The 115343-nt window shown below is 38.3% G+C and carries 90 protein-coding genes, 6 tRNA genes and 1 rRNA gene (1 of these 97 running past the window's edge); 60 read left to right on the forward strand and 37 right to left on the reverse strand.

The features are described 5' to 3' along the window. Window positions 1-7: 7 nt before the first annotated feature. The 6 genes from rrf to ND2E_RS16445 all read left to right on the forward strand — a co-directional run bounded on the left by rrf (window position 8) and on the right by ND2E_RS16445 (window position 7565). Window positions 8-122 (forward strand): 5S ribosomal RNA (rrf, locus tag ND2E_RS16470). Between the two features lie 418 nt (window positions 123-540). Continuing rightward, the gene (locus ND2E_RS16465) at window positions 541-1728 is read left to right on the forward strand and encodes a hypothetical protein (protein ID WP_033092766.1); all 1188 of its coding nucleotides are present in this window, start codon (window positions 541-543) and stop codon (window positions 1726-1728) included. A 463-nt stretch (window positions 1729-2191) separates the two neighbouring features. Continuing rightward, entirely contained in the window at window positions 2192-2959 is a 768-nt protein-coding gene (locus tag ND2E_RS16460) for a TetR/AcrR family transcriptional regulator (RefSeq protein WP_033092767.1), read from the forward strand. A gap of 107 nt (window positions 2960-3066) precedes the next feature. Next, complete coding sequence (locus ND2E_RS16455; RefSeq protein ID WP_033092768.1) at window positions 3067-5406, forward strand: efflux RND transporter permease subunit; 2340 nt, start codon at window positions 3067-3069, stop codon at window positions 5404-5406. Window positions 5407-5455: 49 nt separating this feature from the next. Beyond that, window positions 5456-6256, forward strand: coding sequence for an outer membrane lipoprotein-sorting protein (locus tag ND2E_RS16450; protein ID WP_033092769.1), 801 nt, complete (start codon window positions 5456-5458; stop codon window positions 6254-6256). A 28-nt stretch (window positions 6257-6284) separates the two neighbouring features. Then, the gene (locus ND2E_RS16445) at window positions 6285-7565 is read left to right on the forward strand and encodes a hypothetical protein (RefSeq protein WP_223303543.1); all 1281 of its coding nucleotides are present in this window, start codon (window positions 6285-6287) and stop codon (window positions 7563-7565) included. A 115-nt stretch (window positions 7566-7680) separates the two neighbouring features. Here ND2E_RS16445 and ND2E_RS16440 read toward each other — a convergent pair whose 3' ends face one another. Both ND2E_RS16440 and ND2E_RS16435 read right to left on the reverse strand, forming a co-directional pair. Beyond that, a complete protein-coding gene (locus ND2E_RS16440; protein ID WP_033092771.1) occupies window positions 7681-8634 on the reverse strand; it encodes a histone deacetylase family protein in 954 nt (317 codons plus the stop codon). 17 nt (window positions 8635-8651) lie between these two features. Further along, a complete protein-coding gene (locus ND2E_RS16435; protein ID WP_033092772.1) occupies window positions 8652-10520 on the reverse strand; it encodes a bifunctional acetyl-CoA hydrolase/transferase family protein/GNAT family N-acetyltransferase in 1869 nt (622 codons plus the stop codon). Between the two features lie 490 nt (window positions 10521-11010). On the opposite strand from ND2E_RS16435, the gene ND2E_RS16430 reads away from it, so the two are divergent. From ND2E_RS16430 to ND2E_RS16420, 3 genes are all read left to right on the forward strand, one after another. Next, window positions 11011-11646, forward strand: a complete 636-nt coding sequence (locus ND2E_RS16430) for a sulfotransferase (RefSeq protein ID WP_033092773.1) — start codon at window positions 11011-11013, stop codon at window positions 11644-11646. Window positions 11647-11830: 184 nt separating this feature from the next. Then, the gene (locus ND2E_RS16425) at window positions 11831-12403 is read left to right on the forward strand and encodes a tRNA-(ms[2]io[6]A)-hydroxylase (protein ID WP_033092774.1); all 573 of its coding nucleotides are present in this window, start codon (window positions 11831-11833) and stop codon (window positions 12401-12403) included. A gap of 365 nt (window positions 12404-12768) precedes the next feature. Further along, entirely contained in the window at window positions 12769-13434 is a 666-nt protein-coding gene (locus ND2E_RS16420; protein ID WP_033092775.1) for a LiaF domain-containing protein, read from the forward strand. Window positions 13435-13509: 75 nt separating this feature from the next. Here the strand turns inward: ND2E_RS16420 and ND2E_RS16415 are convergent, their stop codons facing one another. After that, entirely contained in the window at window positions 13510-14028 is a 519-nt protein-coding gene (locus ND2E_RS16415; protein ID WP_033092776.1) for a DUF1697 domain-containing protein, read from the reverse strand. 474 nt (window positions 14029-14502) lie between these two features. Here ND2E_RS16415 and ND2E_RS0121270 point away from each other — a divergent pair, with 474 nt between their 5' ends. The 4 genes from ND2E_RS0121270 (at window position 14503) to ND2E_RS16400 (ending at window position 20264) form a co-directional block, all read left to right on the forward strand. After that, complete coding sequence (locus ND2E_RS0121270) at window positions 14503-14703, forward strand: hypothetical protein (protein ID WP_052056265.1); 201 nt, start codon at window positions 14503-14505, stop codon at window positions 14701-14703. Beyond that, window positions 14703-17417, forward strand: coding sequence for a sensor histidine kinase (locus tag ND2E_RS16410; RefSeq protein WP_033092777.1), 2715 nt, complete (start codon window positions 14703-14705; stop codon window positions 17415-17417). The genes ND2E_RS0121270 and ND2E_RS16410 overlap by 1 nt, the downstream gene beginning before the upstream one ends. Before the next feature lie 307 nt (window positions 17418-17724). Next, window positions 17725-18096 (forward strand): response regulator transcription factor, encoded by a 372-nt coding sequence (locus ND2E_RS16405; RefSeq protein ID WP_033092778.1) that lies wholly within the window; start codon window positions 17725-17727, stop codon window positions 18094-18096. Beyond that, window positions 18093-20264, forward strand: coding sequence for a 3'-5' exonuclease (locus tag ND2E_RS16400; protein ID WP_033092779.1), 2172 nt, complete (start codon window positions 18093-18095; stop codon window positions 20262-20264). The genes ND2E_RS16405 and ND2E_RS16400 overlap by 4 nt, the downstream gene beginning before the upstream one ends. A 39-nt stretch (window positions 20265-20303) precedes the next feature. Here the strand turns inward: ND2E_RS16400 and ND2E_RS16395 are convergent, their stop codons facing one another. Continuing rightward, the gene (locus ND2E_RS16395) at window positions 20304-21065 is read right to left on the reverse strand and encodes a nuclear transport factor 2 family protein (RefSeq protein WP_033092780.1); all 762 of its coding nucleotides are present in this window, start codon (window positions 21063-21065) and stop codon (window positions 20304-20306) included. A gap of 423 nt (window positions 21066-21488) precedes the next feature. Here ND2E_RS16395 and ND2E_RS16390 point away from each other — a divergent pair, with 423 nt between their 5' ends. The 4 genes from ND2E_RS16390 to ND2E_RS16375 all read left to right on the forward strand — a co-directional run bounded on the left by ND2E_RS16390 (window position 21489) and on the right by ND2E_RS16375 (window position 30089). Next, complete coding sequence (locus ND2E_RS16390; RefSeq protein ID WP_033092781.1) at window positions 21489-24512, forward strand: TonB-dependent receptor; 3024 nt, start codon at window positions 21489-21491, stop codon at window positions 24510-24512. Window positions 24513-24699: 187 nt separating this feature from the next. After that, a complete protein-coding gene (locus ND2E_RS16385) occupies window positions 24700-28989 on the forward strand; it encodes an alpha-1,6-glucosidase domain-containing protein (protein WP_033092782.1) in 4290 nt (1429 codons plus the stop codon). A gap of 264 nt (window positions 28990-29253) precedes the next feature. After that, complete coding sequence (locus ND2E_RS16380) at window positions 29254-29631, forward strand: acyl-CoA thioesterase (RefSeq protein ID WP_033092783.1); 378 nt, start codon at window positions 29254-29256, stop codon at window positions 29629-29631. A gap of 113 nt (window positions 29632-29744) precedes the next feature. Next, entirely contained in the window at window positions 29745-30089 is a 345-nt protein-coding gene (locus ND2E_RS16375) for a YajD family HNH nuclease (RefSeq protein WP_033092784.1), read from the forward strand. Between the two features lie 40 nt (window positions 30090-30129). Here ND2E_RS16375 and ND2E_RS16370 read toward each other — a convergent pair whose 3' ends face one another. The 5 genes from ND2E_RS16370 to ND2E_RS16350 all read right to left on the reverse strand — a co-directional run bounded on the left by ND2E_RS16370 (window position 30130) and on the right by ND2E_RS16350 (window position 34499). After that, a complete protein-coding gene (locus tag ND2E_RS16370; protein WP_033092785.1) occupies window positions 30130-30339 on the reverse strand; it encodes a hypothetical protein in 210 nt (69 codons plus the stop codon). Between the two features lie 55 nt (window positions 30340-30394). Beyond that, the gene (locus tag ND2E_RS16365; protein WP_033092786.1) at window positions 30395-30631 is read right to left on the reverse strand and encodes a hypothetical protein; all 237 of its coding nucleotides are present in this window, start codon (window positions 30629-30631) and stop codon (window positions 30395-30397) included. Window positions 30632-30708: 77 nt separating this feature from the next. Next, window positions 30709-31977 carry an MFS transporter gene (locus tag ND2E_RS16360; RefSeq protein ID WP_052056266.1) on the reverse strand — a complete coding sequence of 423 codons (1269 nt, stop codon included), beginning with the start codon at window positions 31975-31977 and terminating at the stop codon, window positions 30709-30711. Between the two features lie 68 nt (window positions 31978-32045). Next, entirely contained in the window at window positions 32046-32864 is an 819-nt protein-coding gene (locus tag ND2E_RS16355; RefSeq protein ID WP_033092787.1) for a ribonuclease H family protein, read from the reverse strand. A 288-nt stretch (window positions 32865-33152) separates the two neighbouring features. Then, complete coding sequence (locus ND2E_RS16350; protein ID WP_052056267.1) at window positions 33153-34499, reverse strand: DUF3422 family protein; 1347 nt, start codon at window positions 34497-34499, stop codon at window positions 33153-33155. Window positions 34500-35070: 571 nt separating this feature from the next. Here ND2E_RS16350 and ylqF point away from each other — a divergent pair. Both ylqF and ND2E_RS16340 read left to right on the forward strand, forming a co-directional pair. Continuing rightward, window positions 35071-36003, forward strand: coding sequence for a ribosome biogenesis GTPase YlqF (gene ylqF, locus ND2E_RS16345; RefSeq protein WP_033092788.1), 933 nt, complete (start codon window positions 35071-35073; stop codon window positions 36001-36003). Window positions 36004-36096: 93 nt separating this feature from the next. Beyond that, complete coding sequence (locus tag ND2E_RS16340) at window positions 36097-36531, forward strand: HIT domain-containing protein (RefSeq protein ID WP_033092789.1); 435 nt, start codon at window positions 36097-36099, stop codon at window positions 36529-36531. Between the two features lie 159 nt (window positions 36532-36690). Here ND2E_RS16340 and megL read toward each other — a convergent pair whose 3' ends face one another. Then, on the reverse strand, window positions 36691-37932 hold the full coding sequence (megL, locus tag ND2E_RS16335; protein WP_033092790.1) for a methionine gamma-lyase: 1242 nt from the start codon (window positions 37930-37932) through the stop codon (window positions 36691-36693). Between the two features lie 363 nt (window positions 37933-38295). Between megL and ND2E_RS16330 the strand changes: the two genes are divergently transcribed. Both ND2E_RS16330 and ND2E_RS16325 read left to right on the forward strand, forming a co-directional pair. After that, window positions 38296-39894 (forward strand): sigma 54-interacting transcriptional regulator, encoded by a 1599-nt coding sequence (locus tag ND2E_RS16330; RefSeq protein ID WP_033092791.1) that lies wholly within the window; start codon window positions 38296-38298, stop codon window positions 39892-39894. A gap of 155 nt (window positions 39895-40049) precedes the next feature. Continuing rightward, on the forward strand, window positions 40050-41885 hold the full coding sequence (locus ND2E_RS16325; protein WP_033092792.1) for a protein kinase domain-containing protein: 1836 nt from the start codon (window positions 40050-40052) through the stop codon (window positions 41883-41885). A gap of 99 nt (window positions 41886-41984) precedes the next feature. Here the strand turns inward: ND2E_RS16325 and ND2E_RS16320 are convergent, their stop codons facing one another. The 14 genes from ND2E_RS16320 to leuS form a co-directional block, all read right to left on the reverse strand. Next, window positions 41985-44438 carry a TonB-dependent receptor plug domain-containing protein gene (locus ND2E_RS16320; protein WP_033092793.1) on the reverse strand — a complete coding sequence of 818 codons (2454 nt, stop codon included), beginning with the start codon at window positions 44436-44438 and terminating at the stop codon, window positions 41985-41987. A 740-nt stretch (window positions 44439-45178) separates the two neighbouring features. Continuing rightward, window positions 45179-46165: a lipoyl synthase gene (gene lipA / locus ND2E_RS16315; protein ID WP_033092794.1), complete on the reverse strand. Its 987-nt coding sequence runs from the start codon at window positions 46163-46165 to the stop codon at window positions 45179-45181. Then, window positions 46158-46865, reverse strand: coding sequence for a lipoyl(octanoyl) transferase LipB (gene lipB / locus ND2E_RS16310; protein WP_052056268.1), 708 nt, complete (start codon window positions 46863-46865; stop codon window positions 46158-46160). The genes lipA and lipB overlap by 8 nt, the downstream gene beginning before the upstream one ends. Before the next feature lie 51 nt (window positions 46866-46916). Continuing rightward, window positions 46917-47180, reverse strand: coding sequence for a DUF493 family protein YbeD (ybeD, locus tag ND2E_RS16305; RefSeq protein ID WP_033092900.1), 264 nt, complete (start codon window positions 47178-47180; stop codon window positions 46917-46919). A 153-nt stretch (window positions 47181-47333) separates the two neighbouring features. Then, window positions 47334-48533 carry a serine hydrolase gene (locus tag ND2E_RS16300; RefSeq protein ID WP_052056282.1) on the reverse strand — a complete coding sequence of 400 codons (1200 nt, stop codon included), beginning with the start codon at window positions 48531-48533 and terminating at the stop codon, window positions 47334-47336. 250 nt (window positions 48534-48783) lie between these two features. After that, complete coding sequence (locus tag ND2E_RS16295; RefSeq protein ID WP_033092795.1) at window positions 48784-49665, reverse strand: septal ring lytic transglycosylase RlpA family protein; 882 nt, start codon at window positions 49663-49665, stop codon at window positions 48784-48786. A gap of 60 nt (window positions 49666-49725) precedes the next feature. Further along, window positions 49726-50841 carry a rod shape-determining protein RodA gene (gene rodA, locus ND2E_RS16290; RefSeq protein WP_033092796.1) on the reverse strand — a complete coding sequence of 372 codons (1116 nt, stop codon included), beginning with the start codon at window positions 50839-50841 and terminating at the stop codon, window positions 49726-49728. Next, window positions 50841-52799 carry a penicillin-binding protein 2 gene (gene mrdA, locus ND2E_RS16285; protein WP_033092797.1) on the reverse strand — a complete coding sequence of 653 codons (1959 nt, stop codon included), beginning with the start codon at window positions 52797-52799 and terminating at the stop codon, window positions 50841-50843. The genes rodA and mrdA overlap by 1 nt, the downstream gene beginning before the upstream one ends. Before the next feature lie 59 nt (window positions 52800-52858). Further along, complete coding sequence (gene rlmH, locus ND2E_RS16280) at window positions 52859-53329, reverse strand: 23S rRNA (pseudouridine(1915)-N(3))-methyltransferase RlmH (RefSeq protein ID WP_033092798.1); 471 nt, start codon at window positions 53327-53329, stop codon at window positions 52859-52861. Window positions 53330-53523: 194 nt separating this feature from the next. Further along, on the reverse strand, window positions 53524-53844 hold the full coding sequence (gene rsfS / locus ND2E_RS16275; protein WP_033092799.1) for a ribosome silencing factor: 321 nt from the start codon (window positions 53842-53844) through the stop codon (window positions 53524-53526). Between the two features lie 94 nt (window positions 53845-53938). Next, a complete protein-coding gene (gene nadD, locus ND2E_RS16270) occupies window positions 53939-54640 on the reverse strand; it encodes a nicotinate-nucleotide adenylyltransferase (protein WP_052056269.1) in 702 nt (233 codons plus the stop codon). Further along, a complete protein-coding gene (gene holA, locus ND2E_RS16265) occupies window positions 54633-55697 on the reverse strand; it encodes a DNA polymerase III subunit delta (protein WP_033092800.1) in 1065 nt (354 codons plus the stop codon). The genes nadD and holA overlap by 8 nt, the downstream gene beginning before the upstream one ends. Before the next feature lie 80 nt (window positions 55698-55777). Further along, entirely contained in the window at window positions 55778-56281 is a 504-nt protein-coding gene (locus ND2E_RS16260; RefSeq protein WP_033092801.1) for an LPS-assembly lipoprotein LptE, read from the reverse strand. 14 nt (window positions 56282-56295) lie between these two features. Next, the gene (leuS, locus tag ND2E_RS16255; RefSeq protein ID WP_033092802.1) at window positions 56296-58887 is read right to left on the reverse strand and encodes a leucine--tRNA ligase; all 2592 of its coding nucleotides are present in this window, start codon (window positions 58885-58887) and stop codon (window positions 56296-56298) included. A 218-nt stretch (window positions 58888-59105) separates the two neighbouring features. On the opposite strand from leuS, the gene ND2E_RS16250 reads away from it, so the two are divergent. The 20 genes from ND2E_RS16250 (at window position 59106) to ND2E_RS16155 (ending at window position 76592) form a co-directional block, all read left to right on the forward strand. Continuing rightward, window positions 59106-59591 carry a zinc ribbon-containing protein gene (locus ND2E_RS16250; RefSeq protein WP_033092803.1) on the forward strand — a complete coding sequence of 162 codons (486 nt, stop codon included), beginning with the start codon at window positions 59106-59108 and terminating at the stop codon, window positions 59589-59591. A gap of 170 nt (window positions 59592-59761) precedes the next feature. Then, window positions 59762-62170: a Lon protease family protein gene (locus tag ND2E_RS16245; RefSeq protein WP_033092903.1), complete on the forward strand. Its 2409-nt coding sequence runs from the start codon at window positions 59762-59764 to the stop codon at window positions 62168-62170. 112 nt (window positions 62171-62282) lie between these two features. Beyond that, a complete protein-coding gene (locus tag ND2E_RS16240) occupies window positions 62283-62885 on the forward strand; it encodes a hypothetical protein (RefSeq protein WP_033092804.1) in 603 nt (200 codons plus the stop codon). A gap of 421 nt (window positions 62886-63306) precedes the next feature. Beyond that, window positions 63307-65103, forward strand: coding sequence for a DEAD/DEAH box helicase (locus tag ND2E_RS16235; RefSeq protein ID WP_052056270.1), 1797 nt, complete (start codon window positions 63307-63309; stop codon window positions 65101-65103). Window positions 65104-65337: 234 nt separating this feature from the next. Further along, window positions 65338-65772 (forward strand): tol-pal system-associated acyl-CoA thioesterase, encoded by a 435-nt coding sequence (ybgC, locus tag ND2E_RS16230; RefSeq protein ID WP_033092805.1) that lies wholly within the window; start codon window positions 65338-65340, stop codon window positions 65770-65772. Next, window positions 65762-66448, forward strand: coding sequence for a protein TolQ (gene tolQ / locus ND2E_RS16225; RefSeq protein ID WP_033092806.1), 687 nt, complete (start codon window positions 65762-65764; stop codon window positions 66446-66448). Before ybgC ends, tolQ begins: the two co-directional genes overlap by 11 nt. 9 nt (window positions 66449-66457) lie before the next feature. After that, entirely contained in the window at window positions 66458-66883 is a 426-nt protein-coding gene (tolR, locus tag ND2E_RS16220) for a protein TolR (protein WP_033092807.1), read from the forward strand. Window position 66884: 1 nt separating this feature from the next. Then, a complete protein-coding gene (gene tolA / locus ND2E_RS16215) occupies window positions 66885-67829 on the forward strand; it encodes a cell envelope integrity protein TolA (protein ID WP_223303545.1) in 945 nt (314 codons plus the stop codon). A gap of 122 nt (window positions 67830-67951) precedes the next feature. Beyond that, on the forward strand, window positions 67952-69310 hold the full coding sequence (gene tolB, locus ND2E_RS16210; RefSeq protein WP_223303550.1) for a Tol-Pal system beta propeller repeat protein TolB: 1359 nt from the start codon (window positions 67952-67954) through the stop codon (window positions 69308-69310). 64 nt (window positions 69311-69374) lie between these two features. Next, window positions 69375-69929 carry a peptidoglycan-associated lipoprotein Pal gene (gene pal, locus ND2E_RS16205; protein ID WP_033092809.1) on the forward strand — a complete coding sequence of 185 codons (555 nt, stop codon included), beginning with the start codon at window positions 69375-69377 and terminating at the stop codon, window positions 69927-69929. A 33-nt stretch (window positions 69930-69962) separates the two neighbouring features. Next, window positions 69963-70754 (forward strand): tol-pal system protein YbgF, encoded by a 792-nt coding sequence (ybgF, locus tag ND2E_RS16200; RefSeq protein ID WP_052056271.1) that lies wholly within the window; start codon window positions 69963-69965, stop codon window positions 70752-70754. A 172-nt stretch (window positions 70755-70926) separates the two neighbouring features. Beyond that, window positions 70927-71002: transfer RNA gene (locus tag ND2E_RS16195), tRNA-Lys, on the forward strand. Between the two features lie 107 nt (window positions 71003-71109). Beyond that, window positions 71110-71185: transfer RNA gene (locus tag ND2E_RS16190), tRNA-Lys, on the forward strand. A 35-nt stretch (window positions 71186-71220) separates the two neighbouring features. Continuing rightward, a tRNA-Lys gene (locus ND2E_RS16185) sits at window positions 71221-71296 on the forward strand. 43 nt (window positions 71297-71339) lie between these two features. Next, window positions 71340-71415: transfer RNA gene (locus ND2E_RS16180), tRNA-Lys, on the forward strand. 36 nt (window positions 71416-71451) lie between these two features. Further along, window positions 71452-71527: transfer RNA gene (locus tag ND2E_RS16175), tRNA-Lys, on the forward strand. A gap of 299 nt (window positions 71528-71826) precedes the next feature. Next, complete coding sequence (gene nadA, locus ND2E_RS16170) at window positions 71827-72885, forward strand: quinolinate synthase NadA (RefSeq protein ID WP_033092810.1); 1059 nt, start codon at window positions 71827-71829, stop codon at window positions 72883-72885. Window positions 72886-73129: 244 nt separating this feature from the next. Further along, window positions 73130-73219, forward strand: a tRNA-Ser gene (locus ND2E_RS16165). 508 nt (window positions 73220-73727) lie between these two features. Continuing rightward, window positions 73728-75881 (forward strand): GGDEF domain-containing phosphodiesterase, encoded by a 2154-nt coding sequence (locus ND2E_RS16160; RefSeq protein ID WP_033092811.1) that lies wholly within the window; start codon window positions 73728-73730, stop codon window positions 75879-75881. Between the two features lie 327 nt (window positions 75882-76208). Continuing rightward, window positions 76209-76592 (forward strand): bacteriohemerythrin, encoded by a 384-nt coding sequence (locus ND2E_RS16155; protein ID WP_033092907.1) that lies wholly within the window; start codon window positions 76209-76211, stop codon window positions 76590-76592. Window positions 76593-76651: 59 nt separating this feature from the next. Here the strand turns inward: ND2E_RS16155 and ND2E_RS16150 are convergent, their stop codons facing one another. Further along, a complete protein-coding gene (locus tag ND2E_RS16150; protein WP_081961974.1) occupies window positions 76652-78247 on the reverse strand; it encodes a mechanosensitive ion channel family protein in 1596 nt (531 codons plus the stop codon). Between the two features lie 411 nt (window positions 78248-78658). On the opposite strand from ND2E_RS16150, the gene ND2E_RS16145 reads away from it, so the two are divergent. Next, window positions 78659-79390 (forward strand): tetratricopeptide repeat protein, encoded by a 732-nt coding sequence (locus ND2E_RS16145; protein ID WP_190277804.1) that lies wholly within the window; start codon window positions 78659-78661, stop codon window positions 79388-79390. A 93-nt stretch (window positions 79391-79483) separates the two neighbouring features. Here ND2E_RS16145 and ND2E_RS16140 read toward each other — a convergent pair whose 3' ends face one another. From ND2E_RS16140 to ND2E_RS16130, 3 genes are all read right to left on the reverse strand, one after another. Further along, entirely contained in the window at window positions 79484-80239 is a 756-nt protein-coding gene (locus ND2E_RS16140; protein ID WP_033092814.1) for a serine aminopeptidase domain-containing protein, read from the reverse strand. A gap of 304 nt (window positions 80240-80543) precedes the next feature. Beyond that, window positions 80544-81962, reverse strand: a complete 1419-nt coding sequence (locus tag ND2E_RS16135; protein WP_033092815.1) for an ATP-binding protein — start codon at window positions 81960-81962, stop codon at window positions 80544-80546. Between the two features lie 2 nt (window positions 81963-81964). Beyond that, a complete protein-coding gene (locus ND2E_RS16130) occupies window positions 81965-82693 on the reverse strand; it encodes a response regulator transcription factor (protein ID WP_190277805.1) in 729 nt (242 codons plus the stop codon). A 200-nt stretch (window positions 82694-82893) separates the two neighbouring features. Here ND2E_RS16130 and ND2E_RS16125 point away from each other — a divergent pair, with 200 nt between their 5' ends. Continuing rightward, the gene (locus ND2E_RS16125; RefSeq protein WP_033092816.1) at window positions 82894-83352 is read left to right on the forward strand and encodes a Spy/CpxP family protein refolding chaperone; all 459 of its coding nucleotides are present in this window, start codon (window positions 82894-82896) and stop codon (window positions 83350-83352) included. A 92-nt stretch (window positions 83353-83444) separates the two neighbouring features. Here ND2E_RS16125 and hpt read toward each other — a convergent pair whose 3' ends face one another. Both hpt and ND2E_RS16115 read right to left on the reverse strand, forming a co-directional pair. Then, window positions 83445-83975, reverse strand: a complete 531-nt coding sequence (gene hpt, locus ND2E_RS16120) for a hypoxanthine phosphoribosyltransferase (protein WP_033092817.1) — start codon at window positions 83973-83975, stop codon at window positions 83445-83447. A 124-nt stretch (window positions 83976-84099) separates the two neighbouring features. After that, complete coding sequence (locus ND2E_RS16115) at window positions 84100-85548, reverse strand: NCS2 family permease (RefSeq protein WP_033092818.1); 1449 nt, start codon at window positions 85546-85548, stop codon at window positions 84100-84102. Window positions 85549-86246: 698 nt separating this feature from the next. Here ND2E_RS16115 and ND2E_RS16110 point away from each other — a divergent pair. The 10 genes from ND2E_RS16110 (at window position 86247) to ND2E_RS16065 (ending at window position 100232) form a co-directional block, all read left to right on the forward strand. Continuing rightward, window positions 86247-87857: a SulP family inorganic anion transporter gene (locus ND2E_RS16110; protein ID WP_033092819.1), complete on the forward strand. Its 1611-nt coding sequence runs from the start codon at window positions 86247-86249 to the stop codon at window positions 87855-87857. A gap of 255 nt (window positions 87858-88112) precedes the next feature. After that, on the forward strand, window positions 88113-90299 hold the full coding sequence (locus ND2E_RS16105; protein WP_033092820.1) for an OsmC domain/YcaO domain-containing protein: 2187 nt from the start codon (window positions 88113-88115) through the stop codon (window positions 90297-90299). 306 nt (window positions 90300-90605) lie between these two features. Then, window positions 90606-91883 (forward strand): diguanylate cyclase domain-containing protein, encoded by a 1278-nt coding sequence (locus tag ND2E_RS16100; RefSeq protein WP_033092821.1) that lies wholly within the window; start codon window positions 90606-90608, stop codon window positions 91881-91883. Between the two features lie 104 nt (window positions 91884-91987). Further along, window positions 91988-93853, forward strand: a complete 1866-nt coding sequence (locus tag ND2E_RS16095; protein WP_033092822.1) for a choice-of-anchor I family protein — start codon at window positions 91988-91990, stop codon at window positions 93851-93853. A 397-nt stretch (window positions 93854-94250) separates the two neighbouring features. Beyond that, window positions 94251-95849, forward strand: coding sequence for a cation:proton antiporter domain-containing protein (locus ND2E_RS16090; RefSeq protein WP_033092823.1), 1599 nt, complete (start codon window positions 94251-94253; stop codon window positions 95847-95849). 248 nt (window positions 95850-96097) lie between these two features. Next, window positions 96098-97072 (forward strand): CsgG/HfaB family protein, encoded by a 975-nt coding sequence (locus tag ND2E_RS16085; RefSeq protein WP_033092824.1) that lies wholly within the window; start codon window positions 96098-96100, stop codon window positions 97070-97072. Between the two features lie 18 nt (window positions 97073-97090). Further along, window positions 97091-97408, forward strand: a complete 318-nt coding sequence (locus ND2E_RS16080) for a hypothetical protein (protein WP_033092825.1) — start codon at window positions 97091-97093, stop codon at window positions 97406-97408. A gap of 40 nt (window positions 97409-97448) precedes the next feature. Further along, the gene (locus ND2E_RS16075; RefSeq protein ID WP_033092826.1) at window positions 97449-97799 is read left to right on the forward strand and encodes a DUF4810 domain-containing protein; all 351 of its coding nucleotides are present in this window, start codon (window positions 97449-97451) and stop codon (window positions 97797-97799) included. A 4-nt stretch (window positions 97800-97803) separates the two neighbouring features. Continuing rightward, window positions 97804-98520, forward strand: coding sequence for a DUF799 domain-containing protein (locus tag ND2E_RS16070; RefSeq protein ID WP_033092827.1), 717 nt, complete (start codon window positions 97804-97806; stop codon window positions 98518-98520). Window positions 98521-98852: 332 nt separating this feature from the next. Further along, entirely contained in the window at window positions 98853-100232 is a 1380-nt protein-coding gene (locus ND2E_RS16065) for an ATP-binding cassette domain-containing protein (protein WP_033092828.1), read from the forward strand. Between the two features lie 122 nt (window positions 100233-100354). Here the strand turns inward: ND2E_RS16065 and ND2E_RS16060 are convergent, their stop codons facing one another. Together ND2E_RS16060 and ND2E_RS16055 are read right to left on the reverse strand one after the other, a co-directional pair. Further along, window positions 100355-101512 carry an alkene reductase gene (locus ND2E_RS16060; RefSeq protein WP_033092829.1) on the reverse strand — a complete coding sequence of 386 codons (1158 nt, stop codon included), beginning with the start codon at window positions 101510-101512 and terminating at the stop codon, window positions 100355-100357. Continuing rightward, the gene (locus ND2E_RS16055) at window positions 101509-101949 is read right to left on the reverse strand and encodes a VOC family protein (RefSeq protein ID WP_033092830.1); all 441 of its coding nucleotides are present in this window, start codon (window positions 101947-101949) and stop codon (window positions 101509-101511) included. The genes ND2E_RS16060 and ND2E_RS16055 overlap by 4 nt, the downstream gene beginning before the upstream one ends. Before the next feature lie 117 nt (window positions 101950-102066). On the opposite strand from ND2E_RS16055, the gene ND2E_RS16050 reads away from it, so the two are divergent. Further along, complete coding sequence (locus ND2E_RS16050) at window positions 102067-103002, forward strand: LysR family transcriptional regulator (RefSeq protein ID WP_223303546.1); 936 nt, start codon at window positions 102067-102069, stop codon at window positions 103000-103002. 159 nt (window positions 103003-103161) lie between these two features. On the opposite strand, the gene ND2E_RS16045 is transcribed toward ND2E_RS16050, so the two are convergent. Next, window positions 103162-103809 carry a PEP-CTERM sorting domain-containing protein gene (locus tag ND2E_RS16045; protein WP_033092832.1) on the reverse strand — a complete coding sequence of 216 codons (648 nt, stop codon included), beginning with the start codon at window positions 103807-103809 and terminating at the stop codon, window positions 103162-103164. A gap of 614 nt (window positions 103810-104423) precedes the next feature. On the opposite strand from ND2E_RS16045, the gene ND2E_RS16040 reads away from it, so the two are divergent. Then, the gene (locus ND2E_RS16040) at window positions 104424-105254 is read left to right on the forward strand and encodes a lipase family protein (RefSeq protein ID WP_033092833.1); all 831 of its coding nucleotides are present in this window, start codon (window positions 104424-104426) and stop codon (window positions 105252-105254) included. A gap of 77 nt (window positions 105255-105331) precedes the next feature. Here ND2E_RS16040 and ND2E_RS16035 read toward each other — a convergent pair whose 3' ends face one another. From ND2E_RS16035 to ND2E_RS16025, 3 genes are all read right to left on the reverse strand, one after another. Continuing rightward, entirely contained in the window at window positions 105332-105670 is a 339-nt protein-coding gene (locus tag ND2E_RS16035) for a NirD/YgiW/YdeI family stress tolerance protein (protein ID WP_033092834.1), read from the reverse strand. A gap of 197 nt (window positions 105671-105867) precedes the next feature. Then, window positions 105868-106296 (reverse strand): PACE efflux transporter, encoded by a 429-nt coding sequence (locus tag ND2E_RS16030; RefSeq protein ID WP_033092835.1) that lies wholly within the window; start codon window positions 106294-106296, stop codon window positions 105868-105870. A gap of 558 nt (window positions 106297-106854) precedes the next feature. Next, window positions 106855-107481 carry a DVUA0089 family protein gene (locus tag ND2E_RS16025; protein WP_190277806.1) on the reverse strand — a complete coding sequence of 209 codons (627 nt, stop codon included), beginning with the start codon at window positions 107479-107481 and terminating at the stop codon, window positions 106855-106857. 579 nt (window positions 107482-108060) lie between these two features. Here ND2E_RS16025 and ND2E_RS16020 point away from each other — a divergent pair. Continuing rightward, window positions 108061-109593 (forward strand): Re/Si-specific NAD(P)(+) transhydrogenase subunit alpha, encoded by a 1533-nt coding sequence (locus ND2E_RS16020; RefSeq protein WP_033092837.1) that lies wholly within the window; start codon window positions 108061-108063, stop codon window positions 109591-109593. 8 nt (window positions 109594-109601) lie between these two features. Further along, window positions 109602-111011 carry a Re/Si-specific NAD(P)(+) transhydrogenase subunit beta gene (pntB, locus tag ND2E_RS16015; RefSeq protein ID WP_033092838.1) on the forward strand — a complete coding sequence of 470 codons (1410 nt, stop codon included), beginning with the start codon at window positions 109602-109604 and terminating at the stop codon, window positions 111009-111011. 238 nt (window positions 111012-111249) lie between these two features. Here pntB and ND2E_RS16010 read toward each other — a convergent pair whose 3' ends face one another. Then, window positions 111250-112194, reverse strand: a complete 945-nt coding sequence (locus tag ND2E_RS16010; RefSeq protein WP_033092839.1) for a LysR family transcriptional regulator — start codon at window positions 112192-112194, stop codon at window positions 111250-111252. Between the two features lie 147 nt (window positions 112195-112341). Between ND2E_RS16010 and ND2E_RS23055 the strand changes: the two genes are divergently transcribed. The 3 genes from ND2E_RS23055 to ND2E_RS16000 form a co-directional block, all read left to right on the forward strand. After that, complete coding sequence (locus tag ND2E_RS23055; RefSeq protein ID WP_081961977.1) at window positions 112342-114402, forward strand: DUF1254 domain-containing protein; 2061 nt, start codon at window positions 112342-112344, stop codon at window positions 114400-114402. A 428-nt stretch (window positions 114403-114830) separates the two neighbouring features. Then, the gene (locus tag ND2E_RS16005) at window positions 114831-115115 is read left to right on the forward strand and encodes a DUF3302 domain-containing protein (RefSeq protein WP_033092840.1); all 285 of its coding nucleotides are present in this window, start codon (window positions 114831-114833) and stop codon (window positions 115113-115115) included. After that, window positions 115112-115343, forward strand: the beginning of a protein-coding gene (locus ND2E_RS16000) for an efflux RND transporter periplasmic adaptor subunit (protein ID WP_033092841.1). The gene runs 761 nt beyond the window's last position; the window shows 232 of its 993 coding nt (coding positions 1-232); it begins with the start codon at window positions 115112-115114; its stop codon lies off the right edge, out of view. The genes ND2E_RS16005 and ND2E_RS16000 overlap by 4 nt, the downstream gene beginning before the upstream one ends.

The raw sequence follows: 115343 nt of genomic DNA on the forward strand, positions 1-115343 counted from the left end.
CTTTTTGTTTAGCGACAATAGCGCTGTGGTCCCACCTGACTCCATTCCGAACTCAGAAGTGAAACGCAGTTGCGCCGATGGTAGTGTGGGAGTTCCCATGTGAGAGTAGGACATTGCTAAACTTCTATTTTAGTTTGGAAAATGAAACGCAATAGCGCCGATGGTAGTGTGACTTATGTCGCAGAAAAGCCCATGTGAGAGCGTAGCGGGACATTGCTAAACTTCTAATTTTAGTTTGGAAAATGAAACGCAATAGCGCCGATGGTAGTGTGACTTATGTCGCAGAAAAGCCCATGTGAGAGCGTAGCGGGACATTGCTAAACTTCTAATTTTAGTTTGGAAAATGAAATGCAATAGCGCCGATGGTAGTGTGACTTATGTCGCAGAAAAGCCCATGTGAGAGCGTAGCGGGACATAGCTAAACTTCTATTTAAAGAAGCCCGACTCATTTGAGTCGGGCTTTTTGCTATATACAAACCCGTAGTTCACGCTACGGGTTTTTTATTTGTACTGGTTTATTTTCTGGAGTTATATTCTCAAATGAGAAAGTTGTTATCTTCCCCTGTAAAAATGGCATTAAATGAAGCTGAAAGTGCTTCTTATCAAAATGCCTTAAAGCATATTACTGAAATTACTTTGAACCTAATGGCGGTTAAAGTTGAAAATAGACCAGATGATTATTATGGTTGGTGTGTTGAGTTAATTGATGTCTGTCGTAACCGCATCAATATGAACTTGTTAGAAGCTGAGCAGTTGCCTAGCTTAAAAAAATTAGAGCAAGTGCTAGTGCTTGGCGCGAGTGTCAGCCAATTTAAAATGGCGCGTATTGCACCTTGGCCTATCTTTACCACTTTTATTGAGCAGCAAGCTAGTTTGCATGCATTAGATGAGCGACTTGCGTTACTTGATTATATTCAGCTACTCAATGATAAAAGTCTTGCTGATATGACTGAGTTAGAAAGACTTGCCTACGCAGGTAAACATACTAATCAACATTGTCATACCCAATATGACTTTGATGTAGAGTGGTTTTCTTCGACAAAAGGTGCAAAAGTTTTTCATACTTTATTAGCAGAGCAACCTGAGCGATTTGATATGGCGTTAAGCCATATCCCTGTATCAGGCGATGTTACACCAAAGCAGTATCATGAGTTTGTGCGTGTTTACAAACAAATATTTACTGATCACACCGTAGATAAAGATAAGGGTGAAAAGCCGCCACTGGCTCCTGCCACACGTTTATTGGCGATGAAACGACCTGATCAATTTATAGCCTTAACTAATTTAAAAATAGATACACTATGTCAGGGCCTTTCTATCGCTAAGTTCAATGCTTTTGATTTTGAAAATTATTGGCAAGATATGATTGGAACCTTACGGACTTTTGCTTGGTGGCATCAGGCAGAGCCAGAAGATGAGAAAGAACTGCAGCTATGGAAAGCCCGGGCCATTCTTGTTGATTTATTTCTATTCGTTGATGAAGATTTTGCCTTTACCTCAAATTATTTAAGAATTCGTGATAAAAAATCAAACACCGCTGATAACAGTTACAAGCCAAACCGTCGTGGCCGTATTAAATTAACACCTGAAGAAATTGTAGACCAAGCGTTAGCTGAAGAGGGATTACCTGAATATATTCAAAACAAAAGAGATACTATTCTTAAGCAAGTTAAAGAAGGGAAGAGCGTCGAACATGTCATTGGTTTGATTAGAGCCATCTTTGGCTAGTTTACTTCCGAGTAAGGGGTAAAGCATCTTTATCCCTTATTGCTTTATTCTACCTACCACCACAACCTAGCATAGTGGCCACAGTGTGTGAGAGACTGAGATGTTGTTGGATGCGGATTTCAAATTCCATTTTTACGATGAAAGCTTTCGTAATACTCGGAGGCGATGGAATTACTAAAGTGGGCTGCCATCACAGTCCAACGTTAGATGATGTGCTCTATGAGGGAGCAGCACCACTAAACTACTTTGATTTTGTTCTGTAATCCAGATAAAAATTTGAGGACACAATGTAGTTAAAATCAGGTCACTCTCCTAATTATCTGATAACTGTCAGCTTACTTTACAGATTACCATGACAAATTTTGTGTACATTTTAGTTACATGTGTATTGACAATAGTTACATTTGTTATAAAATGACGAAACGTCAGTGACGATTCGTCACGTTTCATGCAAGTAGGTATTATGACACCACCTAAGTTACTCGATAAAGCTGCACTTAAAGAAAGAGAGTTATTGATAATCAATTCAGCAGTGCATCTTATCCAACAAAATGGTATTGAAAACCTCACCATGGATAAAGTGGTTACCCAAGTGCCTTTTTCAAAAGGGACTGTCTATAAGCACTTTATAGGTAAAGAAGATTTATTACTGGCGATCAGTAATTATTCACTGGAGCTGTTAGGTAATTTATTTTATCGCGCTTATCAATTTAAGGGCTGTGCACGTTCACGCATGCTGTTGTTAAATTTTTCTTATCTTATTTATGCAATGTTATATCCAGCTCTCTTTCAAACTGTTTTATGTGCCAAGTCGCCAAATGTGGTTGGTAAATCGAGTGAAAGGCACATTAATGAAAATGAAAGATTAGAAATTAAGTTAATGACGTCCATCCACGGCATTGTTGAGGATGGTTTAAACGATAATAATCTCTCGCTTCCTATGAATATGGACATTCAGCAATTATGCTTTAGTAATTGGTCTATGGCATATGGTGTTATCACACTTCTTTCTGGTGAAGTTGATCAGTGCAGTGGAAGAACCAGCTTAATTGTTGAGCGAGAACTTTTTAATCTGAGCAATATGTTGTATGACGGAATGGGATGGAAACCTATGACTAAAGACAAAAGTCATTGTGCAGAACTAAAAATTGCCTTGGCTGAGTTATTTCCAGAAGAATTAGCGCTAATTAGTGCAAAAGGGCGTGAGCTGAACTTTAATAGTTTTAGCTAAATAAACACCATAGATGTGCGGTTAGTAGCCGCATTTTTTTGACCTATAAGGTGACGATTCGTCATCAATGAAACACTTCTTTAATGAAGATAAATAAGGACTTAACAATGAGAGACAAACTCTACAATTTTGTCGGCAAAAATCCATTCTGGGTAATACTTGTTTGTATTACGTTTATGGTGCTGGCTGGGATGGGGGCACAAAAGTTAGAATTTAAAAATGACTATCGTGTGTTCTTTAGCGAAGAAAACCCACAATTAACGGCTTTTGAGTCCATGCAAAAGGTCTACAACAAAAGTGATAACGTTTCTTTTGTTGTTGTGCCTAAAGATGGCAATGTTTTTACAGCTAAGCACTTAGCGGCGTTAAAAGTATTAACCAAAGAAAGTTGGCAAGTCCCATACTCAACCCGTGTTGATTCGGTGACTAACTTCCAATATACCTTTGCTGAAGAAGATGACATGATCGTTGAAGATCTGGTGATGTCAACTAACAACTTAACCAGTGAAAAGCTCGAAAAAATTAAGCAAATTGCTATCAATGAACCGCTATTGGTGAATAAAATCATCTCTCAATCAGGGCATGTTTCTATTGTTAATGTTACTGTGCAATTTCCAGGTATTAACCCTATGGCCGAAACTCCAGAAGTTGCTGCCAGTGTTCGCGCTATTAAAGCACAATTCCTAACGGATCACCCTGAACTTGATGTCTACCTTTCTGGCATGGCAATGATGAACACCTCATTTGGTGAATCTTCAATTAGTGATAGCTCTACTCTTATTCCGCTAATGTTCCTTGTTGTTATCGTGACTATCGGTTTATTGCTTAGAACCATAACGGGTACTATTTCTACAGTGCTTATTATTATTATGAGTATTGTAACTACCATGGGGCTTGCTGGTTGGCTGGGGTTTTACTTAACAGGTCCTTCTTCCTCTGCACCTACCATGATTATGACACTAGCTGTGGCAGATTGTATTCACATTTTAACTTCTATGTTTTATGAGATGCGTCAAGGAGCTGATAAGCGCACGGCGATTGCACGCAGTATAAAAATAAACTTACAACCAATCTTCCTAACCAGTATTACTACGGCAATTGGTTTTTTAAGCATGAATTTTTCTGATTCACCACCGTTTAGAGACTTAGGTAACTTAGTTGCCATTGGTGTAATGTTAGCCTTTGTTTTTTCAATTACTATATTCCCTGCATTACTAACCGTATTACCGGTACGCGTTAAAGTGCAGCCAGAAAACAAAAAAGATACCATGGCTAAATTGGCTGACTTTGTGATTGCCAAGCGTAAAACTTTATTACCTTTAACCAGTGTATTTATCATTGCCTCTGTAATGTTTATTCCAAACAACCAACTCAATGATGATTTTGTAAAGTACTTTGATAAAACAGTACCGTACCGTGTGGCGACTGATTTTATGCAAGAAAACTTATCTGGCATGATGATGGTTGAGATTTCGGTGAAAACTGGCCAAGCAAGTGGAATCAATAATCCTGAATATTTGAACAGCGTGTCAGAATTTAGTGATTGGTTACGTGCACGCCCTGAAACTGATCATGTAAATACTATTACTGATACATTAAAGCGTTTGAATAAAAATATGCATGGTGATGACCCCAACTGGTATAAGTTACCGGATAGTCAGGAAATGTCAGCTCAATATCTCTTATTGTATGAAATGTCTTTACCTTATGGCTTAGATCTGAACAACCAGTTAGATGTTGATAAATCATCATCAAGAATTGTCGCTACCTTTAAGAATATGACCAGTAATGAGTTGATAAATGTTGAACAGGACATGATGCAGTGGTTCAGTGAGCATGCTCCGCAATATGAAGTTGATTTTGCTAGCCCTAGTTTAATGTTTGCTCATATTGGTCAACGCAATATTACCAGTATGTTAATTGGCACAACGTTGGCGTTAATCCTTATTTCTATCTTATTAGGTGTGGCGTTAAAAAGCTGGCGCTTTGGTCTTATCAGTTTATTGCCAAACTTGGCACCAGCAGCTATTGGTTTTGGTATTTGGGGATTATACAGTGGGCAAGTGGGGTTAGGTTTATCAGTTGTCATTGGCATGACGCTTGGGATTGTTGTTGATGATACCGTACACTTTTTAAGTAAGTACCTTCATGCAAGACGTGATAAAAATGCAAATACCAAAGAAGCGGTGCACTATGCTTTTGATAATGTAGGTAGAGCGCTTTGGGTAACTACTTTTGTACTTGTTGCAGGTTTTACCGTACTTGCACAGTCGTCATTTAAAATGAATGCCGATATGGGCTTCTTAACTGCATTGACTATCTTTGTCGCGCTGTTGGTTGACTTTTTATTCCTGCCACCACTATTAATGTTGATAGATAAGAATAAAAATAAAGCAACCGAGAGAGCAGCAGTTGCTGCTACTGAAAAAACAATAAAAGCGGTTTAAGTAAATCGCTATTTACCCAATATGATAATAAATTTTTAAGGATTCTTACATGTTAACTAAAAAAATACTGATCAGTGCCTTATCTGCACTCAGTTTACTGGTTGTTTCGAATGTTTCTTTTGCGTTGAGCGCAGAAGAGCAAAAAGGTTTAGATATTTCTTTAGAAGCTAAAAAGCGCGATTTAGGCTGGCAAGACAGTACCGCAGATATGTTGATGTTATTGCGTAATAAGCAAGGACAAGAAAGCATACGTGAGATTAAGATGAAATCATTAGAAGTGAACAATGATGGTGATAAAAGCTTAACAATATTTAATAAACCGCGTGATGTAAAAGGCACTGCTTTTTTAAGTTTTTCACACCCCGTTGAAGCCGATGAGCAGTGGTTGTTTTTACCGGCTTTAAAGCGCGTTAAACGTATATCTTCACGAAATAAATCGGGACCTTTTATGGGCTCTGAGTTTGCTTTTGAAGACTTAAGTTCGTTTGAAGTTGAGAAATATACTTACAAATTTTTAGCTGAAGAAGAGTTGAATGGTTTAAAGACTTTTAAAGTTGAGCAATATCCAGCCGATGAAAATTCAGGTTATACCCGCCGTATTGTTTGGATAGATACCCAAGAATACCTTGTTCATAAAATTGACTTTTATGACCGTAAAGATTCATTACTAAAAACCTTATCCTTTAAAGGTTATAAACAATATCTAGCTAAGCATTGGCGTGCTGATACCCAAGAAATGATTAATCACCAAAATGGTAAAAGTACAGAGCTTAAATGGTCTAATTATGCGTTTAAAACTGGTTTGTCTGATGGTGACTTTAATCGAAATTCATTAAAACGAGCGCGTTAAGCTGATGCCCTTATCTTTAAGTAAACCTTTGAATAAATCGTTTGTTAAATTGTTGTCTAACAGCGTGAAATTGTCGGTAATAATTATTGCAGTGTGTGTAAGTTTAACGCTAAGTAAGCCAGTATTAGCCAATGAAACTGCAAGCGATATCGAGTTTGAGGTGTCAGGTAATGTCGCTATTGAGCAGCGTTATTTTTTTAAAGACGCACTTTACTCTGAGCAATTGAGCCACAGTCAAACTTCTTTCTCGGTAGAGCCTGAGTTTTATTGGCAATGGAATGATGGTAGTGACAGTATAATCTTTACGCCGTTTTATCGAGTTGATAGTCATGATGACCAGCGAACTCATGGTGACATTCGTGAACTCGCTTACGTTCATGCTAGTGATGATTGGGAATTGCGGGTTGGTATTCGTAAAGAGTTTTGGGGCGTTACCGAATTTCAACATTTGGTTGATGTAATTAACCAAACGGATGGCGTAGAAGATTTTGATGGCGAAGACAAACTCGGTCAGCAAATGATTAACTTATCTTTAGTGAATGATTGGGGGATTGTTGATGTATTTTTACTGCCAGGTTTTCGAGAAAGAACCTATGCTGGCGAAGAAGGACGTTTACGTGGACCTCTAGTGGTTGATGAAAATAATGTGAGTTATGAATCATCTGCGGGCCAACAACATTTGGATTTTGCGCTTCGTTGGGCGCATAGTGTTGGGGATTTTGATCTAGGTGCTTACTGGTTTCATGGAACTAACAGAGAGGCCTACTTAAGCCCATCACCCCAAGAGCCACAGTCGAATATAGTGTCGTCTTCGCTGCAACAATACTACGCTCAAATGGATCAGTTAGGTGTTGATGTTCAAGCTACGCTAGGTGAGTGGTTATGGAAGTTCGAGAGTATTTATCGTAGCACTAGCCTCGAAGACTTTTGGGCTACACAAGGGGGATTTGAATACAGCTTTATTGGAGTGTTTGATTCGACTCTTGACTTAGGGTTGTTAATGGAACATAGCTGGGATTCTCGTGGTGAAGTTGCTCTAGGTGCTCAAGGCTCATTATTGCAAAATGATTTGTTCATAGGGGCAAGGTTAGCCTTTAACGACATGCAAAGTAGCGAGATTTTAATGGGGTTAGGCAGTGACTTGGATCACAATGCCTTTAGTTTCCTTATTGAAGCCAGCCGTCGCTTTGGTGATAATTTTATTGCGAGTTTTGATGTACGATTATTACAAAGTAATGAACCTAATGATTTACTGTATACCTTAAGTAATGATGATCATGCGCAGTTATCCTTAGCTTGGTATTTTTAGTATTTACTTTAGTCAGTTTATTTTGTGATTTAACTTTATTAAAAACCAATACGTTTTATCGCGTATTGGCTTTTTTTGGGTATCAAAACTAAGTATACAAATTAGGAAACGTTAATTAATTACCAATCAATCCATTAACATGAGCAACGACACTTCTTCCCAATGCACTGGGTGCATAACCGCCTTCAAGTAAGGAAACTATTCTGCCTTCACCATATTCGTCAGCGATGATTTTAAGCTCATCAGTGATCCAACGATAATCAGCTTCCGTTAAACTGACGTGTGACATCTCATCTTCAATATGCGCATCAAAACCAGCCGAAATAAGAATCAACTCAGGTTTGAATTTATGCAGTGCTGGTAACCAGTGTGCGGTTAACTTTTCTCTGAATTGTTCACCTTTAGTCGTAGCTGCTAACGGGGTATTAATGATGGGGGGAATATCACTTTCTTGAATTTCAAACGGGTAAAGTGGATATTGGTAACTTGAGCAGAAAAGGTAACCTTTGTCATCTTCAGGCGTCGCATTAAAGTGATTCGTTATAATATCTTCAGTGCCGTTGCCGTGATGAACATCAAAATCGACAATCGCAACACGCTTTAAACCATATTTTTGTTTGGCATACGCGGCCGCTACGGCGACGTTATTGAAAAAACAGAAACCCATGCCTTTATCATGCTCTGCATGATGACCTGGTGGCCTTGTGGTACAAAATGCAGCACTTAAAGTACCATCCATTACTAAATCTACCGCATCAACAGCAGCGCCTGCTGAATACATAATAGAAGTGAGGGTTTTATCATTCATCACAGAGTCTTCGCCTACGATAAAGTTTTCTTCACCCTCACTTGGCGCATTATCAAAAACAAAATCGATATGTTCTTGCGTATGCGCTAAGGCTAGCAAGCTTTTATCGATGGGTTTTGAATCGAATTGTCGTACGACATAATCTAAACCGCTGCGAATTAATTGGTCTGAAATAGCCGTTAAGCGCTTACCATTTTCCGGGTGATGTTCACCCATATTATGTTCGCCACATCGATAGTGGCCTATTATTCCTACTGGCATAATTATCCCTTATTATTTTAGTGTGTTTCAGTATCAACCGTTTCGGGTTCTGTTAACGCTAGCTTTAAGCTAACTTCATCAAAATCTTCACTAGGCTGGCGTACAAAACCAGCACGTTCGAAGACTTTTAACATAGAGCCATTATCTCGTCGTACGCAGGCGACTAAACTCTCAAGTTTACGAATTTTAGCGATGGCGATCATTTCACCCAATAAGGTACTTGCCATGCCACGGCCACGTAAACTTTCTTTAATGACAAAGGCCACTTCACCGCTATTAATACTCTCAATGTAATAATATCGAGCAACCGCTTGTATTGATTCACCTAATGAATTCTTCTTGGTAAAGCACAAAGCAAGATCTGTGTGTTGATTTACACTGACCAAGTTACAAGATTTTTCACGTGTCATCTGCGTAATATGGTGGTTGTAACGCATGATTAAGGTTTCTTTATTATGAGAATAGAAAAACTCTTGTAATTTACGTTCATCAGCCGGCGACAATGCTCTTAAGGTGTAATTAATATCGGCAAAATTAAAACGCTTCATTTCGATTGTGCCTAATTCAGGCACCGAACTTGGCGAGCTTTCTTGATATTCTGGTACCCAATAATGTTTACGAACATCGCTGAGCAACTGGTCTCTAAATTTAGGGTGTGCAATACGAATTAACTCAAGTGCACGTTCACGAATACTTTTCCCTTGTAATGAAGCGATACCAAACTCAGTAACAACAAAGGCAACATGACCCCGGGAGGTAACTACACCACCACCTTCTGTTATATGGGCAACTATGCGAGATGTTTTACCATCTTTAGTGGTAGAAGGTAGCGCGATAATTGCCTTACCGCCTTTACTTAAAGAAGCACCACGAACGAAATCTACTTGTCCGCCAATACCACTATAAAATTGGTAGCCAATAGAGTCTGAAACCACTTGTCCGGTTAAGTCGACTTCGATAGCGCTGTTGATCGATACCATATTGTCATTTTTAGCAATTTTAACGGGGGAGTTAACATGCTCGGAGGGGTAGAATTCAATATGCGGGTTACCATCAACAAAGTCATAGAGTTTTTGACTGCCAATACAGAAGGTTACAACGGCTTTACCCTTGTGGTATGTTTTTCTACGGTTATTAATAACCCCTTTTAACATAAGATCAATCACGCCATCTGAGATCATCTCACTGTGAATCCCCAAATCTTTATGATTACCTAAATAAGTTAATACTGCTTCAGGGATCTTACCGATACCAATCTGTAGAGTTGCACCATTGTCAATCAACATGGAGACGTATTGACCAATTTGTTCCGTACGACGATCCATAACAGGAGCAATAATTTGTGGTAAATCCTGTTCGGCATTTATCCAGCTATGTATTTGATTTACATGGACAAAGCTATGTCCATTAGTGCGTGGCATTTTAGGGTTTATTTGGGCTATTACATATTTGGCTGCTTTTACGGCTGCAGAAACGATGTCAACACTCACCCCTAATGAACAATAACCGTATTCATCAGGAGGGCTGACCATAATCAGTGCCACATCAAGCGGTAAGCTGTTTTCGTTAAATAAGCGGGGTACATCAGAAATAAAGCAAGGGGTGTAATCGCCTCTACCTTCGGCGATAGCCTCTCGAATGTTTTTACCGCCAATGAACAAGCTGTTTACTTTAAATAAGTCTTTATGCTCAGCTTTAGCCCAAACATTCTCAGATAAAGTTAAAATATGAACGGTTTCGATATCATGTAGCCCATGGCTATTGGCTATCAAATCATCAATTAGGGCGTTAGGTACTGCGGCATTTGAACCGATAAAAATGCGATTACCTGATTGTAAGTAATCACCCCATGTGACACTATCACGTTGCTCGTCTTGTGCTGTCATGAAATTTCCTTGACTAATAATGATACCAATACCCTTAAATTGTTGCCCATTTGTGCTGGTTAAAATATGCCATGGCGGCGTTACTCTCAATCTCAATAGCCGGCTATTGGTCAATCAAGCGCCAACCCTTGAATTATTTTTCCTGCGCACAACAAGATCAAAAAACTAATGGCATTGGTATTACTTGTTATGTACTAGATATGTACTAGGTATATATTCAGTATGCTCTCATAAATAAGCCATTTATTGATCACTGTCAATTGGACGTTTGTTATATAGATATTTATCGAAATTTATGCAGCTATTGAGCTATTTCATCTGCATGATGGGGTTGATATTTTTTGCGGTTCGCTCTAGCGGCTTTTCAATTGAAAGTTTTTACTAATCAACATTCAACACTGGGAAATAAATACGTTATAATTGTGCGTTTAACGTGGGTTTAGATTGTCTTACTGTAATCTACTGATATTTTATAAAGGGTTTAGCTTAAGTGTCGACAGAGAAGATTTTTATTATTGGTTTACCGAGAACGGCAACCACCAGTGTGTGTTTAGCAATGTTAGAGCAAGGTTTTAAAACAGCTCATAATGCTTATACTCAAGATTCATTTTCTCAAGCACAAGTGTTAGCAGATACGCCCATATTTTGTGATTACCAAACACTTGATAAAGACTTCCCCAATAGTCAGTTTATCCATTTAACGCGTGCCCCAGAACTTTGGCTTCCTTCAATTAAGCAGCTACTACAACGCATGATAGTCAACTTAAAGCGTACTGACGGAGGTTTTAACCCTCATATAAAACGTTGTTATAGTGAAACTTTCTCTCCATTAACGGAAGATAATATCAACAGTGATGAATTTTTATTGGATTGTTACACTCGTCATCAACAAGGGATTGCAGAACATTTTAAAAACAGACCTCAAGACCTGCTTACCATTGATGTAAGTGACGAAGAGAGTTACTTCGCTATGTTATCTTTTCTTAATATTGATAAAGAAAAAGCACGGGATGGTGGATTTAAACAAATAAATATTGGCGGTAAGGTGAGAGCCTGGCAGCACCTTAATAACCCGCTAAAAGTCGAATCTACCAATAAAGGCCGCATTGATAAGGTGCTTTATTAATATCAATAAGTAGATACGAGAAAGTATTCATCAATCGGGGTATGGCTTAACTATTGTAGAGTGAAAAGTTCACAGGTAAAATCATGCCAATTTCGTCAATAAATTTCATTAAATAAATATATATCCGTTCCACTTGAAGATGCATCTTCAAGTGGAACGGATATAGCCTTAGAGAGTAGTAATTATGTTTGAATTGAAACACCACACAGGTCAAGACTGGGTTGATGCCGTTATGGCTGATTTTAACCGTTTTTTACAAGACCATGCGGCAGCGGAAAAAAAAGCCTCTGGTATGGCAATGGCAATGTTATCTCATTATCCCGATAAAGCTAAACTTGTTCGTGCTATGACTGACTTGGCTATTGAGGAACTCATTCATTTCAAGCAAGTTTTAAAATTACTTATCGCTCGTGATGTTACCTTAGGCCAAGATAAAAAAGACCCTTATATAACTCAAATTCGTGCTTTATTTCGTAATGGCACGAGCTTTTTTTTAATGGATAGATTGCTAGTTGCAGCTGTTATCGAAGCTCGCGGTTATGAAAAGTTCTGGTTGGTTTCACAAGCATTGCCGGAAGGGAAAGACAAAGATCTTTATGTTGCGATCGCTAAATCAGAAGAAAAACATAAAAACTTATTTGTTGAGCTTGCTTACGAGTATTTTGACAAAACGGAAGTTGACCAACGCTTAGAAGAGATATTAATTGCAGAGGCAGAAATATGTGCAGGTCTTCCTATTCGTGCGGTACTTCACTAGCAACTATTTCCTTTAGTCGTTAATTAGATTATTAATCTATCGAAAGCGCTCATTGACTCAAATCGAACATGTGAACAATGAGTGCTTTATTCTTCTATTTTTGACCTATGGCTATTAAGCTAGGTTATTTTATTTACTTCTTGAGTTACTTTTTAAGTAATTTAACTAATAGACCTCTGTATTCCCGTTATTTTGGTCAATATAACCAGATAATTGTATTTCTACCAGGTACACTCTGCTTAGCTTTTTCAACCTATTGTTTTTTATGGCTAATATATTTGGCATTGTCATTGCTTATTTACTTGCTACAGTGTTACTCACGTGTAAATAAGTAATCGAATATTTATTAAAGCAAGGAAAGTAAAATGACAGTTACTTTAAAAGACAGACCGATTGAAACAGTTCGCAGTGAAGTGATTGACCAATTGATCATGAACTATAGTCACGGTGAATTATCTTATGAGGCTTTTGAGCGTCGTTTAGACCAAGCCATGGAGTTGGCTAACCATCAAGGTTTAGTCGATTTAACCACTGATTTGCCTTTAGTTGTCGATAAAGCTTTTGTTGAAAATAAAAAGCAAGATTTAGCGCCAAACTATGTGGCAGGTGACACAGAAGAGCTAGACTATATGGTTAATATTTTTAGTGGCAGTACTCGTGGAGGTGTTTGGAAAGTTGCTAAAGAAACCCGCTATTTAAGTATTTTCAGTGGCACCGATATTGATTTTACTGACGCTCAATTTAGCCAAGAGGTAGTACGCATAAAAATGTTCAGCTTGTTTAGTGGCGACACTATTTATGTGCCTGAAAATGTCAATGTAGTGTCAAAAGCGTTCTGCATATTTGGTGGTATTGATAATATAGCGCCGAGTCAATCAAGGTCTTCAGGCGCTAATCAAAGTAGTTTCAATAAGCCTACGATTATAATTGAAGGGCTCTGTATTTTCAGTGGCCTTAGTATTAAAGTGAAACGAAGTATGAAAGAGCGCTTTGTTGAACTAGCGGACAGCTTGAAAAATATCTTCTCTTAATTAATGTATCGCCTATCTCGTGTTCAAACATAAGACAGACCTGTATTGAATAGGCGCTACTTCTGGTAGGGCCTTTTACATTTTTGCTAACATAGTGCTGACTTTAATGGCGGTATTTAAATTTCTACCTGAAGCGGGTTGTTCTAGACAAGCTTCTATATTAGCGACAAGTTTAGAGCGGCCAATACCATTAGGGGCATGTAAATAAAGCACCTTGTCTTTCACAAAGTAGACTTCTGTTTCATCGAGATATTTAGTCATTTTTTCTTGGTTTAACTCAATGTTATTGTGACAAAAATAAAAGTGTACAAACTTACCCTCGAACGTTTTATAGGGGTTATTTGCCATAACCGTACAAAAGTCAGCTGCAGTCAAAATGAAAAGTTCAGGCGAAAAGCCAAAATTGTCTAATACTATTTTATCAATAATATTTGCTGGATGAGTTGAGCTTTTTAAAACGACATTACCACTTTGAATATAAAAAGATACCTCCTTTAATGCCGCTTCTTCTAACAGGGGAACAAGTGCTTTCATCGGTAATAAGTTGTTACCCCCGACATTTATACCTCTAAAAAATATTATATATTTTTCCATAATTGAACCTTTAGCGTATATGAATGCTTTTTAGTATGAGCAATCTTAGATGTGAATGTAACCTACAGTATTTGCGCTTTTAATTTATCTTAAAGTAATTAACATTCAAATCGTTAAATGAAGTTTATGTTTTATCTTATAAATAGTGTTAATGAGTATTCATTTTTATCGGGTAAGCTCAGCCAACTTTGAAGCTGAGTTTGGTCACTTAAAACAGATCGAAGTGTCGTTACAATGACAGTGTAAATCAAGGGGCTTAAATTGATATGTTTGATTATTTAGAATGCTTCTATAATAAAGGGAGGCTCTATAGTTACCAAAGGTATAAAAGCCCGTCAGGCTTTGATGCTGAAAGTTACATTCTAATCACGTCATCTCAAGTATTGAAGGTATGTAGTTTTGTTGCTGTTTAATCAAATATTTATTATAGGGGATTTTCTTTACCGTTAATTATTGGATGTCCATGGGGGGATTATGTTAAAAGGCATGACATCACAACGCCTGATTGCTCTATCGATGACAGGCATAGTTTTTCTGAATTTCCCACTACTTTCGTTATGGGATAAGGCTATATATGTTCTTGGATGGCCAATTTTGCCATTTGGATTATTTCTGCTCTGGGGAATCTTAATTGCAGCTCTTGCCTGGGTAATGGAAAAGCGGAATACAAACTAATGCTTTCTCCATCTCTGGTCATAACTGTATCCTTTACCTATCTATTTATGCTGTTTGCTGTTGCCTATTTGGGTGATAAACGTGCAGAAACTGGGCAATCTATCATTGCCAGCCCGTGGGTATATGCCCTGTCCATGGCCGTATACTGCACCGCATGGACTTACTTCGGTAGTGTGGGGCGTGCCGCCAGCGCCGGCGTATGGTTTCTGCCCATTTACCTCGGGCCTATGTTATCGATGATTCTAGCTTGGCTTGTGGTGCGAAAGATGATCCGTATTGCGAAAACCTACCGCATTACCTCCATCGCCGATTTCATTGCTAGTCGCTATGGCAAGAGCCCCTCTCTGGCTGGATTGGTAACAATAATTACAGTGGTTGGTATCGTTCCTTATATTGCCTTGCAGCTGAAAGCCATTTCCAGCGGTTATGAAGTGATGACCACTCCTGTGGGGGGCATTGCCACACCACCGTCAGCCTGGTGGTCTGATGGAACTTTATATATGGCACTGATACTTGCGGGGTTCACTATCATATTCGGTACCAGGCATCTGGATAGTAGTGAGCGACATGAAGGTATGGTGGCAGCCATTGCTTTTGAATCAGTTGTCAAGCTGGTGGCTTTTCTCGCGGTAGGTATCTATGTGACTTATGGTATTTTTGACGGCATGTCAGACATATTTTCCCAGGCATCAGCAATAGCAGAAATCAAGGCGCTACTGACATTTGACCAGGGGCACTCTTATGGCTACACCCAATGGTTTGCTCTGACACTACTGGCCATGCTGTCGGTTATCTTTCTACCCCGTCAATTCCAAATTATGGTGGTGGAAAATGTTGACGAGCAGCACTTAAAGCGAGCTGTCTGGGTGTTCCCACTATATTTATTACTGATCAATATTTTTGTCTTACCTATTGCGTTAGGGGGACTGCTTTATTTTGGCAATGCCCCCGTTAATGCTGAGACCTTTGTACTTTCTCTGCCTCTAGCACAGGGCCAGAACTTGTTGGCTTTATTTGTTTTCGTTGGCGGGCTATCGGCTGTGACCGGTATGGTGATTGTCGAAGTCATAGCGATATCAACCATGGTGTGCAATGACCTAGTCATGCCGGTGTTATTGCGCACCACACGATTTGGTGAACGCTCCGGCGGCGACTTGACCAGGTTACTACTTCTTATTCGCCGTATTGCCATTATCGGCATCTTGCTTTTGGGCTACCTATATTTTCATTTAGCCGGCGAAGCCTATGCTCTTGTTAGTATCGGCCTGATCAGTTTTGCTGCGGTCGCACAATTCTCTCCCGCTATATTGGGCGGCATGTACTGGAAAGGCGGAACTCGTGACGGTGCACTCACGGGGCTTTTACTGGGTTTTTTGATGTGGACTTATACGTTAATGTTACCTTCACTCGCTAAATCAGGTTGGATATCGGCAGATTTTCTTAATCAGGGGCTATTTGGCATTGAATGGCTTAAGCCAGAACAATTTCTGGGGCTGGCAGGTCTTGATAATCTAACCCACTCACTGTTTTGGAGTCTTTTTGTTAATATTGCCGCATACGTAGTGGTATCACTATGGAAACGGCCTACAGCTCATGAAACCAGCCAGGCTTTGTTGTTTGTAGATGTTTTCCAGCGTACCCAATTATCCAATCCTGTCTTTTGGCAAGGCCAAGCAAAAGTAACTGACTTGTTACACCTAACTGGACGTTTTATGGGGGAAACAAAGGCACAGCGGCTGTTCACCGACTATGCTCAGAAAGTAGGTGCTTATGATATAGGAAAAATCCCCGAAGACGCAGCACTAGTGCAGTTTGTTGAAACCCATCTGACCGGCGCCATTGGTAGTGTCTCTGCACGCATTATGGTGGCTTCAGTGGTGGAAGAAGAAGCCCTAGAACTGGATGACGTTATGCGCATCCTAGAGGAAGCCTCACAGTTACGAGCCTACTCTGAAGCACTGGAAGAAAAGTCGCGCTCGTTGGAGCAGGCCACCAAGGAACTGCAAGCAGCTAATGAACAGCTTAAAAGTTTAGATAGATTGAAGGACAACTTTATGTCATCTGTGACCCACGAATTACGTACTCCGCTGACTTCCATTCGCGCAATGACAGAGTTAATGCTGGATGACCCCAGCATGGAGGAACAACAGCGCTTGGCGTTTCTCAGCATTGTGGTGTCAGAATCGGAACGACTTAGCAGACTGGTAAACCAGGTATTGGATATGGCAAAGATAGAAGCAGGACATGCCGAATGGCACAATAGTGATGTAGATATATTGGAACTAGTAACACAGTCAGTCCACTCTATCTCAGGTATCTATAAGGAACATGGTGCCATATTGGAAGTCCATGCTCAAAAGGGTGTGCCATTGATCCGCGCCGATGCTGATCGCTTGACCCAGGTGCTATTAAATCTGCTATCAAACGCTGTCAAATTTGTGCCCGAAGAAAATGGCAGGGTTGAAGTTTATATACGAGATGCAACCGAAGGCATCACAGTTGAAGTGATTGACAACGGGGTAGGGATCGCAGCGGAAAAACAGGCGTTGGTATTTGAAAAATTTCGGCAGATAGAAGGTGAAACAGATCGCCAGCCAGGTACTGGTCTTGGCTTGCCGATTAGTCGTCAAATTGTGGAACATTTTGGCGGGCGCATGTGGTTACAGTCAAAAATAGGCGAAGGCGCCTGCTTTGGCTTTTTCTTACCTAGGTAAAGGACAGTTTGGGCAATATATACCCAAGCTACTTGAAGATGCGTGTTCAGGACGTTTGAGGAACTCATGATCAAGGCGACTCTTTTTATTAAGGGTTATTCCCTGATAAAAGGAGTCAACGAAGAACATGGTTTGCTCAACCGTCCCCGTAGGGCTGGTTTATAAACGCTTTAGGCTGCGTTATTGATTTCGACAATAGAATAACTATTCTCTTCAATCAATGCCTTGGCTAAAGGCATTTATAATTCCAGCTGATCCCTGAATTTTCAAGTAGTTTGGGTATACCATAATGATAGGAGTTCCAAAAATGCGTAAAACTATTTTAATTGCGGACGATGAGAAAAATATCCTGATTTCTCTGGAATTCCTGATGAAGCGGGAAGGTTACTTAGTGATGGTGGCACATGATGGTCAGGAAGCAATTGATGTCATCTCCAAAGAGCATCCCGATCTGGTGTTACTGGATGTAATGATGCCTAAAAAAACGGGCTTTGATGTTTGTCAAGAAGTACGAGCAAACCCCGATCTTAAAGATACCCTTATCCTGATGTTGACAGCTAAAGGACGTGATACTGATATTGCCAAAGGATTGGCATTGGGTGTTAATGGTTACATCATCAAACCATTTTCCACCAGGGAGCTGGCACAAAAAGTGCGCGATATGTTGGAACAGGCATGAGGCGTTTTGACTGGAGGGTCGCCATTGGTGTGGCCATCATTGGCATTATCTGCCTGTTATGGCTGCTCGCAACAGGCATATTGATATGGTCAACTCTCGACGGAGCAGGTCGTGATGCGGTGGCTGCTACGCTGGGACCAAGCATTGAATTATTAATTTTAATGTGGGCAATATCTCTGGGGGCGGTTGGTATAGCACTGCGTTGGTTAGTGGCCTACTTTATGACTGCTCCTGCTCGTCTTGCAGAAGATGCACAGGTTTTACTTGGTACCGATGTAAAAAGGCAACTTCAACCCAGTGGCAGTATTGAAAACCGTAGTTTGACCGAACTGATCAATCAGTTAGTGCAACAGCGCGAAACATTACGTGAGGAAATGGATGCACTTGTGCAAGAAGCTGCCCACAACACAGAACTGGAAAAAAACCGTTTAGCCGCACTGATGTCTGAACTCAGTAAAAGTGTGGTGGTGTGTAATTTAGATGGACGTATCCTGCTGTACAACAACCGAGCTCGAAGACAGTTTCAACGATTATCACACCCCCCCAAGGTTACTACTGGGGTTGAATTGCTAGGTCTTGGGCGCTCAATTTATGGCCTGTTCGATCGAAAGTTGCTTACGCATGCACTGGATAATATTCAACATCGTTTACAAGGAAACGTAACATCCCCATCAGCCCAGTTTGTTACCACCACACAATCTGGGCAATTACTACGTGTACAAATGGCTCCGGTTCGCGCTGTGCAACATGAAACGAAGGAGTCTGCTCAGATGACGGGGTTTGTACTCTTAACCGAAAACATCACCGATGAATTTGAAGCACTCTCACAACAGGACCATGTACTAAATACGTTAACAGAAGGTAGTCGAGCTGCAATAGCAAACATGCAGGCAGCTCTAGATGTGCTGGAATACCCAGATCTGCAAGCAGACATGCAAGCAAGTTTGCTGAGAGTTTTGCGTGAAGAAACACAGGGACTTGGGGAACGTATCCATGAATTAAAATCAACCACAGTAAATGGCTTCATGTCTCACTGGTCCCTCGAAGATATGCAAGGAGCTGACTTAGTTGAGGCAGTAATAAACCGTATTAATGCACGGGAGGAGGTTACCGCTACCAAATCCAGTGTTGATACTTCCATTTGGCTGAAAGTGGAAAGCTTTACCTTACTGGAAGCCATCACCTATCTGGCCGAGCTTATATATCAACAATGTCACGTTAACATGGTGCAAGTTCGTCTTGGCATCATCGAAAATCATGGTCAGCTTGACCTTTGTTGGACACCAAAAAATAATGAAAAGGATATCAGGTTACATTGCGAAAAAGATTCCATTCGGCTAGGTGGTGAAATGAGTTCGTTAACAATTCAGGATGTCGTTGAACGCCATGATGGTGCCTTCTGGTTTGAACATGAAACTGACGGGCATCAGGCATTATTCCGTTTCCTTTTACCACTAGCTAAACCACAAGAGTATCAGCAGCTATCAGCTTTGGTGAATGAAAAAAGCCGCCCAGAATTTTACGATTTTGACCTGTTTCAAGCCTCGGAACATGCGCGCTCACTGGAAGATTGCAAGCTTAGCGAACTCTCCTATACCGTCTTTGATACGGAAACGACTGGACTGAATCCTGCTGATGGTGATGAAATTATTCAGGTCGGAGCCATACGTATTGTCAACGGCAAGCTGTTACAGCAAGAACGTTTTGATCAATTGGTAGATCCCAAGCGCACTATACCCGCAGCAAGCATACCGATTCACGGCATTCAGCCAGAAATGGTGCAAGGACAGCCCGTTATTGCAGAAGTATTACCGGCCTTTCATGCGTTTGTGGGTGATACAGTGCTGGTAGCACATAATGCCGCATTCGACATGCGCTGCCTGCAGGTTAAGGAAACAGAGACAGGGGTAGTATTTGATCAACCTGTACTAGATACCCTGCTACTTTCTGCAGTCGTCCATCCCAATCAGGAATCGCATGGGCTAGATGCTATTGCTGAACGTTTTAATATTAATATTCATGGTCGCCACACGGCCTTGGGCGATGCAATGGCAACAGCACAAGTATTCTTGCACCTGATTCATCTGTTGGATGAGCAAGGTATACAGACCATGGGACAGGCACGTGCTGCCGCGCAAAACACCTATTATGCTCGTCTGAAATACTAAAACCCATCGACGTTGAAAGTATCGCGTCAACTATAAGCTTTAAAACTTCCCATTTTGATTTTTCCACTCATTGCGTGGAGGTATAGCTTCAATAGTATCCCAATGCTCAACAATTTTGCCCTTTGCTAAACGAAATAAATCATAAAATGAACTGTGCTGGCCATCAAATTGCCCCTCACTTACGCTCAATACAAAGTTTCCTTCCGCCAATATACGATGAACTTTAGCATAAGTGATTGTGTAGTCTTTCTTCGATTTATTACTTAAAGCTAAGCGAAGAGCAGCAATGCCATCCGCAAATAATGGGCTGTGTTGAATTAAGTTCTCATGACAAACGTAATCTGTTAATAATTCTAGTTTTCGCGCCTTTAAAATGTCGGTAACAAAGCACAAAACTCTTTCCCGATTAAACTCTGTGAGATGATGTTCTTTAACATCGACAGAGCCATCCAACATGCTTCGACCAGAGGCATTGATTTGTTGCATCGGTTGCATGTTATCCCAATGCTCAACGGCAAAACCATCCTCAAAGCGGAATACTTCAAATGCTACTTTTAAAGTACTAAAGTTATATTCCATATGGGCAAAAACAAAATCTTTATCTTCAAATACCCTAATCATATTCACTTGTGGGCCTGTTTTCGCTATTTGCTTAAAGAGCTCTGCTAAACCTATATTTCCTTCTCGTGTATGTGGGTTATGCTGGATGTACTTATTTTCATTTACAACCAATGCAGCGTTTGGATCACCCGTTTCGATACCTTTAAGTAACTTGCTAACTTTCTCTTTGTTGGACAACATTAGTCGTTCTCAATAATGGCTATATGTACTTAATGATAGTTATAAATAATCGTAAATAGACTTTTAATTTGTGCAATTAATTCTCAAAACGCTCATAGAAAGTTGTATAGCGGTATTTTTGCATACGTATTCAAATGTAATCAATTGTTACACTTTGCCTGATTTTTAGTCTAACTTCTTAATGTTATGAATATATCTTAAGCATCAATGGTAATGGGCTATCGGCTTATTATTGACCATATAGCTGTTATGTTTTTAACTTATGTTTATGCATTTTTATTATTATTTGTGCATTATTGAATACGTATGCAAAACATATCCATAGAAAAGTTCGCCCCTTATATTAAATTGAAATTATAAAAACTAAGTTAGTTAGAGAACTGATAATAATAATATTTCAAGGATGAATATGAGGGAAAAAATATGCGTAAATTTAAACCGAGTCAGCTTTATATAGCCTTACTTTCCTGTGGTTTTATGGTGTCTTCTGGCGGGCTTTATGCTCAAGAAGCGGTTAAAGCCACAGCCGAAGCAGAAAACGTTGCTGCAAAAAAAAGTGAAGAGCAAGAGGTTGATGCAATCGAAGTGATTGAAGTGACTGGCTTTAGACGTTCACTTATTAAATCGATCAATCAAAAACGTTTTGCAGATACCGTATCAGAGCAAATCACTGCGGATGATTTAGGCGCACTGCCTGATGTATCAATGGCTGATGCGTTAACGCGTTTGCCCGGTATTTCTGCGGTAAGAACAGGTGGGCAGGCCGCTGAAATTAATATTCGTGGTATGTCAGGCGGTTTTGTATCGACAACATTAAATGGTCGTGAGCAAGTATCTACCAGCGGTCAGCGTAGTGTTGAGTTTGACCAATACCCCTCAGAACTAATATCACAAGCCTCAGTTTTCAAATCCCCTAAAGTATCACTAATAGAAGGCGGTGTAGCTGGTACGGTTGAATTAAAAACGGCCAGTCCTTTGAAAAATGAAGACAAGCATTCTTTTAATGTAAATGCGCGTGGAATGTATAACGATTTGGCAAGTGATGTACCTGATGCTACCTCAACGGGTCATCGTTTTAGTGTGTCATACCAAGGTAAGTTTGCTGATGATACTGTTGGGATTGCTTTGGGTTATGCGCGTTTATTTCAACCAAGTGCCACCACACAATTTGTTGGCCTTAACTACAGTAAATTAAGAGATGTAGACGGCTTAGCAGATGATACTAATGGGCCTAGCAAAGAAGAGGGCATTCACCTAGCTAAAGAATATGTCGGTGAGGGGTTTGAGTTACAACACAAAGGCGGGGAAGAAACCCGAGACGGCTTTGTTGCGACACTGGAATGGCAGCCCGTTGATAACTTTAGTTTGAAATTTGATAGTTTCTATTCGAAATTTGACTCGGAAGAGTTTGCCCGTGGTTATCGAGTAAAATTTGATGGCAGCCAAGCGGCAATTGGTAATGCGACGATTATCGATAACTCAGTCATAGGCGGGACCTTTAATCGAACGTCTAATAGTTCAACACGTGTTGAAATTGTTAATGATGACAATAGTGATTCGGATGAAGTACAAAGTTTTGGTATTAATGCTGATTGGCAAATCACTGACAATTTTAATATGGCGGTAGATTTATCTTATTCATCAGCTACGAGTGATTTTAGAAACGGTTTGATTTGGTCTTTAGTTGCTGATGATGCTAATGCCGCGCAGCCTGAGTTTGATAATAATGTATCAATTAATTACTTACTAAATGGCTTGGATTTACCTGATGTTAGTTTAAACCAAGCGGATGCCTTAACTGATTTAAATCGCGTAATGGTAACAAAATACGGTATTTATCCTTATGTGAACTCTGATGAGGTTATTGCTGCTCGTGTTGATTTTCAGTACTCCTTAGATTCTGATTATATTTCCTCTGTAGAGTTTGGTGCTCGTTATTCTGAAAGAGAATACAGCAGCGATCGTTCAGTATATGAATTTGGTAGCGATAGTGGTTTTAATTCGAAAGAGAAGCCTCTGAATATTACTGCGGATATGGCGACAGTAGTTGACTGGAAAGGCGACTTTTCTTCTTTTCCTAGTTATTTAGCGCTGGATCAAAATAAGGTGTTAAATGCTTGGTTTCCTCAAGGCATACCTCAGCCAGTTCAAACTTGGGGTGGCTCTGCAAGTGGCGTAATTAATGGCGATCCATTAGGTAAAGATTCAGCTTGGACCATGAAAGAAAGTGGTCAAGTATTTGAAGACATCTTTGCCGCTTATATCATGGCAAATATTGATGTTGAAATTGGTGATATTCCAGTCACTGGTAACTTTGGTGTGCGTATTGTCAGAACTAAGCAAGCGTCTACTTCATTACAGGATGTTGGTGAAAAAACAGTAAAAGATGCCTATGGACAAGATGCCCTTGATGAAAATGGCGATGTTATTGTGCAAGCGAATGCAGAGTTAGGCGCACAATTTATTACCGATGACGCTGGTCTGATTAATCAAAAATATGCACCGGGTATTATCGAAAATACCTACACCGATTACCTGCCTCAAATGAATTTAAATTTTCATATTACGCCAAACGATCAAATACGTTTTGCTGCGGCTAAAGTTATGAGTCGCCCTAATATTGATCGGCTAGCCTCTAACAGTAGTGTGAACATTAACAAAGTAACAACGGACAGTGGTACTTATGCTGAAATCAGTGGTAACGCGAAAAACAGCCCACACTTAAAACCGTTTTATGCCAACCAGTATGATATTTCCTATGAACGATATTTTACCGAATCAGATGGTAGTTTCATTTTTGCGTTGTTTTATAAAGACATCGAATCAGCAGGTATTGTTACCCAAACCATTAGTGAATATGACTTTGCTGGTAATGGCTTAATTGTGCCTGATGAATACATTGATCCATTAAGTGGTGTGCCATTGGAAATTCGCAATGGCAATTTTGAAACGGCGTTTAATGATGATAAAGGTGGTTATATAAAAGGACTCGAAGTGAGTTACACTCAAGTTTTTTCATTCTTACCTGATTTCTGGTCTGGTCTAGGCCTTAGTACCAGTTACTCACACACCAAAAGTGAAATTCAACAAATTTCACAATTAGGACAACAAGACTTACCGATTACGCTGCCTGGATTATCTGAAAATGTTTTGCAAACCACACTTTTCTGGGGCTATGAGGGTTTCGAAACACGCATTAGTGCGCGTTATCGAGATGAGTTTGTCTCAGAGCAAGTCGCGGTAGAAGCACAAACGGTTAATTATGATGACGAATTAGTCATCGATTATCAGGCGTCATATCAATTTAATGACAATTTAGGTGTGGTTTTTCAGGTGAACAACGTAACCGACGAACCAACTAAAAGTTACTTTGGCGTACAAAGTCAAACAGGCACCATTCAGTACTTTGGTCGTCAATTCTTTTTAGGTATGACATACACGTTATAGCGCATGATACGACCTTTACTGGTCATCGTTAAGCCTTTGTTTTAGGCATGGCGTACGCGTTATAGCGGCAGTTAGTGTTGAGTTATTAATAAGCAGTTATTAACAATGAATGAAAGTAAGTTTTCAAATAAAAACAATCCAATAACTTGTGTGTTAAATAGCCAATTATTCATTTGGAGTAAAAGTTATGTTTAGTCAAAAATCGGTGTTAAGAGTTATTGTCTTAGCATCTGTATCAATGGTACTTGTTGCGTGTGGGGGCTCTGAGTCTACCGAGCCGGGTGAAGTACTACTTAGTTGTGATGTGCCAATGGTTTCTGATGCTACTGGCAGCAGTTGTGTTGCACCAGAGCCTATTGAATGTCCGGTGCCAACCGTACCTGATGCATTAAATGAAAGTTGTGTTGTGGGTATCGATCCCAAAGCACCAGCTCCTGTGATCTTTGCCGGCGATAATCAGGCGTTGTTATTTTATAACCGTGCAGACGGTGAATACAGCGATTACAAAATGCATAATTGGAACAGTGCGGAATGTGATGCTTACGCTGATGATTCTTTAGCGCCTTCTTGGGACAATGGCTTAGCGCATACTGGGGTTGATCCTGTATACGGTGCGTATTGGCTATTAAATCTTAAAGAAGATTACAATGAATGTGGTCATTTTATTATTCACAAAGGCACTGACGATGCAGGAAAAGAATTTGGTGGTGGTGACTTTAAAATGCCTCTGCTGCAAGATGATGAAACATACCGACGTATGAATTTTAGCTTTTCAGGTGTCGCCTCCATTTTTGAATATCCTGTGGTAACTTTGGGTAAACAAGCGTTGGCAATCAGTAATTTTTCAGCGCATTGGATAGATAGCAATACTTTTACATGGGATGTAAATTTTGATCTGGTTACTTCGGTAAAATTGCATCACTCAGCAACTGCGGGCATTGGGCCCGATGAGGCTAATGAAGATACTATTACCGGAACCGTTGTTGAGTTATCAGAAATTGATTTAACCGATGAACAAAAAGCTGCAGCGCCGCTAGTTGCAGACTGGCCTGCTTTTACGGGAAATTGGTCTATTGAAGAAGCCAAAGCCATCGTTAAAAATCAATTGGTCTTAGTGGGTTATAACGCAGAAGGGCTAGCGGTGGCTGCCACGAACGTACAAGCTGATTTAGTATTGGACGATCTTTATACCAAAGGTGAGATGGATGCAGATGAAGCCGCGTTAGGCGTTGTTTATGATAATGGTGCCGTTAATGTTTCTGTGTGGTCGCCAACTGCTCAACAGCTTAAATTGAATGTCTATAACGCTGCCAAAGAAATGGTTTCAAGCCATGATATGACGGAAGACTCAATGACTGGTGTCTGGAGTTATACGGGGGATGCAAGTCTTGATCGTCAATTTTATCGTTTTGCGTTAACGATTTACCATCCACAAAATAAAGCGATTGAAGAAATAGAAAGTACAGATCCCTATTCGTTAAGTTTATCAACCAATGGTGAATATTCTCAGTTCGTTAATTTAGCTGATGAAGACCTACTACCTGAAGGTTGGGATGGTCATCCGGTAGCCACCATTGAAAACTACGAAGATGCCGTTATTTACGAAGGGCATATTCGTGACTTTAGTGCGCATGATGAAAGTACTTCAGTTAACAATAGAGGAAAGTTCTTAGCATTCACTGAAGTTGACTCTGCACCTATGCAGCATTTACAAAAGTTAGTGGCTAATGGCTTAACACATTTTCATATGTTGCCTGCTAATGATATCGCGACGATTGATGAAGATGCAGACAAAATTATCGACTTAGATAGTACTGTCTTAGCCTTATGTAAAGTCAATTTCAAAGCACCGCCTTGTTATCAAAATATAGATGATCAAACATTGCGCGCTGTTTTTGAAAGTTATTCATCTTTTTCAAATGATGCAGCAAAACTAACAGAAGCGATGCGAGATACTGATAGTTTTAACTGGGGTTATGATCCTAAACATTTTAATGTACCTGATGGGATTTATGCTTCTAATCCAGATGGCGTAAGCCGGATCAAAGAAATGCGCGCGATGATAAAATCCTTGCATGACATTGGTTTACGTGTGGTGTTAGATGTTGTTTATAACCATACTAATTCTTCTGGCTTATGGGACAATTCGGTACTTGATAAATTTGTGCCAGGCTACTATCACAGTCGCGATATCACGACTGGCGCTGTTCAAAATAGTACCTGTTGTAGTGATACAGCTCTTGAACACCGCATGATGGACAAATTGATGGTCGACTCATTAAAACAGTGGACTGAACAATACCAATTTGATGGATTCCGTTTTGATATTATGAGCCAAGGCTCTAAAGCACAGATGTTAGCTGCACGTGACGCCGTGCAAGCAATTGACCCTGACAATCATTTTTATGGTGAGGGCTGGTACAAAGATTCACGTGGATTTGAACGCGCTGATCAAGAAAATATGGCCGGTACTGAAATTGCCACCTATAACGATCGTATACGTGATGGTATTAGAAATGCGACTTTGTTTAACAACGAAAGTGATTCAGACTTTCCGTTTGAGCAACAAGATATTGTTAAATTTGGTATGGCAGGAACGCTAACTGATTATGTGTTGAAAAACTTCAAAGGGGCAGATGTAAAAGGTAGTGCATCAGGTATGTATGCAAAAGATCCTGCCGATATTGTTAACTATGTGTCAAAACATGATAATGAAACCTTGTGGGATATTTTACAAGTTAAGTTAAGCCCTGAAATGAATAATAACGAACGTGTTCGAGCACAAAACATTTCTCAATCGATTGTATTATTGTCGCAAGGCATTCCATTTTTACAAATGGGTGGGGATTTCCTTCGCTCTAAATCATTAGACCGTAATACTTATGATGCTGGTGATTGGTATAACTTAGTTGATTTCACTTTTGAGTTAAATAACTGGAATAAAGGTTTGCCTTTAGATAAAGGTGGCCGAAATGACGATGACCTAGTATCGCTAGCGTCTAGTTCATCAAGTACTGTTTCAATGACGGATATTGTATTTGCATCGAATGTGTTTAATGAATTTTTATCAATTCGTACCAGTAGTCCATTATTTAGGTTAACCACAGCGACAGATATTATTAACCGCGTTGGTTTTCATAATATTGGTAAAAACCAAACGCAAGGTTTGATTGTGATGAGTATCGATGACGGAGAAACGCTTACTGATCTTGACCCAAATGTTGATGCATTAGTGGTTGTGGTAAATGGTACTAATAGCGAACAAACCCATACGATTGCTTCAGCAAGTGATTTTATATTACATCCTCTATTAACCGATTCTGTTGATGGCACTGTTGCTAGTGCTAGCTTTGAACAAGGTACAGGCGAAGGCCGCTTTAGCGTACCTGCGCTAACAACGGCTGTTTTTGTGAAAGTTCAGGGCGAATCCCAAGATGTTGGCCTTTCTGCTTATGCAACCGCAGGCGCACCTGATGTGGTGCCTTATGGTGATACCCTAGCTTACGTTCGTGGCGAAATGAACGACTGGAGTGCTGATGATGCCTTTAGCTATGTTGGCGATGGTGTTTACCAAGCTAAAGTTACTCTTGCAGCAGGTTCTTATGGCTTTAAGGTGGCAGATTTTGATTGGTCATCAAACATTAACTTAGGGGCACCAAGCTCTGGTGGTGAAGTATTAGAAGATCAAAGTTTTAGTCTATTAGCTGGTAGCAATGATAATTTAAGCATAACTATTGCACTTGACGGCGTTTATATCTTTACTCTTGATGCGTCTAATACTGACGCTCCTACTTTACTGGTAAAAAATGAAGAGCCATTTATTGGCACGCCTGTCTTTATTCGTGGCGACATGAATGGTTGGAGTGAAGATAACGAATTAATTTATATAGGTAACGGTAAGTATCAAACGACTATTACTCTGAGTGCTTCTACGCCTAACTTTAAAGTCGCCTCTGCAGATTGGTCTACGGTAAATATGGGGGCACCTGCTGATGATATGGAAATAACTGAAGGGGAAGAGCAATTATTATTATCAGGCAGTAGTGATAACTTCAGTATGAACTTTGCTGTTGATGGCGATTACACCTTTATTTTCGACGCTTCTAATTTAGCTGAGGCAACATTAACTATTTATTCAGCTGAAATGTTTGGTGCTACAGCGGTATTTGTTCGTGGCGACATGAATAGTTGGGGTGAAGTTGATCAACTTAGTTATGCTGGCGCAAGTAGTTATTCAGTGGAATTAAACCTCACTGCTGGTGATTACGGTTTTAAAATTGCTTCGGGTGATTGGTCAACATTCAATTTAGGTGCCCCAGCGGATACTAGTGTTGTTACACTTGATGCTCCATTGACATTAGTACAAGGCTCGCAAGATAATTTGAGTGTCACTATTGTCGATGATGGTGTTTATATTGTTACGGTGACAGGGCCTGATCCGACAGCTCCAACGGTAAACATTAGCAAAAAAAACTAATGGCTAGGGTAACTTAATATTAGTGGTATAAAGCATTACCACTAATATTATTAACACAGTTAAAAGCTCTCTACTGGTTAGAGAGCTTTTTTATTGATACAAAACTCTGTATACCAATACTTACTATTAGTGATGAACTAAAAATGGGGGCTAAAGTTAAATAAGGATAACCGGGCATCAATTAGAGTTAATGCTCAGTAATTAGCAGAAAGTATTGCTATAATAAGGCTTACAATTATTGATGTTCATTTTTTAAGGTTTTTTATGCGCTTTCTTTCCCGTCGTCTTGTTATGCCAAACGATTTAAATTACGCAAACTCTCTATTTGGTGGTCGCGCACTCGAATGGATTGACGAAGAGGCAGCTATTTATGCTATCTGTCAATTAGAGACCAACTGTTTGGTGACAAAACATATAGGTGCAATTAGTTTTGAGTCAGCTGCAATGCAAGGTGATGTTGTTGAATTTGGCTTAGAAACTAAAGAAGTTGGTCGTACTTCTATCACAGTGACCTGTTTAGTACGTAATAAAGCGACTAAAAAAACCATTTGTTTAGCAGATGACATTGTTTTTGTAAAAGTTGATGCAGAAACTCGTTTACCTATACCACACGGTAAGACACTAGAATCACTAGATCAGTAGACTTGCAAAGTATAAATACCCTAATCGGTAGTAATCGATTATATCGGACTATTGCTAAGCTTCTCGCTTAGCAATACACTATCAATATTATTTATTTACTGTCCTAAATTACTATGTCTTCAGATCGCTTTGGTACTAGCGCACATTATAAACAACAAGAGCAAGGATATCGTGACCGAGCTTTAAAATTATTTCCTTGGGTTTGTGGTCGTTGTGCACGTGAATTTGTATATTCAAATTTAAAAGAGTTAACGGTACATCATATGGATCATGATCATACTAATAACCCTAATGATGGCAGCAATTGGGAGTTATTGTGTATTTATTGTCACGATAATGAGCATGCAAAATACACTGACCATGCGAGTTACACAACCGAGGTAAAAGCCGGTGATACCAACCAAGATACTGCTACCTATAATCCCTTTGCCGATTTAAAATCAATGCTAAAGAAGTAATACCGTTAGGGCTAATCTATTGCGCACTATGCGCATTGTGCTATTTCAAGGCTTCTTCCTGCGTTAGATATTGTTGGTAAGTTGCTATGCCAAAAAAACGAATGGACTTTTTCTGTTTTAATTTTTTGGCAATAAGTAACTCACCACAATAGATTTTAACGACTTGCTTCTTACCATTACTGTCAGTTTCATACTCGTGAAGAGGATTGAGTCTGAGATTATCAAATTCAGTTTTCATTATGAGTTTCATTTCATCATTACTCCGTTTTGAAGGGAAAAGTGATTCCGATAATTACTTTGCTATTTTATAACTTATTGATATCTTTTTGCACTTGGTATCCCTCGTCGGTGACGATTTTTTCCAATACTTGAACGCGCTCGGTGAGTGATTCAATTTCTTTTCTCAATTCTTCATTTAGTGAGTCAGTACTATTGTTATGGCTAATCGTTTTCGCTTTAAACTCTAAATGTTTGTTATACATTTTATATAAAATCCCGAAGACGACACAGACAATAACCACAACCATCGTTGTTCCACTCATTTTGACTTCCTTCTTTGTTGTTATTGATTTAGCTTTTTGACAATACTATTTTTATGCCATTGGTGTAAATTATAGCCTTAATTATTTGTAGAATGATTTGTGACTAATTGTTTCTGATGCCTATGATAAAAAGCAACCACAGAAAAGAGTATCAGAATAAAAGGCAGGCTTGTTATGACAACCCAGTGCCAACCCGCATTAAATAATACCCAGCCGGCTAATAGTGAGCCGGCAGCTTGAAAACCAAATAAGATAAAGTCATTGGTTGCCTGAACGTTATGGCGCTCGCTGGCGTGATAACTTTCCGGTAATAAAGATGTTCCTGTTAAGAATAAGAAATTCCAACCAATTCCCAATAAAATAAGAGCCCACCAGTAATGCATTACCTCATGACCAGATAAAGCTATCAGAGCAACTATTGCATAGATTACTGTGCCGATGAGCATTAGCCCTTTTAATTTCAGATATTTTACTAACCAAGGGGTAAATAATGATGGAATATACATGGCGGCAATATGGCTTTGAATGACCCATTTAGTTTCTTGCAAACTGTGGCCTTGCATATGATGCATGCTAATGGGCGTTGCTGTCATTAAATAACTCATTAAGGCAAAGCCAATTGTTGCGGTACATACAGCAATTAAAAAGATGGGTTGTTTAATAATAACGCTTAATGCTCTTGGCTCTCCACTGGTTTCATTGCTTGTTAGCGGAGGATTTTTAAAGGCTAACATCATAAACATGGCACAGAGGATTAATGCTGCTAAAAAGAGAAAAGAGCCCACATAGCCATAAGGAGAGTTTAACCAGTCTTTACCCGCTACTGCGACTTCAGGCCCGAGAAATGCAGCAAAGACACCACTTAGCATTAAAATTGACAATATTTTAGGTACATCTTCTTTATGTAAGCTACTTTCTATCGCAGCAAAGCGCAATTGTTGCGTGAAGGCTCCACCTATGCCAATTAATAAGCTGGCAAAACAAAAGAGTGAAAACAGTGCCAGTTTTGCAGAAATTAACGCAATAATTACCGCAATTAAAGAGCAGCTTAAGCCTGTGTAAACGGCAAACTTTCGGCCTTTATTTTTAGCCAACATAGCAGCAGGAATAGAGCCTGCAGCAACACCCAAAATCATTAAGGTTATAGGCAAGGTGGCTAGCGAAGGATCATTGGCCATTTTACTGGATAAAATACCGCCAATAAAAACAATAATAGGCGATGCAGACATCACTAAAGGCTGAGCGATAAATAATAACCAGATGTTTCTCGGTAAGATAAAAATTCGAGAGAGAATAAAGGCTGTTATTAATAATAACGTAATAGTAATTAGGATATTCGTAAGCATATTCTCGTCTATTTAATTAGGATCATGTCAACTCAGCTAGGTGTAGCAAGGTTAGTGCGGCGACCGCTTTAACCAGATTCCATAGCTAGAATGGCTTTTATGTTGATCGTTTCGTTATAGCGGATCATATTAACTTGCTGCTGCTTTCTTGCAAGTACTGCCATTCTATCTGCCAGCTCATTGCCCTCTATATTCGCGTGACCTTTAACATGGCGGATAGTGATTTTGCTGTGCATGGTTTTGTAGAGTGCATAACATTGTTGGACTAATGCTAGATTTTTAATTTCCTCACCTTTACCGCGGGTCCATCCCTTTGCTTGCCAACCTTTTGCCCATTTTGTTATTGAGTCGATAGAATATTTAGAGTCAGATAATATGCAAATACTCTGCTCACTGTCTTTATCGATAAAGTGTTGTGCAATTTGAAAAGCAGAAAGCATGCCGCTTAACTCGGCAGTATTATTGGTGCCATTGGGCAGGTACAAACCGTAATATAAAGAAGTGACCTTGCCCGACTCGTAAACTGCCAAGCCTGTGCCCGATTTACCTGGATTAGGAGAGCAAGCACCATCGCAATATATTTCAATATCACTTGGGCCATTTGGGCTAATCGCTGTAGCGTTAGTGCTAGTACTCTTACTTGTTTTTTTACTTGTTGCTGAGCGCGTAGAGGTAGGCGCAGAACGTGTGGAGCCTTTCTTACTTAAAGAGCGTTGCATTAAGGCTTTGGTGTAAGTTGTTGCGAAAGCTTGTTCGGCAGCGCTTTTTGATTCAAAGCCCATGAACTGGGCATCGGAGCGACCCGCAGTATGTTGTTGAACTTCTGGCCAGGTGGTAAATATACCGGTTTTAGCGCCTTTCCAGATCACATAGAATTTTTTACTCATAACGTAATAGTTAACTCTTTTTTGAAAATACTTAATGATTAGCATTATCAGCAATAAGTTAATGCTTAGCTACTAAAAAATAGGAAGAAAGTGGATTAAACCTGTCTGTGTTATCTATTTGTCGTTGATTATTTGCTGGCGCGCATGAATGGAGCTTTATTACTTCAAAATAAGTCACCACCCTAGACTCTGCCTGCAACATAGCCAAATTGATAAGTAAACTTCAGTGGCTGAACGCACTAGTTTGTCGGTTGTTTTACTTTACGTTTTATTGAACACTAGACGGAATTACTTTAATCCTTTCATCAAACGCTTATGAATTAAGCGCGTGCCAACAAAAACAATGCCAATAACAATGGGCACAGCAAAACCACTGACTAGTTCATGATTATATTCAACACCTAAACTTGGTAATGAGGTCAGCATAGTTTCGAATAATTGCATGCCATAATAACTGATCGCGGCAACAGACAAACCTTCAACGGTTTGTTGTAAACGCATTTGAACGTGTGCGCGGTGGTTCATTGATTTTAATAAAGTTTGGTTTTGCTCTTGTAGCACCATTTCAACGCGTGTGCGTAACAAATCACTGGCACGGGTCACTCTTTTTGATATATCTTCCAAATGACTTGATGCAGTTTGACACGTTTTAACGGCAGGAGTGATTCTCCGCATTAAGAATTCTTGCAAAGTCATATAACCGGGGATTTCTTCTTCTTTTAATTCTTCCATCCGCTGTAAAGCCACGTCGTAATAGGCATTGGTTGCAGAGAATCGGTAAGTACTCTGGCTACGATAATCTTCTACTTTTGCTGCTATTTTAGAGACTTGTGTTAATAGCTCTCTATCACTTTTTTCAGTACCAAGCGCGATGTAAGTTGTCACTTGTTGCAGTTGGATGTCCAGTTGGTTCAGCTCGCTGTTAATTGCTTGTGCTAATGGTAAACCCAATGTTGCCATTAAGCGGTAGGTATCAAGTTGCAATAATTGTTGTGCTAAACGACCAAGCTGCGCGGGTGATAAGTCTTCTTGGTATATCAAAAAGCGGCCAAAACCATCTTCATGTAATTTAAATGAACTCCATACTTTCGCCTGAGAATGTACCGGAGCACTGGCAATTAATGACATGTTGTCGAAATACTGTCCAACTTTATGGGTTTTCGTTTTATCAATACATTCAGACTCAATGACCAAATGTACTGCAGCAATCACTTGACCAGGCATTTTCTCAAACCAGTTACTGGGAACATAATCAATGGCATTTTTAACAAAGGGTTGCTCAGTTAATGGTGCCTGGTGAATAAAAGTATAAGTGGAGTACTCTAAATGGCGCTCCCATCTAAGGCTGAATAAACCAAAATCTTGGTAAAAGCATGGCATTGATTTAGCTGGGGAGTTTACTTGAAACCTATTACATAGCAGTGAAATGAACTCATGTTCTTGTTGCTTTAATTCTCCTTGGTGCTGGATAGCAATATGTGTAAGTTGAGCCGGCGATGATATTGAATGGAAAGGTCTATTATGTAATTCGTTATAAAGCTTTTCACGTAGCGGGTGAATTGCTAGATTACTCAATGAAGATAGCGGTAGCACTGCATTTTCAGATAATTCATTAGATATTAATTTATTTAACAAAGTACTACTCTCGATGCTATTTATGTTTTGTATTGACTATATATTAGTCATAATACTCGTTTAGTTATATCCCTCTTAGGGAGGATTTTAAAATGACTGCCAACTGACATAGTAAGTCATTTTTCAATAAGTAAGGGTATTTTGGCGATGAATAAACGGTATATCTAAGCAAGATGCTTCATCAATACTGCAAAATGTATTAAGGAAAATAATGAAGCGATAAACTTCATTCACTAATGAATACAGGGATATAAGCTGACGGCTGTCTAAGTTTCTCTATTGTATTCTAGGGTGTTATTTCGCTTTATGAGTATCCTAGTTAGCTGAGCGTTTTTATGTTCGCTCAGTACATTATGAGCAAATAATTTTGTGGTATTTTTCACTAGGTGAAATGGATACTAGTCAATTTACCACTGTGTTAGCGCACTTTAAGACGCCAATTTCGTAAATTCAAAGAGTATGACTTGAATTGGCAAGGTATTCGTTTCGCAATATTAATGAGTATGGCTAGCCAGATCAGCTAAAAGCTTGTTAAAATTACGCCATTATTATTAGTTACCTTAGGATTTTCATGGCTATCAACTGGTTTCCAGGCCACATGCACAAAGCACAAAAAGAAATAAAAGAAATATTACCGCAAATCGATGTGGTCATTGAAGTGTGTGACGCGCGTTTACCCTTTAGTAGTGAAAACCCAATGATCACTGAGATCAGAGGTGATAAGCCACTAATAAAGATCCTTAATAAAAGTGATTTAGCAGATCCCACCAGCACCAAAATTTGGTTAGATTATCTAGAGTCACAGCACAATGTAAAAGCGATAGCCTTAACCACAGAGCAGCCGAGTGTCGCAAAAAACCTTGTTGGTTTAATTCGCAAATTAGTGCCAAATAAAGATGAAGAAGGCAAGCAAATAAATGCCATGATCATGGGAATACCCAATGTTGGTAAATCCACATTACTCAATACCTTAGTAGGTAAAGCAAAAGCTAAAGTGGGTAATGAACCGGCAGTGACTAAAGGTCAACAACGTATTCGCTTAGAAGAAGGGCTATATCTTTTCGATACGCCGGGCATGTTATGGCCTAAAATAGCCAATGAAAATTCAGGATATCGCTTAGCTGTTTCGGGTGCGGTGAAAGATACTGCTTTTGATCATGATGATATTGCTTATTTTGCGGCAGATTATTTACTTAAAGCGTATCCAAAACGTGTTATGGAACGTTACAAGCTTGATGAGTTACCAGAGCATGAAGAAGACCTGATAGAAGCGATAGGTCGCAAGCGTAGCTGTGTTAAAAGTGGTGGTCGTGTTGATTTACATAAAGCGTCTGTTATTTTAATTAATGAGATCCGCGATAAAACCCTTGGCGCTATTTCCTTTGAGTTACCGGATATAATCGATGAAGAAAATGCACATTTTGCTGAGATCGAAGAAAAGCGTATTGCTGCAAGAGAAGCCAAGAAAACCGCGCGTGGTCGTGGTCGTAAAAACAAACGTTAATTAGTTTCATGGCAAGCTTTTAACGGCTGCTCTTTAACGGTAAATTATCAATAATCAATTTACAAAATATATGTTCATAACAAGGTATTTATAATGAGTGAAACAACAACATTTACTTTACACCCTCAATTAGCAATAGACGGTATTGAATTGGCTGATTTTCCTTTGTGTAAATTACTGCTCTGTAATGATAGTGCTTACCCTTGGTTTATTTTGGTGCCTAAAGTTGCCGATGTTAGTGAGATATACCAGTTAGACTGGCAACAACAGCAACAATTGCTTAATGAGTCGAGCTTATTGAGTGAGTTATTGATGCAAGTTTTTGCGGGTGACAAAATGAATGTAGCAGCCCTAGGTAATGTCGTTGAGCAACTACATGTTCATCATGTTGTGCGCTTTAAAGATGATGCACAATGGCCAAAACCAATTTGGGGGCAACAAGCTTTAACGCCATACTCTGAAAATGAAATAGCGATGCTTAAAGAAAAGCTATTACCGCAATTGGCGGTTATTTTCTCTGATAAATAATTGATAATTGATAATTGATAATTTAATCCGATTGATATTCTCAAATTGAAATAAAAAGCCTCAATATGCTAATTGCTTATTGGGGCTTTTTTATATGATATGTATAAGGTTTAGTACCTATTGGTAGTATTGATGTTCAGTTGTTAATAATACAACGACTTATGCCGCATTATTTGCTTGATTAATATTGGTGATTTTTTTGCTGCTTTGCTGTTTTACCTTGGCTAAAGCTTGCGTTAAATCGCTAATGATATCGTCGACATTTTCTAAACCGACAGAGATCCTAATTAAGCTATCGCTTATGCCAGCATCAGCTCTTTCTTCGGGGGTATAAGGCGAGTGAGTCATTGAAGCTGGATGTTGAATTAATGACTCTGCATCGCCTAAGCTAACGGCTATTGAAAAGAGCTCCATTGAATCAATAAAAGTTTTTCCACCTGCAAGGTTGGTATTTAATTCAAAAGCAATCACGCCACCTGCAGCTTTCATTTGATTACCCACAAACTTATGTCCTGAATGGCTTTTAAGACCTGGGTAAAAAACTTCATCAACCATAGGGTGTTGTTCTAAAAATTCAGCCACTGTTTGTGCATTGTTGCAATGTCTGTCCATTCTAATTGGTAAGGTCTTAAGGCCACGCATGATTAACCAAGCATCATGAGGACTTATGGTAGCGCCGATATCTTTAAGTGTTGTCATTTTTATTTCATTGATCATTTCAAAATTGGCACATACGATGCCCGCAACAACATCCCCATGACCATTAAGGTATTTAGTTGCGCTATGTAATACAATATCAGCACCAAATCTTGCCGGTTGTTGTAAAACAGGAGTAAGAAAAGTGTTATCAACAATTGATAATAAGTTGTACTCTTTGGCAATGGCACAAATTTTTTCTAAATCTAATACCACCAAGTTTGGATTGATAGGTGTCTCTAGAAAGACTAGTTTAGTATTTTCTTTGATGGCTGCTTTGATATTGTCTGGCTCAGTCATATCAACAAAGGTCACATCAATATTAAATTTCTTCAGCATGTGGCTCATTAGCGCAAATGAGCAACCATATACCGCTTTAGATGAAATCATATGATCGCCAGCTTGTAAGTTGGTCAATAACGCTGCTGATACTGCCGCCATACCTGTAGCAGTTGCTGCTGCATCATCCATGCATTCCATGGCTGCAACGCGTTGCTCTAATTGGCGAGTTGTTGGGTTGCCTAAGCGCGTGTAGATGTAACCTTCGCTTTCACCGGCAAAACGATCGCCACCTTGCTGAGCATTATCGAAGATAAAAGTAGATGTTTGATATAAAGGCGTAGCAAGCGAGCCAAACTGTGTATCATTAATTCTGCCGGCGTGAATAGCATTAGTTTCAATATTTTTGCTCTTAAACTGGGTCATAGCTTCTCTTCTATAAGGTGTCATTATTATTGTTATGTATTATTTGATATTAGCTGAATGATTTATTACGGCTATATCAGTAAACTGTCATGGTGAGCCGATGTTTCTTTCACTCTTTCAATACTTAATAGGTAGCAACTATACTGCCAACTAATTAAACCCCTTATTTATCAAGGTGATACGGTGTTTTCTAATTAATTACCTAGATAGATGTACTAAAAATATTACAATACGTTTTTTTGTTTTACCTCTAGAGCAAGCAATAACTAGTTATTGACTGTTTTAAAAGAATAAATACTGGTTGTACTATAATTATTACTGTGTAATATTTGTAGTACGTTTTATTTGTAGATGTGTCATTTTATGCGTGTTGTTATTGAATCAAGCGATAGAATAGGTATTTCCCAAGAAATATTAGCGATATTTGCCAAGCAAGCATGGAATTTAAAAGCGGTAGAAATTATCAGCTGCTTTACTTATGTCCATGTTGAATATGCAGCCTTAACGCTTTCGTCAATTAGAGAATGTTTAGCCTCGGTTGCTGGTGTAAAAAGTGTAGAGATAATTAACTTATTGCCAAGTGAGCAACGAGAAAGTCATTTACAGGCTTTATTAGATAAAATGCCAGAGCCTATTATTGATGTTGATAATAATGGACTTATTTTGGCCATGAATAAGGCAAGCAATAAGCTTAAGCCGTCAACCGCTTCAATTGAACCTGAGTTGACGATAACGGATTACTTGGGCAAACCAATCGATGCATTTCTTGGGCAAATAAATAAAGTTATACTTAGTAATGCTGCCACTAGCCAAGCAGTGACTATTAAAGGGAAGGCGTACATCCTTGATATAAGTCCAGTCGTATCAAGTCACAGCTCAACATTAGCGCAAAACAAAACTGAGCAAGTAAGTGGCTCAGTGTTACTTTTTCGTTCGATGAATACCTTAGGGCGTCAAATTTCATTAATGCAAAGTCATCAAGATCACAGTTTTGATAGTATTATTGGTGAATCAAAAAGCATCAGTTTAATAAAGGCACAGAGTCAGCGATTTGCTGAATTAGATTTACCAGTATTAATCAGTGGAGAAACAGGTACAGGTAAAGAGTTAATCGCTCGGGCATTACATCAAGCAAGTTCAAGATCTAAAGCGCCATTTTTAGCGATCAACTGCTCAGCATTACCTGAACATTTATTAGAAAGTGAGTTATTTGGTTATGCCGGAGGCGCATTTACTGGGGCGCAAAAGGGCGGTAAACCCGGATTAATTGAACTGGCTGAAGGAGGTTGTCTATTTTTAGATGAAATTGCAGAAATGTCACCGTATTTACAAGCAAAATTGTTGCGCTTCTTACAAGATCTAACTTATCGTCGTGTTGGCGGTACTAAAGAGCTGCTTGCGAATATTCGTATTGTCAGTGCCAGTCATCAAGACTTAGCCAAACTAATCAGTCAAAAAACTTTTCGTGAAGATCTTTATTATCGATTAAATGTGCTTAGCATTGATTTGCCACCCCTAAGAGAGCGTATGGCAGACATGAATTTATTAGCTAACTTGTTTATTGAAAATGCGGCTAAACAAGTTAATAACAGTCAACAGGCTGATATACCAAAGCCAAAACTTACTGCACAAGCACTGAGTTTATTACAGGGCTTTGCTTGGCCAGGAAATATTAGGCAATTACAGAATGTTTTATTCAGTGTTGTTGCCTTAAATAGTGGCGGTGATATTTGTGCCGAAGATTTATTACAAGTTCTCAATAAGCACGCTGGTAACCAGCAACTTGGGAGTGATATTGATATTCAGGCGATTAAAGACTGGTCTAGTGCTCAAGCAGAGTTTGAAACTAAATTACTTACTCAGCTACATCCATTATTTCCGACAACACGAAAACTAGCTGAGCGCTTGAGTGTATCGCATAATAAGATAGCAATGAAATTAAGAGAACATGATATAAAATAATGGTTAAGTGTAATTGAAACTTTCTTCATCAGTATAAGTAAAGACTAAAATTTCACTCTCATCTTGTAGTTTTACGCAATAATCGGTAGCGTATTCACATAGCGTATGTTTCATTTACGAATCCTTTTCTTATCTCTTAACAATAGAAACAACTTGTGACTAATAAAAAATTACAGCATTTCTACATTGCCCAAGAGCAATCTATCTACTTACTTAGTCATAAAGATGCGACTAAGTTAAAACAATGGGTTGATCTTTGTCAGCAGCAATTAAAGCAACTTGGCTTTGAAGATGTTGCACTATTGGGCAAAGGTGCCTATGGTTTCGTTTTCTCGGCTATCAAGCACAAAAGTTCTTCTGCAGTGCAATTACCTGTGGTATTTAAGTTTTCACGTATTAATTTGCCCCAACATGTACAAGATAGGTTAGCGGAAGAGGCTGAAATTCAAGGGCAGCTAAGTCATCCACAGATTCCAGAAGTGATTGATTATCAGAAAATCAAGCGGCAATCAATTCTGCAAATGACGCGAGCACCAGGCATAGATCTAGAGCAATTGTCACTGCAAGTAGGACCACTAGCGCCAGAGTTAGTGGTCAGTATTGCCTTGCAATTGGCAGATATTTTGTTGTATTTACGTCAAGCCAATAATCATCGTCAGTTAAAACCTATTGTACATGGTGACATAAAACCTTCTAACTTGGTTTTTGATAAAAGCACGAGCAAAGTACAACTAATTGATTGGGGGTCATCGGTTAGTGCACAACTTGATTGTGACAAACAAAGTACCAGTACCAATGTTATGGATCTAATGAGCAGTGATTTACAACATAGCAATGCACGTTTAGGTGATGTTTATTTTATTGGGCCTGAGCAGTTAAATGGTGGTTTATCAAGTCCGCGTTTTGATGAACAAGGTTTAGCGGCGACGTTATATGCACTTGCATCTGGTCAGTCTTGCCGCTATGGCGTAAAAGTGATACCACCTAATGCGCTAGGTTTACCTAAACTACTCGCGCAAGTGTTAACGGGGATGTTAAGCGATGATGAGAAACTAAGAGCGCAAGCGGGTGATTATTTTTTTAATCACCTTACTTACCTTAAGCAAGTTGTGCTTGCCGATAAGCCAACCAAGTTTAATGCCATTGCAAAAATTCCTGTTTGGATAAAGCCGCAGAGTGAGCAAATTGATACCGTAGTGTACGGCTCGCGCAAATCATTTTTACGCGAGCAAACCGGGCAGGATAGTTTAGCAAATATTGATGATGCACAGTTAGATAAATACTACAAAAACTACCTTATGGGCATGGGCGATAACGAGAAAGCTTTTATTGCTGCATTAAGCAGGCTGGGTAATTTTCCGGTGGTTGGCGGCATTGCCATTCGTTGGGCGAAAGAGGGCGTTTATATTGACTCTAACTTAACCTTATTTGATGAAGCACTGAAAACCTCTTTTACCAGTGCAGTAAACAATATTATTTATTTGGCTCAGGGCATATTTCGTGTCGGTATGTTCAAAAGTTGCTTGTTCAATGCTAGAAATACTCTTCACGTAGAGCGGTCTAACGAAAACCAGCCATTTATTGCCGATGAAGCTCAAGAAATACCATTTGAAGTCAGTGATGTACCTGATGTTGATGATATAACACGCTTACACTCTTATTTTGAAGATGGTAAAGATCCTGATGAATATTTACACCTGCCAGATGAGCTTATGTCTGTTTTGGCAGAGTTAAATTTAATTCATCATACTGGCTGTATTATTTTTGAAGTACTACCCAAACATTTAAAGATACATAGTTATTTAATGTTATTAAATCATGAGAAAGAAACAGAGTTTACCGACTGTTTAGCTAAAGTACTGGCATTGTTACCGACAATTGACGGTGTTGGTATTTCAGGTTTTATGAAGCTTCCCTACAAAGATACTCGCTTTTTTGAACACATCAGCAGTATGCCTGACAAGTTTTATCCGAAAAACCCTAAGTTGTAAGCTGTTGTGTAATGATTAGCTAGCTGAAATAGAGGGTATAAAAAAGCCAGCGAGGCAAGTTATGCAACGCTGGCTTATTGTTTGTGCTACTAACTACCGTTAGAAGTTATATGAAGCTCTTACGTAATATTCACGTCCAGCAAGTGAGAACGGGAAGCTAGTCCAACCGTACTTGAAGCCAAGGTCAGTAAATGGTGAACCATTTGCGCCCCATTCATCAGGGTACTCATCAGTTAAGTTAAGTACACCACCACTAATATTTACATTATCAGTTACTTGCCATTGCGCAGTTAGGTCAAATAAGCTTTTAGCACCCCAAGTATTTTCAGGCGTACCGTAAGATGCTGATGTTACTTCACCGTAATAAGTCATTCGACCTGTTACCGACCAGCTGTCCATATCAAACATAGCTGATAAAGAGGCTCTATCTTGAGGCTGTGCTTTTTCTACTAATAGTCTTTGTGCGTTATCAAAAACAACTTCATTTGGAACGATTGAAGAAGAAGTATTAATCGCACTGACTTCAGTATTGTTATGGTGATAAGAAAGCTCATAGACAACATCCATGCTGCTCAATTCTTGGGTATATTGGTTTACCCAATCAAGACCAAAGGTTTCACTATCAATAGCATTAGTGAAAATTGAAACATTTTTAACCCCATCTAACGACTCACCTGGACCAGAGTGGCGATCGAAGAAAGCATCAATATCTGTGTTAATTCCACGAGAAATATTACCAGAGTATACAATACGATCATCGATATCGATTTGATAAACATCTAGCGTTGATGAGTAGTTACCATTGGTGTATACAACACCCACAGAGAAGTTAGTAGAATTCTCTTCTTTTAAGTCAGTAAAACCTAATTCTTCAGCTAAGGCTTCATTTGGACGTAAAGTGACTAAATCAGCTAGTTCACCATTATCTAATGAAATTGAACGTTGAGTGAAGTTAGCTTGTTGCATACCTGGTGCACGATAGCCTGTTGAGGCTGAAGCACGAATAGCAAGGTTATCTGTTAAGCTTAAATGAGTCGATAATTTACCAATAACTGTGCTACCAAAGTCATCATAGTCTTCATAACGAACGGCTGCAGCGACTAACCAATCTTCAGTGATTGCTGTTTCAGTATCAAAATACAAAGCAAAACTATTTCTATCAGTATCTATCGCCATCTCAGGGCTGTAACCTTGGAAACCTTGCATACCAGGAGTCGTTATATCACCGCCAGTACAAGCTGTCATTGCTGGGTCACCTGTAGGGTTAACAGATTCAGCACAAAGAGTATCGCCACGTGCATACGTGACCATGTCACCGGCTTCTTGAGCAAAACCATCTACACGAAATTCTGCGCCAAAAGCAATCGAGGTTTCATCATAAAAACCTAAATCTACTGCAGTTACTGCATCAAGATTAAAGGTAGTTTGACTATAAATTAGTGCGCCATCATAGGCTGATGTTGGGCTATCTGGACCGTAACTTGCGTTTAGTGACTCTAAGTTACTGAACTCAAATCTATTCTCGCCTGTTACGACACTGGCATCTAAATCCCAGTCTGCAACTTGTGTTTTAAAACCTACAGCAACAGAGTAATCTTCTGATTTTGAGCCAAGTTTTGGTGTTACACCTTCAGGGTATAATGAACTCCATACGCGGTTATCATCAGCAGGACGGTAAAAACCTAGAGATTCACCTTCTTTACTGGTAAAACCACCGAAGGCGTATAACTCACTGCTTTCACCTATATCGTAAGAAAAGTTTGCCCAAAGACTACTCATTTCAGTTGCTGCTTCACCAACAAGTAATAACTGACGAGGTTCGTCAATGGCGTCAAACCATGTCGTCGGTGTTGCGCGATTCATTTCTTCATTATCAGCGTATTCAAAGGTTAGGTTTAACGTGCCTTTTTCACCAATATTAAAGCCATAGTTACCACCAAATTCAGTTGATTCACCGTCACCTTCACTCGTTTGGCCGTATTGTGCCCAAACACTACCGCCTAAATCATCTTTTAAAACTAGGTTAATAACACCTGCAATAGCATCAGAGCCATACTGAGCTGCGGCGCCATCACGTAATATTTCTATGTGTGAAATAGCTGTCATAGGAATGGAGCTTAAATCTGTACCCGCACTACCGCGACCAACATTCTCTTGCACTGCAACGACTGCTTGTTGATGACGACGCTTGCCGTTGATTAATACTAATACTTGATCTGGCCCTAAGCTACGTAATGTCGCTGGACGCATTAAATCTTGTCCATCAGAAGTAGTGGTATTGTTCATGTTAAATGAAGGTGCCAACTTTCGTAACATATCAGGTGTACTAGTTGCACCTGAATTTTTGATTGCTTCTGATGAAATAATATCTATTGGGGAAGGGCTGTCGGCAACAGTACGGTTAGATATACGTGTACCAACACTGACTATACGTTCAATGTCAGCATGTTCTGCTCCAGCAGAAGTGTCCTTTTCAGCTGCAAAAGTTGCCGTGCTACCTAAAGACAGGCAGACGGACAGTGCTAGCGTACTGTAGTTAAAACGTTTTTTCATGTTATAGACCCTTAAGTATTTTTATTAGGCTTGCTTTATAAGTGATAAATATTCATTTTTTGTTACTCATTAATCTATTATGAGTTGTTCTATTTGAATTTATTACCGCAAGTATTGTGTAACATAAATGAAAACTTTCATCGGCGCAATACTCACAGGAGTGAATTATTATTAAGTCATACTGAATGGTTATTTAGTCAGCGATACCTAACTGCATATAGTGTGAAATTTTCATTACAATATCTGGTCGGATCTGAACGGCGTTTTATCGTTCGCTAGTGTCAAATATTCGATTCTAAAGTGAATGCATAGTGAATAACTAAGCAAAATGATCTAGATAGTGTTTTTCATCTATCGATGTAAGCATAACAGGGCAGATATCGAGGTCTGAAAGCTGTGCCGTGCGTTAGAATTATTGTGAAATGATGGTATTTCAAATGTAGGACTTCGTACTTGTAACCTTGGTGCTTGGTTTAGTAAAGCGGCAATGCAAAGGTTAAATGTGAATCTAATGGCTGGTAGGTAACTAATTTCTTGTATGCTAATGTTTACAATATAGTGGTAAGTAAAGCTTACAGAAGTGGGTTATTTTGATTTTTATTATTCTACATCAATAAAACATTAAGTAAAAAATGTTAAGTGTTTTCGGTTTGAACTAAAAAAGCCAGTAGTGCTACTGGCTTTTCAAAGCTAGAGAACAGGTTATTGTTCTGTCCTCGCTAGATTCTTAAAGTGAAAGCTTACTTAACCTCTTCACCCGCAGCTTGTTTGTCGGCATGGTAACTTGAACGAACAAGTGGACCACAAGCAGCGTGTTCAAAGCCCATTTTCTTTGCTTCACGTTCAAACATTGCAAAATCATCTGGATGCACATAACGTTCAACGGCAAGGTGATCTTTACTTGGTTGTAGGTATTGACCAATGGTTAGCATAGTTACGCCATGATCCCTTAAGTCCTGCATTACTTCCAGAATCTCTTCGTTAGTTTCGCCTAAACCAACCATCAAACCAGACTTTGTTGTTACACCAGGATTTGCTTCACCAAAACGTTTTAGTAAGTCTAATGACCACTGGTAATTAGCACCGGGACGCACTTTAGTATAAAGACGGGGTGCCGTTTCCATATTATGATTTAGAACGTGTGGTGGGTGTTGATTTAGTATTTCCAGTGCACGGTCCATACGTCCACGAAAATCAGGTACTAATATCTCTACTTTAGTATTTGGTGCTTGTTCACCAATTTCTTTAACACAGTCAGCAAATTGCTGTGCGCCACCATCACGTAAATCATCCCTATCAACTGAGGTAATAACTACGTATTTTAAGCCCATATCTTTAAGACTATCTGCTAATTTTTTCGGTTCATCTTTGCTTGGGGCTAGGGGACGGCCATGGCCAACATCACAAAATGGACAACGGCGTGTACAAATATCACCTAAGATCATAAAGGTGGCTGTACCATGGTCAAAACATTCAGATAAATTAGGGCATGACGCTTCTTCACAAACAGAATGAAGGTCGTTTTTACGTAAGTTAGCTTTGATGTTATCAATACGTTCACTTGTGCGCGGTAGCTTGATACGTAACCAACTTGGTTTACGCAACATGGTCGCTTTCGTTGAACTAACAACTTTAATCGGGATGTGTGCTAATTTATCTGCATCGCGAAATTTTTCGCCAGCAGCGCGATTGGCTGTTTTTGATTCTGAGGTTAAATCGTTACTCATGATACTTTTTATTCTCGTTTGGTAAGCCTACTTGATGGCTAACATTATTAGCTTCAAGTAAGTTTATTAAATGTTTCACTATTGCAGTACTTGCACTAGCGGTATCTTTCGGGCCTTGTAAATCGGCAGTTTGTACCATTTCTAGACCAGCATAACCACAAGGGTTAATGCGAAGAAACGGTGATAAATCCATATTCACATTCATAGCTAAGCCATGAAAAGAGCATCCTTTGCGAACTCGTAATCCTAATGAGGCAATTTTTTTCTCATCAACATAAACACCCGGTGCGTCAGCTTTAGCGTAAGCGGCGATATCATAATCGCTTAAAGCCGACACTATACTGTTTTCGATCAAAGTTACTAATTGTCTTACGCCAATTTTTTTACGGCGTAAGTTAATCATAATGTAAACTACGAGTTGGCCTGGTCCGTGATAGGTCACTTGACCCCCACGGTCCACTTTTACTACTTCAATATCCCCTGGTACTAATAAGTGTTCGGCCTTGCCTGCTTGACCTTGGGTAAAAACGGCTGGATGTTCTACTAGCCATAATTCATCAGCGGTAGTGTCATCACGATTATCGGTAAAATCTTTCATGGCTTGCCAAACTAGGCTGTAGTCCATGGTATTTAGCTGACGGATGACTAATGAATCAGCATGGCTGTGAACACTTTTTTCGATTGTTGAATTTGAGTGCATTCGGCAAACCTCGTCAATCTGTGCTATCAAAGTTAATTGTACTAAACGGGGTTATAAAACGTAACGAACCTGATCAATGGCTGTTAATGTTTTATAAATAGTTTCAATATGTTCTTTGCTCGTCACGGTAACGGCAATAGAAACTGAGTGATAGGTGCCTTTAGAGCTAGGTTTTATTTTGGGTACGTAATCACCAGGAGTATGCTTTTGTAGTTCCGCTATGATCAAATCAGGTAGCTCGTCACAGGCAACACCCATGACCTTAAAGTTCAAAACTGTAGGAAATTCTAATAACTCGTCAAACTTGGTTTTCATTTTATTTACTTCTTTTAGCGCTAGGTTGAAACGTAATAGCGGCATTTTACCATTAAAAATTCAGCGCTGATATTATTTTGTTTATAACTATTTATCAAAAAAAATGAAAAAGCCTCAATAAAGAGGCTTTTTTTGCTGTATTTTTAACTATTTTTAGTTAGCAAACTGCAACTTAACATAATCAACTAAACGACTAAATAAGCTTCCTTCGTTAACTTCTTCTAACGTAACTAATGGGTATTGAGCGATATCTTCATCATTAAGTTGCAAAAATAATGTTCCGACAACAGTACCTTTTGCTAATGGAGCGGTTAATTGCTGGTTTAACTCAAAGTTAGCTTTCAAGTTTTTACGTTGGCCACGTGGAATGGTGATGGGAGTATCTGAAATAATACCTAAATCCACATTCTCTTTTTCACCCATCCATACACGGTTAGCAATAAATTTTTCGCCTGCCTTATATGGTGTAATAGTTTCAAAAAATCTGAAGCCATAGTTCAGTAACTTTTTACTTTCAACTTTTCGGGCTCGCTCACTTGCAGTACCCATTACTACCGTAACTAAACGCATATCACCTTTTGTTGCCGAGGTAACTAAGCTATAGCCAGCATTAGAAGTGTGGCCGGTTTTCATACCATCTACATTGAGACTTTTATCCCATAACAAACCATTACGGTTGTATTGCTTAATATTATTATAAGTGAAGGATTTTTGCTTATAAATTGCATATTCATCAGGTACTTCGCGAATAAGCGCAATAGCCAGTGTTGCCATATCTCTTGGCGTAGTCATATGAGAAGTACTGTCTAGCCCATGGCTATTCTCGAAAAAGCTACTCGACATGCCTAGTTGCTCTGCATGGGCATTCATTAAATCAGCGAAAGCACTTTCACTACCGGCAATATGTTCTGCCATAGCTACACAGGCATCATTACCTGAGGCAACAATAATGCCTTGGTTTAATAAACTAACAGGCACTTCAGTACCTACTTCAATAAACATCTTGGAAGAGTCAGGGAATTTTTTAGCCCAAGCTTGTTCACTGATCATAACTTTATCAGTATTTTTAATATTGCCGTTTTCTAGCTCTTTACCAATAATGTAACTTGTCATTATTTTCGTTAAACTTGCCGGCGCTAATTGCGTATCAGCATTTTCTTCAGCAATTATTTTACCCGTAGTGTAGTCAATTAAGATAAAACCCTTGGCATTTATTTGTGGGGCTTCTGGGATAATGGTGATCGCGTGTGCACTCGGCATAAGCACAGTTGCAGCGCTAAAGAGTGCGCCAGTGAAAAAAGTAAATAATTTACTGGTAGAAAACTTACCAGAAAGTTTTGTTATATTGGTCATAGTGTAAGTCGTGTGTGGAAAATTAAGGATAATCAACTGGACGAAAGTATACCACTTATAACAATCTTGGCTATGGGCAAAAAATAGATATTGTGCATAATTTCGCAGAAAAGGCATTAATAATGTAACAAGCTCTTTAAATATCACCATTATCATTCAAAGTGTCGGCGTTCAATCGAAGTTTGAATGGCTTTAGGCAAGTAGAATTATTAAAACATATGTGTATTGTTACTTTCTTCTTTGTCGGGCGTTATTGCGGTGCGCTTCTTGGGTAAGCATTAGGGTAGCCATTTTCTTTTAATGATAATAAAAGCGCGTTTAATGTCGCAATATCACTAATAGGACCCAGTTGAATTCGGTAAAGGCCTTTATGCTCTGGATAACTGGTTTTTTGTTTGTACTGAGTTTGTAATTTTTCGGCCGTACTAATAGCGAGCTCTTTTTTACTGGTTGCTAATACTTGAATGTAAGGAGTGGTAATGCCCATAGCGGTCTCTTCTTGGGGAGAGCTTTGTTGTTTCGCACTGGATTTACTGGCACTAGGTGTTGTTGAACTAACTATAGATATTGCAGGTGTTATTGGTGGTGCTTTAACTTTGCCCGTTTTTTTATCGAAGTCAGTAATCGCGGTGATTTTAACCTGTGCAGTACCTGTTTTTAGCATATCGAGTTTGTAAGCGGCACTATAGGATAAATCAATAATCCGTGACTGATGAAAAGGACCGCGATCATTAACGCGCACGACGACAGATCTATTATTGGCGGTATTAGTGACTTTTAAATACGTCGGCAGCGGTAAATTTTTGTGCGCAGCACTCATAGTGTACATATCGTAAATTTCACCATTAGACGTAAGGTGACCATGGAATTTTTTACCATACCAAGAGGCGGTACCTGTTTGCTCAAAACCTTGTGCACTGGCTAATACTTTATAAGGTTTACCAAAAACTCGGTAATCTTTATTGCCGCCACGACTATGTGGCTCTGCGCGAGCAATAGCATCTTTTAGCTCTGCTTGGCTTGGTATACGTGTCGGTGTGCTGTCATGCTTTTGTTGATAACGATCAGAGCTACAAGCACTTAATATAGAAATAACAACAATGAAAGAAAGGTGTCTAATAGCTTGATTCATAATGTTCATAAACTTATATAGTTTTCACCGAATTTAAAATGAGCAATGTGTTTAAGGAGATTAAACATGGAAGCGACGATGCGTGCTAATAGCCATTAATATGCCAAAACCTAACATTAAAGTCACCATTGACGTTCCACCATAACTAACTAACGGAAGGGGGACACCTACGACAGGCAGTAATCCAGACACCATACCAATATTAACAAAAACATAAACAAAAAAAGTCAGGGTAAGACTACCGGCGAGTAATTTAGTAAAAGCATGCTGAGCATTCACCGCGATCCATAAACCACGCATTACCACAAATAAGTACACTGCAAGCAAGGCCGCAACACCAATCAAACCAAATTCTTCACTAAATACTGAAAAAATAAAGTCTGTATGGCGTTCTGGTAAAAACTCTAATTGTGATTGAGTACCTTGTAGCCAACCTTTGCCTTCAATACCGCCAGAGCCTATTGCTATTTTAGATTGAATAATATGGTAACCTGAGCCAAGGGGATCTTGCTCGGGGTTTAAAAAAGTCATCACGCGTTGTTTTTGATATGGCTTCATTAAAAACATCCATAAAATTGGGACGAAGGCTGAGGCCAAGCCAACACAAGCAGAAATAAGTTTCCAACTTGCTCCTGCCAGAAAAATAACAAAAATTCCCGAGCTGGCAATAAGTAAAGAAGTCCCTAAATCAGGCTGTTTAGCAATAAGTAAAGTGGGTAATAGCACCAGAGCAAAAGCCTGCACTACAGTGGATATTTTCACTGGCAAGCTATCTTGACTAACAAACCAAGCAATCATAATTGGCACGATGAGTTTCATAATTTCAGAAGGCTGAAATTTTATAAAGCCTAAGTCGAGCCAGCGTTGAGCCCCTTTACCAACATGACCGAATAGTAAAACACTTACTAACATTAATAGACCTAATACAAAGACAGGCACTGCCCATTTTCGATAAACTAATGGTGGAATTTGTGCCACAATAAACATGCCGAGTAACGCAACACCAATGCTTCTTGCCTTGCGGTAAACAACGGCTATGTCTTGACCTCCTGCACTGTAAACAAGAAATAATCCTAGCGCTAATAAGGTGAATAGGCCTAGTAATAACGGGATATCGATATGAAGTCGCTGCCAAAGGGTGTGAACTTTTTGTTGGTCTTGTCCGCTACTGCGCATTAATCAGCCTCATGATGTGTAGTTACGGTGACTGCATTTTTGTTAGCTTTTACATTATGTGTTTGGCTGGTAATGACTCTATCGCCAAAGTATTGATCCATCACTTGTCTTGCTACTGGGGCAGCATTGGTCGCACCACCACCTTTAGCAACATTTTCAATCGCAACGGCAACAACTATTTCAGGCTTATCAAAAGGGGCAAAAGCAATAAACATCGCATTATCACGTTGATTTTCTGATGTTGCCTTTGCATCATATTTTTCGTCTTGTTTTATGCGTGCAACTTGCGCTGAACCTGTTTTGCCTGATGCATCATAGGTAGAACCTTTAAATGGCTTGTAGGCTGTGGCGCCAAATTTTTGTACCGTGCTGTGCATTGCTTCTAATACTACATTCCAGTTTTTATCATCTTTAAGCTTTAATGGGGCGCGGGGCTCATAGATTGTTGGCGTAATTTGATGATAAGCGTTACCACTGCTTTCTATAATCAATTCACTATTGGCTTTTAATAAATGTGGCACTTTACGTTCACCATGATTCACTAAGGTGGTTAGTGCTTGAGTTAATTGTAATGGCGTTACTGTCCAATAACTTTGCCCGATACCAACAGAAAGTGTTTCACCTGTGTACCATGGTTTATTGTATCGTTCGCGTTTCCAAGCGACACTGGGCATAATGGCTTTACTCTCTTCATGGATATCGATGCCGGTATAATCACCGAAACCAAATTTTTCCATCATATTACTAATTTTGGTGATGCCCAATTTAAAGGCCAGATCATAAAAGTAGATATTACAAGACTGCTCTATCGCTTTTGTTAAGTTCACCATGCCATGTCCCCAGGGTTTCCAATCACGATATTTATTGGGTAAACCTTCAAGTTGATACCAACCTGGATCGTGAATTTTGGTCTCTGGCGTGATGATTTTTTCTTCTAAGCCGGTTAAGGCGAGGAAGGGCTTAACGGTTGATGCTGGAGGGTATCCTTGCAAACTCCGGTTAATAAGCGGTAAGTCTTTTGAATTAAGTAATTTATTATAGTTTTTACTGCTAATACCGTGAACAAATAAGTTGCCATCAAAACTTGGATTGGAATACATGGCTAAAATACCACCGGTACGAGGATCCATTGCCACAACGGCTCCGCGCTTACCTGATAAGGCACGTTTAGCAATCATTTGTAATTCAATGTCTAAGGTTAAGGTGAGATCTTTACCTGGTACTGGCGGGGTATAATTGAGCGTACGAATGACTCGGCCTTGGTTATTTATCTCAACTTCTTGATGACCAATGGTGCCATGGAGCATATCTTCGTAATATCTTTCAATTCCTAATCTACCAATCCCATAGGTCGCAGCATAATTGTCAGATTTACCTTCTTGCTCTAATTTTTTAGCATCTTTTCTGTTTATTCGGGCGACATAACCTAAGTTATGTGTCGTCAAATCTGAAAAAGGGTAATAACGTTTTAAACGTGCATTAACAAAAATGCCGGGAAACTTATGTTTATTAACTGAAAATAGTGCAACTTGTTGATCACTTAATCGCGAGTGCAGTTCTACCGGTTTAAAACGACGTTTACTTTTCATGGATTTGAAAAATTTAGCTTGTCGCTCTGGACTGATATTGAGTAATTGACTGACATGCTCAACGCTAGCTTTAATATCATTCACATTTTCAGCGATGACTTCTAAACTATAAACAGGCTTATTATCGGCGAGCAGTACACCATTTCTGTCATAGATTAAACCACGGTTAGGAGCAACAGGCAGTAGTTTTATGCGATTAGAGTTAGAGCGAGTTTGATATTTCTCAAATGATTCAACTTGTAAGTTAAATACATTACCAAACAGTATTAATAGCACCAGTAAAACAATTGCAAAAGCAATGAAAGTACGTCGAGCAAACAAATTTGCTTCAGCGGATTGATTACGAATAACAACGCGACGAGGAGACATTAGCGTACTCTATTAAAAATATTTACTAAAAGCATTGCTAAGGGGATCATGAACAAAAGCTATTCTCTATGATAAGGGTGGTTAGTGTTTACACTCCAAGCACGGTACAAGCTTTCGGCTATGAGTATTCGAACCATTGGATGAGGTAGAGTTAGGGCTGATAACGACCACTTTTGTTCTGATGCTTTAATACACGCGGGTGCTAAACCTTCTGGGCCACCAACCAGTAATGCGACATCTCTACCATCAAGTTGCCAACTTTCTAGCTGTTTAGCAAGTTTAGGTGTTGTCCAAGGTTGCCCTTCGACTTCAAGCGTTACAATGCGGTTTCCTTTAGGAATAGCAGCAAGTAATAACTCGCCTTCTTTAGCAAGTATACGGCTAATATCAGCATTTTTACCACGTTTTCCTGCGGGGATTTCAACTAAGTTAAAGCTTAAATCGCGAGGAAAGCGGCGACTGTATTCAGCAAATCCTTGGCTAACCCATGACGGCATTTTACTACCAACAGCGTATAAAGTGAGTTTCATAAGTTTGAGTGAACTATAAGGTTTCTTTTCATTGAAAGGTTATTGAGCTTCTTAGTTCATTGAGATCAAGGAAGATCAGTTAACTCGAGCAAAATTACGTAAAATAACGAGAGTAGATGGGATAGTGAAATAACTCACGACTAAATTAACGCCGCACTACACTCGTTGACTATTATACAAGGTAAATAAGTTACTTATTCTGCCCAAAGCTGTTCAAGGTTGTACTTATCACGTTGTTCATCAGTCATTACATGAACGATGATATCGACTAAGTCAACTAATGCCCATTCACCAATATCGTTACCTTCCATACCACGTGGTTCAGCACCTTGAGCACGACACTCCATGGCAACAGATTGTGCTATCGATTTTACATGGCGGTTAGAGTTACCTGAACAAATAATCATGTAATCAGCAAAACTTGCTTTGTCGCTAATATTAAGAGTGATGATATCTCTGCCTTTCATGTCTTCAAGTTTTTCTATGATAAATGTTTTAAGTTGTTCAGTTTGCAAGGTGTTATTCCTATCGTTAATCGTAACTTTTGATGTGCTCATATTCGAGCGACAATAAATAATAGTGCGATATTAACACTTTTTGTGCGAAGGGTTAACGGTAAAGGTTATTTTTGTTAATAAATTCTGAAATAGAAGGAAGTATTAGATGATTACAACTTTGTTTTTGCACTAATTCTTGGCGGATTTGTGTTGAAGAAATATCAAAAAAACATTCATGAGCAAAAAAAATAGTTCCAGCTTCAAGCCGAGTTAATTGAGTGATGTCAGTTGTTTGATAGTTTTTTAGTAGGGTCACTGTCTCATTATTTAATTGCTCAGCTGGGTAGTTGGGGCGCGCATTAACAATCAAATGACACAAGGATAAAATCTCTAAGTATTGGTGCCAGCTGGTAAAGCTCATAAGGGAGTCCATGCCAATAATAAAGTATAAAGGTTGATGAGGATATTGCTGTTTCAACTCTTTGAGCGTATCGACTGTGTAGGAATGGCCTGATCGTTTTAATTCACGTAGGTCACAGGTAAATAGTGAACTGCTTTTGCAAGCAATTTCAACCATAGCAGCGCGTTGTTCTGCGCTTGCGTGAGGAGTTAATTCAGGCGAAACTTTATGGGGAGGAATATGTGCAGGTATTAATAGAACTTTTTGCAAACCTAGCTCATTAGCAACCGCTTGAGCTGATTGGGTATGACCTAAATGAATGGGATCAAAAGTGCCACCTAATATTCCTATACCTGGGGTATTTCTTTGCTGATTGATGGTAAAAGTTTTAGCTTGCATAGTTAAATTAGCCATAATTAAGGCTAAAGGCGGCTGTTTTTTCACCGTGATATAAGGTGACGCACAAATCAGCTAATAAAATGAAAACATTAAACTCACTGCTTGTTTTACTCAATAAGTCAATATCAGCAATACGGATCATGGCTTGTTTTACGTTATCTAGTTTAATATGAGTTAATGCATATTGGTAAAGAGGTTTACGTTTATCCCAAATACGGTATTGCTTATAAATAGTCGCAATACTTTCTCCTTGAGATAATTGGTTTAACATACTGTAGAGCTGACCAATTTCTTTATGGAAAACCCAAATGAGTTGTGCGGGTGCCATGCCTTCTTGTTGCAGTTGATCAAGCATTGTGATGCATTTAGCACAATCCCCTAACAGTAAGGCATCAATGACTTGAAAGGGGTTAAACTTAGCTTGGTTAATGATTATTTGCTCAGCTTGTTCAATGCTAATGTGCTGTGATCCAAAGAGTAAAACAAGCTTTTCGAGCTCTTGGGCAAGGGCAAGTAAGTTACCTTCAAATAATTCAATAAGTAGCGCATTTAACTCAGGCGAGATATTAAGGTGTAACTGTCTTGCTTGGTTATTTAGCCACTGAGGCATAGCTTTTAGTTCAATATCATATAATGGTAAGTAGCAACCTAATTGAGTTAGGTTTTTGAACCATTTTCGATTTGTGCTAGCAGCATCAAGTTTTGCACCATGAAAGATAAAAATAACATCTTGGGGAATATAGCCACTGTTAATATCTTGTGCTAATCGTTCAGCTAAAGCGAGTAAGGCTTTATTTCCTGCATCGCCAACTTTAACGGTTGTTAACTCCACTTCAATAATACGTTGGCTGGCAAAGAGACTTAATGATTGGTATTCATCCATTAATTGTTGCCAGTCGAAGCTGTTGTCACTGCTAAAGCGAATAACCTCACTGAATCCTTGCTGTTTTGCATGAGCTCTAATGGTTGCTAAGCTGTTATTTTTTTGCCAAGGCTCATCACCAAAAACCAACCAGACAGGTTTAAAGCCCTGTCGTAATGTATTATCTAGTTGGTTATGATAAATCTTCATGAATGCCTTTTTTACTATAATAGCTAGCTATAAAATAGCAGCTGTCAGTGAGTTGTGATATTTTTAAGAAGTCGCTATAACTAACGTTGAATTCTTGCCAAATCACGTAATATTTTATCTGCAGCAGATGCTCTCATTTCACTCAACAATAGAGCTAACTCACGGCTTTTTGCTAAGGCGAGGTTAGGATCATCTTGATAATCTCGATAAAGCTCGAAACGAAATTCTTTTGCATCTTCACCCGTAAAACGTACTTGATAGCGCACGGAATAAATCAGCTCATACTCTGCCACTTGACCATTAGAAAATAATGATAATGTTCGTCTATCTAATTTATCAGAAAGAATGCGTAATTCAGGAATGTCAGCTTTCGAGCGTTTTAAAACGTTAACTTGATTGCGCGTTAAACTGAGCTTAACTAAACGGGTTAACTCACCATGAATATCACTGGAGCTTACATAAAGCGTTTGTAATTCATCATCGAGCAAGTAATCGCCACGTAGTTGAAAACCACAAGCTGATAATAAGCTTGTGGTTAACAATGCGATAGCTAAGCTTTTAAGGGCTAGGCTTAATTTATACATTTGTCATTAACCTGTTAGTTGGCGACAATATTAAGTAATTTACCTGGAATATAAATAACTTTACGTATGGTATTACCATTAGTAAATTTCAAAACACTTTCGTCATTTAAGCCAAGTGCTTCGACATCTTCTTTACTTGCATCTGCTGCAACAGTAATTTTTGCGCGTACCTTACCATTAACTTGAACAATGATAAGTTTCTCGTCTTCTACTAAAGCACTTTCGTCAACTACTGGCCAACTTGCATCTTCAACATTTACGTCACTACCACCAACGGCTTGCCATAAATGATGACATAAATGTGGTGTGATTGGCGTTAACATCAATACCACGGCACGAACAGCTTCTTGCATTACCGCTTTATCTTCATCGCTGTTTAATTTTGCTTTGCCTAAGTGATTCATCAGTTCCATGATCGCAGCAATTGCGGTATTAAAGGTATTACGACGACCTATATCATCGGTTACTTTAGCGATAGTTTTGTGTAATTCGCGACGTAATTTCTTCTGGTCAGCATTTAATGTTAGTTTGCTAAGGTCTGAAATATCTACGCCTTGCGTACTTTCAACCAAGTCATTGGCTAACTTATAAACACGCTTAACAAAACGGTGTGCACCCTCAACGCCAGCATCAGACCATTCTAGAGTTTGTTCTGGTGGTGAAGTGAACATGATAAATAAACGCACGGTATCAGCACCGTACTTTTCAATAACTTCTTGCGGGTCAATACCGTTATTTTTCGACTTTGACATTTTGCTCATACCTGCAGATAACACAGGTTGTCCGTCAAGCTTACTGATTGAAGAGGTCACTTGGCCTTTATCATCTCGCTCAACAGTTACGTTACTTGGTGCAATCCACTCTTGTGCACCATTCTCAGCTTCTCGATAATAAGTATCAGCTAGTACCATACCTTGACATAAAAGTTTCTTAAATGGTTCATCACACTCGACTAAACCAACATCACGTAATAATTTATGGAAGAAACGTGAATAAAGTAAATGCAAAATAGCATGTTCAATACCGCCAATATATTGATCTACGGGTAACCAGTAGTTTGCTTTAGCAGGATCAAGCATTTGACTATCATCGTTTGGTGAACAGTAACGTGCGTAATACCATGATGACTCCATAAAGGTGTCAAAAGTATCTGTTTCACGCAATGCTGCTTCACCATTATAAGTAGTTTTAGCCCATTGTGGATCGTCTTTAATCGGAGATGTAGTACCGTTCATTACGACATCTTCAGGTAAAACAACGGGTAATTCATCTTCAGGTACAGGGACTGACTCACCATTAGCAAGGTTAATCATTGGTATTGGTGTACCCCAATAACGTTGGCGAGAAACCCCCCAATCACGTAAACGATAGTTAGTAGTAACTTTACCTTTCTCTTCGCTTATTAATTTATCGCTTATGGCTTTAAAAGCTTGTTCGAAATCTAAGCCGTCAAATTCACCTGAATTAATTAAGGTTGATTTTTCAGTTATTGCGGCTTTGGCAATATCGTCAGACTCTTGACCTGCAATAACTTGTTTTATGGCTAAGTCATATTTAAGAGCAAATTCATAGTCTCGTTGGTCATGACCTGGCACTGACATAACGGCACCTGAGCCATAATCCATTAATACGAAATTTGCTGCCCATACAGGGACTAATTCACCTGTTAGTGGGTGAATAGCTTTAAGTCCTGTATCAACACCTTTCTTTTCCATTGCTGCCATATCAGCTTCAGTGGTTTTGCTGCTTTTACATTCTTCAATAAAGGCTGATAACTCAACATTATCTTTGGCGGCAGCGACTGCTAAGGGGTGCTGTGCAGCAAGGGCCACATAAGTTACACCCATTAAGGTGTCAGGTCGGGTTGTATAAATATCAAAACTTTCTTTAGAATCAGCAACGTTGAAAGTCATCTCAACACCCTGAGAGCGACCAATCCAGTTACGCTGCATAGTTTTAACTTGTTCAGGCCAGTCGGTTAACTGGTCTAAATCATTCAGTAATTCTTCTGCGTATGCCGTGATTTTGATAAACCACTGCGGAATTTCTTTACGTTCAACAATCGCACCTGAACGCCAGCCACGACCATCAATAACTTGCTCATTTGCTAATACTGTTTGATCAACTGGATCCCAGTTAACCGTAGCATTTTTCTTATAAACTAAGCCTTTTTCATAAAGTTTAGTGAAGAACCATTGTTCCCAACGATAGTAATCTTGTTTGCAGGTGGCTAATTCTCGGCCCCAATCATAACCAAAACCTAACGATTGTAGTTGGTTACGCATGTAATCAATATTTTCGTATGTCCAATTACCTGGGGCAGTATTGTTTTTAATCGCAGCATTTTCAGCAGGCAAACCAAACGCATCCCATCCCATAGGCTGCATGACATTTTTACCTTGCATACGCTGGTAGCGAGAAATAACGTCACCCAAGCTGTAGTTACGTACATGACCCATGTGTAATCGACCACTTGGATAAGGGAACATAGCTAAACAATAAAACTTTTCTTTGTCTGGATTTTCAATAGCTTGAAATGTGTTGTTATCAGTCCAAAATTTTTGTACTGTTGCTTCAATCGCTTGAGGATTATAAATGGCTTCCATTAAGGTTTTCTCGAATGCTTTTTAAGGTGTAGCGACTTGCATGCTATCTTATCCATTACATAGTGCAAACTTGTAAAAAATAGCTCGGAAATCGCGTTAGATTATCGCAGTAGAATACCTTATCTAGCTGGGTAACAACAAGCATAATTAAGCTTAAATTATAACTTTTCCTATACTTAAACCTATAGTTAAAGTAATACGCGCAAAGGAGAATACTAATGTCACATCAAAATGATTATTTTGCGGATATTTACCGAAAGCTCAATGACTGGCTGGTTGAAGTAAAAGCTGAACAAAAGCCTCATATTGATGAGTTTATCAAGCAGGCTAAATTATATGCGAGTGCGGCTGAAACAATGTCAGAAGAAAAACTACAACAATTTACTGATAATTTAAAATATGATCTGCGTGATTTTTATCAATTAAACCGAGCGCAAGCCAAAGACTCGGTCTATTTAGGTCTGTTAAATGAGACTTTATGGGATAACTTAGCCAAGCTAACGGATAAATCCCAAGTGGAATGGGCAGAGCTTGTTGATGACTTTGACCATGATGGAGTATATAAAAGTGGTGACTTTATTGGTTTTGGCGAATTACAATGTGAGCAATGCGATGAAAAAATGACTATCATTCATTTTAGTCAAATTGGTGAGTGTGTTCACTGTGGTTCAAAAGACTTTGTTCGCCTCCCCCTCAACCCTTAGTTTAAATCACCTTGTTAGCACAAATGTTAGCAAGTACACTAGCGCCAAAATTCGATACGCATATTTCTACAAGTTAATTTTTATATATTAATTTAAATATGTTAAGTACGATCATTTCATTATTAGGAGCGTGACTCAATAACGCTCTTTAAAGGATTTATATGACTAAAATGCCTACTTACCTTACAGATAAAACCCGTTTGGGTGTTGATGACTTAACCTCTCCTTTATCAGCTTCACTATTTTCAAATAACAAAAAGCCTGTTAGCACAAGCAATGAATTTGGCGCACAAGGGTTTGTTGGTCATGAAAGAGCAAAAGAGGCGTTGGAATTTGGTTTATCTATGTCTGCTATTGGTTTTAATGTTTTTGCGATGGGGGAGCATGGAACAGGGCGACAAACATTAATCAAACAAATGTTGACCTCGCTCGCCATGACTAAGACTGCTCCTGATGAATGGTGTTATACCAATAATTTTGATGAAAGCCATATTCCGTTAACATTGTCGGTTAAACCAGGCGATGGCAAAAAGTTATTAATAAGTATGAACAAATTTATTGATGGTTTGATCAGCTTATTTCCCGAGGTGTTTGATAATCCAGGTTACCAAAGACAGAAGTCTGCTATAGATCGCGAGTTTAATCAAAAATATGACCAAGCCATTTCAGTGGTTGAAGAACTTGCGCTAAAAGAAAATGTCGTTTTATATGAAGAAAATGGTGAAGTTGGCTTTTCACCTTTAGTAGATGGCAAGCCTTTAAATGATAAAGAGTTTGCAAACTTAAATGAAACCGACAGAACTAATTTCTATAAGTCACTAAATGAATTAGAGAATGTACTTTCTGAGCAATTATTAGAGTTACCGTTATGGAAACGAATTTCTTTTGACCAATTACGACAACTTAAAAATGATACTGCTGAAAAAGCGATTAAACCTTACTTAACTGAATTAGAAAAAGAATTTAGTAACAATGAGGGGGTATTAGAGTATTTAGGTAAAGTAAAAAATCATGTAGTGGACGCTGTCTTAGAGATTTTAGTCACTGAATCCGATGATACCCCTACTGATAAAGAATTACGTAAATTAATGGTCGAACGCTTTTTACCGAACCTACTTGTGCCACGTGATGATAGCAAAGGGGCGCCTGTTGTTTATGAGCAAAACCCTACCTATCAAAATTTATTTGGTCATGTTGACTTTGCAAGTTTTCAAGGCAGTAGCTATACCAGCTACCGTTTGATCAGACCCGGTGCATTGCATAAAGCTAATGGTGGCTATTTATTATTAGATGCTGACAAAGTATTAAGCCAACCCATGGTGTGGTCACGCTTGAAATTAGCGTTAAAAACTCAACAAATTACCATTGAAAATCCTTACTCTGAATATAGCCCGCCGAGTGGATATAGCTTACAACCTGAGAAAATACCTCTGCAAGTTAAAGTTGTACTACTAGGGGATGCTGAAATATATTACACCCTACAAGATTACGACCAAGAATTTACCGAGCTCTTTAGAGTCTTAGCCGACTTTGATCGTCATCTTGATAAAACTGACAGTAATTTAATTGCCTTTGGACAATTAATCAGACAACGGGCCGATAAATATAATTACCCAGAAGTAAGTGACGAAGCGGTATTAGAGCTAGTTCGTTATGCACTTAGACGAGGTGAGCATAAACACAAAGTATCAGCAAATATTGTGCAGGTAAATGATCTCTTAGACGAGTCAAACTACTGCTGGCAAAAGCATGGCAGTCAAGGTCCTTTAACAGCACAACATATTGCTTTAGCACAAGCAGCCAAAAAGCGTCGCATCGGCAGATTAAGTGAGACATGGCTCAGTGAAATAAAAGAGCAACAAGTCTTGATCAATACCGAAGGTAGTTTTATTGGCAAGGTGAATGGCTTAACTGTACTTGAAATAGGTGATAGTGTTTTTGGTACACCTGCGCGAATAACGGCAACCGTTTATGCCGGCAGTGAAGGAGTAACTGATATCGAAAGAGAAGTCGATTTAGGTAAGTCGATTCATTCTAAGGGTGTATTACTGTTGACTGGATACTTAGGTCATAAATACGGGCAAACTTTTCCAGTAAATATTTCTGCCAATATAGCTATAGAACAATCTTATGGGCACATTGACGGAGATAGCGCTTCGATGGCTGAACTTTGTGCTCTGATCTCTGCGATTACCTTATTGCCAATTGACCAGAGTCTTGCAATAACTGGTTCAATCAATCAGCACGGAGAAGTGCAATCGATTGGTGGAGTTAATGAGAAAATAGAGGGCTTTTTCCAGCTATGCAAAGATAAGGGTTTAACAGGGACGCAAGGCGTCATCATTCCAAAAACTAATGTTATTAACTTAATGCTAAATGATGAAGTGATGGATGCAGTATCGCGTGGAGAATTTGCGATATACGCTGTTGAAAGCATTGACCAAGCGCTGGAGTTATTGATGAATGTTGATGCCGGTGTTATTAGCAAAACAGGTCGCTATCCACGTAAATCTATTCATGGTTTAGCACTAGATAAACTAGAGAACTTTTCCGACATACTGAACGGGCCTGAAGAATAATACCAACCAAGGTTAGGTAGTTGATATGTAGACAGTGTTGGTCGAAAATTGTACTTATTTAGTGCTTTTGTTATAGTCATAAAACAAAACAATTAACAAGCATGGTATTCAAGTGGAATTTTCGACCGAAGAATTAGAATTTTTCAACAATATTTTTGCTGAAAAATCAACCGATGCCGTCAATACCGATTCCCCCCACAAGTTTGCGGTGCAAAAAGGTGTGCCGCAGAATTTAAAACAAGTGTTAGTGGGGAGTAAATTAACGTTATTAGCTGAAATTAGTCATTACCAATTATGGTTTCCTGTATCATTATCTATTAATAAAGAAGGTGATTTTTCACCTAAATTAGGTACCCCTGAAATAATTGATGTCAGAGGTAATGAACGTAGTTGGCGGATGAAAACACCAAAAAATGTCGCTATTATTGACATTTTTCATGGTCAAAAAATTGAAGTTTTATCACTGTCTGCTACAGGATTAACGTTAAAAGTACCTAATTCAGATGATAATTATCTTGATTTGAAGCAGTATTCATTTGAAATGAGTTTAGCTGGGGAAGAGCCTCTTAAATTGGAGCTCGACTTAGTTAGACACGATAAAAATATTGTTGCTGCTAAATTTAAAGATCTACAAGAAGGGAAAGAGGCATTGAGGAAATTCCTTTTCCACTCCCATCAAGCAAAATATTCCAAACTTTATAAAGACGTTATTTAATTAAAGTTCTTGTCAACTCATGATATCTCTGTATAATGCGCGCCTCGATAACAGGTTGAATGAATTTCAGCCAACGTTAGTCCAATAAGCGACTTACTTATACTAGCTAGCGATAGTTTAATGGATGTATAAGTATATTGAGATGAGTGGGGTTTTACCGCCCAATAGACTTCCCAGCTAATTCGCCCCTAGAATTAGCAAGAAATATAGCGTCAATAGAACGTTATGCGCCTTAAGTCTTCCTGGTGGTTTCCTCGTATATATTTTACGCAGGTTAAGACTTAGCAAATTAAATCAAATGCTAATAAGTGCAGCTAATTAACACCCGTTAATTTGGCAGTAGCTTTGTGATTGATTTTTAAAATTACGCCCAAGTAATTATGCTCAAGAAATGCCTGCCTTGCGAAGATGAAAATTATTTATGACTGATAAAAAAACTGAAACTGTGACTGAACCTGTAGCTTTTGCCTCTTTAGGCTTACCTGAAAATTTATTATCTGCTGTTCTTTCTATTGGTTTCACCTCTGCTACCGATATTCAAGCACGTACTATACCGCCATTACTTGTAGGTAAAGATGTTTTAGGTGAAGCACAAACAGGTACAGGTAAAACTGCCGCGTTTGGTTTACCTGCATTAGCAAAAATTGACACATCAATTAGAAAACCACAATTAATGGTATTAGCACCTACACGTGAATTAGCAATGCAAGTTGCTGAAGCTATTGAGTCTTTCGGTAAAGATATGAAAGGTTTACGTGTTGCTACCTTGTACGGTGGACAATCATATGGACCACAATTTCAACAACTAGAGCGTGGAGCGCAGGTTGTTGTTGGTACACCTGGTCGTTTAATGGATCATTTACGTCGTAAAAGCCTTAAGTTAGATACCCTACGTGTATGTGTTCTTGATGAAGCTGATGAAATGTTAAACATGGGCTTTTTAGAAGACATCCAATGGATTTTGGATCACTTACCTAAAACAACTCAAATGTGTTTGTTCTCTGCAACAATGCCACCAGCAATTCGTAAAATAGCTAACCGCTTCTTAAAAGATCCTGAACACATTAAAGTGGCTGCGATTAAAAAAGCCAAAGCTAACATTACTCAATATGCATGGAAAGTTAGCGGCATCACTAAAATGACTGCATTAGAGCGAATAGCAGAAGTTGTTGACTATGATGCAATGATTATCTTTGTTCGTACTCGTAACGATACTGTTGATGTAGCGGAAAAATTAGAACGTGCAGGTTATCCAGCACTTGCATTAAATGGTGATATGAACCAAGCACAACGTGAACGTTGTATTGATCAAATGAAATCAGGCAAATCATCTATTTTAGTTGCTACTGACGTTGTTGCTCGTGGCCTAGATATTCCTCGTATTTCATTAGTTGTTAACTATGACTTGCCTGGTGATAACGAAGCGTATGTTCACCGTATAGGTCGTACTGGTCGTGCTGGTCGTGAAGGCATGTCAATCTCATTTGTCCGTCCACGTGAAATGTACTCAATTCGTCATTACGAGCGTTTAACATCAGGTACTGTTCTTGATTACCAATTACCAAACATTCAAGAAATTGGTAAAATACGTATTGAACGTACACGTGTTGAAGTAGCTAAAATTGTTGCAGATAAAGATATCTCAGCTATGCGTGAAATTGTTGAAGGCATGGCTGCAGAGTCAGAAGTTTCAATGATTGATCTTGCTGCAGCATTACTTTTCCAAAAGCAAGTGAAGCAACCACTTCAACCAAAAGAAGATCCTAAACCTCGACGTGATGCTCGCGAACGCAACGATCGTAATAGCCGCGGTAATGACCGTAACAGCCGTGGTAACGATCGTAATAGTCGCGGTAATGATCGCAATGACCGTAGCAATCGTGAAGAAAGACCACGTAAAGCTAAAGTGAATCGTAGTGATGTTGATTGGCAGACTTACCGTTTAGAAGTTGGTAAAGAGCATGGCGCTCGTCCTGGAGATATTGTTGGCGCGATAGCTAATGAAATTTCGCTTGATAGTAGCTACATTGGTGCGATTAATTTACATGATAAACATAGTTTCGTTCAGTTACCAAAAGGTATTCCAACAGACTTGTTTAATCAGTTGAAAGGAGTGCGTGTTCGTCGTCAACCTCTTTCAATAACGACTTCTGATGAAGCTGTTGTAAGCCAACAACGTCCAAGTCGCCGTACTGAAAAAGCAGCACGTCATACATAATTGATAGGCTAGCTGTACCACCTTTTGCATAATGGAGTGAACTCTTCATTATGCAAGTTGGTAAAACAAAAGAGGCACCTCATGGTGCCTCTTTTGCTTTTTTATTATAAGAAAAGCACTTTTACCATTATTTATGCTAAAAAGTGTAAGTTTTTATCTCAGTCACCTTGTTTGGGTATTACTTTATCTATTACTATATAGCCCCAAAGTACAATATAAATTATTCTAATAGTAATGTCTGAAGTAACATCCCTATCAAACGTTGAATCAGCCCACCATTTAGCTATTCGTGTCTATTATGAAGACACTGATGCTGGTGGTATTGTCTATTATGCGAACTACTTAAAGTTTTTTGAACGCGCTAGAACAGAGTGGTTGAGAGAAATAGGTATAAACCAAGAAGTATTTTTGAAACAAAAGTTAGGTTTTGTGGTCAGAAAAGTTGAAATGGACAATATTGCCTCGGCAAAACTCGATGATTTACTTAAGGTGAGTTCATCCATAATAACCTTGAAACGGGCAAGTTTAGTGTTTCAACAACAAATAACCAATCAAGAAAAACAAGTATTGTGTACTGCTCAAATACGCATAGCTTGTGTTGATTTTAGTCAAAATAAGCCTTGTGCTATTCCCGAATTAATACTAGGAGCGTTTAAACGTGTCAGCTGAAATATCTATATTCCACTTGTTTTTAGAAGCAAGTATATTGGTACAATTTGTAATGCTTGTGTTACTAACTTTTTCTATTGTCTGTTGGGCAATGATCTTTCAGCGTAAAAAAATATTGCGTACTGCAGCAGAAGAATTAAAAGCATTTGAAGATAAGTTTTGGAGTGGTGCAGATTTAAGTAAGTTATATAGTGAAACCTGTGCAAAACCACAAATACAAGGAATTGAAAGTTTATTTATTGCGGGATTTAAAGAGTTTGCTCGTTTGAGAAAAAGTCATATTGATAATTCTCAAAGTATTGTTGATGGTACACATAGAGCGATGCGTGTTGCCTTATCACGTGAAGTTGATAGCCTAGAAACACATTTACCTTTCATGGCAACCGTAGGTTCAATTAGTCCTTATATTGGCTTATTCGGCACTGTATGGGGCATCATGAATTCTTTTATTGCACTCGGTGCGGTAAAACAAGCCACACTTGCGATGGTTGCACCTGGTATTGCTGAAGCATTAATTGCAACAGCAATGGGGTTGTTTGCTGCTATCCCTGCGGTTATGGCGTTTAACCGCTTCAGCCATAAAGTAGAGAAACTTGAAAATAGCTACGGTAACTTTATGGATGAATTTTCAAGTATTTTACAACGTCAATCAGCCGCTGAGCAATCTGCTAAATAGGGTCTTACTATGTACCAAAGAGTTAGACGCCGCAAAGTGGCTGAGATAAATGTGGTGCCATATATTGATGTAATGTTGGTATTATTAATTATTTTTATGGTTACTGCGCCTTTAATAACACAAGGGGTAAAAGTCGACTTGCCACAGGCTGAAGCTGAGCCTCTTGATGAAGATAGTAAAACTCCGCTAGTCGCTAGTGTTGATGCTCAAGGGCGTTATTACTTAACTGTAGGTGCTAATGACAAAGAGCCAATGTCTGCTGAAGAAGTGGCTGTCTTAGTTAAAGCACACCTAGCCGTTGAACCTGGCACTCCCGTGGTTGTAAACGGTGACGGCGCTGTATCATATGATGCCGTGATACAACTGATGGTTATGCTGCAAAGTGTTGCGGGTGTGCCTTCTGTTGGTTTAATGACAGATTCGGTGGGAGAATAGCGTGGCCCAGCAGTCAACTTCTCGTTTCAACATGAATTCACCTTATTTCAAATCAGTGTGTTTGAGTCTCGCGTTGCATGTTATCTTACTTGTCGGTTTATTGTCTGGAGACTTTTCTTCAGAGCCTAAACCTCTACCGACACCATCAAGCCAGTCAGTTGAGCCGATCAAGGCAGTGGTTGTTGATCAGGCAAAGTTTGAACAAGCAGTAAATAAGATTAAAAAACAAAAAATTAATGAGCGTGATGCTGAGAAAAAGCGACTGAAGGCCGTTGAAAAACGTGCGTCAGATGCTAAAAAGCGTCGTGAACAAGAACAAGCGCGCATTAAAAAACTAGAGAAACAACGCAAGCAAAAAGAACAAGAAAAAATTAAGGCAGATAAAGCCGCTAAATCAGCGAAGGCTAAAGCCGCTAAAGCAGAGAAAGTACGTAAGCAAAAAGAGCAAGAGAAACAAGTTGCTGAAAAAGCTGCAGCTGCTGCCAGAAGCAAACGCTTAAAAGAAGAAGCGGATGCTAAAAAAGCAGAGGAATTACGTCTTAAGAAAATAGCCGAACGAAAACGTCAAGAAATAGCAGCAAAAGAAAAAGCTATTCAAGATGCTATGTTAGCTGAGCAAATGGCTAATGAAATGGCAACCCGTAATAAAGCAAGACACCAACAAGTGATGACTGAAGTACAACGTTATTCAGCATTGATTACACAACGTATCAATCAGTATATGATTACAGACCGCAGTACTATGGCTGATAAATCATGTCGATTAACTATTACCCTTGCACCTTCGGGGTTTGTAATTGAAGTTAGAATAGGGCGAGGCGATAAAGTCGTTTGTGATGCTGCGAATATAGCTATTGGTAAAGCGGGTATGTTACCCGTATCTAAAGACCCGGAAGTATTTAAAGAAATGCGGGAGATTGCTGTTACTGTAGAGCCCAAGTTTTGACGGATATTATTTATCAGTAAATTTTAATAGATAGTATAAGACTGTATTTAGTTATATGGTTTTATTGCAACATTAAACCAGTTAAATTAATAGCAATTCAGCAAGCTGTTTAAAGGAAAAAGATTAAAAATATGAAATTATTATCAAACATTATATTTAGTGCGCTGATTGCATTAACTTCTATGAAGACAATGGCAGCATTAGAAATAGTCATTACCGGCGGTGTAGATAGCGCAAGACCAATAGCTATTGTGCCGTTTAACTGGACGGGTACCGGTGAACGTCCAGAGCTTTTATCGAAAGTTATTAGTGATGATTTATTGCGCAGTGGTAAGTTTAGTCCCATTGCTATTAATAAATTCCCACAAACGCTCACTGATGCTAAAAGTATCGATTACAGTGCATGGGCTGCTCTCGGCGCTGAGGCGGTTGTTGTAGGTGATATTAATGAGATTGCACCGGGGCGTTATCAGGTTAGCTACCAGTTAGTTGATGTGATCCGCGGACAGATTACTGGCGGTGAGGCCTCAATGCTTAGTAATGGTGAATTAGTTAATACTAAAGACCATATTTTAGCGCAGAGCAGTGCAAATATTCAACTGAACCAAGCACGCCGTTATGCGCATAGTATCAGTAATGTTATTTATGAAAAGCTCACGGGAAGCAAAGGTGCTTTTTTAAGCAAAATTGCTTATGTTATTGTTCGCGATCAAGGAAAGTATCCATACCAACTGGCTTTTGCTGATTATGATGGTTTTAATGAACATGTATTGTTAAGTTCTAAAGAACCTTTAATGTCACCATCTTGGCATCCCAATGGTGATCAATTAGCGTATGTTTCTTTTGAAAATCGTCAAGCTCAAATCCATAGCATTGACATTTATACTGGAGAACGTAAATCAATTAGTTCTTTTAACGGAATAAACAGTGCACCTCGTTTTTCTCCCGATGGAAAGAGCATGGCAATGGTGCTGTCAAAAGATGGCAACCCAGATTTATATGTTATGGATTTAGCCACTATGAAATTACGTCGTATAACACGTAATAGGGCAATTGATACTGAGCCAAGTTGGACGCCTGATGGTAATTCATTGATATTTAGTTCAGAACGGGGTGGAAAACCACAGCTATATCGCGTAGATTTAGCCGGGGGGAAAGTAAGACGTTTAACCTTTGATGGTGAAATGAACCTAGGAGGTTCAATTACACCAGATGGTAAACAGCTAATTATGGTCAACAGAACACACGGTAAATACCGTTTAGCGAAGCAAGAAGTCGCGTCTGGATTATTCCAGGTGTTAACTGAAACGCGTTTAGATGAGTCGCCAAGTGTGTCACCAAATGGTGGTATGATCATATACAGTACCTTACATAATAATCGACAAGTATTGGGTCTAGTGTCGGTTGATGGTCGCTTTAAAGCAAGATTGCCTGCACTTGATGGTCAAGTGAAAGCACCTGCTTGGTCACCATTTTTATAATAATAAGATATACAAAATAACTAATTGAATTTTAACTTATAATTTTAGAACAAAGGATAATAAAATGCGCTTTAATAACATAGTAAAAAGCCTAGCAATTGCTTTACCTCTTACCATTCTATCTGCTTGTAGCTCAAACTCTGACACTGATGAGCAAAGCCAAGTTGATACTAATGCCCAAGTTACTCAAAATGCTGAAGATGCTAGAAAAGCTCAAGAAGCTGTACGAGTTACTGCCGCTAAACGTGCTGCAGAAATTGAAGAACAAAAACGTCAAGAGTTAGCAAAATTACGCTCAGAACATATCGTTTATTTTGATTTTGATGTTTCAAATGTAAACGAACAGTATTCAGCTATTTTAGATGCGCATGCTAAATTCTTAAACGCTAACTCTGATGTAAAAGTATTAATTGAAGGTCATGCTGATGAACGTGGTACGCCTGAATATAATATTGCATTGGGTGAGCGTCGTGCTAAGTCAGTAGTAACCTATTTAGAGAATATGGGTGTTGCTGCAGGCCAATTGACTGTAGTTAGCTATGGTGAAGAAAAACCAATGGTAAAAGAACGCAGTGAAAATGCTTTTGCTAAAAACCGTCGTGCGGTTTTAGTTTACTAATACTTGATAAGCCTCACATAAGCAGGTAACTGAATGAAACTAAATAAAGTTTTATTTGGCATGATGTTTACAGCTAGCGCCGTTAGTGCGTTAGCTGTAGCTAAAGCGCCAGTCATTGATGTTAACGCCAATTCTATTGATTCATCTGCGTTAACAGAGCAATTAACCACCTTGTCACGTAAGTTAGACTCTCGTAATAAGGCCCAAGTTAATATTCAACGCCAATTGTACCAATTACAAACTGAAGTAAATGAACTTCGGGGCGTAACTGAATTACATACTCACAAGTTAAGTCAAGTATTAGAGCGCCAACGAGAGCTTTATAAAGAAATTGATAGACGAGTGAATGAAGTACTCGAATCAACAAATAAAAGAGCTGCTGTACCTACTGACTCAGCATCAACAGCTAATGCCGCGGTAAATGCTACTAGTTATAGTAATAACTTAACTGAAAACGAAAGTTATGACCGAGCACTTAATCTTGTTTTAAAAGATAAACGTTATAAACAAGCTATTGTAGAGTTTAGAGCATTTAATAAAGGCTTTCCAAACTCCAGTTATGCGCCTAATGCCCATTACTGGTTAGGTCAATTACTCTTTAATCAAGGCGAGCTTGATGAAGCTAACCAAGAGTTTGGTATTGTTGTTAATAAACACAAAGACTCTACCAAGCGTCCTGATGCACTATTGAAACTTGCAATGGTTGCTCAAAAGCAAAACGATGTTCAAAAAGCAATTGCGACTTATCAGCAGTTATTAAAAGAATATCCAAAATCAACCGCAGCAAAACTTGGCAAGCCACGTTTAGCTAGTTTAACCAAGTAAAATATTCATAGTCTAATAGACGTGATTTGCTTTTTGTTGATGATAAAACTAGCTCATTGCTGAGAATTTGCTCGAACAGCAAATTATATTTAAAAAAACGAAGTTTATTGTTGCACTTAAATAAATTATGAGTATTATATGCCCCGCATTGAGGCAGTGACTCAATGTGTGTCGGCCGTTAGCTCAGCTGGTAGAGCAGTTGGCTTTTAACCAATTTGTCGAAGGTTCAAATCCTTCACGGCCGACCAATTTCTAACTTAAAGTACTGACTTGTCAAAGTTGTGTTTTAGTTTGAAAAAAAGCCTCCCTATCGTATAAGATTGTGGAGCAAGTAAATTGAATAAATATCTTGAATCGGCCGTTAGCTCAGCTGGTAGAGCAGTTGGCTTTTAACCAATTTGTCGAAGGTTCAAATCCTTCACGGCCGACCAATTTAAGTATTTTATCATTTATTAAAATTTAGAATCGGCCGTTAGCTCAGCTGGTAGAGCAGTTGGCTTTTAACCAATTTGTCGAAGGTTCAAATCCTTCACGGCCGACCAATTCTAAGTTTGAAGTGTTATCTTGTAAGTGTACATCTTGAATCGGCCGTTAGCTCAGCTGGTAGAGCAGTTGGCTTTTAACCAATTTGTCGAAGGTTCAAATCCTTCACGGCCGACCAATTCAAGAGTTTTTACCATTTACACACTATTAGGAACGGCCGTTAGCTCAGCTGGTAGAGCAGTTGGCTTTTAACCAATTTGTCGAAGGTTCAAATCCTTCACGGCCGACCACTCCTAATATTCTAACTACCGAAAACCACCTTACCTACTCCCTGAAATAAAATATCTAAGCATTAAGACAAAGGTTTTAATCGTTTAAGCTGAATTGATACGAAGGTTCAAACTCTATGCGGTCGACCACTCCTAATATTATGAATATCTATAAAACTCACCAATATCTCTTTAAAATAAACTCTACTCATTAAAGCTAAGGCCTTTTAACGTTTGCCTAAACTATTCTCTACTACACATTAGTAGCAATTTCCCTTATAATTGCCGCGTTTTTACGTGTCCTGAATTAGAGAGAATCCATGAGTGTAAGTAATACTGCGGTAGATTTTGATTTTCAATTTCCAGCTAAACCAAAGCCTTTAGCGAGTGATGAAAAGGCACAATATATAGAGAAAATTAAACTGCTCTTAATTGAAAAAAATGCGGTGTTGGTTGCGCATTACTATACTGATCCTGAAATACAAGCGCTTGCTGAAGAAACAGGTGGTTGTGTTGCTGATTCTCTAGAAATGGCCCGTTTTGGTAATCAGCACCCTGCAGATACCTTAATTGTTGCTGGTGTTAAATTTATGGGTGAAACCGCTAAAATCTTGACTCCAGAAAAAAATGTCCTAATGCCTGAACTTGAAGCAACCTGCTCCTTAGATCTCGGCTGTCCTATTGATGAGTTTTCTGCTTTTTGTGATGAGCATCCTGACCATACGGTTGTTGTTTATGCTAATACCTCCGCAGCAGTAAAAGCCAGAGCGGATTGGGTGGTTACATCGAGCATTGCTTTAGAGATAGTTGATATGCTTGAAAGTGAAGGTAAGCCTATTTTATGGGGACCTGATCGTCACTTAGGTTCATATATAGAAAAAGAAACAGGTGCTACTATGCTGATGTGGCAGGGCGCTTGTATCGTGCATGATGAGTTTAAAGCAAATGCGCTTCGAGACTTAAAACAACAATATCCAGATGCTGCAGTTCTAGTTCACCCTGAGTCACCTGCCAATGTTGTTGAAATGGCTGATGCGGTTGGCTCAACAAGTCAGTTGATTAAGGCAAGCCAAGAAATGCCAAACACACACTTTATCGTTGCTACCGATAAAGGCATCTTCTATAAAATGGAACAAGCTAACCCAGAGAAGACATTTGTAGCCGCTCCAACGGGCGGTAATGGTGCAACATGTAGAAGTTGTGCAAATTGTCCTTGGATGGCAATGAATGGTCTTAAATCAATTCATGATGCACTAGTTAGTCCTGTAGGTAGAGAAATCCATGTTGATGAGCGTTTAGCTGAAAAAGCATTAATCCCTTTAAATAGAATGCTTAACTTTGCCGCGGATAATAAATTAAAAGTAAAAGGTAATGCATAGTTTAGCTATTTTTGATATTTATGGATAAATAAACAGCAGTTAAACCATTTATCAACGATTAAATTAAAATAGCCTTGCACCAGCAGGGCTTTTTTTCTACCATAGCGCCTGCTGACGATATAGTGCAAAACAGTGACAGCTAGAAAGAGCATCACAAAAGTAATATGTTTTTCACTTAAGATTTAGAATATGAATAAATCAGACGCCGTGATGAAGATAACATCTTAAATATCATAACAAATTTGGTGAGCTGGCCGAGTGGCTGAAGGCGCACGCCTGGAAAGCGTGTAAAGGTTTATCCCTTTCGAGAGTTCGAATCTCTCGCTCACCGCCATATTAAAAAAACCTCTGATTTATCAGAGGTTTTTTCGTTTTAAGCTTTAGAAACATCCGTTCAATTAATCCAATAGAAGCAAAGTAAGCCTGATAGCTCTACTACAAAATTAATCACTCAATTCTCTTTGAGTCACAAAATGTCTTGTAACCTTAACTTTCTCGGATAAAGTGATTAAACACAATTGCAAGAATTATTTATGGCGGGCTCTCATACAAACTTACTGTCGATTGTAGACTGCAGTCAGCTTGAATATGCCTCCGAAAGAGAGTATTTAATCAATTTTGATATTACGTTGGATGATAGGCGAACAAAGCTATTGCTCTAAGTGCGTATCAACAAACAGTGTTAGTAAACAGATGTTTGTTGATACCCATCATATTATTAAGGGTATTAACTTGGTATATTATATAACTTAGTAGTGAGCCATCAAATGAAGAGGGCTTTTTTAGATAAAATATTATTATTTTGACTTTCTTATGAAAGTGTATCTGAGTGAAAAGCCTTTATGAATGTTCATCGAATTACCAGTATCGTAAAAAGTATATCAGACATTAATAGCAATAATTTTTTTGATGAAATCTGCTTATCACTTAGTCGTGCTATTGATGCAGATTTTGTTTTTATAGCGAACATTGATGATGCTAAAGTAAATGCCACCTCTATTGCTGTAGCGAATAGAGGACAAAAAGTAGATAACTTTACTTACTCACTTAAATCCTCCCCTTGCGCTTCAGTTTCAAATGACTCTATTTGTACTCATCGCTGTAATATTCAACATTTGTATCCTGATGACCAATTACTCGTGGATATGAAAATTAATGGTTATGTCGGCATTCCTCTAAAAACGAGTAAAGGAAAAGTAAGTGCTATTTTGGTCGCTCTGTTTGAAGAGAGTATTAGTAATGTGCTGGAAGTAGAAACGTTGTTCTTACTTTTTTCTGGATTGATAGAGAAAGAATTACACAAAAGTAGCTACTTAAAAAAAATAGAGTTCTCTAATAAAATTATTGATAATACTCACGAAGCTATCATGGTATGTGATAAAGACAAGTTCATCACGTATATCAATCCTTCTTTTACGCGCATGACTGGCTACACACTAACTGATTTACAAGGCAAAACACCTAATGTATTAAATTCTGGTAAGCAAAGTCAGTTTTTTTATCAAAATATGTGGTCGGATATAAATGAAAAAGGCCATTGGCAAGGTGAGATTTGGAACAAACGTAAAGATGGTAGTGAATATTTAGAGTGGCTTTCCATTACTGCTATCGTTGATGATTCGAATGCGTTAACACATTACACCGCTTTCTTTTCTGATATAACTGAGCAATATATAGCAAAAGAAAAGCTGAAATTTCAAGATTCATATGATGGCTTAACCAAAACGGCCAATAAAAAGACATTATTCACCTTTATCGAAAGATCAATAATTCAATACTCAAATCAACTGGAGTCTACTACCCCAGCAGCATTACTCGTTATAGATATTGATTTTTTTAATAAATTTAATAGCCTTTATAGTCATGCATTTGGTGATGAAGTTCTTATGCAAGTATCTAGTAGGCTGCAGTCATTGATTCGGTCGAGCGATATAGTTGCACGCACCAGTGGTGATAATTTTGCATTATTTATTAACCATTTAGCTAATCAAGATTCGATAGTATATTTTATCAATAAAGTGACGGATGCATTTTTGCAGCCTTTCGTTATCGAAGGTGTTAATACAAAAATAACGTTGAGTATTGGTGTAGCATGCTTTAGACAAGACGCACAGGATGTACATCGATTATTTGAAAGAGCTGAGCAAGCAATGTTTGCAGCTAAAGATAATGGACGAAACTCTTATGAATTTTATAGTCAACTATTATCTGATAAAGCCAATAAAGAAGAACAGTTAAAGTTATCGTTAGAGTCAGCTATCGAAAACAATGATTTTTGTGTTGTTTACCAACCTATAGTGTCTTTAAAGGATAAGTCGGTTACTAAATTCGAAGTACTTATCCGTTGGAATAAGAATGGTTCATGGGTTTCTCCGGCAGATTTTATTCCGACAGCTGAGAAATTTGGCCTGATATCAAAAATAGGAGATTTGGTTCTAAACCTTGCCTGCATCGAATTGTGCAATCTTAATAATAAAGGCTTTACTAATATTGTTTTCAATGTGAACCGTTCTATTTATGAGTTCAGCTCAGGTGTTAATGATGCTTCATGGCTTGATACGATAAAAAAATATGATCTTAGTCCTGAAAGCATTTGTTTTGAGCTAACTGAGAGTGTTCTTGCACCTGAGAATGATAGATGTATTACTCTGCTTAATAAACTGCAAAATGCCGGTTGTACTATAGCATTAGATGATTTTGGTACAGGTTATTCATCATTAAACTATTTACGTAGATTTCCAATTGATACTCTCAAAATAGATAGAGGTTTTATTTCTGAAATGACTAAGGTTGAGGGGGATGCTGTTCTGGTGTCAGCCATTATTTCTATGGCTAAAGCACTTGGTATCACTGTTGTGGCCGAAGGGGTCGAATTAAAACAAGAAGTTGATATGCTTGTTTCATTAGGCTGTGATTATATTCAAGGTTATTATTTCTCAAAGCCATTGTTACCAGAGTTGCTTCCTCAGTATCTAATTGATTTCAAATATGATTAACGAATTAGGACTTCATTAGATTTACAGTAGTTAGCTCGTTTAGAGCGGTTTCTTGATTATTGATAAGAAGAATCTCTAAAGCAATAGGTTAGGTGAACTTTGCTGACATTATTACAATCGCAATTGATTGTTTTATCATTATCGAAGACCACTCAAAAAAATTAATAATTCAGCTTGTATCCGAGCGTCAAGATAACGCTTAAATAAATAAATAAGTTTATGTAAAACCCTACTAGAACATTGTCTTAAATCAAAGTGTAGTGGAATTTCAATTTAAGAGTTTACCTTAGCGTATATAATCTGTTCAAAGACATTATAGGATGCACCATGACACAAGTACTATGGAAAGATAGTTATTCTATTGGGATCGATACGGTAGATACTCAACATAAACAGCTCTTTGAGATAATGAATAAGATTTACATCGCATCTGAAAATGAGAGTGATTTAGAGGTGATTATGCCTCTGTTTGATCAGCTTCAAGATTACACAAAATATCACTTTGATGAAGAAGAACAGTTTTTTACCGCGCTTTCTATCAGTAATATTGAACAACATAAAAATGAACATCAATTTTTTATCAATGAGCTTGAAAAAATAAAGCAACAATCATTAAGAATAGGCACGATTTCTTTGGAGTTACTGTATTTTCTAAATGATTGGCTAGTTAATCATATTCAAGTTGAGGATCCTAAATATCTTGCTAATTAGTTTACTGCTCACATAGTGCTTCCGTGCAATATATGTGATTAATCGGATTGATAAATAAGTTATTTCTCGGTAATTTCAGCGACCTGATGAACATGGATATCTCGTTGCGGGAATGGTATTGAAACACCTTGTTTATCAAACTCTTCTTTAACTTGGCGAGTAATATCCCAATAAACTTCGAGGTAGTTCTCTGTTTTCACCCAAGGGCGACAAACAAAGTTAACCGACGAATCAGCTAATTCATTCACTTTAACAATAGGGGCAGGGTTGTCTAGTACAAGTTCGTGCTTACTTACGACATCAAGCATTACCTTTTCCGCTTTAACCATATCATCGCCATAACCTATACCAAAAACCAGATCGACACGGCGTGTTCTACTGCCCGTTACGTTGACAATAGTTGTACCCCAAATATTATTATTAGGCACAACCAAATGTTGATTATCGAATGTTTTGATTGATGTAGATAATAATGTCATTGAGTGAACTGTGCCTGTCACACCATCAATTTCAATAATATCACTGACATCAAAAGGACGATAAATGAGAATAAGCATACCACTGGCAAAATTACTTAAAGTCCCTTGCAATGCTAGGCCAACGACTAAACCAGCTGCACCAATCAAGGCCAGTAAAGGAGCAACATTTATTTCAATTAAAGTCAGTGAAACAATAAAACCTATAATTAAAATTACTCGACGCACAGATACTTTAATAAATAATTTTAACAAGGTTGATAAGTTACTATTTCGATTAAGCGCTGCATCGGTAATTTTTCCCGCTGTTCTAGAAAGTAGGTATACAAAGCTCAAAGCTAAAGTGAACTTGATGATATTCGCTATCCAACGTAAGCCGCCATCTTGTGATAATAACCAGCCTTTAATTGTTAACCACGCGGCATCGCTATCGGTTAGATCAACATTTGTACCCGATAAAGCATTGGCATATAGGTGTAAATCAGCTCCTTCACCACCTTTACTCTCCCAGCTAGTAAGCACTAACTGAAAGCGCTCTAGCGCATCATTTTTTTCTTCACGTAAATGTGTTAGGTTTTTGATTAATAATTCACGCCTTTTTTGCATTTTGTCACTGTACTGATCTGCCTTTTGGGCTAGTACATTTAGAGATTCTGGTGTCTTTGATAATTCATCTACCGCTTTGTCCGCTTTTTTATGTTTTATATCTTGAGCAAGTGATTTGATTTCAGCTAAATCTTTTTTCAACTCTTTCGCTGCCGCCTCATCATTTTTACTCTTATTAAATAACACGGCACTTTCGACACTAATATCAGAAATTTCTTGCGCAGCTAATATCTTTTTTTGTTTTTGGCTGACAAGAATCTCCGCTTCACTGACAATGGTTGCTCTTGCTTTTAAAATGGCTAACCAAGCATTAACCTCTACCGATAATTCATCTTTCGTTAATGGAGTAAGGGCAAATTCTAATTCGCCAAGGTCAATATTTTCATTGCTAGTGGTAACTGCTATATAACCTTTGTCACTATTAGTGGCGAACGCATTGGGTATATTAAGAGAGAACGTAAGAATAACGAGAGTAAATAATGCTGAGCATGGCTTTTTGAAAAGTTTTGAATAAGTGAGTATTGTCATAATGTCAGCCTGATGATGTCCTTGATTGAATGAAAGGGTCGCCACTTAAGCGAAATACTCCCTTAATTGAGAATATAGCAGTTTAAAGAAAAATTGTAGCTAAGGATTGAAAACTATACTAATTATTTGGATTATATAATGGGTAACTGCCACTAACTGCTGTTTTGGCCGGCGAATAATAAAAACGACTGTAAATGATAAGTTCCGTCTTTTATTACTGCCTTTTGATTAATATAGCTTGATGTCCACATTTGTTAACACAGAATGGTGAATTGAAGGTCATTGTTTATTAAATACTATTGTAGTCCTATTGCTTTTTATATAGTATAAAATTCAGTCGCTTATTGTATTAATGGAATAATAACAATTACCTACTTGAAGCTAAATTTATTAATCATCACGTTTATTTTCACTGTTGCTCCTATATCAACTATGGCTATTTCAGTTGAAAACTGCATGGAACAACGTTGCATTGACTATTATAATAAATGGAAAGTTAGGGCAGGAGAAAAGCGTGCTGATGCAATGACAGTCTTAGCTGAACTCTATTATCAAGGTCATGGCACTAAAAAAAACCTTAAAAAATCAATTCAATACTTCCGTAAAGCAGCAATATATCAATCAGCTTATGCTCAATATCGATTAGGAGTCTTTTTTTTAATGGAAGACGATTTTATAGATACTGAGAAAGGTCTCAAATATTTAAGAAAAGCTGCAAATAATGGTCATGCTGAATCAGCATTTTTATTAGGAGCTATTTTTGGAACTGGTGAATTGGGTATTAAAGATGTAGGTGAGTCAGATAAGTGGCTGGTAAAAGCCCTTAAAGATCAACATGCGGTTGCACAAAAATATGCCGGTTATTTGTATAAAACAGGGCAGGTTGATAATGAACATTACATTAAAGTAAATGAAGTCATCAGTGAACTGATAATTCAATCTATTCACAATGAAGAGTTTACAGAAAAACGTGCGAGTTCAACAACTGAAATTCAATGGTTAACTATGCCAAGTAATATAAGCAATAACATGCAAACTGATCTACTTGAAGACGTTATAGATTATCTCTCTTTAGGTATGACCAAAGTTATTTCCCAGGATGTTAATGTCATTAAAGCAAGTAAAACTCATTGTGGTAAAATCTTTACCTGTTATCAAGTTGATAAAGAAAACTCCAAAAAGCTATAGCGCCATTCAGGTGACCTCTCAATAGACAGTCGGTACTGGTAAACATAAATGTCTCTAATAATTTGTGTGTACCAGCACTCTGACGTTTCTATATTATTTCTTTAACTCATTAGCGAACCAAGTGACAATAGTCTCCTCTAATGCAGCATCACTGTCGAGTAGTGGATAGCCATGCATGTTGCCCTTGTAGGATATCATTTTACTATTGGGGTGTTTCGCTGTTGAGAATAGCTTTTGGGCACTGGTATAGGTTCTACCATCATCTTCTGACGCGATAATTAACGTTGGCGTTGCTATAAGCGTTTTACCATAATGCGCAATGTTTTCATCTCGTTGAGAAGAAGAGAAAAAGCTGATAGCACTGATTTTCTCTTTTTCTGCTAAAGTAATCGCTTGGCTGCCTCCACAACTTGCCCCGATAACGCCCAATTTGCCATTGCTACCTACTTTCTCTTTTAAATAATCAAAAGCTATCTGTACGTCTTGTGGCCAGTGTGATGACATATTTGACCAAGCTTCTCTTCGCTCTGCTTGTGGTAATTTTTGAATATCTGCCACATTAAAATCACTATTTATACTTTCACCAAAACCTCTAAAATCTAGACTTAATGCGTGAATAGAGTGTTGTGCTAACTGCTCACCAATATTGTCATACATAGTGCGATTGTAATTACATTGATGAAGCATTAATACTGCACGGTTATTCTCGGTTTTCACCTTACTTTTACTGGGATAATAATCAGCTTTGAGAACAAAGTTATCAGGAGCCGTTAATGTAATTTCAGCCGCGAAGCTATTCGCTGAAATAAGTAGGCTTGCAATCGATAAAGAAGTTATTAAACGTAACATGACAATTCCTATTGTAGTTATTTGTTCTGTAAGCTCCAAGCTATCTTTAATATTTCGGTATTAGTAGCTCAATACGACCAGTTGCTTTCTTAATACGCCATATGCCATTTTTACTGACTATATTAGTCTTACTATCGTATTATTGCTCTTGAGCTATTAACCATAACTTATGAAGTCAACTATTAAGTTTGTGTCACAAAAGTGACAAATTCTCAGTGAATATTATGAGTTTGATGAAGAGCCATAAAGCAACAGCGCCTGAAATTAGGTACTTTTGCTTTATGATCAATAATAGTGGGTTTGTTTAGGTATGACTTTTATTTTTCTTTGATAAAGTCGGTAGGGTAATAATAACTTTAAGGCCGCTTGATTCTTGATTTTGAGCGATGATCTCACCTTGGTGAAATAGTATCGCTTGTTGAGCTATGGCTAGGCCTAAACCAGTACCCCCACTGCTCCTATCTCTAGCATCAGCGACACGAAAGAAAGGCGTAAAAAGCTTGGCTATCATTTCATTTGGTACACCAGATCCTTGATCAGAAACACTTAACATTAGCTGTTCATTTTGTTGAGTCAACTCAACCGACACGACTTTATCGTGTGGCGAGTATTTCACCGCATTATTGACAACATTACTGATAGCGCTGCTCAGTAGTTTACTGTCCGCCAATAGTACACAGTTTTCTTGTGCTTTGAGCCTTATAGTGACAGCTTTACTGGTCGCAAAGTATTGGCAATCATTAACCACTTTTGTGACTAAAGCACTGAGATCAGTATTATCAGCAGCAAATACAGTTTGGTTATGCTCTAACCTTGAAAGCGTAAGAACATCAGCTATCATTTCATCTAATCGCTCAACTTCTGTTTCACAGCGGTTTAAATGCTTTTGTTGTTCAATATCATTGCCGATATTTTTTTCGGCTAAAGCTACCGCGAGCTGCAACCGCGTTAATGGCGATCTTAGTTCATGTGACACATCACCTAATAAACGTTGATGCGCCGTGATATTGTTTTCTAGTTGTTCTGCCATTTGATTAAAACTGCGAGCAAGGCTACCAAATTCATCAGAGCGTTGATCAAACTTTGTGATGCGAGTGGTTAAATTGCCTTCGCCTATATCCTCACTCGCTTTTTGAATGGCTATTAAAGGCTTGGTAAAGGTCTTTGCGAGTAACCAACATGCCAGAAAGCTGATGGTAAGTAGCATTAATAAACGCAACGCAATGGGCAGTTGATTGACCAAACTAACAATTCGTTTACGGTGTACGTTATTGGCAATGAATAATTGAAATTGCTCGCCGTTAATGACGATGGGCTCAGAAGAAGTGACTTTGGTAAATGCAAAATCAACCGTAACGGGGTTTTGAAGAGGATGCTTTGCTAGATAGCTTTTTACTTCAAACCAACCGCGTTTTCTTGGTGAATATATATGGTTAGTGGTTATATTTTTGATGATTAAGTGCTGGTGGTGTTTACGGCGGAACTTCTCCTGAACAGCTTTAAGCTCTATATTATTTTTATTCGCCAATCGCTGCGTGTATTTGGTTAATAATACTAATTGTTGTGGGTTAGCTTGCTCTTGAGTAGGTGAATGCCTAAATTGCATGGTCACAAGGTAACTAATTAGTACAGAGGTGAGTATGACTAACCAGAAAGCGAGGAAAAGTTTTAGGCTAATGCCTAAAGAAAACCTTTTAGTGCCTGCAAAGGGAAATTTTCTCATAACTATTCATCCCCTTGTAAAAAGACGTAACCGGCACCACGTACCGTTTTCATTTTATCGATAGGGTCAATAACCAGAAGCTTTCTACGCACATTGCCCACATGCACATCAATAGTTCTATCGTAAGGACTGAGTTTACGTTTCAGCACTTGTTCAGATATTTCAGCTTTACTAATAACTTTACTATGATTTTCAATTAAATAAACCAGCACTAAATATTCAGTACCTGTTAATTCAAGTAGATGTCCTCGACAGGTTATTTCACGAGTTGCTTGATTAACCTTAACTTGATTTATGATTAATTGTTTACTTGTAATGTTTACCTCTGCTGTATTTTGACTTTCAACGATGGAAATACGTCTTAATATAGCGTTAATGCGCGCTAGTAATTCACGATGTTTGAACGGTTTTGCCAAGTAATCATCAGCCCCTAATTCAAGTCCCAAAATGCGGTCATTATCATCGCCTTTAGCCGTTAACATCAAAATAGGTGTTTTATGATTGCCACCTAAGGCTTTTAATACTTCAAAACCATTTAATATTGGCATCATGACATCAAGTAAAATTAAATCAAAATTGTCATCAAAGGCTTTTGCTAAACCACTAGCACCATCTAAACATGAGGTTACTTTAAAATTTTCGCTTTCAAGATACTCAGTTAATAATTCGGCAAGTTCAGCATCATCGTCAATTAATAAAATATGTTTAGTTTGCATAGAAGATTGAGTCATTTGAGGGCTGCTTTTTAGTAATAAGTGACTAAGTTTGCGCTTTCTTAGTGGTAATTACCTCGTAGTTTACGTGAATTTTGTGAAGCAGAAAATAACTTTACATAGCTTTACATAGCCTTGCACTGCTTTGCAAAAAGACTGGATATACTAAAGCTGAATTTAATTATCTTGTAAAAAACGAAGCCAAAAGGAACTATCAAATGAAAATCACATTAAAAAATATTGCAGTAGTCACTTCACTTTGCTCAGCATTGGTTTTAGCTCCTGCCAGCTTTGCAGGCCATAACGGTGGTAATTATCAAGGTGAGCGTGATAATGGTTATCATCAAATGAGTGAAAAAAAACTCGCGAAACTCAGCCGTAAATTAGGCCTGTCAGAGAGTCAACAAGCTGATATTAAAGTGCTGAGAAATGAAGAAAAAGCGCAAATTGAAGCCTTAAAGCCGGCAATGAAAGCTTTTAGAGAGCAAGTTAAAACACTAATGTCTGCAGATAATTTTGATGAAGAAGCTTTTGTGCAACTACAAGCTAGTAATCAGGATGTTTTTGCTGCAATGGCATTGATTAAAGCAAAAAGTAAGTTTGCCATGAAAGGTGTGTTAACACAGGAGCAATTAGCTAAATTTCGCTCTATGAAACATAAACGTTCACGTCGTTAATTAAACAACTGCTGTTAGTGCGTTTGGTGATAGGTATAAAAAATCCGATTTGACATCGGATTTTTTGTGTTAAGAACTTCTGCTAATTTGACTCATGCTGTTGGAATAACCTTACCAATATAAGGAAGGTGACGATACTTTTGCGCATAATCAATCCCAACACCTACAACAAATTCATCTGGGATTTCAAAACCAATCCATTTAACCGCAACATCTTCTTCGCGGCGAGTAGGTTTATCTAATAAGGTACAAATCTGAATAGAGTTAGGCTCACGTAGATTTAATATCTGTAATACTTTATTTAGTGTATTTCCGGTATCAATAATATCTTCTACTAACAAAACATCTTTGCCCTCAATGGCATCATCAAGATCTTTTAATATATGTACATCGCGAGAGCTCTCCATGTTATTGCCATAACTCGATGCAGTCATAAAATCTACGCTGTGGTTGACCTTAATAGCTCTTGCCAAGTCAGCCATAAAAACAAATGATCCGCGCAATAAACCGACCATAACTAAGTTCTCACTGTTTTTATAATGCTCGCTAATTTGTAGCCCTAATTGCTCTACACGTGCTTTAATTTTCTCTTCTGAGATCATAACTTCAATAGTATGTTTCATCGTTCTCTCTTTCTATTCGATCGTAAATAATGGTAATGAGTAGTTAAAATAACATTAAGACAAAAAAGCCTTTGCGAGCAAAGGCTTTTTACTAATACAGAATGGCTGTCTAACCCATATGGCGTTAATTTAAGAAAATAAACTTAGCAATAAATAACACAGTTAATGCCCAAACACCGTTAGAGACTTGGCTTGATTTTCCTGAGCCTACTTTTAATATGGTGTAAGTGATGAAACCAAAAGCAATACCATTTGCAATGGAAAAAGTGAACGCCATCATCACCGTTGTACATACGGCAGGCGCATATTCAGTTAAGTCGTCCCAATCCAAGCCTCTAAGTGAGCTCATCATTAACATGGCAACGTAAATAAGTGCGCCATCAACAGCAAAACCAGGCAACATTTGTGCTAGTGGTAAGAAAAACACCCCAGCAGCAAACAATAAGCCGATAGTAACGGCGGTAAGGCCAGTACGTCCACCCACGGCAACACCTGCGGCAGACTCAACATAAGAGGTTACTGGAGGACAACCAAAAGCAGTACCGATAACAGATGATACAGAATCCGCTTTTAACGACTTACTTAAACCTTCAATTTTACCATTTTCATCTTGCAAATTAGCACGCTCAGCAACACCCATTAAGGTACCTGCGGTATCGAAGATATTAACAAATAAGAAAGTTACAATGACAGGAATTAAAGCGACTTCAAAAGCACCAACAATATCTGCTTTCCATAAAATAGGCTCAAGCGCAGAAAACTCTGGGATGGCAAGTAAACCTTTATAGGCAACAAAACCAGATGATGGGGCAAATGATTTAGCCGCTTCTGCAACAACGAAGAAATCAGTTGGCAGTACCCAAGTCATTGCAAAGGCAATAAAGGTCGTTGCAGCTATACCAATTAATACAGCACCAAAAACTTTACGGTAGCTTAAAATCGCTATCAATAAAAAGCTTAAGAAACCTAATGCCGGAGCTTCAGGACCAAATTGACCAAAACCAAAGTGAGTTAAATCGGCTAATGCAACAACATTATCAGGGTTAGCAACAACAATGCCGGTAAAACGTAATCCAATGAAACCAAGGAAAAGTCCAACACCTGCGGTCATCGCAAGTCGTAAACTCATGGGGATACTATCTAGCATCCACTCCCTAAGTCGAGTAACACTCATCAAGACGAAAATAACACCAGAAAGGAATACCGCACCTAAGGCAACTTGCCAACTGTAACCCATGGAACCAACGACGGAGAAAGTGAAAAAGGCGTTTAATCCCATGCCAGGTGCTAGGCCTACTGGCCAGTTAGCGTACATCCCCATTAAAATGGTTGCAATGGCTGCACCTAAACATGTTGCAAGAAATAACCCATCAAATGGCATGCCTGTTTTAGACATTATAATAGGGTTTAAAAACATAATATACGACATAGTCACGAAGGTGGTAAGCCCGGCCATGAGTTCTGTTTTTATCGTGGTATTATGCTGTGATAGTTTAAAAAGACGCTCTAATAGACCGACGCCTTCATTTTGCTCTACAGCTTGATTTTCTTGAGATTTGCTAACCTGTTCCATAACTACAGTTCTCTAGTTGATTTATATTTAAGGTCGTTTATTTGTGTTTTTTTAAGTTTGACCTGCTTGTAATAATTTTAAAACTTAACTTTGTCCTCGCTACTCTATCAATAAGGTTGATAATGTCAGCGATTGCTCATTCGTTGAAAGAGGCTGTAATGCATCTAACCTCTGTGAAGCTAATTTATTAAGACATAAATACAAAGCAAAGTTAACAAGTAAAACACTTTGTCAATTCCGTATAGTGAAACCTGGGTAGAGTTTAAGATATGTAAAATATCTTATAAAACTAAGGGTAACGAGAGAGAACGGTGAAAGGGATAATGCTTAAATTTTGCACCGTAAGACCTTGTTAGTCTTAATTATAAGTAATCTATCAGTATCAGTACAGCTTCCTGAATCGTTTTGCTTTACTAATGTATTTTTTGGTATTAAATCTGCTTACCTAATGAACAGTGCTGTTTATCTAATGAACAACATAGTAATCCTATACCTAAAACAGAAAACTTGTCAATAGTGTCAAGAAATGCTTTTATAGTGTAAAATCCGTGTCTGGTTCTCTTGAGAATCTTTAACAATATTTAATAATGTTCAACTGAATATTTTTCTGGCGCCTGTTATTTCGACCAAGATATCAAAAATGCGATATCCAAGACTTGACTCATATTGCCACTAACAAACATTTAAATTAGGTAGCCATGCTTTCTTTATCACATTTTAATCGACAAACTATTAAAGGCGATATTTTTGGTGCGTTAACATCAACAATCGTTGCTTTACCTTTTGCGTTAGCATTCGGCGTTACTTCTGGTGCTGGGGCAAGTGCTGGTATTTATTGTGCCATTCTAACGGGGTTATTCGCTTCTTTATTTGGTGGTACCAATCAACAGATCTCTGGCCCAAACACCGGCTTAACCGTTGCCATGGTTGCCATATTGACTAGTTTTGTTGCGCAATCGCCTGATAACGGCATTGCCGCTGCCTTTACTGTGGTGAGTTTAGCTGGTTTATTTCAAATGTGCTTTGGCATATTTAAGCTTGGGAAATATTTTACTCTCGTTTCATATCCTGTCATTTCAGGATTTACCTCGGGTATCGGCGTATTAATAATTCTTTCCCAACTTGAGCCTTTATTTGGTCAATCACTTGCGGACATGTCTTTCTCATTAAGTATGATATCAAGTAACAATACATTGTTAGGGTTGTCATGTTTAGTGATACTGTTTTTATGGCCACAAAAGTATAGTCGAGTTGTGCCTGCTAGTATTATTGCTGTTGCGGCAGCGACCGTATTCTATGTTTTGTCGGGGGTGGAAATACCAGTAGTAGGTGCTATTTCCAGCGAACTGCCTTCATTTAGTTTACCTATATGGGACAGTGCCTTAGCCAGTGAAATGATTAAATCGGCGTTATTAATTGCGACATTAAGTACGTTAGACTCATTAATGACCTCATTAACCGTAGATAGTATTACCAATGAATTGCATGACTCCGACCAAGAGCTTGTTGGTCAAGGCATTGGTAATATTGTTGCCGGTTTGTTTGGAGCATTACCCGGTGGCGGCGCGACAATGCGTACAGTAACTAATTTAAGAGCGGGAGGCACGACACCGTTATCAGGCATCCTTCATGCAATCTTTATATTAGCCATTGTTTTATGGGCGGGAGAATATACTGCCTATATTCCTGTTGCAGTACTGGCCGCTATTTTAACACATGTTGGTATTAGTATTATTGATTGGAACTTCCTTAAGCGATTACATCAAGTTCCGCTGTTTAGTGCTGGCTTGATGCTGTCAACCTTGGTGATGTCAGTTGCTTTTGACTTAGTCACAGCAGTATTAGTGGGGGTATTTATAGCAAACCTGGTTACCATTCGCCGTTTATCAGAAATACAGCTTGATAATATTAAATTGTGTACGGCTAATGAAGCTGAACATTTATCATCGCCTGAAAAGCAATTATTAACATCAATGAATGATCGCGTGTTACTGCTGAATATCTCTGGACCGATAGGGTTTGGTGTCGCGCGAGGCTTAAAACAAAGTGTTTCCGAGTCGGATCAAAATAAAACCTTGCTGATTGATTTAACTGATGCTCGCTTTGTAGGTATCACTAGTACTATTGCTATTGAAGAGATTATTGTTAGTTACCAAAACCAAGGAAGAGACATCTTATTATCCAGTGTTTGTCAACGTGTTGTGGAAGATTTTAATAAGTTGAAGTTACTTGATAAAATTCCCAAACAACATGTTTTTGAAACTAGATTAGATGCACTAAGTTATTTAGCTAAGCAAGTCTCTGGTTAAAGCGCAGAATAGCGTTAATAAGCTAGAAAATAGATTTTTACAAAACATAATAAAGCACCTAAGAAAATTAGTCTCGGGTGCTTTTTTATTTATATTTTGGTACTTACGAATAAAAAACAAAAATATACCACTTCATCAACCATTATTAGAATAATTAATACAAGTTTTCCAAGACTATTGGCGCAAAAAAAACGATAATTAGCGGCATAAAGCTCAATGCGCCGATTGGCCGCAAATAACTGTGGAAATTATTCAATGGAAATCAAAGTTAACTTTCTCGACAACCTTAGGCTTGAAGCCAAGTTTGATGATTTTAGTGTCATCGCTGATCAGCCTATTCGTTATAAAGGTGACGGCTCAGCCCCCGGTCCTTTTGATTACTTCTTAGCATCTTCTGCCATGTGTGCGGCGTACTTCGTCAAAGTTTATTGTAATTCTCGTGATATCCCGACTGACAATATTCGCTTGTCGCAAAATAATATTGTTGACCCAGAAAATAGATACAATCAAATTTTTCAAATTCAGGTTGAGTTACCAGAGAGTATTTCTGATAAAGACAAACAAGGTATTTTACGTTCTATCGATCGGTGTACCGTAAAAAAAGTTGTTCAACAGGGGCCTGAGTTTAAAGTTGAGGCCGTTGAAAGCCTTGAAGATGATGCGCAAGCAATGTTGATGCAGCAACCTGAAGATGGCACTAGCACCTTTATTTTAGGTAAAGATTTACCTTTAGAAGAAACCATCGCCAATATGTCAGGGCTTTTAGCTGATCTTGGAATGAAGATTGAAATATCCTCGTGGCGCAATATTGTACCGAATGTTTGGTCACTTCATATTCGTGATGCCGCATCTCCAATGTGCTTTACCAATGGTAAAGGCGCAACGAAAGAAAGCGCTCTTGCTTCAGCTTTAGGTGAGTTTATTGAGCGTCTTAACTGTAACTTCTTTTATAATGACCAATTTTTTGGAACTGAAATTGCTACCAGTGACTTTGTCCATTACCCCAATGAAAAATGGTTTAAAGCAAATGAAAATGATGCATTACCAAGTGATATTTTGGATGAGTATTGCTTAGCTATTTACAACCCAGAAAATGAACTACGTGCGTCTAATTTGATTGATACCAACTCAGGGATGACGGAGCGTGGTATTTGTTCAATTCCGTATGTGCGTCAATCAGACGGAGAAACGGTTTATTTCCCGTCAAACTTAATTGAAAACTTATTTTTAAGTAATGGCATGAGCGCAGGTAACAACCTAGCTGAAGCGCAAGTGCAATGTTTATCAGAAATATTTGAACGCGCCGTTAAAAAGCAGATTATTGCTGAAGAAATTGTGTTACCAGAAGTACCAAAAGAGGTTATTGCAAAATACCCTGCAATTTTAGCAGGTATTGAAGGGCTAGAAGCACAAGGCTTTCCTGTTGTAGTAAAAGATGCCTCGTTAGGTGGTCAATTTCCAGTGATGTGTGTCACCCTGATGAACCCTAAAACGGGTGGTGTTTTTGCCTCCTTTGGTGCTCACCCAAGTTTTGAAGTGGCGTTAGAGCGTAGCTTAACAGAGCTTTTACAAGGCCGTAGCTTTGAAGGGTTAAATGACGTTCCTAAACCTACTTTTAATAGTATGGCGGTAACTGAGCCAGAAAACTTTGTTGACCATTTTATTGACTCAACGGGTGTTATTTCATGGCGTTTCTTTAGTAATAAACATGATTATGAATTTGTTGAATGGGACTTTTCTGGCAGCAATGAAGAAGAAAATGCTGGTTTGATGGCTATTTTGAAAGGCTTAGGCAAAGAAGTGTACATTGCCGAATTTAATCAATTGGGCGCTACAGCATGTCGCATTCTAGTGCCGGATTATTCAGAAGTGTACCCGGTAGAAGACTTGATTTGGGATAATACTAATAAATCACTTGATTATCGCGAAGATATCTTAAACCTTCACCGCTTGAGTGAAGATGAATTAACCAGTTTATTTGAACGTTTAGAAGATAGCCAACAAGATAATTATATTGATATTCGAACCTTAATTGGCATTGAATTTGATGAAAACACCGTTTGGGGTCAGCTAACGATTCTTGAGCTTAAGATTCTAATCTGCCTAGCCCTTGGTGCTCTTGAAGATGCTACTGAGCTCGTGGGAGAGTTTTTACAATATAATGATAATACCGTTGAACGTGGTTTATTCTATCAAGCAGTTCACGCTGTTCTTGAAGTCACTCTTGATGAAGAGATGGAGCTTGAAGATTATATCGGTAACTTTAACAGAATGTTTGGTGAAGAAAATATGAACAATGTTGTGGGTTCAGTTTATGGCGAAGTAAGATTCTTTGGGCTAACAGAAACGAGCATGGGACTTGAAGGCTTAGATAAACACTTAAGATTGATTGAAAGTTACAAAAAACTGCATCAAGCGCGTAAATTTGCCGCAGAAAAATAAAAGGGCTTTAAAAGCTGATTTCACCTTTTGGTATTCGCTTTAATAGAGCGTTTAATATCATTAAGGAGGTAAGGCTTTTGCTTAGGGCAATTGAGTACCTAATAAAAGCTTAAGCCTTACACATAGTGTTATTGATTTTGACAAGTACGCTAGATGGATGTAGCTTATTAGAGAGTGTAGTTGACTCTTCTTCTACACACTCTCTTAATCAATGTATTGATGCTCAGCCTTTGAATTCTCGCTAAGTAAAAAAATAATTGAATTGATTGATATTATATTGATTACTATAAGGTTTACTTTATTCTTATGAGTAGTTCCCAAAATAAAGTACTAAGTATTTTTGCGTTGTTCTTTATTTTAATGGCCATCATTTCATTAATCGCAATTCAAAAGCTAGAATATTCAGCTTCAAGAGCGCTTGCCTCAAGAACTGCTGAAGTTCTTGCTTCAGCTATCAATCAAGCAAGAGTTTCTTATAGTCTTAATGCTGCAGCCAAAATAAGACTGCACCCCGAGATTTATGTACAAGCTAATTACCGTGACCATGATTTAGCCATTCCGAACCCTGCTACTTTTGCTATTGAATTAGGTCAGTCGATTTCGAGGCCAGAAGAAGGTTTTATTCTCAGTACCTACAGTAAATACCCTTTTAAAGGTCGAAAAAATTCAGCAGGTCCACAAGATAATTTTCAGCAAGATGCACTTGAAAAATTAACAAAGAAAGATAATGTCTTTGAGCGAGTCGAAACGCTTAATGGACTTCCGGTCTTACGTCGTGCTGAAGCTATCTTTATGAAGGAAAGTTGCATAGGTTGTCATAATAGCCATTCATCTAGCCCGAGAACGGATTGGAGAGTAGGGGATGTACGCGGTGCGCTTGATATTACAATTCCATTAACCGCTGATACTGATGATGTCGCCATGACTGTTGGTTACGCTTATGTGATGTTTACCTCTTTTTCTGTAATCGGTTTATTTTGTATGTTTTTTACCTTAAAGCGATCAAATAATCTCACTAAAGAACTTGAGTTAAAAGTTGAAGAAAGAACTATGCTGCTAAACGAATTAGCCTATACCGATGCGTTAACAAAAATAGCTAACCGGCGCTATTTTGATGAGGTTAGTAAGGCAATGATAAATGATACAAATGTGACATTGCCTATTGCATTGATTTTATATGATTTAGACCATTTTAAGGCAATTAACGATTGTTTTGGTCATGATATTGGTGATGAGTGTTTAGTGGCGGTTGTTAATGCCGTTTCAAAGGCATTAAGAAAAAAAAGTGACTTTCACGCGCGTATTGGTGGAGATGAATTTGCGATTATTTTGAAAAATGTCTCTAATGATGAATTAGAAGAAATAATACTACGAATTCTCGACAACATCCGATTGGTCAACATACCCAACGAACCAACCCTTTCGTTAACATGCAGTATAGGCTCAAGCTTTATCACCCAATTTAGTGAAGGAATAACGATAAATCAAGTATTAAAAGTGGCTGACCAAGCGTTATATCTGGCTAAAAGTCAGGGACGAGATCAATGGGTGAATAAAGAGTTTAGTAGTCGCTCCCTAGGTTAATCCTCTTTGTTTGTCATTTTTCTTTCATTGTTAAGTCATTATTCTGCCATACAGATTGCCTAATCTTGTTTCATTTTAGTAATGTAACAAAATTGAGGCACTAAATGTTTAACAATAATAACTATAAAGTCGGTGCGCTAGCACTGGCATTATCTATGGCATTAACCGCTTGTGTTAGTGACGGTGATGATGGCAAACAAGGTTTGAAGGGGGAGCAAGGAATGCCGGGTGTTGCAGGCGTTGAAGGTAATGACGGTAAAAATTTACCTCGCGCTCTAAATGTTGAAGTTGTTGGTCGTTTCGCTACGGGTATTTACGGTAAAAGTGCCGCAGAAATAGTACAGTTTCATAAAAGCTCAAACTCTGCCTTTGCTATTAATGGCGCTGCCAATCAAATAGAAGTGATTAACTTAACTAATCTTGCAATAACTGAAGTTGCTAACCCCATTGCAGATGAAAGTTTGACCTCAAGTGCTTTTACCTTTCCCTTAAGTGTGTCAGTAATCAATGGTGAGGGCATCGAAAAAACCATGCCGTTGGGCGCAGTTAACTCCATTGCGATTAAACAAGACTTATTAGCCATTGCTGTTGAGGGTCAAGTGAAACAGGCAAACGGTGCAATTTTGTTTTATAGCCTGAATGAACTGGGAGAAGGGACTTTTATTAAAGCGGTAGAAGTGGGCGCTTTACCTGATATGGTGACTTTTACTCCTGACGGCAGTAAAGCATTAGTCGCTAATGAAGGTGAGCCAAATGCCGATTACACTAATGATCCTGAAGGTTCTATCTCCGTTATTTCTATTGTTGATTCCTTCCCCAATAATGTTGCTAAAGCAATTAATTTGAGTACTGACATCGTTTTTAGTGATGATAATTTAGTGCCTGATGATTTTAATACTGATGCAAAGCGTTTGGCTATTTTGTCTAAAGCAGGCGTTAAGTTTGCCGGACCTGCGGGTAATACCGTCGCGAAAGACTTGGAGCCGGAATATATTACCACCTCAAGTAATAGCAAAATGGCCTATGTGTCCCTGCAAGAAAATAATGCCATGGGTATTATTAACCTTGAAGAGTTAACCATTGAAGTGAAAGCACTTGGTTATAAAGATTGGGGTAAACACCAACTAGATTTTAGTAACAAAGATGAAGTGCCAGAGTTTAAAAGTATTCAAGGGCTTTATGGTATGTATCAGCCTGATACAATTGCATCATACACTTGGAATGACTCAACATTTATTGTGTCTGCTAATGAAGGTGATGCAAGAGACTATGACGGTTTTTCTGAAGAGGTTCGCGTTAAAGATATTATTGATGCTGATGAGTTAAATCAGACACTCTCCACGGAATTACAAAGTCAGTATGATGAGTCAGGCGGAAAAAACTACCTAGGACGCTTGAAAGTTACCACGGCTTTAGGAGATGAGGATAAAGATGGTGAGTTTGAGAAGTTATTTTCCTATGGTGCTCGTTCATTTTCCATCTGGGATAAAAACGCAAACTTAGTTTATGATTCTGGTGATGATTTTGGCAAAATTTCTTCCGCCATTTTAGGTAATAATTTCAATGCAGCGCATACTAAAAATAAAGGTGATAATCGCTCCGATGATAAAGGGGGAGAGCCTGAAGCCATTGATATTGGTGAAATAGCGGGAAGAACATACGCTTTTATTGCCCAAGAACGAGCGGGAGATTTATTTGTTTATGACGTGACTAACCCATTTAATACCGCTTTTGTAACACATTATAATAATCGTGATTTCACCGTTGATTATGAAATGGATGATGATTTAGCAGACCCATGTGATCCTAATGAAGGCATGGACTGTACTCATGTTAATGAGGCCGGCGATTTAGGTCCAGAAAGTATTAAGTTTATATCGGCTGCTGATAGTCCAACGAGTAAGCCATTACTGATTGTTGGTAATGAGGTATCGGGAACGGTTACGGTTTATCAAGTAACAGAGCTGTAAGTAAAGCCCCTGGCGAGTCATTCAAAATATTATTAAGGAAAAAGCCTGCTAGATGCAGGCTTTTTACTCTGTGCTTTAATACATTAATAGCAGGGTTATTATTATGCTTCATAAAGTATCCTGACCTCATCTTTAATTTGCAACATAGAGGTGCTATTGCTTCATAATAAATGGCTAATTATTTCCCTACGGGTAAGAATATTTTATAAAACCACTCCACTACCTTTAACTTATTGAATTATATCTTTTAATTTTCACTGTATTCAAAAGCGTTCTTGGTGGCTTTACTGGTCTGCATTATGCAAGAGACTAATAAGTAAAGTAATTCATCAACATTTAGTCCACATAACTTTGATAAACATTTAAGTGACCTTTGAGGTTGACTGCAGGAGACATAATGGATTCTATTCTCGTCATCATCGCACTATCGCTGGCTATCGCTAGTATTATAAATATTGTATTAACCAAATTTTCTATTTCACACATTATTGGCTACATCATTACTGGCACAATAGTGAGCACTCTTTTTGACTTTAATGGCAGTGAAAAGCTCGATTCTCTTGAGCTTATTGGTGAGTTTGGCATTGTGTTTCTGATGTTTACTATAGGTTTAGAAATGTCTTTTTCTAAATTAGATAAAATGAAAAAACTGATATTTTATAATGGCTTTATACAAATGGCCTTCAGTGCTTTAGTTATTTTTATCATGTCTTTTTATGGTTTTTCTCTTGATTTAGTCTCATCCATAGTTATTGCGCTGTCATTCAGTTTGTCATCGACGGCCATCGTATTACCCTATCTTAAAAAATCTAAAGATATTGTTACCCCTTATGGTGAAAGAGCAGTTGCTATTTTAGTCTTTCAAGATCTAGCGGTTATTCCTATTTTATTGTTGATGAGCTTTCTTTCAAATACAGAATTATCGCTGACCGATGTCTTATTAAAAACATTTTTATATGCCAGTGGCATTATTATTTTCATGTTCACTGTCGGTAAAAAAGTCATCGCTTGGTTACTGCATTTCTCGTCTAAAGCACGTATGGAGGAATTGTTTTTAAGTTCTGTCTTTACCATCGTTTTAGGCACGTCATTATTTGCCCATGAAATGGGCTTTACCTATTCATTAGGCGCATTCATTGCAGGTATGATTATTGCTGAAACTAAGTTTCACATTAAGGTAGAGTCTGATATATCGTCTTATAAGGATTTACTCTTAGGTGCTTTTTTCTTTTCAATAGGAACCAAAATAAATATCGAGTATTTTATCAATCACCTACATTGGGTGCTGGGAATTTTAGTCTTGGTGATGATGATAAAAGCACTCATCATTTATATGTTGATGAAAAATCAGTCGAATAAAAGTGACTCAATAAAATCTGCAGTTGCTTTATGCCAAGTAGGAGAGTTTTCTTTTGCTATTTTTGCACTGGCAATGAATCAAGACATTATGGCAGATGAATTAGGCAGTTTCCTGATCTTGATTACTGTATTATCCATGATTTTAACGCCTTTCATGGTCAATAATATTTATAAAATAGCATCACTCTTTGTTGTTGAATTCTTCGAAGCAGACAATATTGCTACCGTAAAAACAAGCAATCATACTATAGTGTGTGGCTTTGCTATTTTGGGAAGAATAGTCGCTAAAGAGTTATCAAAACGAGAAGTTAAATTTTTAATTATTTCTGATAATTTACAGCATGTATTACTCGCTAGAAAACGAGGTTATGATGCCTACTTTGGCCATTTAGATAAACTTCCAGTATTAGAATCACTCAAAGTAGAACAAACTAGTAGTATTATTATTACTGTTAATACATTAAAAAATAAGCAAATAATTTGTGAGTCTGTCTTGGATTATTATCCTGATGCCAACTTGGTAGTAAAAGTGAATACGCTTGAAGAAAAAGCAGCGCTAAAAGATTTAAATATTAAATATTTTGTACATGCCCAGCAAGAAACGGCTGACCTTTTGGTTAAGCAGAGTCTGTATTGAATCTGATGTTTGTTGTGTTGAGAGACATAATCTCATTAATATCTTTTAAGGAAGGTCTGAGGTGATATTAAAGATTAATTTTTACTTTGCTAGTTGGATATCTATTGAGCGAAAGAATACGAGTGAAATTTAATCTAGGGTTAAATAAATTAGCTGGGGGTGTAATCAAAACATCATAAGAAACAATACGATAATTTGTTTTATCTATGTTACCATTCTGTTAAACATTAATGTTATCAAGGGATAAGATGAATCAAAAAACACTAATGCTAGCAATGTCAGTTAGCCTAATATTTAGCGGTTGCGCAACAGTTGAGAAAAAGGAGATCCACACAACCCCTGTTCAAGTACCCGCTGTAAGTAAAACAATCATAGCAACTGCCGATCAAACTAAATATCTAAAAAGAAAAGTTGCCATTGGTCGTTTTACCAATGAAACAACTTACGGGCAGAGTTTTTTTATTGATAGCGATAACAATCGTATTGGTAAGCAAGCAATGGATATTCTTTCATCTAAATTATTTGAAACAGGTAAGTTCATCATGCTTGAGCGTGCGGACTTAAGTAAAATTGAAAAAGAACTTACAATGTCTGGTAGTTCAGCACTAAAAAATTCCGCTGATTTTATAATTGTTGGTTCAATTACGGAGTTTGGTCGTAAAGAAGTTAGCGATGTAGGGGTTTTCTCGCGCGTTAAGCGTCAAGAAGCCAATGCTACTGTGAACATTCGCATTATTGATGTATCTACAGGTCAAATAATCTACTCTGAGAAGGGTAAAGGTATTGCTTATTCGGAAGCTGGTACTGTTCTCGGTGTGGGTGATAAAGCGGCTTACGATAGTTCGTTAAATGACAAAGTAATAGATGTTGCTATTACAGATTTAGCCTCAAATATTGTTGAAAATATGCTAGGTAAAGCATGGCGATCTTATGTACTTTCCTATGATGATGGTAGTTTGATAATCTCTGGTGGTAAGTCTCAAAATATTAAACCTGGGGCAACCTTTGCAGTCGTTAAGTCAGGCAAAAAAGTTAAAAACCCACAAACAGGTATGTTTATCACCTTACCTGGCAAAACGATTGCCAAAGTTAAAGTGACTAGCTCATTTGGTGAGACACCAGAATCAGAAGTTTCTTTTAGTCAGATAATTGAAGGTAACTTGGATTCTTATATCAAAGAAAATGACTATAAAGATTTGTTTATTAAAGAAATTATTAAATAACAATATAAGGACATTACAATGGATATCATTCGGACATTATTAATAATCTCACTGTTGGCTATTACTTCAGCTTGCAGTAGCTACAATACCTATAGTTCAGGTCAAATGGCGGCTGAACCAGTATCCTACCTTTATTTCTCAGGAAATATTACAGGTGCTGAAGTTTCTATTGATGATGCCCCATCATTTATGGTGACCAAAGCAGGCGCAAAACAACAATATAAAGTAACGCCAGGTAAACATACGATTGTAGTGACTAAACAAGGCCAGGTAGTTGTTCAGCGTAACGTTTTACTCGGCGATGGTCATGAGAAAGAAATAAATATCCCTCAATAAAAATACTCATAACAAGAATTAAAATCATCATAGGATCAACATGAAATTAGTATTAACACTTTTAATATTTACCGCTTTTCTTAGTGGCTGTAAATCAACACCACCTTTGTATATGTATGAAAATTACTCTGAAAGCTTTTATGCCTTGAAAAAAGAAAGTGGTCATGAAAGTGATGCCCAATGGCAGAGTTCACTAGAAAGCATTGTTAAGAAATCAAATGCTAAAGCGGTAAGAGTTCCACCAGGAATTTATGCAAACCTTGGTTATATTCATTTAAAATCAAGTAATTACTCAAAAGCTATTGAGTTTTTTGAACAAGAAAAAAGCATTTACCCTGAATCAAGCCGATTTATGGAAAACTTAATCAAAAAAGCAAAAGTGAAAGGGTAATAAAATGAATTACGTTGAAAAAATAAAAACTTCATTACTAACCCTATCTATTTTATTTCTTAGTGGCTGTGTAACACCAACTTACATAACAAAGGGGGAAGAGTTTCCTAAAATGTATGAAGAAAAACCACGCTCACTGCTTGTTATGCCACCAATAAATTTAAGTACTGATGCTGAAGCAAAAGATTATTATTCAACCACTGTTGAGATGCCAATTGCTTTACATGGTTATTATACCTTCCCTTACCAACTTACTGCTGATGTATTAAGACAACAAGGTATTTATGATAGTGAACTAGTTTATGATGTACCGCTAAATAAGTTTCATGAATACTTTGGTGCTGACGCAGTGCTTTTTACAAAAATTGTTAGTTGGGATACATCATATACTGTTGTTGCCTCAACACTAACGGTTTCTATTAATGCAGAAATAAAATCAACCAAAACTTCTGAAGTATTATGGCAATACAACGGCACGGTTGTTGTGGATTTAGCTGTAAATGGCGGTGGCGGAATAGCTGGCCTTCTTGTTAGCGCAATCGCAACAGCAATTAATACCGCAGCAGCGGATTATACTACTTATGCAAAACAAGCAAATGGTAGATTTATTGGTAGTATGCCAGTTGGGCCATATCATCCAATGTACATGAAAGATCAACAAGTTAAATTGTTGAAACAAAGCAAGGTATCTGATCTAGATAAAACAGCAACTACTGAATAGATTATAATACTATCAGTGGACTTGTCGTAGTTCGATAAGTCCACTCTACTTCATTAACTTTGCATATATCTTCTGATTAATCACAATTCAAAATAAAAGTTAATAACACAAAATTAAGCTAAACATCATTTTATATTTTTACTCCTAATTTCAGTAATGTGAAGACAACCTTTTTCATTTGATGAATATATCAAATTCTCCGTATACAATTTACTGAATAAAAAAAGCTATTGATAGACTATATAAAGCAGGGTTGCCATAATCTTAATCACTACATTTAAAGCAATTAATTAAATACTTTTAGTAAACTTCGAACAGAGCCTAACAATCTTATGATAAATATTACAAATTTTGAACACCCTAAGTTGGCGATTAACAGCTGGCAAATACTTGAAAACGACAGCTGGTGTGTTTTGGGGCGAAATGGCTCTGGAAAGCAATACCTTGATCAGCTCTTAACGGGGACTTTACAACCAGATTCAGTCGATGAGTTTACAATACCCCATGCTGATAAAGTTGGAATGGTTTCTTTTGAAAGCCAACAAGAGGTGTATGAGCATGAATTAAAATTGGACTCGTCTGACTATATTGATGCCGATGATATTGGTACTAAAGCTAAAGACTTTTTGCCCGAAGATAAACTCAATGATGTGCTGATCAGTGAATTTGGTTTATCCCATCGTCTAGAAAGTGGCTATCGGCAGTTAAGTACAGGGGAGGGAAGAAAACTTCTAATCTTACAGGCGATATTCAATGGCGTAGAGCTACTGGTGTGCGACAACCCATTTGACAGCTTAGATGAAGCTTCCTGTAAAGCTCTATCAAATGCATTAGAGCGTTTATCGAAAACAGGCATTAATGTGTTACTTATGCTCAATAATCGACAAGATATTCCAGCATGGTGTAACAATATTGCCTTTATTGAACGAGGCCAGTTTGATGTTGTTGGTAAACTTGATAGCGATGAAACTAAACGACAGTTAGATGCACTGTTAATACCAGTATCTGACAATGTTAGTTGGCCAACTAACATGAAAGAGCTGTGTGACTTTAAACACGACTATCTAGTTAAACTATCTAAAGGTAAAGTACAGTACAAAGGGGTAAGCGTTTTTGAAGATTTAGATGTTTATATCAAACCATTGCAGCATACTTTGATCACAGGTCCAAACGGCAGCGGTAAATCTACCTTAATGCAGTTAATTACCGGAGATTGCACCCAATGTTATAGTAATGATATTCATGTTTTAGGCTACAAGAGAGGCTCTGGGGAAAGCATTTGGGAGCTTAAGAAAGACATGGGCATTGTCAGTGCTGAGTTGCACCGGCAATACCGGGTAAACGGCGATCTACTAACAGTCGTGCTTTCTGGCTTTTATGACTCTATTGGACTTTATCAACAACCTGAACAACATACCATTGAGATTGCCCGACAGTGGTTAGAGAAAATAGGTTTATTGGCACATCAATATACTTCTTTTCGTAGCTTAAGCTATGGCGAGCAACGGTTAGCGTTAATCGCGAGAGCCTTGGTTAAATCTCCTTATTTATTAATTTTAGATGAGCCAACTCAAGGCTTAGATGAACTTAACCGACATAGAGTCCTGAATTTTTTAGAGCACTTAGCCGAACAAAAACACAGTACCATGTTATTAGTTAGTCACCGTAAAGATGAATACCTGTCAATTTTTGAGCAACATATAAAATTGTAAGTTTCTCTTTTATTCGCTAGATTAAGAAAGCGTATTCATTCGTACGAAAAGTAAGGTAGTGATCACTCCCTTACTTTTTATCCTACCGTTATTGTAAGCACAGCATATTCATTATCGGCTGCTTAAAAGAATGCCTCTGCTGTTGATTTTGTACAATCAATACTTTCCTCAAGTGAAGTTTGAGTTGAATAATTTGGATAGTCAGTGTAACCACGCTCATTACCACCAAATAAAGTTGACGGATCTGTAATTTCATTTAATGGTAAATTATGCTTAAAACGGTAAGGTAAATCTGGGTTAGCTAAAAACTTTCGACCAAATGCGATAAAGTCGACCAAGCCTGAATTGATTAATCTCGCACCTGTTGTTGCGGTGTAATTACCAGCAACAATGATACTACCGGTAAAATTCTCCCGTAAAGTTTGTCTAAACTCATCACTGACCACAGGTGCATCATCCCAATCGGCTTCAGAAAGGTGAATGTAAGCCAAGCCCAATTCATTAAACTTTTTACTGGCAAGTAAAATGGCATCAATTGCTTCAATATCATGCATACCACGTTGTGTAATAAATGGTGCAAGGCGAATGCCGACTTTATTTGCGCCAATTTCGTCACTTACTGCTTCAATAACTTCCAAAACAAAGCGTAATCTATTCGTGATTGAGCCGCCGTAGTCATCGTCACGTTTGTTTGAACTACGGCGCAGAAATTGATCAATGAGATAACCATTCCCACCATGAATTTCTATGCCATCAAAGCCTGCTTCTATGGCATTTCTTGCTGCGCGACGGTAATCTTGAATAATGTCCTGAATATCTTGTTTTGATAATTCTCTTGGAATAGGGCAATCTACCATACGTCCTACACCGTCTTCTCCAACGACCCATACTTGGGCATCTGGGGCAATTGCGGAAGGTGCTACGGGCAGCCCATCAACATGAAAAGAAGCATGAGACATTCGTCCAACATGCCATAACTGAGAAATAATATGGCCGTCAGCCTGATGAACTGCTTGGGTGACTTTTTTCCATCCAGTGACTTGTTCAGGAGTAAACATGCCAGGGGTAAAAGAATAGCCTTTTCCCTGAGTTGATATTTGTGTTGCTTCAGTAATTATAAAGCCTGCGCTGGCGCGTTGCGCATAATATTCAGCCATTAAATCTGTTGGAATATCGTTAGGCTGAGCAGTGCGAGAACGTGTCATTGGCGCCAAGACAATGCGATTGGTCGCTTCGAATGTACCCAGTTTTGTTGCGTTAAATAGAATCGAGTTTTTCATAATATTTTGCCTCCTAAAAAGTCAAATTTTTCGTTAGTTTCATAGACAAGAGTTTGCTTCTGTTCTGATAGCTCCGAGGATTTAGTAAGTGGAAATAGCATTTCCACCGTTAAACCATTAGGGCCAATAATAAAGAGCTGTCGTTCGTTGGAAATCGGCAGAATTTTTTCTGTATGGGAGTAAGCGCTGTTACTAAGTCGTTTCATTAATGCATTGTAATTAGCTCCTTCAAGAGCAACATGGGCAATTGAACCGTTACCAAAAGCTGAAAAGGGTTGCTCTGCAATATGAACAAGTGGATTGCCATCGCTATATAGCCATAGACCATTAAATGGGAAAGGCGGCCGTTTTCCTTCGTCTAATCCAATTAGCTCTACCCAAAAGCACTCCATTGCTCTGAGGTCTGTCGTTAGCACTAATACATGATTAATATTCATCTAATATTCTCTTAAATGCTGGTGATGGGATTTGTTAATAAAATGATACGCCTTGCTCATAATCAAAACAATTGCCATAATAATTAAAAGATTCTTCCTTAATTCAGAATAATATGAGTGACACAAACTACTATGGATAAACTTGGTGATATTGAATTGTTTGTGCGTGTCATAAAAAAAGAAGGTTTAGCGGCAGCCGGAAGAGAGGTTGGCCTTTCACCAGCTAGAATGACTGCTCGAATAAATGGCTTAGAAGAAAGGTACGGGGTTCGATTGTTAAACCGAACAACTCGGCGAATTTCACTCACGGAAGAAGGACGTAAGTTTTACGTTTCCTGTGAGCGAATTTTAGCGGAAGTAGAGCAGGCTGAAACTTCGTTACAAACAGGTCAAACAAGCTTTATTGGCGCACTACGCATAACTGCACCCTCAGATCTTGGACAACAATACATAGCACCTGTGTTATCGAAATTTGTTGAAGTGCATCCTGAAATAACACCTTATCTCTATCTTTCAGACAGTGTTGTTGATCTAATAGGAAATGGATTCGATCTGGGGATACGCTACGGCACTTTAAAAGATAGCACGCTGATAGCGCGTCGATTGGCGAGAAATCGCAGAGTACTATGTGCTTCACCTGATTATCTGAAGCGTAAAGGTATACCTGTGCTTCCTGAAGAATTAATACAGCATGATTGTTTGACTATGGTACGTATGGCTGAACCACTAACTACTTGGCATTTTCAAGGTACAGCTGGTAACAGTTCAATTTCTATTCAAGGGACGAGAGCGTCCAATGACGGTGCTTTGATTAGGCGCTGGGCCATTGAAGGGGCTGGCATTGCATTAAAGTCTTATTGGGATATTGCCGAGGATCTAAAAGCTAAACGCTTAGTGACGATTATGGATAATTACCAATATGATTTTAATAGCACAGGCGCTACCGAAGGAGCTGACCTTCATGTTATCTATCCGAACAGAAGATTTATTTCACAGCGAACCATTGCGTTTATTGATGCTTTGAAAAAGCACTTTTCTTCTGTTTATAGTTAACAATCTGATGTTAATGCTAAGCTCGATTGGATTACAGGGGTATTGAATGATGGGTTAGGGAGATTTATCGCTTGAATATGTTTATTTCAGGTAATAAAAAGCACCAGTATCAATGGTGCTTTTTTTATTAATTTATTTCAACAAGTAATAAATAGAGATCTACAGAGTTTTATTACTATTTTTTATTAGCTGATGAAAGCGACGTGATGCTAAACCCATAACGCCTAAAGCAAAGATAGCAAGAGTTGTCGGCTCTGGAACTTCTGTTGCCGACGATCTAAATACTACTTTTTGGAATTGTGCGCTACTATTGCTTTTGAGGTTACCCACTCTGTAGCCAGCTGTATAGCCGTCATGCATATGCCATGACAACTTTGACAAAGAGCCAGCATCATTAGAGGTATCAGCTGAATTTAAAGAAACCGATTCGCCTATTGCAGCAAAACCCATTGAGTAATCTTCTCTGAAATACCAAGAAGCACCATTGTAATCATTTGTATTATTGCCAAACGTATAGTTCAATAAATCAGAATAAAGTACAGCTGCCCCTAAAGCAATATTACTAGTTCCTGTATCTAAGGCGCCAATAAAAACATATTCATCTAAAGCTACTCCCGCAAACATTTCGTAATCATGCGCAGCTTGAGAGGACCAAGCTGATTGAAAGTTTAAACTCCAACCGTTATTAGTTAAAGTGCTGGTATCTATATCTGTTTGTATACCTACTGGGATTATGCCTGCATTAGCAAGACCACTTAAAGATAAAGCTACTCCAGCTATAGACGCTTTTAACATTTTAATACTCATTATACTTCCTTAATAATACATTCCTGAAGAAGGAATTTATTTTTGTTATTGTTCCACGGAATTAGCACTAAGCATGCCAACTTAAATAAAGTTAATATTTTCAATTAGGTATAGAGGCTGAGGGATACTTTAATTAGAGACTGTAAAAAAATTGGACATGTGTTCAGTTGTAACTCATTGTTATTTTACAGTTTATTTACGCTACCTTAACAACAGAGGCCAATTTGAACGACGGTAGTTTTTTACTACTGTATTAAAAGCTAGTAATAGCTCCGCAGGCGAGCCTGCCATAAACAAGAGGCAGTCATTGAACCGTTAGAAAGAATGCTGGCATGTTCTATTGAGCTTTTAGAAGGTACCAGCAAGAGAGTAATAACCGCTATATGAATCGTTGTACGATTTTCTTATGTTTTGAACACTTATGGTTTTCTGCTAATTTTAAGATACAAAAACTATGCATATAAATTTAGTTAATACTTAAAGTGATAGCTATACAAACTTATCTTGTTTATGTATATACAATTTTAGTGGTGTAGATATCGATTAGGTATTAACAAGGGGTTGTTCTAAAGTACATATAATGAAATATATACTTATTATTAAGGGAAGAAATAATGAATTATTACGACAAGTTTCAAGGAATATACCAAACAGAATCTTATGATGAAAAAACATCGTTGTCTTTAGCCATTGCTTGTGATTTAGCTTATGAAAAGGATGAAAGTAAAATAGCTTTGGTAGTCCAAAGTTGGGAATATCAATTTAATGGTGCAATTGATATTGTAAAAAAGCCTGATGTAGATACTCAATGTTATGTTATGTCGAACGCGGATAACGTTGTGGTGGTTTTTAGAGGTAGTGACGCTTTAGAAGATTGGTTCGCAAATTTTCAGGCTGTTTATGACCCAGGCCCTTTAAAAAATACTAAAGCTCATGAAGGTTTTCAAGATTCTCTGTTTCCTGCTGTTATAGGCATTACCAACTTGTTAGACAGTGTGTTGTCGAAAAATAAAAAGATATGGGTCACAGGGCACAGTCTTGGTGGTGCATTAAGCTCTCTTTACGCAGGTATGCTGATAGAAAATAAATATAGAGTGTATGGAATATACACATTTGCCAGCCCTAGGCCAGGAAATGAAGCCTTTAAGGTGGGATTAAATAATAAAATTATTGGCCCACATTTTAGAGTTGTTAATTTGGGAGATGTTGTTCCTCATATTCCTCCTGAGCCATTCTATAGTCACCCAGGAGCAAGGATAATACTGAAAGAAGAGGTGAGAGAGCAATCAGACGAATCATGGTTCTCTCAACGCATTGAAGCGTTAAAAGTGTTTGTTTCTAACGCAACTGAAAGTCTAGATATTGCTGATAATCATAGGCTTAGTGCTGACGAAGAAAGTTATATACCTAGACTAATAAAAGACTTAGAAAGATCTGATAATTAATATTTCAACGCTAAAATATTATACAACCTAAAAAGCACCAATAAATGGTGCTTTATTAATTGATTTCAGTCGTCTCTTTATTTTGCTAACTCTAAATACTCAGCTTCCAAACTGGTTGTGGTCCAGTCACTGTCTACTTCAGCAGTAATTCTAACTTTATCCTCAGAAGATATTTTTATATTTCTAAAGTCTTCATCATCAATCTCCATCTCTACTTCACCACTATTATCTTTAAAAAGGTAAAGTTCATTTTTCAATTGCTTAACAATGTGACCTTCAACTATAACCCTGCTGTCATCATTTAATTCAATCGCATTTTTAATAGTTGTAACTTCTGTGGTTCCGCCTTCGCCTATAAACTCAGCATTAGCAGTTAATGATAATAATAAAGTAGTACTAATTAATAATCTTTTCATTCTAGACTCGTTATATGCGTTAGTTAAGATGAAGCATATTATATATGTGAGGAGCCTTCTGTCTGTATCTAGGTGTAAGAGCTTTGTTGTTAATTGTAATTCAATTAACAACAAAGTGGCTGAATATAGCTAGTTATCCCTGCTGTTTTTTTCTGATACAAATAGCCATAAATAACGTAATCAAATGATGAGTAGTACTAAGAATACTGTTCATGACTTATCCAATTTTTATAAGGCTGGTATTTATCGTATAGCCAATTGAATACAAACGTATAAAGTAAAATAAAAATTAGAAAGCCAGCTTCCAACATGGCCGCTTCAAGCCAAGTAATATTTAAATACCAAGCTAAAGCAGGTAAAGTGATTAAAATCATGCCAAATTCAAATGCTATAGCATGGATAATACGTATTGATACGCCACGTTCTACACGATTATAACCAGCTAATTTATCAAAAACGATATTGTAAATGTAGTTCCAAAGCATAGCGAAAATAGATAACGCAATTCCAGCAATTGCCATTTTTCCTGTTTCGTAGCCAGCAATAAAAGCTGTTGCTGGTACAACAATTGCTAGTGCAATAACCTCAAATAGCACAGCTTGGAAAATTCGTTCAGTTGTATTCATGTCTCATATCTCTACTAAGTAATTATTGGATTATGCTAATCTAATATAAAGATACAAGATAACTATGTAATATCGTTAAAAACGATATTATTAATTGTTCATGTTAAATAGCTTAAAGCCTTTATCATAAGAATAGAAACAGCTTCTTTCTCATCTGCTGCTTGACGTTTGAAAAATTCAATCTGTGGTTCAAAATCAAAATCAACGAGCCAGCAACTTAGTTGTCTTTAAGTAACTTAGGCAATTATTGATAAATTTATTCCAGTAAATGCTCTCTATCAATACTAAAGTCGTTTTTGTTTAAAAAGATAAACTTACAGCGGAAGCCTTCGAACTTTCTTCAATCAACGCTTTGTCGGTCTATCGATTACTTGCGATAGGATTAACTATGCGAAGTGCTAAGTCTAAATTTTCAGAGGTGAGTGTTCAGCAGTGGTCCAGATGGATACCATTGATAGTAATTGCAAATAAAGCAATGACAATAAAAAAGCACCAATAAATGGTGCTTTTTATTTTGCTAACCTGGAATAGTTTGAAGCTTGAATTTTATAAATTAGCTTACTGTTTTTTTAATTTTCTTGCTGTTAATCCCATAATACCTAACGCTAGGATAGCAATAGTTGATGGTTCAGGGATGTCATGGTTTTCAATCGATACTTGTAATTGATAAGTGCCTGCAGCGGGGATTAAGTTTCCTGTCATTCCACCTTGTTGACCACCACAAGAAAATTGACAAACACCAATAATGTAAGTGCCACTTGCTGCAAAATTATGGCTCAAGAATGAGTCATAGCCGTGGACTGAACCAGCAGCACCATCTGATGTAGAACTGTCATCATCTTCAGCAAGAACAGTACCCGAAAGATCAAAAAGCACTATTTCAGGATCAAATGAACCACCAGCATTTCGACCATAATCGATATCAAAAATACCATTCATACCAGCCATAGCGGTAAATGAATAGTAATCATAACGTGCCGCTGATTCAACACCGGAAGAAATACTTGCCCAAGGAGTAATTTCTGAATTTGCTATATCGATATTAGCACCTAAAGAAAATGCACCATCAATATCGAGAGCATTTGCAATACTGCCATTACCGGTAATGTCACTTATTAATCCAGCGTTAGCAAAACTACTAACAGATAAAACTAAGCCAGCAATTATCGCTTTAAAATTTTTCATATACATTGTAATTCCCTTTGTAAGAGACTCCATGAAGATAGAATCGTATAGTTACTTATTTTAGTTCGGCAAAGCAAAAATTGAGCCAAATGATTTTAATTGTTAATTTTCAGTGTTATACGTATTGATAAGTTGGGTTTTCTTTGAAGCATGTAAAAGAAGTGGACACTTTAATAAGAGTCAATTTTTGTGATCATTCTACATGTAGAATTAATAATACTTAGAAAAATGTTACGGAATATTTGTCAAAAGCCATCAACAATTTTATTGAGCAACTCGTGTGTGTAAACAATACAACTAGTCCACCCTTTATAGTGCTGCTTTTTGTTTAGCCAAATTATTTAATTCATAATTACAAAAGATAATGTTTGTCTACCTAGTCATAAAGTCCTTTGAATATAGCTACACAGCTTGGCACACCGCCAAACAGCTTTATTAGATTTATTTTAAAAATTTTGAAGCTCAACATTTCAGTAAGCTATGCTTTAAATATATCTTGCAATTTAATAACTTATTGTATTAATTTTGAACAAGCCATGTCAGCAAAAAATTTTTCATATATATACTAAGGAAATTCAGATGAGAATAGGTATACCCAAAGAATCTTTTTTAGGTGAGCGTCGGGTTTCAGCATCACCAAGCTCGGTTAGTGCATTAATTAAGTTAGGCTTTACTGTGCAAGTACAAAAAGGTGCTGGTACTAAGGCGAGCTTTACTGATAATGAGTATAGCGATGCAAATGCAGAAATTGTTACGAAAAAAGCCTGCTGGCAAAGCGATATTCTTTTTAAAGTAAATGCGCCTACACTAGATGAAGTTGAGTTAATGAACGAAGGCTCAACACTGCTTAGCTTTGTCGCGCCAGCACAAAGCCCTGAGTTACTCGAAGCTCTGAGGAGTAAGTCGATTACAACCTTAGCCATGGAAATGGTACCCCGGATGACACGTTCTCAGCCTATGGACGCTTTGAGCTCAATGGCAAATATCGCAGGTTACCGCGCCGTTATTGAAGCATCTCACCATTTCGGTCGCTTTTTTACTGGGCAAATAACTGCTGCGGGTAAAATGCCGCCTGCGAAAGTGATGATCATTGGTGCAGGTGTTGCCGGTCTAGCCGCAATTGGTACTGCGGGAAGTTTGGGGGCCATTGTTCGCGCTTTTGATACTCGCCCTGAAGTGAAAGAGCAAATAGAAAGCATGGGATCTGAATTTCTTGAGCTTGACTATGAAGAGCCTGAAGATACAGGTTCGGGTGATGGTTATGCTAAAGAAATGAGTAAAGCATTTATTGATGCTGAAATGGCGTTGTTTGCCGAGCAAGCCAAGGATGTTGATATTATTATTACTACTGCAATGATCCCAGGTAAAGCGGCGCCTAAATTAATCACCGAACAAATGGTTGAATCAATGAAGGCAGGCAGTGTTATTGTCGATTTAGCGGCTGCTGGCGGGGGTAACTGTGAATGCACCGTTGTCGGCAAGGTTGTTGATACTCATGGCGTAAAAGTGATTGGTTATACTGACTTAGTGTCTCGTTTACCTAATCAGGCTTCACAACTTTATGCGAATAACTTAGTGAATCTAACTAAGTTATTATGTAAAAATAAAGATGGAACGATTGATATTGATTTTGATGATGTCGTCATTCGCAATATGACAGTGGTTAAAGAAGACGAAATTACTTTCCCGCCACCACCTATTCAAGTCAGTGCAGCGCCGGTGAAAAAAGCAACCGTTGAACCGGTGCAACCCGTCGAAGAAGAACCTGCTTCGCCCGTTAAAAAATATGCCTTTATGGCGGCAGGAATTGCGCTATTTGGCTGGGTGGCCAGTGTTGCCCCTGCAGATTTCCTTACTCACTTTACCGTTTTTGTACTGGCTTGCGTCATTGGCTATTACGTGGTTTGGAATGTTAGCCATTCTTTACATACACCTTTAATGAGTGTCACCAATGCTATTTCTGGCATTATTATTGTTGGGGCCTTATTACAAATAGGCTCGGACAATACTCTCGTACAGATACTCGCCACACTCGCAACTTTAGTGGCAACTATCAATATTGTCGGTGGCTTTAAAGTCACTAGTCGTATGTTAAAAATGTTTAGCAAGTAGGGGGAAGTATGGAATCTACACAAATAGCGTCTAATGGTTTCATTAGTGCAGCATACGTGGTTGCTGCTTTATTATTTATTTTCAGTTTAGCGGGTTTAAGTAAACAAGAGTCAGCTCAGCGGGGGAATTTATTTGGTATTGCTGGTATGGCTATCGCTTTGCTTGCTACCATTATTGATCCGCGAGTTTCTAATGTATTTGTTATTATTATTGCCATGGTCGTTGGCTCGGGTATTGGGCTTAGATTAGCGAATAAAGTTGAAATGACACAAATGCCAGAGCTTGTTGCCATCTTGCATAGCTTCGTCGGATTAGCAGCTATGTTAGTTGGCTTTAATAGCTATATTGAAGCAGGACATGGCGTTGTGATTACTGCAGCCCAGCACACGGCGATGAAGATACACTTAAGTGAGATTTTTATAGGAATATTCATTGGTGCCGTGACGTTTACAGGCTCTGTTGTCGCTTTTGCCAAACTACGTGGCACGATAAGCTCCAGTGCCTTAATGTTACCTCATCGTCATAAAATGAATTTAGCCGCAGGGATTTTCAGCTTCTTACTGTTACTTTCCTTCGTCAATCATGGTGGCTCAAATATCGCATTATTTTTAATGACAGTTACGGCATTGGTCTTTGGTTGGCATTTAGTGGCTTCGATTGGCGGTGCAGATATGCCGGTTGTTGTCTCTATGTTAAATTCATACTCTGGTTGGGCGGCAGCTGCCGCTGGTTTTATGCTAAGTAATGATTTACTTATCATCACCGGGGCTTTAGTGGGCTCCTCAGGTGCTATTTTATCTTACATCATGTGTAAGGCAATGAATCGCTCTTTTATCAGTGTTATTGCTGGTGGTTTTGGCACTGATGTTGTTGTTGATAACGACAAAGACTACGGTGAGCACATAGAGGTGCACGCTGAAGGCGTTGCAGACATATTACGTAATGCAAAATCTGTCGTTATTGCTCCTGGTTATGGTATGGCTGTTGCCCAAGCGCAATACCCTGTTTATGAGTTAACTCAACAACTACTCAATAAAGGTATCAAGGTTCGGTTCGCTATACATCCGGTGGCGGGTCGTTTACCTGGCCATATGAATGTACTCTTGGCTGAAGCTAAGGTGCCTTATGATATTGTGTTAGGCATGGAGGAAATCAATGATGATTTTTCTGAGGCTGACGTAGTGTTAGTTATTGGCGCTAATGATACCGTTAACCCTGCTGCTGCCGAAGATCCCACTAGCCCAATTGCGGGTATGCCTGTTCTTGAAGTGTGGAATGCTAAAGAGGTTATTGTGTTCAAACGGTCAATGAATACGGGTTATGCGGGCGTGCAAAATCCATTGTTCTTTAAGGACAATACCCAAATGTTATTTGGTGATGCTAAAGACAGTGTGGAGCAAATATTTAAAGCTCTTTAAAACATACAACATAAAACATCAGTATAGACACCCGTTTATTGTAAATTATAAACTGGTGTCTTTTTATATTAACAAGATGCTTTTAAGTCGATAGCTACAATAATGTCCAATGTTAAAAATGATTCAGCTATTTGGTGAGGGGGAGTTTTTAAGCTTCTATTTCTTAGGTTCATGTTACTATTTTGTCGTGAATAAATGATCAACATCAGCCACTGCTTCTGTCAACTAGCGCTAAGTGTTAATAATTAAAGCAATCTCTGATCTCTTTAGCTAACCATTGCAGAGCCGGATCAGACTCTCTGCGGCTAAGACCTATCAATGCAATCGGTAAGTTAGTCATTTCTAACTGGGTAGGGCATTGAAGAATACGAATGCCAGACCAATCTTTTTTGTTCTCAGATTGAATGTCACCTTTCACGCTCGCCAAAGAAAAAATACAATCACTGTGACGGGTTATTTGTAATAGCGTTGCCATGTCATGCCCGTCATATCTGATCTCACGTTGCTTACCTAATTTGGCAAGGCGTAAATCAATCAAGCCTTGATTATCTATATTAAGACCAGGAATGTAATAGCGTAAATGTGGATAAGATAAGAATTGTTCTAGGGTCATTTCTTGCTCTTTAATTGGGTGCCCATCTCTTACCAAAGATAAAGTTGTAGCGTCAGGTAAAGCCATAGTGAAAAACTCACTGCCTTTTTTATCAGCAGTATGTATCGCTATATCAGCACTACCATTAGTTAACAATTGCTCTGGAGTGGCAACGGTCTCAATACTACGCAATTTAACTTTAGGGGCTATCTTAGCTAAGCGGGCAACTAATCCAGACAACCAAGTAGAACTGAGCAAAGATGGACATGCAATGACAAATTGTCCTTCTAATGTTTTTGGATCAAAGGTAACTGGTTTCAGTAATGAATCTATGCCCATCAACAAAGGTTGAAGAGCCTCATAGAGATCAATTGCACGCTGTGTCGGAAGCAAGCCATGTGACTGTCTAACAAATAAAGGGTTATCAAATAACTCCCTCAAACGTTGGAGTGTTCTACTCATAGCCGACTGACTTACAAATGCCCGTTCAGCTGCTCCACTTACCGATTTTTCTTCCATGAGAATCTGAAACGACACTAAAAGATTTAAGTCTGCGCGTGCTAACAATTTATAGTTGTTTATGAGTTCCATTTTGAGCATATCACTTATGATTTTAAGTCGTTTGAACTATATCACTTCGGTCAGTAATATTCACTTAATGAAAATTATGAGGTTCGGCATTTGATCTAAAACATATGTTGAACGTACTGAAATAAAATAAGCTAAAAGGGTTCTATAATGAAAAAAACTATACTTACAAGCATAACGTCAGCCATTTTGATTAGCGCTTTAGTCGGGTGTAATAGTGACGTTGTTGAGCCATTTTCATCTATATCTGCAATTGATTCATCCGAATGGGCAATTGACCCTAATGATTACGGTATGACGGCCGAGCAATTTATTCGTGCTGAATCACTGCACTTTATGTCAGGAATATCAGAACGTAATGGAGTTAATAACTTTTTTCATTTTACCTCTTTAGCTACAGCTAAGGATAAATGGGTAGTCAGCCCAAATAATGATGTGATCTACTCAATGGTCATTGTTGATAGCTCTCAGGGTTTTACCCTAACTATGCCTGAAACAGGTTCACGCTTTATTACCGCTCAAATAGTCTCTGAAGAGCATATGAGTCGTCAACTAGTTGGAGGGGGAGTCTATAAATTTAATGCAGATGACTTCAACGGTAGTCATGTTGCAATTGGAATACGTGTAGGAACTGATGCGACTCCGGAAGATGTCACTTACATTGTAGAAAAACTTCAGCCTCAGATGAAAGTTACTGCAGCAACAAGCGCAGAAGTGCCTAATTATGATGAAACAACAATGTTAAAAGTACGTACGGCATTGATGAGTGAATACAATAAACTCAAAAATACTTTTGGCGTGATGACCCGTAATATTGGCAATGTCACTGATTGGGAAAAGTTTACTTATGCAACGGCAGGGGCGTGGGGCTTATCTGAAGACAAATACGCCATGTATATGCCCTATAACTTGAAGGGTGCCAAGTCAGATATTTGTTACGCAGCAACTTACACTCAACCTAAAGTTGAACAATTTTGGTCGATTACCGCTTACAACAATCAAAAATACTTAATGAGTAATGAAAGTAATATTATCAATACGGGTAATGTTAAGTTAAATGATGACGGTTCATTTACCGTGCATTTTGGCTCAAAAGAGGCTTGCAATGATATTGGTGGTATTAATAATTTCATTTTAACAACAGAAAATGACTGGGGATTTTTGATGCGGGCATATGAGGCTGATGTGGAAAGCTTCAATCAATATCGCTTGCCAGAATTAACAGAAGTTAAACCTATGAGCACAGCATTAAATGAAGTTAGTGACAGTGATGTGAGTAAAGTGACGATGGAGAATTATGTCGTTGCGGAAAGTGATTGGTATTTTAATGGCGTACAGCAAAAGGTAGGTGTTAACGTTTGGATGCACGATGAACCGGTTTCTAAAGACAACCAGCAAGTAATTCGCTCTAATCGCGATGTTGTTTATTCCATTGCCATTGTTGATATAAGCAAAGGCGCAACATTTACCGTGCCCAAATCTGATGAATTTCAAGTTATTCATATCATTGATGAAGCACACTTATTTCATCAAGTGGTCTTAAATGGCGAGTCATTAAAGATTAACGCTGATGATATTGAAGGTGAGTATGTTTATTTACTCGCTCGTACCCGTGACAACGGTGATGTAACTGATACCAAAGCACGCCAAAATGCATTGAAACTCGAAGCTAAGGCTAACCGTCCTTATCACGCTAAAGGTTTTTCAGCTAAAGAAGTAACCGATTTTCGTGAAGAGTTAGTACGCCAGGTTAATGCCGGTGAACAGCCAATTGCAGGGCATGATGCTTTTGGTAAAACGTTGGCAGATGTTAACCCCCACAACTATTTATACGCTGCAGCATATGGCTGGGGTGGCTTACCCATGACGACAGCACAGTATGTACCTTTGCAAGTGACCTCTGAGCAATGTCAAATGTGGACTTTACCAAAACCTGCGCTCGACTGGGATAATAACGGCTTTATGTCAGCGACATTTTACGGTGCTGATGGTTGGGTAAAGGTTGATGACTTTTATATTCCCCATACAGAGATGAAAGACAACGGCGATACACTTTCTTTTACAACGAACTGTAAGGCCGGTGCGGGTAATGCGACAGTAGAAGAAGGTGGCAACTTATTAATCCGTATGTACTTACCAGTTGATGCATGGGAAGTGAAAAAAGTAGCCGATAGTATGTATTTAGTTAAAGGTGTGATGGTTAAAAACTAATATCGCAGTAGGTCATAATGAGTTTTCACAATAAAAGCTCTAAGAGAGTGGATTAAACTTTTTATCCACTCGCTTTTAACACGTGCTATAACTACAACTAGGTTGATGATAAAACATTATAAATGTTATGTGCTTATAACCGTTAGTCTGCAATATGAAAGGGTTTCAGAAGGACTTATGACTCTATGGTTTGATTATTTAACACTGTATAAAGTCATTTTAAACCCATCGAAGAAAGGCTAAAGAAACATCAAGTCATCGTTGCTGTGATTTATTCAGGAATAAGCATTATTTCATCACAGTGCCTTGAGTTGAAACAGATCAAGCACTCTGAAACATGCATCTTGATTGAGAATGGGGATTTAATCATTTACCCCAAATAAAGTAGCAATTTTCAGTCTAAAATTTGACGTTTAAAAAGGAAAGTTATGTTAGATATATTTGCACTGATCGTTATCTTAATCATAGTATCACTGGCTATTTGGTTAATTATAACGATTGCTAGTATTCCCACAGAGCTGGCAAGAAATAATAACCACCCTCAAGTGGAAGCTATTACCACATTGGCTTGGCTTGGAGTGTTAAGTTTTGGCTTACTATGGATTGCAGCGCTTGTTTGGGCACAAATTAAGTCTCAAAAAAAGGGCTGTAATTTAGAGCAACGCATTGCTGAACTTGAAGCTGCACAGCAAGAAAAGGGACCAAAAGTATGATTGTTATTCTTATTCTTTTTTATAGTAGTTTTTACTTCCTGTTTTTTGAAAAAGCGCAATGGATAAAAAAGACAACATGCAACATATCCCTCTTTAGTGGGGTAGGCGTAGTACTCATTGCCTCTGTTGTTTTCTCTTGGTACACCTTTTCTCCTATTAGTGGTGATGCTCGTGTTGTGCGTTACGTTATCCCTGTTGTACCAAACGTGAAGGGGCAGGTGCTGAAAG

The organism is Colwellia psychrerythraea, assembly GCF_000764225.1.
GTDB classification, from domain to species: Bacteria; Pseudomonadota; Gammaproteobacteria; order Enterobacterales; family Alteromonadaceae; genus Colwellia; species Colwellia psychrerythraea_D.

Excerpts from the sequence above, each read along its gene's own strand:
- ND2E_RS16370 (WP_033092785.1), bottom strand. The coding sequence starts at position 30,339 with ATGAAACTCATAATGAAAACTGAATTTGATAATCTCAGACTCAATCCT.
- nadA (WP_033092810.1), top strand. The coding sequence starts at position 71,827 with ATGAGTGTAAGTAATACTGCGGTAGATTTTGATTTTCAATTTCCAGCT.
- tolR (WP_033092807.1), top strand. The coding sequence starts at position 66,458 with ATGTACCAAAGAGTTAGACGCCGCAAAGTGGCTGAGATAAATGTGGTG.
- ND2E_RS16090 (WP_033092823.1), top strand. The coding sequence starts at position 94,251 with ATGGATTCTATTCTCGTCATCATCGCACTATCGCTGGCTATCGCTAGT.
- pal (WP_033092809.1), top strand. The coding sequence starts at position 69,375 with ATGCGCTTTAATAACATAGTAAAAAGCCTAGCAATTGCTTTACCTCTT.
- ND2E_RS16075 (WP_033092826.1), top strand. The coding sequence starts at position 97,449 with ATGAAATTAGTATTAACACTTTTAATATTTACCGCTTTTCTTAGTGGC.
- rlmH (WP_033092798.1), bottom strand. The coding sequence starts at position 53,329 with ATGAAACTCACTTTATACGCTGTTGGTAGTAAAATGCCGTCATGGGTT.
- ND2E_RS16360 (WP_052056266.1), bottom strand. The coding sequence starts at position 31,977 with ATGCTTACGAATATCCTAATTACTATTACGTTATTATTAATAACAGCC.
- ND2E_RS16460 (WP_033092767.1), top strand. The coding sequence starts at position 2,192 with ATGACACCACCTAAGTTACTCGATAAAGCTGCACTTAAAGAAAGAGAG.
- ND2E_RS16135 (WP_033092815.1), bottom strand. The coding sequence starts at position 81,962 with ATGAGAAAATTTCCCTTTGCAGGCACTAAAAGGTTTTCTTTAGGCATT.
- ND2E_RS16115 (WP_033092818.1), bottom strand. The coding sequence starts at position 85,548 with ATGGAACAGGTTAGCAAATCTCAAGAAAATCAAGCTGTAGAGCAAAAT.
- ND2E_RS16235 (WP_052056270.1), top strand. The coding sequence starts at position 63,307 with ATGACTGATAAAAAAACTGAAACTGTGACTGAACCTGTAGCTTTTGCC.
- rodA (WP_033092796.1), bottom strand. The coding sequence starts at position 50,841 with ATGCGCAGTAGCGGACAAGACCAACAAAAAGTTCACACCCTTTGGCAG.
- ND2E_RS16400 (WP_033092779.1), top strand. The coding sequence starts at position 18,093 with ATGAGGCGTTTTGACTGGAGGGTCGCCATTGGTGTGGCCATCATTGGC.
- ND2E_RS16385 (WP_033092782.1), top strand. The coding sequence starts at position 24,700 with ATGTTTAGTCAAAAATCGGTGTTAAGAGTTATTGTCTTAGCATCTGTA.
- ND2E_RS16095 (WP_033092822.1), top strand. The coding sequence starts at position 91,988 with ATGTTTAACAATAATAACTATAAAGTCGGTGCGCTAGCACTGGCATTA.
- ND2E_RS16300 (WP_052056282.1), bottom strand. The coding sequence starts at position 48,533 with ATGACCAATATAACAAAACTTTCTGGTAAGTTTTCTACCAGTAAATTA.
- ylqF (WP_033092788.1), top strand. The coding sequence starts at position 35,071 with ATGGCTATCAACTGGTTTCCAGGCCACATGCACAAAGCACAAAAAGAA.
- ND2E_RS16125 (WP_033092816.1), top strand. The coding sequence starts at position 82,894 with ATGAAAATCACATTAAAAAATATTGCAGTAGTCACTTCACTTTGCTCA.
- ND2E_RS16155 (WP_033092907.1), top strand. The coding sequence starts at position 76,209 with ATGACACAAGTACTATGGAAAGATAGTTATTCTATTGGGATCGATACG.
- ND2E_RS16140 (WP_033092814.1), bottom strand. The coding sequence starts at position 80,239 with ATGTTACGTTTAATAACTTCTTTATCGATTGCAAGCCTACTTATTTCA.
- ND2E_RS16145 (WP_190277804.1), top strand. The coding sequence starts at position 78,659 with ATGGAACAACGTTGCATTGACTATTATAATAAATGGAAAGTTAGGGCA.
- ND2E_RS16450 (WP_033092769.1), top strand. The coding sequence starts at position 5,456 with ATGTTAACTAAAAAAATACTGATCAGTGCCTTATCTGCACTCAGTTTA.
- lipA (WP_033092794.1), bottom strand. The coding sequence starts at position 46,165 with ATGAGTAACGATTTAACCTCAGAATCAAAAACAGCCAATCGCGCTGCT.
- ND2E_RS16375 (WP_033092784.1), top strand. The coding sequence starts at position 29,745 with ATGTCTTCAGATCGCTTTGGTACTAGCGCACATTATAAACAACAAGAG.
- ND2E_RS16085 (WP_033092824.1), top strand. The coding sequence starts at position 96,098 with ATGAATCAAAAAACACTAATGCTAGCAATGTCAGTTAGCCTAATATTT.
- ND2E_RS23055 (WP_081961977.1), top strand. The coding sequence starts at position 112,342 with ATGAAAAAAACTATACTTACAAGCATAACGTCAGCCATTTTGATTAGC.
- ND2E_RS16055 (WP_033092830.1), bottom strand. The coding sequence starts at position 101,949 with ATGAATATTAATCATGTATTAGTGCTAACGACAGACCTCAGAGCAATG.
- pntB (WP_033092838.1), top strand. The coding sequence starts at position 109,602 with ATGGAATCTACACAAATAGCGTCTAATGGTTTCATTAGTGCAGCATAC.
- ND2E_RS16380 (WP_033092783.1), top strand. The coding sequence starts at position 29,254 with ATGCGCTTTCTTTCCCGTCGTCTTGTTATGCCAAACGATTTAAATTAC.
- mrdA (WP_033092797.1), bottom strand. The coding sequence starts at position 52,799 with ATGTCTCCTCGTCGCGTTGTTATTCGTAATCAATCCGCTGAAGCAAAT.
- ND2E_RS16455 (WP_033092768.1), top strand. The coding sequence starts at position 3,067 with ATGAGAGACAAACTCTACAATTTTGTCGGCAAAAATCCATTCTGGGTA.
- ND2E_RS16390 (WP_033092781.1), top strand. The coding sequence starts at position 21,489 with ATGCGTAAATTTAAACCGAGTCAGCTTTATATAGCCTTACTTTCCTGT.
- ND2E_RS16415 (WP_033092776.1), bottom strand. The coding sequence starts at position 14,028 with ATGGAAAAATATATAATATTTTTTAGAGGTATAAATGTCGGGGGTAAC.
- ND2E_RS16045 (WP_033092832.1), bottom strand. The coding sequence starts at position 103,809 with ATGAGTATTAAAATGTTAAAAGCGTCTATAGCTGGAGTAGCTTTATCT.
- ybeD (WP_033092900.1), bottom strand. The coding sequence starts at position 47,180 with ATGAAAACCAAGTTTGACGAGTTATTAGAATTTCCTACAGTTTTGAAC.
- ND2E_RS16245 (WP_033092903.1), top strand. The coding sequence starts at position 59,762 with ATGCCTACTTACCTTACAGATAAAACCCGTTTGGGTGTTGATGACTTA.
- holA (WP_033092800.1), bottom strand. The coding sequence starts at position 55,697 with ATGAAGATTTATCATAACCAACTAGATAATACATTACGACAGGGCTTT.
- ND2E_RS16025 (WP_190277806.1), bottom strand. The coding sequence starts at position 107,481 with ATGAAAAATTTTAAAGCGATAATTGCTGGCTTAGTTTTATCTGTTAGT.
- lipB (WP_052056268.1), bottom strand. The coding sequence starts at position 46,865 with ATGCACTCAAATTCAACAATCGAAAAAAGTGTTCACAGCCATGCTGAT.
- nadD (WP_052056269.1), bottom strand. The coding sequence starts at position 54,640 with ATGGCTAATTTAACTATGCAAGCTAAAACTTTTACCATCAATCAGCAA.
- ND2E_RS16405 (WP_033092778.1), top strand. The coding sequence starts at position 17,725 with ATGCGTAAAACTATTTTAATTGCGGACGATGAGAAAAATATCCTGATT.
- ND2E_RS16110 (WP_033092819.1), top strand. The coding sequence starts at position 86,247 with ATGCTTTCTTTATCACATTTTAATCGACAAACTATTAAAGGCGATATT.
- ND2E_RS16260 (WP_033092801.1), bottom strand. The coding sequence starts at position 56,281 with ATGTATAAATTAAGCCTAGCCCTTAAAAGCTTAGCTATCGCATTGTTA.
- ND2E_RS16065 (WP_033092828.1), top strand. The coding sequence starts at position 98,853 with ATGATAAATATTACAAATTTTGAACACCCTAAGTTGGCGATTAACAGC.
- ND2E_RS16060 (WP_033092829.1), bottom strand. The coding sequence starts at position 101,512 with ATGAAAAACTCGATTCTATTTAACGCAACAAAACTGGGTACATTCGAA.
- ND2E_RS16465 (WP_033092766.1), top strand. The coding sequence starts at position 541 with ATGAGAAAGTTGTTATCTTCCCCTGTAAAAATGGCATTAAATGAAGCT.
- ND2E_RS16080 (WP_033092825.1), top strand. The coding sequence starts at position 97,091 with ATGGATATCATTCGGACATTATTAATAATCTCACTGTTGGCTATTACT.
- ybgF (WP_052056271.1), top strand. The coding sequence starts at position 69,963 with ATGAAACTAAATAAAGTTTTATTTGGCATGATGTTTACAGCTAGCGCC.
- ND2E_RS16410 (WP_033092777.1), top strand. The coding sequence starts at position 14,703 with ATGCTTTCTCCATCTCTGGTCATAACTGTATCCTTTACCTATCTATTT.
- ND2E_RS16040 (WP_033092833.1), top strand. The coding sequence starts at position 104,424 with ATGAATTATTACGACAAGTTTCAAGGAATATACCAAACAGAATCTTAT.
- ND2E_RS16010 (WP_033092839.1), bottom strand. The coding sequence starts at position 112,194 with ATGGAACTCATAAACAACTATAAATTGTTAGCACGCGCAGACTTAAAT.
- leuS (WP_033092802.1), bottom strand. The coding sequence starts at position 58,887 with ATGGAAGCCATTTATAATCCTCAAGCGATTGAAGCAACAGTACAAAAA.
- ND2E_RS16435 (WP_033092772.1), bottom strand. The coding sequence starts at position 10,520 with ATGACAGCACAAGACGAGCAACGTGATAGTGTCACATGGGGTGATTAC.
- hpt (WP_033092817.1), bottom strand. The coding sequence starts at position 83,975 with ATGAAACATACTATTGAAGTTATGATCTCAGAAGAGAAAATTAAAGCA.
- megL (WP_033092790.1), bottom strand. The coding sequence starts at position 37,932 with ATGACCCAGTTTAAGAGCAAAAATATTGAAACTAATGCTATTCACGCC.
- ND2E_RS0121270 (WP_052056265.1), top strand. The coding sequence starts at position 14,503 with ATGTTAAAAGGCATGACATCACAACGCCTGATTGCTCTATCGATGACA.
- ND2E_RS16005 (WP_033092840.1), top strand. The coding sequence starts at position 114,831 with ATGTTAGATATATTTGCACTGATCGTTATCTTAATCATAGTATCACTG.
- ND2E_RS16130 (WP_190277805.1), bottom strand. The coding sequence starts at position 82,693 with ATGACTCAATCTTCTATGCAAACTAAACATATTTTATTAATTGACGAT.
- ND2E_RS16420 (WP_033092775.1), top strand. The coding sequence starts at position 12,769 with ATGACAGTTACTTTAAAAGACAGACCGATTGAAACAGTTCGCAGTGAA.
- ND2E_RS16440 (WP_033092771.1), bottom strand. The coding sequence starts at position 8,634 with ATGCCAGTAGGAATAATAGGCCACTATCGATGTGGCGAACATAATATG.
- ND2E_RS16160 (WP_033092811.1), top strand. The coding sequence starts at position 73,728 with ATGAATGTTCATCGAATTACCAGTATCGTAAAAAGTATATCAGACATT.
- ND2E_RS16340 (WP_033092789.1), top strand. The coding sequence starts at position 36,097 with ATGAGTGAAACAACAACATTTACTTTACACCCTCAATTAGCAATAGAC.
- ND2E_RS16395 (WP_033092780.1), bottom strand. The coding sequence starts at position 21,065 with ATGTTGTCCAACAAAGAGAAAGTTAGCAAGTTACTTAAAGGTATCGAA.
- ND2E_RS16250 (WP_033092803.1), top strand. The coding sequence starts at position 59,106 with ATGTCACATCAAAATGATTATTTTGCGGATATTTACCGAAAGCTCAAT.
- ND2E_RS16035 (WP_033092834.1), bottom strand. The coding sequence starts at position 105,670 with ATGAAAAGATTATTAATTAGTACTACTTTATTATTATCATTAACTGCT.
- ND2E_RS16330 (WP_033092791.1), top strand. The coding sequence starts at position 38,296 with ATGCGTGTTGTTATTGAATCAAGCGATAGAATAGGTATTTCCCAAGAA.
- ND2E_RS16020 (WP_033092837.1), top strand. The coding sequence starts at position 108,061 with ATGAGAATAGGTATACCCAAAGAATCTTTTTTAGGTGAGCGTCGGGTT.
- ND2E_RS16030 (WP_033092835.1), bottom strand. The coding sequence starts at position 106,296 with ATGAATACAACTGAACGAATTTTCCAAGCTGTGCTATTTGAGGTTATT.
- ND2E_RS16365 (WP_033092786.1), bottom strand. The coding sequence starts at position 30,631 with ATGAGTGGAACAACGATGGTTGTGGTTATTGTCTGTGTCGTCTTCGGG.
- ND2E_RS16295 (WP_033092795.1), bottom strand. The coding sequence starts at position 49,665 with ATGAATCAAGCTATTAGACACCTTTCTTTCATTGTTGTTATTTCTATA.
- ND2E_RS16320 (WP_033092793.1), bottom strand. The coding sequence starts at position 44,438 with ATGAAAAAACGTTTTAACTACAGTACGCTAGCACTGTCCGTCTGCCTG.
- ND2E_RS16425 (WP_033092774.1), top strand. The coding sequence starts at position 11,831 with ATGTTTGAATTGAAACACCACACAGGTCAAGACTGGGTTGATGCCGTT.
- ND2E_RS16105 (WP_033092820.1), top strand. The coding sequence starts at position 88,113 with ATGGAAATCAAAGTTAACTTTCTCGACAACCTTAGGCTTGAAGCCAAG.
- ND2E_RS16355 (WP_033092787.1), bottom strand. The coding sequence starts at position 32,864 with ATGAGTAAAAAATTCTATGTGATCTGGAAAGGCGCTAAAACCGGTATA.
- ND2E_RS16100 (WP_033092821.1), top strand. The coding sequence starts at position 90,606 with ATGAGTAGTTCCCAAAATAAAGTACTAAGTATTTTTGCGTTGTTCTTT.
- ybgC (WP_033092805.1), top strand. The coding sequence starts at position 65,338 with ATGTCTGAAGTAACATCCCTATCAAACGTTGAATCAGCCCACCATTTA.
- ND2E_RS16070 (WP_033092827.1), top strand. The coding sequence starts at position 97,804 with ATGAATTACGTTGAAAAAATAAAAACTTCATTACTAACCCTATCTATT.